Source organism: Streptomyces sp. NPDC041200 (genome assembly GCF_055591805.1).
This window is the reverse complement of the sequence record NZ_JBVIZF010000010.1, coordinates 108,952-221,125: the sequence shown is the minus strand read 5'-3', so window position 1 is coordinate 221,125 and position 112,174 is coordinate 108,952. Positions and strand designations below refer to the sequence as shown.

General features: G+C 71.3%; 106 protein-coding genes and 1 tRNA gene (2 of these 107 running past the window's edge). 70 read left to right on the top strand and 37 right to left on the bottom strand.

The genetic code is table 11. The annotated features are described in order from the left end of the window. Window positions 1-1,466, bottom strand: partial view of an arginine--tRNA ligase gene (gene argS / locus ACZ6CL_RS23535; RefSeq protein ID WP_468938336.1) — the 5' portion only. It extends 322 nt beyond the left edge of the window; 1,466 of the gene's 1,788 nt are visible here — the first part of the coding sequence; it begins with the start codon at window positions 1,464-1,466; its stop codon lies beyond the left edge, outside the window. A 203-nt stretch (window positions 1,467-1,669) separates the two neighbouring features. Between argS and lysS the strand changes: the two genes are divergently transcribed. Next, the gene (lysS, locus tag ACZ6CL_RS23530) at window positions 1,670-3,427 is read left to right on the top strand and encodes a lysine--tRNA ligase (protein WP_468938335.1); all 1,758 of its coding nucleotides are present in this window, start codon (window positions 1,670-1,672) and stop codon (window positions 3,425-3,427) included. 90 nt (window positions 3,428-3,517) lie between these two features. On the opposite strand, the gene ACZ6CL_RS23525 is transcribed toward lysS, so the two are convergent. From ACZ6CL_RS23525 to ACZ6CL_RS23515, 3 genes are all read right to left on the bottom strand, one after another. Further along, entirely contained in the window at window positions 3,518-4,939 is a 1,422-nt protein-coding gene (locus ACZ6CL_RS23525; protein ID WP_468938334.1) for a DUF2637 domain-containing protein, read from the bottom strand. A gap of 111 nt (window positions 4,940-5,050) precedes the next feature. Further along, the gene (locus tag ACZ6CL_RS23520) at window positions 5,051-5,836 is read right to left on the bottom strand and encodes a hypothetical protein (protein ID WP_468938331.1); all 786 of its coding nucleotides are present in this window, start codon (window positions 5,834-5,836) and stop codon (window positions 5,051-5,053) included. 123 nt (window positions 5,837-5,959) lie between these two features. Then, complete coding sequence (locus ACZ6CL_RS23515; protein ID WP_468938330.1) at window positions 5,960-6,925, bottom strand: DUF3558 domain-containing protein; 966 nt, start codon at window positions 6,923-6,925, stop codon at window positions 5,960-5,962. Between the two features lie 159 nt (window positions 6,926-7,084). Here ACZ6CL_RS23515 and ACZ6CL_RS23510 point away from each other — a divergent pair, with 159 nt between their 5' ends. The 3 genes from ACZ6CL_RS23510 (at window position 7,085) to ACZ6CL_RS23500 (ending at window position 9,643) form a co-directional block, all read left to right on the top strand. Further along, the gene (locus tag ACZ6CL_RS23510; protein ID WP_468938328.1) at window positions 7,085-8,278 is read left to right on the top strand and encodes an RtcB family protein; all 1,194 of its coding nucleotides are present in this window, start codon (window positions 7,085-7,087) and stop codon (window positions 8,276-8,278) included. A gap of 166 nt (window positions 8,279-8,444) precedes the next feature. Further along, the gene (locus tag ACZ6CL_RS23505; protein WP_468938326.1) at window positions 8,445-9,056 is read left to right on the top strand and encodes an RNA polymerase sigma factor; all 612 of its coding nucleotides are present in this window, start codon (window positions 8,445-8,447) and stop codon (window positions 9,054-9,056) included. After that, window positions 9,053-9,643, top strand: coding sequence for a hypothetical protein (locus ACZ6CL_RS23500; protein ID WP_468938324.1), 591 nt, complete (start codon window positions 9,053-9,055; stop codon window positions 9,641-9,643). The genes ACZ6CL_RS23505 and ACZ6CL_RS23500 overlap by 4 nt, the downstream gene beginning before the upstream one ends. A gap of 27 nt (window positions 9,644-9,670) precedes the next feature. On the opposite strand, the gene ACZ6CL_RS23495 is transcribed toward ACZ6CL_RS23500, so the two are convergent. Beyond that, window positions 9,671-10,426 (bottom strand): SDR family oxidoreductase, encoded by a 756-nt coding sequence (locus ACZ6CL_RS23495; RefSeq protein ID WP_468938321.1) that lies wholly within the window; start codon window positions 10,424-10,426, stop codon window positions 9,671-9,673. A 208-nt stretch (window positions 10,427-10,634) separates the two neighbouring features. On the opposite strand from ACZ6CL_RS23495, the gene ACZ6CL_RS23490 reads away from it, so the two are divergent. Further along, window positions 10,635-12,230, top strand: a complete 1,596-nt coding sequence (locus tag ACZ6CL_RS23490) for a hypothetical protein (RefSeq protein WP_468938319.1) — start codon at window positions 10,635-10,637, stop codon at window positions 12,228-12,230. Here ACZ6CL_RS23490 and ACZ6CL_RS23485 read toward each other — a convergent pair. Beyond that, on the bottom strand, window positions 12,220-12,552 hold the full coding sequence (locus ACZ6CL_RS23485) for a YnfA family protein (RefSeq protein WP_468938316.1): 333 nt from the start codon (window positions 12,550-12,552) through the stop codon (window positions 12,220-12,222). The two genes, ACZ6CL_RS23490 and ACZ6CL_RS23485, sit on opposite strands and share 11 nt — an antisense overlap. 28 nt (window positions 12,553-12,580) lie before the next feature. Further along, entirely contained in the window at window positions 12,581-13,129 is a 549-nt protein-coding gene (locus ACZ6CL_RS23480; RefSeq protein ID WP_078510346.1) for a hypothetical protein, read from the bottom strand. Window positions 13,130-13,267: 138 nt separating this feature from the next. On the opposite strand from ACZ6CL_RS23480, the gene hemL reads away from it, so the two are divergent. From hemL to ccsB, 7 genes are all read left to right on the top strand, one after another. Then, window positions 13,268-14,584, top strand: a complete 1,317-nt coding sequence (gene hemL / locus ACZ6CL_RS23475) for a glutamate-1-semialdehyde 2,1-aminomutase (protein WP_468938313.1) — start codon at window positions 13,268-13,270, stop codon at window positions 14,582-14,584. 8 nt (window positions 14,585-14,592) lie between these two features. Beyond that, window positions 14,593-15,279, top strand: a complete 687-nt coding sequence (locus ACZ6CL_RS23470; RefSeq protein ID WP_468938311.1) for a histidine phosphatase family protein — start codon at window positions 14,593-14,595, stop codon at window positions 15,277-15,279. Between the two features lie 164 nt (window positions 15,280-15,443). Further along, entirely contained in the window at window positions 15,444-16,628 is a 1,185-nt protein-coding gene (locus ACZ6CL_RS23465; protein ID WP_468938309.1) for a polysaccharide deacetylase family protein, read from the top strand. A 66-nt stretch (window positions 16,629-16,694) separates the two neighbouring features. Further along, a complete protein-coding gene (locus tag ACZ6CL_RS23460; protein WP_468938306.1) occupies window positions 16,695-17,312 on the top strand; it encodes a TlpA family protein disulfide reductase in 618 nt (205 codons plus the stop codon). Window positions 17,313-17,318: 6 nt separating this feature from the next. Beyond that, window positions 17,319-18,080: a cytochrome c biogenesis CcdA family protein gene (locus ACZ6CL_RS23455; RefSeq protein WP_385440780.1), complete on the top strand. Its 762-nt coding sequence runs from the start codon at window positions 17,319-17,321 to the stop codon at window positions 18,078-18,080. A 3-nt stretch (window positions 18,081-18,083) separates the two neighbouring features. Then, a complete protein-coding gene (gene resB / locus ACZ6CL_RS23450) occupies window positions 18,084-19,862 on the top strand; it encodes a cytochrome c biogenesis protein ResB (protein WP_468938304.1) in 1,779 nt (592 codons plus the stop codon). Beyond that, complete coding sequence (ccsB, locus tag ACZ6CL_RS23445; RefSeq protein WP_468938301.1) at window positions 19,859-20,953, top strand: c-type cytochrome biogenesis protein CcsB; 1,095 nt, start codon at window positions 19,859-19,861, stop codon at window positions 20,951-20,953. The genes resB and ccsB overlap by 4 nt, the downstream gene beginning before the upstream one ends. Window positions 20,954-20,990: 37 nt before the next feature. On the opposite strand, the gene ACZ6CL_RS23440 is transcribed toward ccsB, so the two are convergent. Beyond that, window positions 20,991-21,374, bottom strand: a complete 384-nt coding sequence (locus tag ACZ6CL_RS23440; protein WP_468938414.1) for a PLD nuclease N-terminal domain-containing protein — start codon at window positions 21,372-21,374, stop codon at window positions 20,991-20,993. Between the two features lie 88 nt (window positions 21,375-21,462). On the opposite strand from ACZ6CL_RS23440, the gene ACZ6CL_RS23435 reads away from it, so the two are divergent. From ACZ6CL_RS23435 to ACZ6CL_RS23425, 3 genes are all read left to right on the top strand, one after another. Continuing rightward, window positions 21,463-22,914: a menaquinone biosynthesis decarboxylase gene (locus ACZ6CL_RS23435; RefSeq protein WP_468938299.1), complete on the top strand. Its 1,452-nt coding sequence runs from the start codon at window positions 21,463-21,465 to the stop codon at window positions 22,912-22,914. Continuing rightward, the gene (mqnP, locus tag ACZ6CL_RS23430) at window positions 22,911-23,813 is read left to right on the top strand and encodes a menaquinone biosynthesis prenyltransferase MqnP (protein WP_468938296.1); all 903 of its coding nucleotides are present in this window, start codon (window positions 22,911-22,913) and stop codon (window positions 23,811-23,813) included. Before ACZ6CL_RS23435 ends, mqnP begins: the two co-directional genes overlap by 4 nt. 62 nt (window positions 23,814-23,875) lie before the next feature. Continuing rightward, the gene (locus ACZ6CL_RS23425) at window positions 23,876-24,550 is read left to right on the top strand and encodes a UbiX family flavin prenyltransferase (protein WP_468938294.1); all 675 of its coding nucleotides are present in this window, start codon (window positions 23,876-23,878) and stop codon (window positions 24,548-24,550) included. Between the two features lie 29 nt (window positions 24,551-24,579). On the opposite strand, the gene ACZ6CL_RS23420 is transcribed toward ACZ6CL_RS23425, so the two are convergent. Beyond that, entirely contained in the window at window positions 24,580-24,747 is a 168-nt protein-coding gene (locus ACZ6CL_RS23420) for a hypothetical protein (protein WP_184503272.1), read from the bottom strand. 126 nt (window positions 24,748-24,873) lie between these two features. Between ACZ6CL_RS23420 and ACZ6CL_RS23415 the strand changes: the two genes are divergently transcribed. The 10 genes from ACZ6CL_RS23415 to ACZ6CL_RS23370 all read left to right on the top strand — a co-directional run bounded on the left by ACZ6CL_RS23415 (window position 24,874) and on the right by ACZ6CL_RS23370 (window position 32,797). Further along, on the top strand, window positions 24,874-25,335 hold the full coding sequence (locus tag ACZ6CL_RS23415) for an Lrp/AsnC family transcriptional regulator (protein ID WP_468938291.1): 462 nt from the start codon (window positions 24,874-24,876) through the stop codon (window positions 25,333-25,335). 63 nt (window positions 25,336-25,398) lie between these two features. Then, a complete protein-coding gene (gene mqnE / locus ACZ6CL_RS23410; protein WP_468938289.1) occupies window positions 25,399-26,580 on the top strand; it encodes an aminofutalosine synthase MqnE in 1,182 nt (393 codons plus the stop codon). 118 nt (window positions 26,581-26,698) lie between these two features. Beyond that, the gene (locus tag ACZ6CL_RS23405) at window positions 26,699-27,349 is read left to right on the top strand and encodes a UdgX family uracil-DNA binding protein (RefSeq protein WP_468938286.1); all 651 of its coding nucleotides are present in this window, start codon (window positions 26,699-26,701) and stop codon (window positions 27,347-27,349) included. A 34-nt stretch (window positions 27,350-27,383) separates the two neighbouring features. Beyond that, window positions 27,384-27,908, top strand: coding sequence for a GNAT family N-acetyltransferase (locus ACZ6CL_RS23400; RefSeq protein WP_468938283.1), 525 nt, complete (start codon window positions 27,384-27,386; stop codon window positions 27,906-27,908). Between the two features lie 76 nt (window positions 27,909-27,984). Next, window positions 27,985-28,320, top strand: coding sequence for a DUF4229 domain-containing protein (locus tag ACZ6CL_RS23395; RefSeq protein ID WP_468938412.1), 336 nt, complete (start codon window positions 27,985-27,987; stop codon window positions 28,318-28,320). A 349-nt stretch (window positions 28,321-28,669) separates the two neighbouring features. After that, window positions 28,670-30,010, top strand: coding sequence for a dicarboxylate/amino acid:cation symporter (locus ACZ6CL_RS23390; protein ID WP_468938280.1), 1,341 nt, complete (start codon window positions 28,670-28,672; stop codon window positions 30,008-30,010). 191 nt (window positions 30,011-30,201) lie between these two features. Further along, window positions 30,202-30,783, top strand: a complete 582-nt coding sequence (locus ACZ6CL_RS23385) for a hypothetical protein (RefSeq protein WP_468938278.1) — start codon at window positions 30,202-30,204, stop codon at window positions 30,781-30,783. Next, on the top strand, window positions 30,783-31,235 hold the full coding sequence (locus tag ACZ6CL_RS23380) for a hypothetical protein (RefSeq protein WP_468938276.1): 453 nt from the start codon (window positions 30,783-30,785) through the stop codon (window positions 31,233-31,235). Before ACZ6CL_RS23385 ends, ACZ6CL_RS23380 begins: the two co-directional genes overlap by 1 nt. After that, entirely contained in the window at window positions 31,232-31,699 is a 468-nt protein-coding gene (locus ACZ6CL_RS23375; RefSeq protein ID WP_468938273.1) for a hypothetical protein, read from the top strand. Before ACZ6CL_RS23380 ends, ACZ6CL_RS23375 begins: the two co-directional genes overlap by 4 nt. 24 nt (window positions 31,700-31,723) lie before the next feature. After that, the gene (locus ACZ6CL_RS23370; RefSeq protein ID WP_468938270.1) at window positions 31,724-32,797 is read left to right on the top strand and encodes an ATP-binding protein; all 1,074 of its coding nucleotides are present in this window, start codon (window positions 31,724-31,726) and stop codon (window positions 32,795-32,797) included. Here ACZ6CL_RS23370 and ACZ6CL_RS23365 read toward each other — a convergent pair. Continuing rightward, window positions 32,762-33,757 carry an alpha/beta hydrolase gene (locus ACZ6CL_RS23365; RefSeq protein WP_468938267.1) on the bottom strand — a complete coding sequence of 332 codons (996 nt, stop codon included), beginning with the start codon at window positions 33,755-33,757 and terminating at the stop codon, window positions 32,762-32,764. The two genes, ACZ6CL_RS23370 and ACZ6CL_RS23365, sit on opposite strands and share 36 nt — an antisense overlap. Window positions 33,758-33,999: 242 nt before the next feature. Here ACZ6CL_RS23365 and ACZ6CL_RS23360 point away from each other — a divergent pair, with 242 nt between their 5' ends. Beyond that, complete coding sequence (locus tag ACZ6CL_RS23360; protein WP_468938410.1) at window positions 34,000-34,602, top strand: TetR/AcrR family transcriptional regulator; 603 nt, start codon at window positions 34,000-34,002, stop codon at window positions 34,600-34,602. An 18-nt stretch (window positions 34,603-34,620) separates the two neighbouring features. Here ACZ6CL_RS23360 and ACZ6CL_RS23355 read toward each other — a convergent pair whose 3' ends face one another. From ACZ6CL_RS23355 to ACZ6CL_RS23335, 5 genes are all read right to left on the bottom strand, one after another. Next, window positions 34,621-35,220 carry a hypothetical protein gene (locus ACZ6CL_RS23355; RefSeq protein ID WP_468938265.1) on the bottom strand — a complete coding sequence of 200 codons (600 nt, stop codon included), beginning with the start codon at window positions 35,218-35,220 and terminating at the stop codon, window positions 34,621-34,623. Continuing rightward, window positions 35,217-35,717 carry a zinc metalloprotease gene (locus ACZ6CL_RS23350; protein WP_468938262.1) on the bottom strand — a complete coding sequence of 167 codons (501 nt, stop codon included), beginning with the start codon at window positions 35,715-35,717 and terminating at the stop codon, window positions 35,217-35,219. The genes ACZ6CL_RS23355 and ACZ6CL_RS23350 overlap by 4 nt, the downstream gene beginning before the upstream one ends. 178 nt (window positions 35,718-35,895) lie before the next feature. Then, window positions 35,896-37,071, bottom strand: coding sequence for a lipase family protein (locus tag ACZ6CL_RS23345; protein WP_468938260.1), 1,176 nt, complete (start codon window positions 37,069-37,071; stop codon window positions 35,896-35,898). A 172-nt stretch (window positions 37,072-37,243) separates the two neighbouring features. Then, entirely contained in the window at window positions 37,244-38,314 is a 1,071-nt protein-coding gene (locus tag ACZ6CL_RS23340; protein ID WP_468938257.1) for an AraC family transcriptional regulator, read from the bottom strand. A gap of 185 nt (window positions 38,315-38,499) precedes the next feature. Then, on the bottom strand, window positions 38,500-38,703 hold the full coding sequence (locus tag ACZ6CL_RS23335) for a cold-shock protein (RefSeq protein WP_009715975.1): 204 nt from the start codon (window positions 38,701-38,703) through the stop codon (window positions 38,500-38,502). A gap of 361 nt (window positions 38,704-39,064) precedes the next feature. Here ACZ6CL_RS23335 and ACZ6CL_RS23330 point away from each other — a divergent pair, with 361 nt between their 5' ends. The 6 genes from ACZ6CL_RS23330 (at window position 39,065) to ACZ6CL_RS23305 (ending at window position 45,786) form a co-directional block, all read left to right on the top strand. Then, window positions 39,065-39,937 (top strand): menaquinone biosynthetic enzyme MqnA/MqnD family protein, encoded by an 873-nt coding sequence (locus tag ACZ6CL_RS23330; protein ID WP_468938408.1) that lies wholly within the window; start codon window positions 39,065-39,067, stop codon window positions 39,935-39,937. 67 nt (window positions 39,938-40,004) lie between these two features. Further along, the gene (locus tag ACZ6CL_RS23325) at window positions 40,005-41,807 is read left to right on the top strand and encodes a serine/threonine protein kinase (protein ID WP_468938254.1); all 1,803 of its coding nucleotides are present in this window, start codon (window positions 40,005-40,007) and stop codon (window positions 41,805-41,807) included. Between the two features lie 58 nt (window positions 41,808-41,865). Next, window positions 41,866-43,065, top strand: coding sequence for a cyclic dehypoxanthinyl futalosine synthase (gene mqnC / locus ACZ6CL_RS23320; protein ID WP_468938253.1), 1,200 nt, complete (start codon window positions 41,866-41,868; stop codon window positions 43,063-43,065). Then, entirely contained in the window at window positions 43,065-43,514 is a 450-nt protein-coding gene (locus tag ACZ6CL_RS23315) for an imidazolonepropionase-like domain-containing protein (protein ID WP_468938251.1), read from the top strand. Before mqnC ends, ACZ6CL_RS23315 begins: the two co-directional genes overlap by 1 nt. 78 nt (window positions 43,515-43,592) lie before the next feature. After that, entirely contained in the window at window positions 43,593-44,285 is a 693-nt protein-coding gene (locus ACZ6CL_RS23310) for a demethylmenaquinone methyltransferase (protein WP_468938250.1), read from the top strand. Between the two features lie 178 nt (window positions 44,286-44,463). Continuing rightward, a complete protein-coding gene (locus tag ACZ6CL_RS23305; RefSeq protein ID WP_468938249.1) occupies window positions 44,464-45,786 on the top strand; it encodes a geranylgeranyl reductase family protein in 1,323 nt (440 codons plus the stop codon). A gap of 42 nt (window positions 45,787-45,828) precedes the next feature. Here ACZ6CL_RS23305 and ACZ6CL_RS23300 read toward each other — a convergent pair whose 3' ends face one another. Beyond that, window positions 45,829-46,614, bottom strand: a complete 786-nt coding sequence (locus tag ACZ6CL_RS23300; protein ID WP_468938247.1) for a VOC family protein — start codon at window positions 46,612-46,614, stop codon at window positions 45,829-45,831. A gap of 218 nt (window positions 46,615-46,832) precedes the next feature. Between ACZ6CL_RS23300 and ACZ6CL_RS23295 the strand changes: the two genes are divergently transcribed. Then, window positions 46,833-47,252: a CBS domain-containing protein gene (locus ACZ6CL_RS23295; protein ID WP_468938244.1), complete on the top strand. Its 420-nt coding sequence runs from the start codon at window positions 46,833-46,835 to the stop codon at window positions 47,250-47,252. A gap of 114 nt (window positions 47,253-47,366) precedes the next feature. Here ACZ6CL_RS23295 and ACZ6CL_RS23290 read toward each other — a convergent pair whose 3' ends face one another. Further along, window positions 47,367-48,167, bottom strand: a complete 801-nt coding sequence (locus ACZ6CL_RS23290) for a C40 family peptidase (RefSeq protein ID WP_468938242.1) — start codon at window positions 48,165-48,167, stop codon at window positions 47,367-47,369. A gap of 723 nt (window positions 48,168-48,890) precedes the next feature. Between ACZ6CL_RS23290 and ACZ6CL_RS23285 the strand changes: the two genes are divergently transcribed. The 14 genes from ACZ6CL_RS23285 to nuoN all read left to right on the top strand — a co-directional run bounded on the left by ACZ6CL_RS23285 (window position 48,891) and on the right by nuoN (window position 65,063). After that, on the top strand, window positions 48,891-49,250 hold the full coding sequence (locus ACZ6CL_RS23285; protein ID WP_468938239.1) for an NADH-quinone oxidoreductase subunit A: 360 nt from the start codon (window positions 48,891-48,893) through the stop codon (window positions 49,248-49,250). Window positions 49,251-49,282: 32 nt separating this feature from the next. Then, entirely contained in the window at window positions 49,283-49,837 is a 555-nt protein-coding gene (locus ACZ6CL_RS23280) for a NuoB/complex I 20 kDa subunit family protein (RefSeq protein ID WP_055555975.1), read from the top strand. Next, window positions 49,834-50,571 (top strand): NADH-quinone oxidoreductase subunit C, encoded by a 738-nt coding sequence (locus ACZ6CL_RS23275; protein ID WP_468938237.1) that lies wholly within the window; start codon window positions 49,834-49,836, stop codon window positions 50,569-50,571. Before ACZ6CL_RS23280 ends, ACZ6CL_RS23275 begins: the two co-directional genes overlap by 4 nt. Continuing rightward, a complete protein-coding gene (locus ACZ6CL_RS23270) occupies window positions 50,571-51,905 on the top strand; it encodes an NADH-quinone oxidoreductase subunit D (RefSeq protein WP_468938234.1) in 1,335 nt (444 codons plus the stop codon). The genes ACZ6CL_RS23275 and ACZ6CL_RS23270 overlap by 1 nt, the downstream gene beginning before the upstream one ends. 17 nt (window positions 51,906-51,922) lie before the next feature. Continuing rightward, the gene (nuoE, locus tag ACZ6CL_RS23265; protein WP_468938405.1) at window positions 51,923-52,732 is read left to right on the top strand and encodes an NADH-quinone oxidoreductase subunit NuoE; all 810 of its coding nucleotides are present in this window, start codon (window positions 51,923-51,925) and stop codon (window positions 52,730-52,732) included. After that, window positions 52,732-54,114, top strand: a complete 1,383-nt coding sequence (nuoF, locus tag ACZ6CL_RS23260; RefSeq protein WP_468938232.1) for an NADH-quinone oxidoreductase subunit NuoF — start codon at window positions 52,732-52,734, stop codon at window positions 54,112-54,114. Before nuoE ends, nuoF begins: the two co-directional genes overlap by 1 nt. Further along, a complete protein-coding gene (locus ACZ6CL_RS23255; protein WP_468938229.1) occupies window positions 54,111-56,606 on the top strand; it encodes an NADH-quinone oxidoreductase subunit G in 2,496 nt (831 codons plus the stop codon). The genes nuoF and ACZ6CL_RS23255 overlap by 4 nt, the downstream gene beginning before the upstream one ends. 91 nt (window positions 56,607-56,697) lie before the next feature. Further along, complete coding sequence (gene nuoH / locus ACZ6CL_RS23250) at window positions 56,698-58,065, top strand: NADH-quinone oxidoreductase subunit NuoH (RefSeq protein WP_468938226.1); 1,368 nt, start codon at window positions 56,698-56,700, stop codon at window positions 58,063-58,065. Beyond that, window positions 58,055-58,663, top strand: a complete 609-nt coding sequence (gene nuoI, locus ACZ6CL_RS23245) for an NADH-quinone oxidoreductase subunit NuoI (RefSeq protein WP_468938223.1) — start codon at window positions 58,055-58,057, stop codon at window positions 58,661-58,663. The genes nuoH and nuoI overlap by 11 nt, the downstream gene beginning before the upstream one ends. Then, complete coding sequence (locus tag ACZ6CL_RS23240; protein WP_468938220.1) at window positions 58,660-59,538, top strand: NADH-quinone oxidoreductase subunit J; 879 nt, start codon at window positions 58,660-58,662, stop codon at window positions 59,536-59,538. Before nuoI ends, ACZ6CL_RS23240 begins: the two co-directional genes overlap by 4 nt. Continuing rightward, window positions 59,535-59,834 carry an NADH-quinone oxidoreductase subunit NuoK gene (gene nuoK, locus ACZ6CL_RS23235; RefSeq protein ID WP_009715954.1) on the top strand — a complete coding sequence of 100 codons (300 nt, stop codon included), beginning with the start codon at window positions 59,535-59,537 and terminating at the stop codon, window positions 59,832-59,834. Before ACZ6CL_RS23240 ends, nuoK (ACZ6CL_RS23235) begins: the two co-directional genes overlap by 4 nt. Window positions 59,835-59,850: 16 nt before the next feature. After that, window positions 59,851-61,746, top strand: coding sequence for an NADH-quinone oxidoreductase subunit L (gene nuoL / locus ACZ6CL_RS23230; protein WP_468938217.1), 1,896 nt, complete (start codon window positions 59,851-59,853; stop codon window positions 61,744-61,746). Between the two features lie 3 nt (window positions 61,747-61,749). Beyond that, window positions 61,750-63,414, top strand: coding sequence for an NADH-quinone oxidoreductase subunit M (locus ACZ6CL_RS23225; RefSeq protein WP_468938215.1), 1,665 nt, complete (start codon window positions 61,750-61,752; stop codon window positions 63,412-63,414). Continuing rightward, complete coding sequence (nuoN, locus tag ACZ6CL_RS23220; RefSeq protein WP_468938213.1) at window positions 63,411-65,063, top strand: NADH-quinone oxidoreductase subunit NuoN; 1,653 nt, start codon at window positions 63,411-63,413, stop codon at window positions 65,061-65,063. Before ACZ6CL_RS23225 ends, nuoN begins: the two co-directional genes overlap by 4 nt. Window positions 65,064-65,442: 379 nt before the next feature. On the opposite strand, the gene ACZ6CL_RS23215 is transcribed toward nuoN, so the two are convergent. From ACZ6CL_RS23215 to fahA, 8 genes are all read right to left on the bottom strand, one after another. Next, on the bottom strand, window positions 65,443-68,190 hold the full coding sequence (locus ACZ6CL_RS23215; protein ID WP_468938212.1) for a fumarate reductase/succinate dehydrogenase flavoprotein subunit: 2,748 nt from the start codon (window positions 68,188-68,190) through the stop codon (window positions 65,443-65,445). Continuing rightward, window positions 68,187-68,945, bottom strand: coding sequence for an ABC transporter ATP-binding protein (locus ACZ6CL_RS23210; protein ID WP_468938403.1), 759 nt, complete (start codon window positions 68,943-68,945; stop codon window positions 68,187-68,189). The genes ACZ6CL_RS23215 and ACZ6CL_RS23210 overlap by 4 nt, the downstream gene beginning before the upstream one ends. A 59-nt stretch (window positions 68,946-69,004) precedes the next feature. After that, window positions 69,005-69,793: an ABC transporter permease gene (locus ACZ6CL_RS23205; protein ID WP_468938402.1), complete on the bottom strand. Its 789-nt coding sequence runs from the start codon at window positions 69,791-69,793 to the stop codon at window positions 69,005-69,007. A gap of 119 nt (window positions 69,794-69,912) precedes the next feature. Beyond that, complete coding sequence (locus ACZ6CL_RS23200; RefSeq protein ID WP_468938210.1) at window positions 69,913-71,271, bottom strand: ABC transporter substrate-binding protein; 1,359 nt, start codon at window positions 71,269-71,271, stop codon at window positions 69,913-69,915. A gap of 11 nt (window positions 71,272-71,282) precedes the next feature. Then, complete coding sequence (locus ACZ6CL_RS23195) at window positions 71,283-71,510, bottom strand: 4Fe-4S dicluster domain-containing protein (RefSeq protein WP_009715946.1); 228 nt, start codon at window positions 71,508-71,510, stop codon at window positions 71,283-71,285. 65 nt (window positions 71,511-71,575) lie between these two features. Beyond that, window positions 71,576-72,346, bottom strand: a complete 771-nt coding sequence (locus ACZ6CL_RS23190; RefSeq protein ID WP_468938208.1) for a GntR family transcriptional regulator — start codon at window positions 72,344-72,346, stop codon at window positions 71,576-71,578. Window positions 72,347-72,593: 247 nt separating this feature from the next. After that, window positions 72,594-73,094 (bottom strand): hypothetical protein, encoded by a 501-nt coding sequence (locus tag ACZ6CL_RS23185; protein WP_468938206.1) that lies wholly within the window; start codon window positions 73,092-73,094, stop codon window positions 72,594-72,596. A 59-nt stretch (window positions 73,095-73,153) separates the two neighbouring features. Then, window positions 73,154-74,413 (bottom strand): fumarylacetoacetase, encoded by a 1,260-nt coding sequence (fahA, locus tag ACZ6CL_RS23180; RefSeq protein ID WP_468938204.1) that lies wholly within the window; start codon window positions 74,411-74,413, stop codon window positions 73,154-73,156. A 218-nt stretch (window positions 74,414-74,631) separates the two neighbouring features. Here fahA and ACZ6CL_RS23175 point away from each other — a divergent pair, with 218 nt between their 5' ends. From ACZ6CL_RS23175 to ACZ6CL_RS23150, 6 genes are all read left to right on the top strand, one after another. Beyond that, window positions 74,632-75,876 (top strand): carboxylate--amine ligase, encoded by a 1,245-nt coding sequence (locus ACZ6CL_RS23175; protein WP_468938202.1) that lies wholly within the window; start codon window positions 74,632-74,634, stop codon window positions 75,874-75,876. 19 nt (window positions 75,877-75,895) lie between these two features. Then, window positions 75,896-77,098, top strand: a complete 1,203-nt coding sequence (locus ACZ6CL_RS23170) for an FAD-dependent oxidoreductase (RefSeq protein ID WP_468938200.1) — start codon at window positions 75,896-75,898, stop codon at window positions 77,096-77,098. 289 nt (window positions 77,099-77,387) lie between these two features. Next, window positions 77,388-78,395, top strand: a complete 1,008-nt coding sequence (locus tag ACZ6CL_RS23165; protein ID WP_468938197.1) for a polyprenyl synthetase family protein — start codon at window positions 77,388-77,390, stop codon at window positions 78,393-78,395. A 240-nt stretch (window positions 78,396-78,635) separates the two neighbouring features. Then, the gene (locus ACZ6CL_RS23160) at window positions 78,636-79,895 is read left to right on the top strand and encodes a LolA family protein (RefSeq protein ID WP_468938194.1); all 1,260 of its coding nucleotides are present in this window, start codon (window positions 78,636-78,638) and stop codon (window positions 79,893-79,895) included. Between the two features lie 21 nt (window positions 79,896-79,916). Next, complete coding sequence (locus ACZ6CL_RS23155; RefSeq protein WP_468938193.1) at window positions 79,917-80,870, top strand: ABC transporter ATP-binding protein; 954 nt, start codon at window positions 79,917-79,919, stop codon at window positions 80,868-80,870. After that, window positions 80,857-81,807, top strand: a complete 951-nt coding sequence (locus ACZ6CL_RS23150; protein WP_468938190.1) for an ABC transporter permease — start codon at window positions 80,857-80,859, stop codon at window positions 81,805-81,807. Before ACZ6CL_RS23155 ends, ACZ6CL_RS23150 begins: the two co-directional genes overlap by 14 nt. Window positions 81,808-81,852: 45 nt before the next feature. Here ACZ6CL_RS23150 and ACZ6CL_RS23145 read toward each other — a convergent pair whose 3' ends face one another. The 3 genes from ACZ6CL_RS23145 to ACZ6CL_RS23135 form a co-directional block, all read right to left on the bottom strand. Continuing rightward, complete coding sequence (locus ACZ6CL_RS23145) at window positions 81,853-82,851, bottom strand: M28 family metallopeptidase (protein WP_468938189.1); 999 nt, start codon at window positions 82,849-82,851, stop codon at window positions 81,853-81,855. A gap of 188 nt (window positions 82,852-83,039) precedes the next feature. Further along, window positions 83,040-84,032: an EamA family transporter RarD gene (gene rarD / locus ACZ6CL_RS23140; RefSeq protein WP_468938187.1), complete on the bottom strand. Its 993-nt coding sequence runs from the start codon at window positions 84,030-84,032 to the stop codon at window positions 83,040-83,042. A 129-nt stretch (window positions 84,033-84,161) separates the two neighbouring features. Beyond that, entirely contained in the window at window positions 84,162-85,019 is an 858-nt protein-coding gene (locus ACZ6CL_RS23135) for an SDR family oxidoreductase (protein ID WP_468938184.1), read from the bottom strand. Window positions 85,020-85,145: 126 nt separating this feature from the next. Between ACZ6CL_RS23135 and ACZ6CL_RS23130 the strand changes: the two genes are divergently transcribed. Continuing rightward, a complete protein-coding gene (locus ACZ6CL_RS23130; protein ID WP_468938183.1) occupies window positions 85,146-85,511 on the top strand; it encodes a winged helix-turn-helix transcriptional regulator in 366 nt (121 codons plus the stop codon). A 36-nt stretch (window positions 85,512-85,547) separates the two neighbouring features. On the opposite strand, the gene ACZ6CL_RS23125 is transcribed toward ACZ6CL_RS23130, so the two are convergent. From ACZ6CL_RS23125 to ACZ6CL_RS23105, 5 genes are all read right to left on the bottom strand, one after another. Further along, window positions 85,548-86,630: a 2-oxoacid:ferredoxin oxidoreductase subunit beta gene (locus ACZ6CL_RS23125; protein WP_468938180.1), complete on the bottom strand. Its 1,083-nt coding sequence runs from the start codon at window positions 86,628-86,630 to the stop codon at window positions 85,548-85,550. Further along, complete coding sequence (locus ACZ6CL_RS23120) at window positions 86,623-88,575, bottom strand: 2-oxoacid:acceptor oxidoreductase subunit alpha (RefSeq protein WP_468938178.1); 1,953 nt, start codon at window positions 88,573-88,575, stop codon at window positions 86,623-86,625. Before ACZ6CL_RS23120 ends, ACZ6CL_RS23125 begins: the two co-directional genes overlap by 8 nt. A gap of 223 nt (window positions 88,576-88,798) precedes the next feature. Continuing rightward, the gene (locus ACZ6CL_RS23115; protein ID WP_468938399.1) at window positions 88,799-89,458 is read right to left on the bottom strand and encodes a response regulator transcription factor; all 660 of its coding nucleotides are present in this window, start codon (window positions 89,456-89,458) and stop codon (window positions 88,799-88,801) included. Between the two features lie 109 nt (window positions 89,459-89,567). Continuing rightward, window positions 89,568-90,905 carry a sensor histidine kinase gene (locus tag ACZ6CL_RS23110; protein WP_468938176.1) on the bottom strand — a complete coding sequence of 446 codons (1,338 nt, stop codon included), beginning with the start codon at window positions 90,903-90,905 and terminating at the stop codon, window positions 89,568-89,570. Window positions 90,906-91,071: 166 nt separating this feature from the next. Continuing rightward, on the bottom strand, window positions 91,072-92,304 hold the full coding sequence (locus ACZ6CL_RS23105) for a sensor histidine kinase (protein ID WP_468938173.1): 1,233 nt from the start codon (window positions 92,302-92,304) through the stop codon (window positions 91,072-91,074). A gap of 227 nt (window positions 92,305-92,531) precedes the next feature. Between ACZ6CL_RS23105 and ACZ6CL_RS23100 the strand changes: the two genes are divergently transcribed. From ACZ6CL_RS23100 to ACZ6CL_RS23045, 12 genes are all read left to right on the top strand, one after another. Next, a complete protein-coding gene (locus ACZ6CL_RS23100; RefSeq protein ID WP_385440661.1) occupies window positions 92,532-92,948 on the top strand; it encodes an NADH-quinone oxidoreductase subunit A in 417 nt (138 codons plus the stop codon). Then, entirely contained in the window at window positions 92,939-93,550 is a 612-nt protein-coding gene (locus ACZ6CL_RS23095) for an NADH-quinone oxidoreductase subunit B (protein WP_468938171.1), read from the top strand. The genes ACZ6CL_RS23100 and ACZ6CL_RS23095 overlap by 10 nt, the downstream gene beginning before the upstream one ends. Beyond that, window positions 93,547-95,148 (top strand): NADH-quinone oxidoreductase subunit C, encoded by a 1,602-nt coding sequence (locus ACZ6CL_RS23090; protein ID WP_468938169.1) that lies wholly within the window; start codon window positions 93,547-93,549, stop codon window positions 95,146-95,148. The genes ACZ6CL_RS23095 and ACZ6CL_RS23090 overlap by 4 nt, the downstream gene beginning before the upstream one ends. Further along, window positions 95,145-96,107, top strand: coding sequence for a complex I subunit 1/NuoH family protein (locus ACZ6CL_RS23085; RefSeq protein WP_468938166.1), 963 nt, complete (start codon window positions 95,145-95,147; stop codon window positions 96,105-96,107). Before ACZ6CL_RS23090 ends, ACZ6CL_RS23085 begins: the two co-directional genes overlap by 4 nt. Then, the gene (locus ACZ6CL_RS23080; RefSeq protein WP_468938164.1) at window positions 96,107-96,718 is read left to right on the top strand and encodes a NuoI/complex I 23 kDa subunit family protein; all 612 of its coding nucleotides are present in this window, start codon (window positions 96,107-96,109) and stop codon (window positions 96,716-96,718) included. The genes ACZ6CL_RS23085 and ACZ6CL_RS23080 overlap by 1 nt, the downstream gene beginning before the upstream one ends. Then, window positions 96,715-97,275, top strand: coding sequence for an NADH-quinone oxidoreductase subunit J family protein (locus tag ACZ6CL_RS23075; protein WP_468938160.1), 561 nt, complete (start codon window positions 96,715-96,717; stop codon window positions 97,273-97,275). Before ACZ6CL_RS23080 ends, ACZ6CL_RS23075 begins: the two co-directional genes overlap by 4 nt. Next, window positions 97,275-97,688, top strand: a complete 414-nt coding sequence (nuoK, locus tag ACZ6CL_RS23070; RefSeq protein WP_468938158.1) for an NADH-quinone oxidoreductase subunit NuoK — start codon at window positions 97,275-97,277, stop codon at window positions 97,686-97,688. The genes ACZ6CL_RS23075 and nuoK (ACZ6CL_RS23070) overlap by 1 nt, the downstream gene beginning before the upstream one ends. Next, on the top strand, window positions 97,685-99,703 hold the full coding sequence (locus ACZ6CL_RS23065; RefSeq protein WP_468938156.1) for an NADH-quinone oxidoreductase subunit 5 family protein: 2,019 nt from the start codon (window positions 97,685-97,687) through the stop codon (window positions 99,701-99,703). Before nuoK (ACZ6CL_RS23070) ends, ACZ6CL_RS23065 begins: the two co-directional genes overlap by 4 nt. Before the next feature lie 3 nt (window positions 99,704-99,706). Continuing rightward, window positions 99,707-101,293 carry a complex I subunit 4 family protein gene (locus ACZ6CL_RS23060; protein WP_468938153.1) on the top strand — a complete coding sequence of 529 codons (1,587 nt, stop codon included), beginning with the start codon at window positions 99,707-99,709 and terminating at the stop codon, window positions 101,291-101,293. After that, a complete protein-coding gene (locus tag ACZ6CL_RS23055) occupies window positions 101,293-102,846 on the top strand; it encodes an NADH-quinone oxidoreductase subunit N (RefSeq protein ID WP_468938150.1) in 1,554 nt (517 codons plus the stop codon). Before ACZ6CL_RS23060 ends, ACZ6CL_RS23055 begins: the two co-directional genes overlap by 1 nt. Window positions 102,847-102,951: 105 nt before the next feature. Next, window positions 102,952-103,815 carry a zinc metalloprotease HtpX gene (gene htpX, locus ACZ6CL_RS23050; RefSeq protein ID WP_468938147.1) on the top strand — a complete coding sequence of 288 codons (864 nt, stop codon included), beginning with the start codon at window positions 102,952-102,954 and terminating at the stop codon, window positions 103,813-103,815. Continuing rightward, entirely contained in the window at window positions 103,812-104,204 is a 393-nt protein-coding gene (locus tag ACZ6CL_RS23045; protein WP_468938145.1) for a YccF domain-containing protein, read from the top strand. The genes htpX and ACZ6CL_RS23045 overlap by 4 nt, the downstream gene beginning before the upstream one ends. Window positions 104,205-104,227: 23 nt before the next feature. Here ACZ6CL_RS23045 and ACZ6CL_RS23040 read toward each other — a convergent pair whose 3' ends face one another. Further along, the gene (locus ACZ6CL_RS23040; RefSeq protein WP_468938142.1) at window positions 104,228-105,370 is read right to left on the bottom strand and encodes a helix-turn-helix domain-containing protein; all 1,143 of its coding nucleotides are present in this window, start codon (window positions 105,368-105,370) and stop codon (window positions 104,228-104,230) included. 118 nt (window positions 105,371-105,488) lie between these two features. Here ACZ6CL_RS23040 and ACZ6CL_RS23035 point away from each other — a divergent pair, with 118 nt between their 5' ends. After that, window positions 105,489-105,863 (top strand): hypothetical protein, encoded by a 375-nt coding sequence (locus ACZ6CL_RS23035; RefSeq protein WP_468938140.1) that lies wholly within the window; start codon window positions 105,489-105,491, stop codon window positions 105,861-105,863. Here ACZ6CL_RS23035 and ACZ6CL_RS23030 read toward each other — a convergent pair. Beyond that, window positions 105,850-106,338, bottom strand: a complete 489-nt coding sequence (locus tag ACZ6CL_RS23030) for a YajQ family cyclic di-GMP-binding protein (protein ID WP_468938138.1) — start codon at window positions 106,336-106,338, stop codon at window positions 105,850-105,852. The genes ACZ6CL_RS23035 and ACZ6CL_RS23030 overlap by 14 nt on opposite strands. 189 nt (window positions 106,339-106,527) lie before the next feature. On the opposite strand from ACZ6CL_RS23030, the gene ACZ6CL_RS23025 reads away from it, so the two are divergent. The 3 genes from ACZ6CL_RS23025 to ACZ6CL_RS23015 all read left to right on the top strand — a co-directional run bounded on the left by ACZ6CL_RS23025 (window position 106,528) and on the right by ACZ6CL_RS23015 (window position 108,115). Further along, window positions 106,528-106,609: transfer RNA gene (locus ACZ6CL_RS23025), tRNA-Tyr, on the top strand. A 133-nt stretch (window positions 106,610-106,742) separates the two neighbouring features. Then, window positions 106,743-107,354, top strand: coding sequence for a UTRA domain-containing protein (locus tag ACZ6CL_RS23020; RefSeq protein WP_468938136.1), 612 nt, complete (start codon window positions 106,743-106,745; stop codon window positions 107,352-107,354). Between the two features lie 2 nt (window positions 107,355-107,356). Beyond that, window positions 107,357-108,115 carry a glycosyltransferase family 2 protein gene (locus ACZ6CL_RS23015; protein ID WP_468938135.1) on the top strand — a complete coding sequence of 253 codons (759 nt, stop codon included), beginning with the start codon at window positions 107,357-107,359 and terminating at the stop codon, window positions 108,113-108,115. Window positions 108,116-108,130: 15 nt separating this feature from the next. Here ACZ6CL_RS23015 and ACZ6CL_RS23010 read toward each other — a convergent pair whose 3' ends face one another. Beyond that, window positions 108,131-109,051, bottom strand: coding sequence for an FkbM family methyltransferase (locus ACZ6CL_RS23010; RefSeq protein WP_468938133.1), 921 nt, complete (start codon window positions 109,049-109,051; stop codon window positions 108,131-108,133). A 242-nt stretch (window positions 109,052-109,293) separates the two neighbouring features. Next, on the bottom strand, window positions 109,294-112,174 hold the 3' portion of the coding sequence (locus ACZ6CL_RS23005; protein WP_468938131.1) for an nSTAND1 domain-containing NTPase. Its footprint extends 1,115 nt past the window's final position; the window shows 2,881 of its 3,996 coding nt (coding positions 1,116-3,996); its start codon lies off the right edge, out of view — the gene reads right to left on this strand; the stop codon is at window positions 109,294-109,296.

Genomic DNA, 112,174 nt, shown 5'->3' with positions numbered 1-112,174 from the left:
AGGATCGACTGGATGCGGGCGTACGCGTACTGGAGGTAGACCGAGGTGTCGCCGTTGAGCGAGACCATCTGGTCGAGGTCGAACTTGTAGTCGCGGGAGGCGGAGGTGGACAGGTCGGCGTACTTCACCGCGCCGATGCCGACCTGTGCGCCGCGCTCGGCGATCTCCGCCTCCGTGAGGCCGAGCTTCTCGCTCTTCTCCCGGACCACGGCCGCGGCCCGCTCGCTCGCCTCGTCGAGCAGGTCCTCCAGCCGGACCGTCTCGCCCTCACGGGTCTTGAACGGCTTGCCGTCCTTGCCGAGGACCGTGCCGAAGGCGAGCTGGACGGCGTGCGTCTTCTCGTTCAGCCAGCCGATCCGGCGGGCGGTCTCGAAGACCATCTTGAAGTGCAGCGACTGCCGGGCGTCCACCACGTACAGCAGGGTGTCGGCCTCAAGGTTCTGCACCCGGTCGCGGATCGCGGACAGGTCGGTGGCCGCGTATCCGAAGCCGCCGTCGGACTTCTGGACGATCAGCGGCACCGGGTTGCCGTCCGGGCCCTTGACGTCGTCGAAGAAGACGCACAGCGCGCCCTCGGAGCGGACGGCGACGCCGGACTCCTCCAGCAGGCGGCAGGTCTCCGCCAGCATGTCGTTGTAACCGGACTCGCCGACCACATCGGGGTCATGGACCTCGATGTCGAGCTTGTCGAAGACCGAGTAGAAGTAGATCTTCGACTCGTCGACGAACTTCCGCCACAGGGCGATCGTCTCCTCGTCCCCGGCCTGGAGGTCCACCACCCGCCGCCGGGACCGCTCCTTGAACTCCGGGTCGGCGTCGAAGAGCGCGCGCGCCGCCTTGTAGAGCCGGTTCAGGTTGGACATCGCCTCTTCGCCGGAGGCGGCGTCCTTGTGGTCCAGCTCGTGGGGGTGCTCGATCAGGTACTGGATGAGCATGCCGAACTGGGTGCCCCAGTCGCCGATGTGGTGGCGGCGGACCACCTTCTCGCCGCTGAACTCCAGGATCCTGACCACCGCGTCGCCGATCACCGCCGAGCGCAGATGGCCGACGTGCATCTCCTTCGCCACGTTCGGCTGGGCGTAGTCGATCACGGTCGTGCCCGCGTCCGCCGCGAACGGGATGCCGAGCCGGTCGTCGGCGGCGCGCGCGGCGAGGGTCGCGGTGATGGCGGAGTCCGCGACGGTGATGTTGAGGAAGCCGGGGCCGGAGACCTCGATGTCGGCGATCACCGAGTCGGGGTCGGCGGAGGTCGGGGCGACCGGAAGGCGCTCCACGACCTGTGCCGCCAGCTCGCGCGGATTCCCCTTGAGCTTCTTCGCCAGCGCCAGCATCCCGTTGGCCTGGAAGTCGGCCCGGTCGCTTCGTCGCAGCAGCGGGTCCGCGGAACCGGCCTCCGGCAGGGCAGCCATGAGGGCGTCCGCGACGCGCTGGTGGACCGAAGCGGCAAGGGAGGGGACCGAGGCCATGGGTGAGGTGCCGTTCCTATAGAGGGCTGGGTTACCAATCTGGCCACACCAGTATTTCATGGCCCGTCCAACCCTTTCTGCGGGCTGTGGACAGCTGTGGATAACTCTCGATGTGCCCTCGGCGCGCCCGCGATGTGGATAACGCCGACAACCTGTGGGCAACCCCGAAGGCGCCCTCTCCGTCTGGGACAATGGTCGGTGCCATGACCGCAAGGAAGGAAGTGCCGACCGTGGCTCAGAGCACCGAGACCGACTGGGTCTCCCGTTTCGCGGATGAGGTCATTGCCGAGGCGGAGCGACGCGCGCCCGGCAAACCCATCGTCTGCGCCTCGGGTCTCAGCCCGTCCGGCCCGATCCACCTCGGCAACCTGCGCGAGGTCATGACGCCGCACCTGGTGGCCGACGAGATCCGGCGCCGCGGGTACGACTGCGTCCACATCGTGTCCTGGGACGACTACGACCGGTACCGGAAGGTCCCGGCCGGGATCGACCCGTCCTGGTCCGAGCACATCGGCAAGCCGCTGACCTCGGTCCCGGCCCCGCCCGGCTCCACGTACCCGAACTGGGCCGAGCACTTCAAGGCGCCGATGATCGAGGCGCTGAGCGCCATGGGCATCGAGTTCCACGGCATCAGCCAGACCGAGAAGTACACCTCCGGTGCCTACCGCGAGCAGATCCTGCACGCGATGCGCCACCGCGAGCAGATCGACGCCGTGCTCGACCGGTACCGCACCAAGGACAAGGACAAGCAGGCCGCGAAGAAGCCGCAGCAGAAGCAGCAGAAGCCGGTCGACGAGGCCGAGCTGGAGGCCGCCGAGGGCTCCGGCGCGGCCGCCGAGGACGACGGCAGCGCGGGCGGTGCCGGGTACTACCCGTACAAGCCGTACTGCTCGGTCTGCGAGCGCGATCTGACGACCGTGACCTCGTACGACGACGAGACCACGGAGCTTGCGTACACCTGCGCCTGCGGCCACGGCGAGACCGTGCTGCTCAGCGAGCACGACCGCGGCAAGCTGGTCTGGAAGGTCGACTGGCCGATGCGCTGGGCGTACGAGGGCGTCGTCTTCGAGCCGTCCGGTGTCGACCACTCCTCGCCCGGCTCCTCGTACGTGGTCGGCGGGCAGATCGTCCGCGAGGTCTTCGGCGGCGACCAGCCGATCGGCCCGATGTACGCGTTCGTCGGCATCAGCGGCATGGCCAAGATGTCCTCCTCCAAGGGCGGCGTGCCGACCCCGGCCGACGCGCTGGAGATCATGGAGGCGCCGCTGCTGCGCTGGCTGTACGCGCGCCGCCGGCCGAACCAGTCCTTCAAGATCGCCTTCGATCAGGAGATCCAGCGCACCTACGACGAGTGGGACGCCCTGGAGCGCAAGATCGGCGACGGTTCGGCGCAGCCCGCGGACGCCGCCGCGCACAGCCGGGCGACCCGCACCGCCTCCGGTGAGCTGCCCCGTACCCCGCGCCCGCTGCCGTACCGGATGCTCGCCTCCGTGGTGGACATCACCACCGGGCACGACGAGCAGACGCTGCGCATCCTCGGCGAGCTGGACCCGGCGAACCCGGTGAAGTCCCTGGACGAGACGCGGCCGCGGCTCGACCGGGCCGAGCGCTGGATCACCACCCAGGTCCCGGCCGAGCAGCGCACCCGGGTCCGGGACGAGCCGGACACCGAGCTGCTGGCCTCGCTCGGCGAGACCGAGCGCGCGTCGCTGCGGCTGCTCCTCGACGGGCTGGACGAGCACTGGTCGCTCGACGGGCTGACCACGCTGGTCTACGGCGTGCCGAAGCTCCAGGCGGGGCTGTCGGCGGACGCCAAGCCGACGCCGGAGCTGAAGGTCGCGCAGCGGGCGTTCTTCGCGCTGCTCTACCAGCTGCTGGTCGGGCGGGACACCGGACCGCGGCTGCCCACCCTGCTGCTCGCGGTGGGGGCGGACCGGGTGCGCAAGCTGCTCGCGGCCTGAGCCGGGAGGCCCTAGCCGGACGACCCTGAGCCGGGAGACCCCGGGCCGGGCGGGCCCTGTGCCCGCCCGGTTCCGTCCGATGGCTACGGGCTACGGGATGTGCTCCGCCTGCATCTCCGTGCGGTAGCGGTCCTTGTAGTCGTTCACATAGCCGGTCAGCTCGTCGTTGCTGAGGTCGGCGACGCCGTACGCCTCCCGCAGCCGCTGCCCGAACTGGTACGCGGAGGGGAAGCGCCCGTTGTCGGCGAGGTACTGGCGGTAGGTCGCGTAGAACACCTCGTCGCGCGGGACATCGTCCGGCATGGTCGCCGTGGCGACGGGCGCCCCCGGCTGCTCGTACTCGGCGTACGCCTGCTCCTGGCCGCGCTGCTCCGGGACGTACGCGCCCTGGGCGTTCCCCGGGCCCTGGCCGCCGAGCTGGCGAACCCGGTTGGGCCCGACCGGCACGGTGACCTGCGGCTGCTCCGGACCGCCCGGCTGCATCTGCCGCGCCTGCTGATCGGGCTGCACCGGGTGCTCGGCCTGCGCCGGATGGGCGGCGGGGTCGAACGGGACGGCGCCCCGGCCGTCGTGGTCCGCTCCCGCCGGCTGCTGGTACACCGGCAGCGGCAGCGAGAGGGGCAGCTCCTGCGGCTGCTGTGGCTGCGGCTGCTGCCCGGGAACGGCGGCGAAGCCGGTGCCGTTGGCCGGGCCGTAGACGCCCTGCTGCATCCCCGGGTACGCCGCGCCCGGCGCCTGCCAGGCCCCGCCTCCCACGGCGCCCGGCGTGCCCGTGCCCGGCGTGCCCGAGCCCGATGTGCCCGAGGGCAGCGCGGACGGGGAGAAGGCGCCCGGTTCCAGCCCGGCCGCCTCAAGGCCCGCCGGGGCGGTGTCGGACAGCGGCACCCCGTAGCGCGCCAGCCGCAGCGGCATCAGCGCCTCCACCGGGGCCTTGCGGCGCCACTGCCGTCCGTAGCGGGCCTGCAGCCGGGTCTGGTAGACCAGCCGGTCCTGTTCCAGCTGGATGACCTCGTCGTAGCTGCGCAGCTCCCACAGCTTCATCCGGCGCCACAGCCGGAAGGTCGGTATCGGCGCCAGCAGCCAGCGGATGATGCGGACCGACTCCATGTGCCGGTCGGCGGTGATGTCGGCGATGCGGCCGATCGCGTGCCGGGCGGCCTCGACGGAGACCACGAAGAGCACCGGGATGACGCCGTGCATACCGACGCCGATCGGGTCCGGCCAGGCGGCGGCGCCGTTGAAGGCGATGGTGGCCGCGGTCAGCATCCACGCGGTCTGGCGCAGCAGCGGGAAGGGGATGCGGATCCAGGTCAGCAGCAGATCGAGCGCCAGCAGGACGCAGATCCCGGCGTCGATCCCGATGGGGAAGACGTTGGCGAAGGCGCCGAAGCCCTTCTTCTCGGCGAGGTCGCGGACCGCGGAGTAGGACCCCGCGAAGCCGATCGCGGCGATCACCACCGCTCCGGCGACGACCACGCCGATCAGTATTCGATGCGTTCTTGTCAGTTGCATCGCGGCCACCCGCGATCCCTCCCCGTCCTTGGCGATAAGCCTTGGCATGCAGCGCGCCCAGGGTCGCATACACGTCAACCGCCACGGACGGGAAGGGGGTGGCGGAGGCGGCTAGGCGCCGCTCTTGGAGTCCTTCGAGTCCTCCGAGGCCTTGGGCTTCTCGGCGGACTTGGAACCGCCGGAACCCGGCGATTCCTTGCCGCCACCGGCGCCGCCGGTGCCCTTCGCGACGGATTCGACGACCTCCTTGGCGGCGGACTTGGCGTCCTCCATCAGCTTGGCGGCGTCCGGCGTCTTCTCGGTCTCGTAGCCCGCGCCGTCGTACTCGATGGTCACCACGACGTTCGCGGTCCGGGCGACGACCGTCTGGTTCCGGAAGTCGTCGCCGTCGCGCTTCTCCTCGGTACGGACGGTGGTCGCCGCGTCACCGATGGCCGTCTGCTCGGTCTTGGGGTTCTTCAGCCCCTTCCCGGAGGAGGCCTTGTCGGCCTGCTGGGTGGCGTACTCCTGGGCGCGCTTGTCGCCGGTGCCGAGCCCCGCGTCGGAGTGGAAGAGCTTCAGGGAGAGGGACAGCGAGCGGTACTTGAAGCCGTCGAGGCCGTTCCACAGGCAGGTGGCGGAGGTGTTGGTGTCACCCGAGGGGAGGGCCTTGCCCTTCTTGCTCTTCGCCTTGGGGACCAGCTTGTCGATGGTGTCGCCCGACAGGGACGCGCACACATCGGGAAGCTTGCTGAACTTTGCCGCCGCGACGGACGGCGAGGCACTGGGTGAGGAGGGTCTCGACGAGCCCTCCGCGTCCTTTTTGTCATCGGAGCCGGAGGAGCAGCCGGCGACGAGCATGACCGGTACGGTCGCGCAGGCGAGTATTCGGGCGAGTCGCGGGGCTGAACGGTGCATGGTTCCTTCGCTCAATCTCTGTCGATGGGCGGTGGTACCGCCCGCGTCATTACCGGCACGGTACGCGGCCGATCCCGGGCCGCCCAATCTCCGAGGTCTTCCGCCCGGGGGTGGCCCGGCTCGCTATTCGGTGAGACGCCCGGTCAGCTCCTGGGCCAAGTCTTCGGCGCTCCCCTGGAGTTCTTCGCTTTCGGGAATGTCCTTTTTGTTGGTCGACCACTCGTCGTACTCAATGGTGGCGATCACATTCGAGGACCGGAAGACGACCGTGATGTCGCGGTGGATTCCGGAGTCCTTGGTGATCAGCTGGTCATTGAGGAACGCGTCGTCGGCGAGGTCGTCGAGGCGGCGCGGGGCGGTGGCGTCCGGGTTCTCCGGCGTGCTCCCGTCGCTTGCGGTGCCCTCATCGTCGCCCGCGCTCGGACTGCCCGTGCTGCCCTTTTCGCTGGTGTTGCCCTTCTCACTCCCGGTGGAGCTGCCCGCGTCGCCCGATCCGCGGGAGGCGCCGGATCCGCTGGACGCGCTCGCCCCCGAGCCGGGGGGCGAGGAGGCGGACGTGTCGCCGCCCGGCTCGTCCTCGTTCTCGTCCTCGTCCGAGGCGCCGGCGGAGGGCGAGGTCGGGGCGGGGGTGTCCGGGATGTCGGCCGCGGCCGCCTTCTTCTCGTACAGCTCCAGCGCCCGGTCGTCATCGCTCACGGACGGGTCGTACGAGACGACGCGCTCGAAGTCCAGCGTCAGATAGCGGGTGCCGCTCGGCGTCGCGACCTTCCAGCGGCAGCCGTCGCGCCGGTCTATGTCGTACGTCACGGTCGCCTGGCCGTCGTACGACTTGTCGGCCTCGGTGCCGCCGGGCAGCAGCCGGTGCAGCGTCTTGGCGCTCACGGCGCCGCACGCCTCGGGGAGGGTGTCGTAGCGGCCCGGCTCGGCCGAGACGCCCGTACCGGAGTCGTCGGAGGCGCTGTCGTCCGCTCCGGGCTGGGAGTCGGAGCTGGTGCATCCGCTGAGCCCCGCGGTGGCGAGCACGGCGATGAGCAGGGCGGCGGCCCGGGCGGCGCGCCGTCCACGAGCCGTTCGCTGCGCTGGCTGCACTATCCGTGTCCCTTCGAGCGAAAACTGCTTGCCGCCCGTAGGCGATGGCTGCAGACAATGTGTACCGCACGGGCCGCCACGTCTGCCGGTCGGCTGTCGTGAATGGGCCTTGGGTCCGGTTTTTGCGTTGTCCAACTTTCGCGGGGGAATGAGTAAAACATGTCGTATGTCGAGGTGCCCGGGGCGAAGGTCCCGATCCGGATGTGGGCGGACCCCGCGACGGTCGAGGGCGTGGCCATGCAGCAGCTGCGGAACGTGGCCACGCTGCCGTGGATCAAGGGCCTGGCCGTGATGCCGGACGTGCACTACGGAAAGGGCGCCACCGTCGGTTCGGTGATCGCGATGCACGGGGCCGTGTGCCCGGCGGCGGTCGGCGTGGACATCGGCTGCGGGATGTCGGCGGTCAAGTCGTCGCTCACCGCGGACGACCTGCCGGGCGATCTGTCACGGCTGCGGTCCAAGATCGAGCAGGCGATTCCGGTGGGCCGGGGGATGCACGACGACCCGGTCGACCCGGGGCGGCTGCACGGGTTCCAGACCGCGGGATGGGACGACTTCTGGGGGCGGTTCGGGGGAGTGGCCGAGGCGGTCAAGTTTCGCCAGGAGCGGGCCACGAAGCAGATGGGGTCGCTCGGATCGGGTAACCACTTCATCGAATTCTGTCTCGACGACGAGGGTTCGGTGTGGCTGATGCTGCACTCCGGCTCGCGGAACATCGGCAAGGAACTGGCCGAATACCACATCGGTCAGGCCCGCGGACTGCCGCACAACCAGGATCTGATCGACCGCGACCTGGCCGTCTTCATCGCGGACACCCCGCAGATGGCCGCCTACCGGCACGATCTGTTCTGGGCGCAGGAGTACGCCAAGTACAACCGCGCGATCATGATGTCGCTCTTCCAGGACGTCGTGCGCAAGGAGTTCGCGAAGGCCCGGCCGGTATTCGAGCCGGTCATCTCGTGCCACCACAACTACGTGGCCGAGGAGCGGTACGAGGACATGGACCTGCTGGTGACCCGCAAGGGCGCCATCCGCGCGGGCCGCGGGGACTACGGGATCATCCCCGGTTCGATGGGCACCGGTTCGTACATCGTCCGGGGCCTGGGGAACGAGTCGTCCTTCAACTCGGCCTCGCACGGAGCCGGGCGGAAGATGAGCCGGAACCAGGCGAAGAAGCGTTTCTCGACGCAGGACCTGGAGGCGCAGACGCGGGGCGTGGAGTGCCGTAAGGACTCCGGCGTCGTGGACGAGATCCCGGGTGCGTACAAGCCGATCGAGAAGGTCATCGAGCAGCAGCGGGACCTCGTCGAGGTGGTGGCCCGGCTCAAGCAGGTCGTGTGTGTGAAGGGGTGAACGCGCGGGGCCGTTGGTGATCGGTCCCGGATCAGGGCGTGTCCGGTGAGTCCTCGGGCGGGGCTTCACCGGGCACGCCCTGTTGTCGTCAGGGCACCGGTGAAACGGTGTGCCGCCGCCCGGCCAAGTACGGGTGAAGGGATCACCGACCACCTTGGAGGAACAGGTGCCCTTAATACCCGACCGGGCCGCGGGGCCCGGACGACGCGCGAGCCGGGCCGCGCCGCCACGGCCGGACGCCGCCGGATTCGCGGCCTTCTACGAGGAGAACTTCGACTCCGTCCTCGGCTTCGTCTCCCGGCGCACGAGCTGCCCACAGCTGGCAGCGGACCTCACCGCCGACACGTTCGTCGCCGCGCTCGAAGCCGCCGGGAGTTACGACCCGAAGCGCGGGGCGCCCGCCGCCTGGCTGTACGGCATCGCCCGCAACGTCCTGTCCTCCCACCACCGCGGCAGCGCCCGCGAACAGCGCGCGGTGGCCCGGCTGAACGGGCACCGGCTGCTGGACGAGGAGGACATCGCCGCGCTGGAGGAGCGGATCGACGCGGAACGGGCGGCGCGCGAGCTGGCTGAGGGGCACAGGGCGCTGAGCGAACCGCTGCGCGAGGTCCTCGATCTCGTGGCCGTCGACGGCCTCACCCCGCGCGAGGCCGCCCAGGTCCTCGGGCTGGGCCAGACGACGGTCCGGGTCCGCCTGCACCGCGCGAAGCGCGCCCTGCGCGCCGCACGTCCGTCCACCACCTCACACGCGGAACGCACCTTGGAGGTCGTCTCATGACCAGGTCCACCGGCTCGTCCACCGGCTCGCCCACCGGATTCAAACGCCGACTGGCGGCGGAGCTGTCGGCCATGGCCACCGCCCCGGCTCCGGCGCCCCGGGCCCCGGCCCGCCGTCCGCGCGTCTCGTTCGCCCTCGGCGCGGTCGCGGCGGCCGCCGTCGGCGCGGCGGTGGTCGTGCCGACGCTGAGCGGCTCGGGCAGCTCGCCCGCGTACGCCGTGACCCGGCAGGACGACGGCTCGCTGATCCTGACCCTGAGCCGTCCCGAGGGCGTGCCGGGGCTCCAGAAGCAGCTCAACAAGATGGGCGTGCGGGCGGCCGTCCTGGAGGCGGACGAGAGCTGCGCCACCGGCGTTCCGCCCGCCGCGCCCGACTCCAAGGACCGCGAAGCGATCGTGTACGAGGTCCACGGCGACCCCGGGAAGGCCCGCATCCACCCGGAGCGGATCCGGGACGGTGAGACGCTGCTCATCGCGGCGACCTTCCGCGACGACGACTCGATGCGCGCGGTGTCGTCCCGGTTGGTGCTGAAGGTTCCGGCGTGCACCCCCGGGCGGATCTTCCACCTGTCGCCCCTTCACCTGTAGGGCCGTCGGCGCACCGCCCCCGCGGCCTCAGCGCTCCCGGTGGACCTTGTGCTGGGCGGCCTGGGCGCGGGGGCGGATCACCATCAGGTCGACGTTGACGTGGGAGGGCCGGGTGACCGTCCAGGCGACGGTGTCGGCGACGTCGTCGGCGGTCAGCGGCTCGGCGACGCCGTCGTAGACGGCGGCGGCCTGGCCCTCGTCGCCGCGGAACCGGTTCACCGCGAACTCGTCCGTCATGACCATGCCCGGCGCGATCTCGATCACCCGCACCGGCTCGCCGCACAGCTCCAGCCGCAGCGTGCCCGCGATCGCGTGCGCGCCGTGCTTGGCGGCCACGTAGCCACCGCCGCCCTCGTACTGGATGTGGCCCGCCGTGGAGGACAGCACCACGATCGTGCCGTCGCCCGAGGCGGTGAGGGCGGGCAGCAGGGCCTGCGTCACATGGAGCACGCCCATCACGTTGACCTCGTACATCGCCCGCCAGTCGGCCGGGTCGGAGGTCGCGACGGTCTCGGCGCCGATGGCCCCGCCCGCGTTGTTGACCAGCACGTCACAGCGGTCGAACTGTTCGGCGAAGGCGGTGACGGCGTCCCGGTCGGTGACGTCCAGGACGTACGGCAGGGCCTCGTACCCCGCCTCCGCCAGCTCCGTGGCCAGCGCCTCGATCCGCTCCTTGCGGCGGGCGGCGAGGACGACGCGGAACCCGGCGGCGGCGAGCCTGCGGGCGGTTGCCGCACCGATCCCACTGCTGGCACCGGTGATGACTGCGGTACGGGTGGTCATCGGCCCTCCTGCGGCGACGTGGCATGCGCGTGATCCGGTACGGAAAGCGCACCGTGATCCATACGCAGGATATGACCTTCTGATCTGCGGCCGATCGGGGGACTGAAGATCGGAAACCGCTATCCGCTCATGGCCCCGGGGAAGGGTGCACTGCGTCCGGCGCGCCGCCGGTCTCGGACGTCCCATGCCCAAGGAGTGAATTCAGGTCATGACCCATCAGAACAGAACGCTGCACCGGTCCCGTCGGTCCTTCCGTCGCTGGGGGGTTGCCTCCGCGGGCGCCCTCGCGGCGGCGGCGCTGGTGGCGGGCGCTCCGTCGGTCGCGTGGGCCGCGGGCAGCGCGGCGGGCTCCCACCCGTCGTCGGCCTCCGCATGCCTCCAGGACCAGGAGCGGCACGGCGACCGCAGCCATGGGGATGGCCATCAGCACGGCGACAACCACAAGCAGCACGAGAACGGCCATCACGAGAACGGCCACCACGCCAACGACAAGCGCGAGAACGGCCACCACGCCAACGACAAGCGCGAGAACGGCCATCACGAGAACGAGCAGTCCACCAACGGCCAGTCCGCCAACGGCCAGTCCGGCAACGGCTGGCACGGAAACGGTCAGGCTGTGAACGAGCAGGCCGCGAACGGCCAGGCTACGAACGGCCAGTCCGGCAACGGCTGGCACGGAAACGGTCAGGCTGTGAACGAGCAGGCCGCGAACGGCCAGGCTACGAACGGTCAGTCCGGCAACGGCTGGCACGGGAACGGGCAGGCCACGAACGGGCAGGCCACGAACGGGCAGGCCACGAACGGGCAGGCCACGAACGGGCAGGCTGCCAACGGCCAAGCGGCCAACGGGCAGGCCACCAACGGCCAGGCCACCGCCGAGCGCCAGAACGGCCACCAGAACGACCGTCCGCACCGCTGGCAGCGCCAGAACCACGCCCCGCAGGGCCACGGTTACCAGCAGCGCGGCATGGCCCAGCTCGGCGAGTCGGCCCAGGTGGCCCAGCCCGAGGTGGCCCAGCCCCAGGCGGCTCCGCCCCAGGCAGCTCCGCAGCCCGCCGAAGCCATGCCGCAGGCGGCTCCGCAGCCCGCCGAGGCCATGCCGCAGGGCCGTTACGGCGCCCCGGCCGCCCACGACGACCACAAGGACGACCACGCGCGCGATGACGACCACGCGCGCGATGACGACCACGCGCGCGATGACGACCACGCGCGCGATGACGACCACGCGCGCAAGGACGACCACCAGGACCCCCACGCCCCCCAGAAGCACCAGGACTCCGCCACCGACGCCGCGCAGAGCGCGGAGGGGCCGGTGACGCTCCAGCAAGCCGTGGAGATCGCCGAGTGCGAGGTCGGCGGCCAGGCCGTCAGCGCCGAGCTGGTGGACGACCGCCCCGAGGACGACCCGCAGCACAAGAACCACCACAAGGGCGACCAGCGCAAGGAGGACCCGCGTAAGGGCGACATGCGCAAGGACGGTCACCGCAAGGACGACCAGCGCAAGGACCAGCACCGGGACCCGCGCCACAACGACAATCAGCGCGCCGAGAAGCAGCGGCACGAGGACAAGCAGCGCCACGAGGACAAGCAGCGCGGCGACCACAAGCAGCAGGACCCGCACCACAAGCAGAAGGACCCGCAGCACAAGAACGGCGCCGAGCACCAGGTGTGGGCCGTGGACGTCGAGTGCGGCGACACCATCACCCGGGTGCTGATCGACCCGGACACCGGCTGCGTCCTCGGCTCAGCCAAGCAGCAGGACAACGGCGACCACGCTCACCACGGCCGCCCGCTCACCTTCTAGGCGCGTACATGATCACGACGACACCGGCCAGGCAGATCAGCGCGCCGATGACATCGAAACGGTCGGGCCGGTAGCCGTCGGCGACCATGCCCCAGGCGAGTGATCCGGCGACGAAGACGCCGCCGTACGCCGCGAGGATGCGGCCGAAGTTCGCGTCCGGCTGGAGCGTGGCCACGAAACCGTAGGCGCCGAGAGCCACGATCCCGGCGCCGATCCAGGCCCATCCCCTGTGCTCGCGCACACCCTGCCAGACCAGCCAGGCGCCTCCGATTTCCAGTAGGGCGGCCAGGACGAACAGGATGACGGAGCGTGCGATGAGCATGGGGGAAGGCTAGGGCCGGATCAGAAGGCTAGGGCCAGACCAGGCAGTACGGCTGGTGGCCCGCCTCGTGCAGCCGGTGGCTGAAGTCCTGCCACTCGTGGAGCAGTTGGTAGACCAGGAAGGCGTCGCGCGGGCCGCCGCGGTCCGGGACCGTGGACCAGATGAACGCGGCGGCGCCCACCGCCTCCTCGCCGACGCCGCGCAGCGGGTCGACGGCGGTCATCGGCAGCTTGACGACGGCGTAGTCCGGGTGCAGGACGACGAGTTCGAGCGGGGGCACCTTGTGCAGGGGCACGCCCTCGATGCCGGTGAGGACCATCGCGGCCACCGTCTCCGGCTTGATCTTGGTGAACATGCCGTGGCCCAGCTCGTCACCGCCGAGCTCCTCGGGGCGCATGGAGATGGGGACCCGGGCAGCGGTGGCCCCGTCGGGCGCGCCGAAGTACTTGTAGGTCACCCCCATGCGGCCCCCGCTCCTGCTTGCCCTGCCCGCGTCTTCTCGCCGATGGCGTCCGGGGCGGGCACGCTCGGGGCCTCGATCGTCAGTCCCTTCACCCAGTTCGCCACCGCGATGCATATCTCCACCCGACCACTCGCAGCCGCAGCCGCGCAACCCGATCATTGCGACTGATCAAACTGATCAATATGACTGAGACCTCCCCCGAGTCGGCGTTGTGAAACTCCCGACGGCAGGACTCCGTCACCCTCTGACAACATGGCTTGCGTGAGCTATCCGTACGCAGCCCCAGTTTCGCAGACGCTTTTCGATCGCGCGGCCGTCGTGACGCCCGGCGGCGTGAACTCTCCGGTCCGGGCTTTCCGTGCCGTCGGAGGTACGCCCCGCTTTATGGTGTCCGGTGACGGTCCGTACCTCACCGACGCCGATGGTCGCGAGTACGTCGACCTCGTGTGTTCGTGGGGACCGATGATCCTCGGCCATTCGCACCCCGAGGTCATCTCGGCCGTGCAGGCCGCCGTCGCACGTGGTACGTCGTTCGGCACGCCGGGCGAGGGCGAGGTCGAACTCGCCGAGGAGATCGTGGCCCGGATCGGCCCCGTCGAGCAGGTGCGCCTGGTGTCGTCCGGCACCGAGGCGACGATGTCGGCGATCCGGCTGGCCCGTGGCTTCACCGGACGCCCCAAGGTGATCAAGTTCGCGGGCTGTTACCACGGCCATGTGGACGCCCTGCTGGCCGCGGCCGGGTCCGGGGTGGCGACCTTCGGGCTGCCGGACACCCCCGGGGTGACGGGCGCGCAGGCGGGGGAGACCCTCGTGCTGCCGTACAACGACCTGGAGGCGGTGCGGGCGGCGTTCGCCGCGCACCCGGGTGAGATCGCCTGTGTGATCACCGAGGCGTCGCCGGGCAACATGGGCGTGGTGCCGCCGCTGCCGGGGTTCAACGCGGGCCTTAAGGAGCTGTGCGCGGACAACGGCGCGCTCTACATCTCCGACGAGGTCATGACCGGCTTCCGGGTCTCCAAGGCGGGCTGGTTCGGGCTCGATGGAGTCGTACCCGATCTGATGACGTTCGGAAAGGTCATGGGCGGCGGCTTCCCGGCCGCGGCCTTCGGCGGCCGCGCCGACGTCATGGCGCAGCTCGCCCCGGCCGGTCCCGTCTACCAGGCGGGCACCCTGTCCGGGAACCCGATCGCGACGGCCGCCGGTGTGGCCCAGCTGCGGCTGCTGGACGACGCGGCGTACGGACAGGTTGACGCGGCCTCCGCGCGGCTGCGGGGCCTGGTGACCGAGGCGCTGGACAAGGCGGGCGTCGCACACCGGCTGCAGGTCGCGGGCAACATGTTCTCCGTCTTCTTCACCGACGAGGACGTCACGGACTACGCCAAGGCGAAGGCGCAGCAGGCGTTCCGCTTCACCCCCTTCTTCCACTCGATGCTGTCCCAGGGCGTCTATCTGCCGCCGTCCGCCTTCGAGTCGTGGTTCGTCTCGACGACCCATGACGAGCGGGCGCTGGAGCGGGTGGCGGAGGCTCTGCCGGGGGCGGCGCGGGCCGCCGCCGAGGCGACTGAATGATGGGTGACATGACAACGAGCGAGAACGACATCACCGTCGTCCATGTGATGCGCCACGGCGAGGTGGAGAACCCGGAGGGCGTGCTGTACGGGCGCCTGCCCGGGTACCACCTGTCGGAGCTGGGCCGTCGCATGGCCGACCGGGTCGCCGAGCACCTCGCTGAGCGCGACATCACCCATGTGGTCGCCTCCCCGCTGGAGCGGGCCCAGGAGACGGCCGCGCCGATCGGCAAGGCGCACGGTCTGGACGTGGCCGTGGACGAGCGGCTGATCGAGGCGGCGAACGCCTTCCAGGGGAAGACCTTCGGGGTGGGTGACGGCGCGCTGCGCAGGCCCGCCAACTGGCGGCACCTCACCAATCCCTTCCGTCCCTCCTGGGGCGAGCCGTACATCGACCAGGTGGTGCGGATGATGGGGGCGCTGGGCGCGGCGCGCGACGCCGCCCGCGGGCATGAGGCGGTCTGCGTCAGCCATCAGCTGCCGATCTGGATCGTGCGCAGCTTCGTGGAGCGGCGGCGGCTGTGGCACGACCCGCGCAAGCGGCAGTGCACCCTGGCCAGCCTCACCTCCTTCACCTACCGCGGCGACAAGATCGTGTCGGTCGGCTACAGCGAACCGGCCCGTGATCTCGTCCCCGCCCATCTCCTCGCGGGCGCCAAGAAGGTGAAGGGGGCCTCCAAGGGGGTCGGTGCGTAATCAGCGCGCTGTAGGTGCCTCATCGCCCGGGGTAATCGTTCCCGGGGTAATGTTCCGGAACTGTAATTGGCCGCGTCCGTTCGGAACCCCGCTATTCGTCTCGCCATCTCAAAGGTCGTCCGTGACCCGGGCAACCAGTACGGCGAGTGCGAATTGAGGACGCTATGCGTGAGGTCAGCCGGAGGGGGATCCTCGGCCTTGGTATGGGGGCGGTCGCATCACTGGCCGCTGTCGGCTGTTCATCTTCGGGGTCGGATAAGGCGGCCCCGAAGAGGACGGCACAGGCAAAGCCGATCGGTGATGGTTCAACCTCCCGTGGGGTGGGCCGCCCGAAGGATCCCAAGCCGGAGCGTCTTGAGCGGGGGCAGAAGCCGCCGCAGTTCGTGGTCTTCTCCTGGGACGGTGCGGGAGAGGTCGGCAACGGTCTCTTCCCCCGTTTCCTGAAGCTCGCCGAGGATCACGGCGCCACCATGACGTTCTTCCTCTCCGGCCTTTACTGCCTGCCGGAGTCGAAGAAGTCGCTCTACAAGCCGCCGAACAACCCGGTGGGCGCCTCCGACATCGGCTACCTCACCGACGACCACATCAAGGCGACACTGAAGAACGTGCGTCGTGCCTGGTTGGAGGGGCATGAGATAGGCACCCACTTCAACGGCCACTTCTGCTCCGGCCGCGGCAGCGGCGCCAACTGGACGTCCGCCCAGTGGGAGTCGGAGATCGAGCAGGCGGTGTCGTTCGTGACGCAGTGGCGCACGAACACCGGATTCAAGGACGTCGAGCCGCTGCCCTTCGATTACCACGAGGAACTGATCGGCGGACGCACCCCGTGTCTGCTGGGACAGCAGAATCTGCTGCCGACCGCCCGTAAGCTCGGCTGGCGCTATGACGCCAGTTCGCCCGGCGGGCGGCAGGTATGGCCGTCGAAGAAGCTGGGGCTGTGGGACTATCCGCTGCAGCAAATTCCCTTCCCCGGGCATTCCTTCGAAGTGCTGTCGATGGATTACAACATCCTGGCCAATCAGTCGCAGAATTCTACGAATGCGCCGCCCGCCAACTACCCGGGCTGGCGCAAGCAGGCCACCGACGCGTACATCGCCGGTTTCCAGCGTGCGTACGAGACCAATCGCGCCCCGTTCTTCATCGGCAACCACTTCGAGAAGTGGAACGGCGGGATCTATATGGACGCCGTCGAGGAAGCGCTCAAGCACATGGCCGACGAGAAGCGGAAGGACGTGCGGCTGGTGTCCTTCAGACAGCTCACGGACTGGATGGACGCGCAGGACCCGGCGGTGCTCGCCGATCTGCAGGGGTTCGGCGTGGGCGAGGCGTGGAGCGCGAGCGGCCGCTGATCGCCTTCCCCTGGGGGTCGAGGGGGGTGGCGAAGATCGGCAAATGGGCCATGCGAAACTTTTCACATGAGTGCCTGCCGCGCCCCTCGGCGCCTCGCGACCCTCCGTCGCGCAACCGTGCTGGCCACCGGGGCCGCGGTTGCCGCGCTGTCCCTTTCCGCCTGCGGTAGTGGCGGCGCCTCGGGCGGATCGGCCGATACCAAGTTCGTGCAGGGCAAGGGCGGCATCGACACCGTGGCCAAGGGGGACCGCCAGGAGGCTCCCGAGCTGTCCGGCAAGACCCTCGAGGGCAAGCCGCTCGATGTGGCCGACTACAAGGGCAAGATCGTCGTCCTGAACGTCTGGGGATCCTGGTGCGCACCCTGCCGGGCCGAGGCCCCGAACCTCGCCAAGGTCGCCACGGACACCAAGGCCAAGGGTGTCCAGTTCATCGGGATCAACACCCGCGACAGCAACCGAGCCCCCGCGCTCAGGTTCGAGAAGTCGTTCAAGGTCGACTATCCGAGCCTGTACGACCCGATCGGCAAGCTGATGCTGCGCTTCCCCAAGGGAAGCCTCAACCCGCAGGCCATCCCGTCGACCATCGTCCTGGACCGGGATGGCAAGATCGCGGCCCGCGCGCTCACTCCGCTCAGTGAGGAAAAGATGCGCGAGATGGTCGACCCGCTCATCGCGGAGAAGTGACCTCTTGTGACTACGCTCGCCGCCACCGGTGCGAATGAGACGGTGATGACCGGGGCGCTGCTGCTCGCGCTGCCGATCGCCGTTCTCGGTGGACTGGTCTCCTTCTTCTCCCCCTGCGTGCTGCCCCTGGTGCCGGGCTACATGTCGTACGTCACCGGGATCACCGGTACGGATCTGGCGGAGGCCAGACGCGGCCGGATGGTCGCGGGCGCCTCGCTCTTCGTACTCGGCTTCACCGCCGTCTTCGTCTCCGGCGGCGCGCTGTTCGGCCACTTCGGCTGGACGCTCCAGGAGCACAAGGAGACCCTCTCCAAGATCCTCGGGGCCGTCACGATCCTGATGGGCCTGGCCTTCATGGGGCTGCTGAAGGGCTTCGGGCAGCGGGAGTTCCGCTTCCACATCACCCCCACGATGGGGCTGGCGGGCGCGCCGGTGCTGGGCGCGCTGTTCGGCGTCGGCTGGACTCCCTGCCTGGGGCCCACCCTCACCGCCGTCCAGGCGCTGGCGTTCAATGAGGGGAGCGCGGGTCGCGGCGCTCTGCTGACCGTCGCGTACTGCGTCGGGCTCGGGCTGCCGTTCGTCGCCGTCGCGGTGGCTTACCGGCGCGCGCTGGGCGCCTTCGCTTGGGTCAAACAGCACTACGTGTGGGTGATGCGGACCGGTGGCGGTCTGCTCATCGCCCTGGGGGTGCTGCTGCTCACAGGTGTCTGGGACAGCATCATGAGCGACACGCAGAGCTGGGCTCAGAGCTTCAACGTTGGGATCTGATCCATGTCCACCACCGATACCGACTCGGCGGCCGAGAAGGCGGCCGAGGCGGCCGACAAAGCGGCTGACACGGCGGCTGACGAGACGGCCGACAGCGCCGCGGGCGCCGAGGACCGCGAGCTGGGCGCCGCGGGGTCGCAGCTGTCCACCGCCCCCGCCGAGGAGATCAACGTCCCCTCGCTGGGGCCGCTCGGCTGGGCCAGGTGGTTCTGGCGGCAGCTGACCTCGATGCGGGTCGCGCTGCTGCTGCTCTTCCTGCTCTCCCTGGGCTCGATCCCGGGCTCGCTGGTGCCGCAGACCAGCATCGACCAGCTCAAGGTCCAGGACTTCAAGGACCAGCACCCGACCCTCACCCCGATCTACGAGAAGCTGCAGCTGTTCCACGTCTACAGCTCGGTGTGGTTCTCGGCGATCTACATCCTGCTGTTCATCTCGCTCATCGGCTGCATCGTGCCGCGCACCTGGCAGTTCGTGGGCCAGCTGCGTGGCCGCCCGCCGGGCGCCCCGCGCCGGCTCACCCGGTTGCCCGCCTACACCACCTGGCGCAGCGACGCCGAGCCGGAGAAGGTGCTGGAGGCGGCGCAGCGGATCATGAAGCGGAGGCGCTTCCGCAGCCAGCTCACGGGGAACGCGGTCGCCGCCGAGAAGGGCTACCTGCGCGAGGTCGGCAATCTGCTGTTCCACGCCGCGCTGATCGTGCTGCTGGTCTCCTTCGCCGCGGGCCAGCTGTGGAAGACCGAGGGCAGCAGCCTGATCACCGAGGGCGGCGGCTTCTCCAACAGCCTGACCCAGTACGACGACATCAAGACGGGGCAGCTGTTCCAGAGCGAGGACCTGGCGCCCTTCAGCTTCCAGCTGGACCGCTTCCACGCGACCTACGAGCGCAGCGGCCCCCAGACGCGCACGCCGCGCACCTTCCGCGCCGATGTCACCTACTGGGACGGGGCGGACGGGGCCGCCCGCAAGTCGTCGATCAAGGTCAACGAGCCGCTGGAGATCCAGAATTACAAGGTCTTCCTGCTGAACCACGGCTACTCGCCGGTCGTCACGGTCCGGGACGGGCAGGGCGATGTGGTGCACAAGGGGCCGGTGGTCGGGCTGCCGATCGACGGGGCCAACCTCACCGAGAGCATGGTGATCAAGCTCGGTGACTACCGTGACAAGAACGGCAAGCGTGACCAGGTCGCGTACCAGGGGCAGTTCCTGCCGACCTGGGTGCGCAGCAAGGGCATGTTCTCCCAGTTCCCGGCGCTGGACAATCCGGCGCTGGTGCTGACGGCCTACCACGGCAGCCTCGGCATCGACGGCGGTACCCCGCAGAGCGTGTACCAGCTCGACAAGTCGCGGATGAAGCAGTACCTGGAGCCCGACGGGAAGACCAAGTTCGCCCGGGCGCTCGCGCCGGGCGACACCATGAAGCTGCCGAACGGCGAGGGCACGCTCACCTTCGACGGCGTCAAGAGCTGGGCCAGCTTCCAGATCTCGCACAAGCCGGGCGACCAGACCGCCCTGCTGGGCGCAGTGGCGGCCCTGGTGGGCCTGGTGGGCTCGCTGTTCATCCAGCGCCGCCGGGTCTGGGTCCGGGCGGTACGGGGGGCCGACGGCGCGACCGTCGTCGAGATGGCCGGGCTCGGCCGCAGCGAATACGCCAAGCTCCCCGAGGAGCTGGCCGACTTGGCCGTCCGTCTCCAGACGGACGCGCCCCCCGCGGCAGAACCGGAATCCGGAGACACCGCAGAGCCTGCAGAACCCGCAGATCCCGCAGAAGGAGCGCGCGCGTGAACCTCGCGGCCGCAGCCAACGAAACCCTCGCCCACTACAGCAATGTGCTGATCTACACGGCGATGGCGGTCTACACCCTCGCCTTCCTCGCCCATATCGCCGAGTGGGTCTTCGGCAGCCGCAGCGTCGTGGGCCGCGGCGCCGCCGCGCTCACCGCCGAGACCCCGGCCGCCGGCAGCGCCTCGGTGACGGTCCAGACCGCGGAGAAGGGCGGCGGCACCGCCGTCCTGGAGCGCCCGAAGGTCATCACCCGGGCCGCCCCGGGCAGCCGCGACGTCCCGGACGGGCCGGGCGCCTCGGGCGGCACCGAGCAGGGCGATGTCTACGGCCGGATCGCGGTGGGCCTCACCGTGCTGGCGTTCCTCACTCATGCCGGTGGTGTCCTCACCCGCGCGCTGTCCGTGCAGCGGGCGCCGTGGGGCAACATGTACGAGTTCTCCACGACCTTCGGCATGGTCGCGGTCGCCACATACCTCGTGCTGCTCGCGCTGAAGAAGAACGTCCGCTGGATCGGTCTGCCCCTGGTCACCACGATCCTCCTCGACCTCGGACTCGCTGTCTCTGTCTTGTACACCGACAGCGACCAGTTGGTTCCCGCCCTGCACTCGTACTGGCTGTGGATCCACGTCAGCTGCGCGATCATCTCCGGGGCCGCGCTGTACATGGGGGCCGTCTCCACGCTGCTCTACCTCTTCCGCGACCGCTACGAGGCGCAGCTGGAGAACCCGGAGGGCAAGCAGTACCGCCAGGGCGTCAAGTCGGTGCTGGCGCGGGTGCCGTCGGCGGCGTCGCTGGACAAGTTCGCGTACCGCATCAACGCCACGGTCTTCCCGCTGTGGACCTTCACGATCATCGCGGGCGCGATCTGGGCCGAGGCGGCCTGGGGCCGCTACTGGGGCTGGGACCCCAAGGAGGTCTGGACCTTCATCACCTGGGTCGCCTACGCCTGCTACCTGCACGCCCGGGCCACCGCCGGGTGGAAGGGCCGCAAGGCCGCGTACCTCGCGCTGATCGCCTTCGGCTGCTACCTGTTCAACTACTACGGCGTGAACATCTTCATCACCGGCAAGCACTCCTACGCCGGAGTCTGACCCGCCGGTTCACGCCACCCCCGCCGCCCGCGCCGTCTCAGGACGCCGCGGGCGGCGGTGTGTCGTCCGGGCCCTCGCCCTTGCGGCGCAGCTCGTCGCCGTCCTCCGGCTGCTCGTGCTGCTCGTGCTGCTCACGCCGCTCGGGCTGCTCATCCCGCTGGCCCCGTTCGCCCAGGGACTTCAGGAACTCGGGGTTGTCGTCCGGGGCGACCCACTCGCGCCGCCGGACCTCGGTCGCCGTGGCCCGCTTGCGGCCCACCAGCAGCCAGGAGATCGATCCCACCACCGGGAACAGCAGGACGAGGATCGCCCAGAGCGGCTTGGGGATGTAGCGGACGTCCCGCTCCTCGGTGGTGATGCAGTCGATGAACGCGTAGATGCTGAGTGCCAGCGGCACCAGGATCATCAGCACCCGGAGCATGAGGCGATCCCCCTGCGTGTGGTGTTCGGGCCGGTCGAGCGGGCCCCAGTTACGGGACCAGGGTAGTGCGTACCGGATACTGGGACGCATGGCTTATGACGATCTTCGTTCCTTTCTGCGGGCGCTCGACAGGGAAGGCGACCTCAAGCGCGTCAAGGCCGAAGTCGATCCGTATCTGGAGATCGGCGAGATCGTCGACCGCGTCAACAAGGCGGGCGGTCCCGCGCTGCTCTTCGAGAACGTCAAGGGCTCGGCGATGCCGCTGGCCATGAACGTCTTCGGCACGGACCGCAGGCTCCTCAAGGCCCTGGGGCTGCGCTCGTACGACGAGATCAGCGAGAAGATCGGCGGACTGGTCAAGCCCGAGCTGCCGCAGGGCTTCGGCGGGCTGCGCGAGGCGTTCGGGAAGCTCGGCTCGATGGCGCACGTACCGCCGAGGAAGGTGAAGGACGCGCCGGTCCAGGAGGTGGTGCTGACCGGTGACGACGTCGATCTCGACGCGCTCCCGGCGCTGTTCACCTGGCCCGAGGACGGCGGCTCGTTCTTCAACCTCGGCCTCACCCACACCAAGCACCCCGAGACCGGGGTGCGCAACCTCGGCCTCTACCGACTCCAGCGCCATGACCGCCGCACCATCGGCATGCACTGGCAGATCCACAAGGACAGCCGCAACCACTACCAAGTCGCGGCCCGGCGCGGCGAGAAGCTGCCGGTCGCGATCGCCTTCGGCGCGCCGCCCGCCGTGACGTACGCGTCGACCGCCCCGCTCCCCGGTGACATCGACGAGTACCTGTTCGCGGGGTTCGTACAGGGCCGCCGGATCGAGATGGTCGACTGCAAGACGGTGCCGCTCCAGGTCCCGGCCGCCGCCGAGGTCGTCATCGAGGGCTGGCTGGAGCCCGGGGAGATGCTGCCGGAGGGCCCGTTCGGCGACCACACGGGCTTCTACACGCCCCAGGAGCCGTTCCCGGCGCTGACCATCGACTGTGTGACGATGCGCTCCCGCCCGCTGCTCCAGTCGATCGTGGTGGGCCGTCCGCCGACGGAGGACGGGCCGCTGGGGCGGGCGACCGAGCGGTTCTTCCTCCCGCTCCTCAAGATCATCATCCCGGACATCGTGGACTACCACCTCCCCGAGTCGGGCGGCTTCCACAACTGCGCGATCGTCTCGATCGACAAGAGGTACCCCAAGCACGCGCAGAAGGTCATGCACGCCATCTGGGGTGCCCACATGATGTCGCTGACCAAGCTGATCGTCGTGGTCGACGCCGACTGTGACGTACACGATCTGCACGAGGTGTCCTGGCGCGCGTTGGGGAACACCGACTACGCCCGCGACCTGACCGTGGCCGAAGGCCCGGTCGACCACCTCGACCACGCCTCGTACCAGCAGTTCTGGGGCGGCAAGGCGGGCATCGACGCCACCGCCAAGTGGCCCGAGGAGGGCTACACCCGCGACGGCGGCTGGCCGCACATGGTCGAGTCCGATCCGGATACCGCCGATCGGGTGACCCGACGCTGGAAGGAGTACGGGCTGTGACCTCCGCCGCTGCCGCCGTGCCCCAGCCCGGCCGCACCAAGGCCTTCTTGCGCCTGGTGATGATCGAGCACTCCGTCTTCGCGCTGCCCTTCGCGTACACCGCCGCGCTGACCGCCATGCAGCTGTGGGACGGGCGCGTCCACTGGATTCGGCTGCTGCTGATCACGGTCGCGATGGTGGGCCTGCGCACCTTCGCGATGGCCGCCAACCGGATCATCGACCGCGAGATCGACGCGCGGAACCCCCGGACCGCCTCCCGCGAGCTGGTCACCGGCGCGGTCTCGGTGCGCACCGCCTGGACCGGGGCGCTGGTCGCGCTGGTCGTCTTCCTGGGCGCCGCCGCGGCGCTCAACCCGCTGTGCCTGGCGCTGGCGCCGGTCGCGGTCGTCCCGATGGTGGTCTATCCGTACGGCAAGCGGTTCACCGACTTCCCGCACGCCATCCTGGGCCTGGCCCAGGCCATGGGCCCGGTCGGGGCGTGGATCGGGGTCACCGGCCAGTGGTCGTGGGACGCGGTGATCCTGGGCCTCGCGATCGGCATCTGGATCGGCGGTTTCGACCTGATCTACGCCTGCCAGGACGTGGCCGCCGACCGGGCGCACGGCGTGCGGTCCGTACCGGCGCGGTTCGGCATCGCGGGGGCGCTCCACGGGGCGCGCGCCTGCCATGTGATCACCACGCTGCTGCTGGTCTGGTACGCGCTGGCCACCGGCGCCGGGGTCTTCTTCTGGCTGGGTCTGGTGATCGTGGCGGCGGCGTTCGCGTACGAGCACACGATCGTGCGCCCGGACGATCTCTCCCGCCTGAACCGCGCCTTCTTCACGGTGAACGGCTTCATCGGAATCGCCCTGTTCTGCTGCGCTCTGCTCGACCTGGTGGTGCGGGGCCTCAGCCCGTGAGACCCGCCGGATAGGCTCGGTGTGTGGAGCCGCCGCCCGGGCCGAACAGGCCGCACGAAGAAGTGAGCAGACGCCGGCCCTGGATCGTCGGTGTGTCCGGCGCGTCGGGGACGCCGTACGCCGCGTCGGTGCTGCGCGCGCTGCTGCACGCGGGGGAGGCCGTGGACCTGGTGATCAGCCGCGCCTCGCGGCTGACGCTGCTGGACGAGACGGGGATCGGATTCCGGGACGCGCACTGGCGGGAGGATCTGCGGCGCTGGCTGGCGCGCGGCGCGGACGGTACGCCCGACGCCTTCGACGTCCCCGTGGACTCGGCGGATGTCCGCCACTGGGCGGCCGGGGACCTGGCCGCCGGGCCGTCCTCGGGCAGCTACGAGGCCAAGGGGATGCTGATCGTCCCCGCGAGCACCGCGTGTGTGGCGGGGGTCGCGCTGGGGCTCTCGAAGGACCTGCTGCAGCGGGCCGCGAGCGTGACGCTCAAGGAGCGGCGCAGGCTCGTGGTGGCGGTACGGGAGACTCCGCTGAACGGGCAGACGCTGCGGCATCTGGTGACGCTGGACGAGGCGGGCGCCGTGGTGCTGCCTGCCTCGCCGGCGTTCTACGCGGGCGCGACACACATCCAGGATCTGGTGGACTTCGTCGCGGGGCGGGCGCTGGACGCGGCGGGGATGCCGCACAAGCTGTACCGCCGGTGGGAGGGGGAGCTCGGTGGAGACCGGGGACCGGAGACCGGCTAGGGGACGCCCCGGTCCGGTGTACGGCGTGTCTAGCGCGTCCAGCGCTTCCTGGCGCGGGCGGCGCGCGCCGCGACGACGGCCGCGCGGCGGGCCGTGCGGGACACGGGACGGTCGGGGGTGCGGACCACGGCACGCGAGCGGCCGGCCAGTTCCCGCAGCTCCAGCATGCGGGCTTCAAGACCTTCGATCGTGTACACGGTGAGTTCTCATCTCCTGAGGTAACAGGCCGAACGCCTAGATGATTTACAGGACTTGTGGCCCTGATGCCTTAGATTCTACATGTAAAGTCGCTCTAACCCTGAATAATGGAAGGCGCACGGCATATGGACGCGGTGGACAGGCAGCTCATCCAGGCCCTGCGGGAGAACGGCAGGGCCTCGTACGCGGAGCTGGGCAGGCTCGTCGGCCTCTCCGGGCCGAGCGTCACGGACCGGATCAACCGCCTGGAGGCGGCCGGTGTGATCACCGGCTATCGCGCCACCGTGGACGCGGCCTCCCTGGGCCTCGGAGTCACCGCCCTCATCGGTCTCCAGCTCTCCGACGCCGCCGACCACGAGGACGTGGCGCACCGGCTGCGCGACCTCGCCGAGATCGAGGACTGCTGGTTCATCGCGGGCGACGACTCGTACATGCTCAAGGTGCGCGCCTCGAACGTGGACGGCCTGGAGCGCACCGTCCGCAGACTGTCCCTGACCAAGGGCGTCGCCCGGACGCGTTCCACGATCGTGTTGTCGACCAAGTGGGAGAACCGGGTCGGCGAACTTCCCGAGGACGTCGAGGCGTAGTCTCGGCGAAGGCCGACACCGGCACGACGATGTAGGGCCAGACGTATGGGAGGCGGCCGTCGCATGAGCGCAGCGACACACGATGTGGGTTTCAAGCGGGAGTTGGAGCAGAAGGTTCTCGCGGGCGAGCGGCTCAGCCGTGAGGACGGTCTCGCCCTGTACGAGTCCGACGACCTGGCCTGGCTGGGCGGGCTCGCCCATGAGGTGCGCACCCGCAAGAACGGCGACGTCGTCCACTTCAACGTCAACCGTCACCTCAACATGACGAACGTGTGCACCGCGTCCTGCGCCTACTGCTCCTTCCAGCGGAAGCCGGGGGAGAAGGACGCCTACACGATGCGCATCGAGGAGGCCGTCCGCCTCGCCAAGGCGATGGAGAACGACAAGCTCACCGAGTTGCACATCGTCAACGGGCTGCACCCCACCCTGCCGTGGCGCTACTACCCGCGGTCGCTGAAGGCGCTCAAGGAGGCGCTGCCCGCCGAGGTGTCGCTGAAGGCCTTCACCGCCACCGAGATCCACCACTTCGAGAAGATCTCCGGCATGTCCGCGTCCGAGATCCTGGACGAGCTGATCGAGGCCGGTCTGGAGTCGCTGACCGGCGGCGGCGCGGAGATCTTCGACTGGGAGGTCCGGCAGCACATCGTCGACCACGACACCCACTGGGAGGACTGGTCGCGCATCCACCGGCTGGCGCACGAGAAGGGCCTCAAGACCCCGTGCACCATGTTGTACGGGCACATCGAGGAGCCCCGGCACCGGGTGGACCACGTGCTGCGGCTGCGTGAGCTGCAGGACGAGACCGGCGGTTTCCAGGTCTTCATCCCGCTGCGCTACCAGCACGACTTCGTGGACATGCAGGACGGCAAGGTCCGCAACCGGCTGCAGGCGCGCACCTCCATGGCGACCGGCGCGGAGGCACTGAAGACCTTCGCGGTCTCCCGGCTGCTGTTCGACAACGTCCCGCACGTCAAGGTCTTCTGGGTGATGCACGGGGTGCAGACCGCGCAGCTCGCACTCAACCACGGCGCGGACGACATGGACGGCTCGGTCGTCGAGTACAAGATCACGCACGACGCGGACAACTACGGCACGCCGAACAAGCTGACCCGCGACGATCTGCTGGACCTGATCCGGGACGCGGGCTTCCGGCCGGTGGAGCGCAACACGCGGTACGAGACGATCCGCGAGTACGAGGGCCCGGACCCGGCCCGTCGCGAGTCGCCGCAGCCGATGCGGGTGTGACCGCTTCCGTACCTGGCCGCCTCCGTACGTGACCGCCGCCGCACCTGGCCGTCTGCTGTACGCGGCCGTTTGCGTACGGTGACCGTCTGAGGGCCGGGGCGGCGGGTACCCGGAGCACATGAGCCCCGGTACGGCCCCCGAGGACGCGTACACGGCCGAGCCCTTCGTGCCCGGCGGCGCCGGTCTGGACGCGCTCCGGGAGGCGGCCGCCGGATGCCGCGGCTGTCCGCTGCACCGCGAGGCCAGCCAGACCGTGTTCGGCGCGGGCGCCCCGGACGCCCGCGTCGTCCTCGTCGGCGAGCAGCCCGGCGACCAGGAGGACCGGCAGGGCAAGCCGTTCGTCGGGCCCGCGGGCAGGGTGCTGACCCGGGCGCTCGACGAGGCCGGGGTGGACCCGGACGAGACGTACATCACCAACGCCGTCAAGCACTTCAAGTTCACGGTCGTCCCCGAGCGCGGCAAGCGGCGCATCCACAAGCCGCCCAGCCTGCGCGAGATGACCGCCTGCCGCCCCTGGCTGGCCGAGGAGGTGCGGGTGATCGACCCCGAGGTGATCGTGGCGCTCGGCGCGACCGCCGGGAAGGCGCTGCTGGGGCCGTCGTTCCGGGTGACCAAGCAGCGCGGGATGCTCCTGCCGTGCCCCGCGCTCGGCGGCCACGAGATGCTCGCCACGATCCATCCGTCCGCCGTGCTGCGGGCCGACGACCGCGAGGCGGTCTACGCGGGCCTGGTGTCCGACCTGCGGGTCGTGGCGGAGACCCTTCGCTGATGCGTCCGGACGGCGCTCGGATATCGTCGTCCGCATGCCGCTGACGTTCGACCTCGACCCCGAGACCACCCCTGAGCTGCTCGACTCCGTCCGTACGCTCTGGGCCGAGGTCTCGAACGCGGGCGGCGCGGTCGGCTTCGTACCGCCGGTGACCGCGGAGGACATACGTCCCGAGCTGATCAAGCACCTCGCCGCGATGACCGAGGGGCACACCCGGCTGCTGGTCGGCCGTGACGAGAGCGGCGCGGTGGCCGCGACCGCCTTCTTCACCTTCAACACCCACCGGCTGATGCGGCACTGGTGCTGGCTCTACACCGTGATGGTGCACCCCTCCCACCAGGGCAAGGGGTACGGCCGCGATCTGATGGCCGCCGCGGAGGACGCCGCGCGGGGGATGGACGGCATCCGGGGGATACGGCTCACCTGCCGGGGCGGCACCGGGGTGGACCGGTTCTACGCGGGGTGCGGCTACAAGGAGGTCGGCCGGGTGCCGGGGGCGATCAAGGTCGCGGACGATGACTTCCGGGACGACATCACCATGTGGCTACCGCTGAACTGACCGCCGCTGAATTGATCAGAAACCGGGCGTGATTCACTGGGAGGGCAGGAACTTCCAGGAGAAAGAGGACCCCGCCGTGTCCCTCAAGCCGAGCGCCGCGTTCCGCTACACCAGCATGCGCCTGGGGATCTTCGCCGGTTGCTTTCTGGTCATGTGGGCCCTGGTCTACTTCCGCGTGGTCCCCGCGGGCCTCGGCGCCTCCAACCTGTTCTGGGTCGTGCTGCTCGCGCTGATCGTCTCCGCCCCGCTCAGCTTCATCCTGCTGCGCAAGCAGCGCGAGGCGATGGCGGTGCAGGTCGCCGACCGCGTGGACCGGGCCAAGGAGCGGCTGGCGGCCAGCCAGAGCCAGGAGGACGGCGCGGCCGCGACGCCCCAGAGCGGCGCGCAGAAGGCCGCGCAGGACGGCGTGTAAGCCTCCTCACACCTCACACACGTTTCCGGCGCCCCTTGGGCCAGCAGCCGCTGGCGCAGGGGGCGTTGAGCTGTTTCCGGCCACCCCGGGCGGCCCGGGGCGGGTCCGAAAGGTCAAAGATTTTCTTTGGGTTCCCCAAAGGCGCGGTGTTAATGTACTTGTCATGAAGACAGCAGCCGCGCCCCGTATCGCAGCGAGCGTTCCGCTCGTGGCGCGCCTGCACATCGATCTTTGCCGCTGTCGGTCCGCGGCCTGTCAACGCCGCTGACCTTCTCTCGTACAGCGGCCGGAGATCCCGTACGGACTCCTGGCTTTTTCTCGCCCTCTTACCTCCCCCGGAGTGTGTCCGTTGTCGTCCCTCCCTGAGACGTCCGAGAGGACGTCCTCCTTCCGCCTGCCCAAGGTGCCGTTCTGGGCGCAGATCCTGCTGGGTCTCGTCCTCGGTGTGGTGCTCGGCTGGGTCGCCCGCGACGGCGACGTCGGCTGGCTGGTCACCGCGCTCGACAAGATCGGCTCGACCTTCGTCCAGCTGCTGAAGCTCGCCGTCGCCCCGCTGGTCTTCTTCGCGATCCTGATATCGATCACGAACCTGCGGAACGTCAGCAACGCCGCCCGGCTGGCCACCCGCACGCTGCTGTGGTTCATGGCCACCTCGCTCATCGCGGTCGCCATCGGTCTGGCCATCGGCCTGCTCACCAACCCGGGCGCGGGCACCGGCCTGACCGCCAAGGACGGCGCCAAGCCGGACCACGCCGGGTCCTGGCTGGACTTCCTCACCGGCATCGTGCCGACGGACGTCATCACGCCGTTCACCGATCTGCAGGTGCTGCAGATCGTCTTCATGGCCGCCGTCGCGGGCGTCGCCGCCCTGCGGCTCGGCGAGAAGGCCCAGCCGATCCTCACCCTGAGCCAGTCGGTGCTGGAGCTGCTGCAGAAGGCCCTGTGGTGGGTCATCCGGCTGGCTCCGCTGGGCACCGTGGGGCTCATCGGCTCCGCCATCGCCGAGTACGGCTGGAACCTCATCGGCAAGTACGCGACCTTCACCGCCGACGTCTACATCGGCTGCGCGCTGGTGATGTTCGGCGTCTACCCGCTGCTGCTGGCGACCGTCGCCAAGGTCAACCCGCTGAGCTTCTTCAAGGGCGCCTGGCCCGCGATCCAGCTCGCCTTCGTCTCCCGCTCCTCGGTCGGCACCATGCCGGTCACCCAGCGGGTCACCGAACGCCTGGGTGTGCCCAGGGAGTACGCGTCCTTCGCGGTGCCCTTCGGCTCGACCACCAAGATGGACGGCTGCGCCTCCATCTACCCGGCGCTCGCGGCGATCTTCATCGCCGAGATCTTCGGGGTGCACCTGGGCGTCGGTGACTACCTGCTGATCGCCTTCGTCTCGGTCATCGGCTCCGCCGCCACGGCCGGTCTCACGGGCGCGACGGTCATGCTCACCCTGACCCTCTCCACCCTCGGCCTCCCCCTGGAGGGCGTCGGCCTGCTGATGGCCATTGACCCGGTCCTGGACATGATGCGGACGGCCACGAACGTCGCCGGACAGGCGCTGGTGCCGGTCCTGGTCTCGGCCCGCGAGAAGATCCTCGACCACGACGCCTACGCCCACGCCACCTCGTCGCCCCTGGACGACGACCGCGACGAGGCGGCCGCCGCCGAGCCGGAGCGTCAACTGGCCACCGTGTAGCCCTTAGTGGTGGCGCGCCACCCCCCGTGCGCCGGTACGTCTGTGCCCCCGGAACCTCAATGAGGCTCCGGGGGCACTTTTTTGATCACAGAGTGCTGTATCGCTGTCAATTTCTTTCACGCTATGTGTTATCCAGTGTTACGGCGCTAATATGTGATTCGTGTACATGCGGTCATACGGGGGGAACACGCATGCCTGACACCACAGCGGGGAAATCACTGCGATCCGCGCGTGACATGATCGAAAAAGCGCTCCGGGAGATGGCGGACAAGTCCGTTCTGCCGAAACCCGGCGCCGAGCGGGGCGTTGTCGGCAAAATCGCGCTGCGCCACATCCTGAAGATGATCGATGTCGTGATCGCGGCCATGGAGGCACCGCCGGAATCCGACTCGATCGTCGTGTACGGGATCCTCGCCGAAGAGTGTGAGCCCGTTCTGGGGCTGCCGTCGAGTGATGTCTTCAGCGCGCTGGTCGAGTTGTGCGGTGAGCCGCACGGGTCGGTCATCCGGCCGGAACTGCCCCGGGCGAAGCAGTCGGTGATCGAGACGCTTCGCCGGGAGATCGTCGCGGTGACCGTCGAATACCGGGCCCGGCCCGGGGAGACGGGGGTGCGGATCATCGAGATGCTGTACGGCGCCGATCGGCAGAAGGTGCGGCGCAAGCGCATCAAGCAGGAGATCGACTGGGGCGACATCCCCGAGGAAGTGCGCGCGCGGATCATTCGTGACGATGACGAGGGCGTCACCCTGAGCCTCCCGTTGGGGAGGGCTTGATGGTTTTCTTCATTCCGCTGATCATCATGGCCATCGGGCTGGTCATGTGGAATCGGATCATGGTCTGGGCCCGGGATCAGCTCTTTCCCTGGGTGGCCGAGAACGTTCCCTGGATGTCCGACACGGTGAAGCTCGCCTTCACCGCGCTGGACAAGTACGCCACCGCCCTCCGCAGAAATGTGAAGGCGGCCTGGAAGGAACTGCGGTCCTATCTTCTCGAACAGGTCGTCGAGTTCGAGAAGGGGGTGGCCCCGAACACCTACCTCCGGCGCATGACCGCACTGATGAAGAACCATCTGCGCAGTGACGCGCCGGTCAAGCGGATCGTGGTCGAGGAGGACGTCGCCTGGGACGACCTTCCCGAGAAATACCGTCAGTCGCTGGTGGCGGGCGACGGGGGAAATTACCGCATGGACGTGACCAGGATGCGCGACCAGGAACTCGAAGAATGACCCGCAGAGGAAGAGACGGGCACATGTCGCTGTGGTGGTGGACGGGCGTCGGTGTAGTGGTGGTGGCGGCGGTCCTGGTCGCGTCGCGGCAGTGGCCGCGGCCCGGCGGGCGCGCGCGGGGCGGCCGTCTCACCGCCGTGGTGCTGGACGCCCTGGCCGAGGACTGGGCGGCGCGCATGGACGCGCACCCCGATGACATCCGGGCCGCCGTTCTCGGCTCCGGATCCACCGGGCTGGGCACCCGGCTCGGGTCGGAAGTGCGTGAGGTGGAGGTCGTGTTCATCAGACCCGCGACCGGGCGGTCGGACGCGCACACCGTCGTCCGCTGTGTCTTCGGGAATCCCGAAAGCGCTCTCGTGACCGAGACCGTCACCGGCTGGGACGACATTCCCGACGATGTCCGCGCGGAATTCATCCGCCAGGAAGCCGACGAGGTCAGCCGTCGCTGGACCGTGGCGAGCTGACACGCACTGATACGGGGGCAGTGAATGGACGAGGGACGGAACACGGTGCCACGGCGCTGGGCGTTCACCGATTCCGGTGGCGGGGCGGCCGGATCGGCCACCGCGACCGCGACGAAGACCACGACGACCACCAAGGCCGTGACCGCACGGCATACCGAACGGGCCGGTGAATCACCGGAACCCGGAGCACCGGAGGCGGGGGCACCGGAGGCGGCCGACTTCCGGGTGGAGCAGCCCGCCCGTACCCTCGGCGATCTCGTCCTCGCGGAGGTGGTGCGACGGCGCGTCGACACCGCGCTGAACGTGGTCGGGCACCGGGAGGTGCTGTTCGAGGAATGGAACCTGGCCGCGATTTCCCCGCACCGGGGCGGCGCGGTGGTGAGCCTGTACGGCCCGCCGGGTACGGGAAAGTCCGCGTGCGCGGAGGCCATCGCCCACCGGCTCGGCCGCCCGTATCTCCGGGTCAGTTACGCCCAGATCGAATCCCGTTACGTCGGGGAGACGCCGAAGAACATCGTGCGGTGTTTCGCCGAGGCCCGTCGGCACGACGCCGTGCTCATCTTCGACGAGGCGGACTCCATTCTCGGGCGGCGGCTGAGCCGGGTCACCCAGAGCGCCGACCACAGCGTCAATGTGTCCCGCTCGGTGATGCTCACCGAACTGGACCACTTCGACGGCGTCGTCGTCTTCACGACCAACTTCCCGGAAAACTACGACGTGGCGTTCGTCCGGCGGATCCTGGCCCATATCCGGCTGGAACTCCCCGACCTCGCCGCGCGGCGCGATCTGTGGACGAAACTCCTCCCGAAGGAACTGCCGCTGCACCCCGAGGTCACCGCCGACATCCTGGCGGCCGAATCGGAGGGCATGGCCGGTGGCGACATCGTGAACGTCATCATGGCCGCCGCCGCGGCGGCCGTGGCCCGTCGCGGAGAGCGGCGGGTCGTCGAACTCGCCGATCTCCGCGAGGAACTGGCCGCCTCGGCGCGGGCGCGGCGCGAGGTCGGGAACCCGCCCTCGTCGCCGCGCCTGGTGGCCTGGGAGGACGTGCCCCAGCCCGGCTCAGGGACGGGCGAGGGAGCGGGTCAGCAGGGGTAGCGCACGGTCCAGTTCGCGCTCCCAGTACGGCCAGGTGTGGGTGCCGGGGCCGTAGAGCCGGGCGGTGAGGGCCAGGCCGTGGGCGCGGGCGCGGCGTACGTAGTCCTCGGCCATCGGCCACAGGCCCTGTTCGGTGGTGTCGACGGGACGGCCCGCGGGGTCCAGCGGCCCGGGAGTGCCATCGCCGCAGGAGACGTACACCGGGTAGCCACGGGGGAGCCGGGTCAGCTGGGTGTACGGGTCGTGGGCCGCCCAGATCGCGGACTGGGCCGTGGGGTCGCCCCACAGGGCCGTGGGGTCCGCGCCGTACCGCTGCACGATGCCCTGGACGCCGCCCGGGCTCCGCAGGGGGTGGACGACGCCGCTGAACGACGCGGCCGCGCGGAAGAGGCGGGGGTGGCGGGCCGCGTAGGACAGGGCGCCGAAGCCGCCCATCGACAGGCCCGCGATCGCCCGGCGGCCGTTGCCGCGCAGCGTGCGCTCCACCAGCGGGCGCAGCTCGCCCAGGTGGAAGGTCTCCCAGGCGGGCGGGCCGAAGGAGCCGCCGTTCCACCAGTTGGAGTAGAAGCCGGAGGGGCCGCCCTCGGGGGACACCACCAGGGCGGGGAGGGACGCGGTCAGGCCCTCGACGTCGGTGTTGAGGGTCCAGGCCTGCCAGCCCGGGCCGGGGTCGCAGCAACCGTGCAGCAGGTAGAGGACCGGCCAGCGGTGGTGCGGGCGGCGGTCGTAGCCGCGGGGCAGCAGGACCCGGGCGTGGCCGTCGCGGGCGAGGGCGGGGGAGTGGATGGTCAGGTCGAGGACGCGTTCGCTGACGCGGTCGGCGGCGGTGATGCGTGCCCGGTCGGTGGCGGTGCGGCGGGCGTGGCCGACGGGCCGGGAGCGGGCCTCGGCCGGGGTGGGGAGCAGGGGCGCGGCGGCCAGTGCGGCGAGTGCGGCGGCGGCGCGGCGGCGGGAGGGCATCGTCCGTATCTCCTTCGCTCGGTGCGTGCGGAGCTGAACGGGGCGTTGCGTGTGCGCTGTTGACACTGTGAAGGGGCCCACGAGCCGTGACAAGAGTGAGGTGCCGAGCACGTGATCTTCATCGTGCTCCCCCGTAGGCTGATGGGGTAAGAGGTGTGCGGGGGCACTGGCGTAAGGGGGCGGTCCGCGTGGGCGGGGTGACGAGGAGCAAGCGCGTACCGCGGGTGGTGCGGGAGCAGCAGATGCTGGACGCTGCGGTGCGGGCCTTCGCGCGGCGCGGCTACCAGAACGCCTCGATGGACGACATCGCCGAGTTGGCCGGGGTGTCCAAACCGCTGGTCTACCTCTACCTGAACTCGAAGGAAGAGCTGTTCGCGGCGTGTCTCCGGCGGGAGGCGGCGTCGCTGGTGGCCGCGGTGCGGGGCGCGGTCGAGCGGGGCGCGCCGCCGGACCGTCAGCTGTGGAGCGGGCTGAGCGGCTTCTTCGCGCACACCTCCCGGCACCCTGACGGATGGGCGCTGCTGCACGTCCAGGCGAGGACGCACGGCCACCCTTACGCGCACGAGGTGGCGGCGATGCGCACGGAGATCGTGGCGTTCGTGACCCAGCTGATCGCGGCGGCGGCGCGGAAGGGCGCGCGGGAGCGGCGGCTGGCGGCCGCCGAGGCGTCCGGGCTCGCCCACGCGCTGGTGGGGGCGGCCGAGTCGCTGGCGGACTGGGCGGGCGACACGGAGCGGCCGGACGGCCGACCCTCGGCCCAGGAGGCGGCGGCCACTCTCATGAACTTCGCCTGGGCGGGGCTCGGGAACCTGCTGCGCGGACAGGACTGGTCGCCCGCCCGGTAGTTCTCAACGGGTCGCGGGTCAGCCGATCCGCGCCCGTGCGTACAGCGCCGCCGGGTCCGCCGCGCGGGACACCGCCGAGGGGTGCGGATCCCGCTGGGACACCGGATGCCGCACCCCCTCCCGCCAGTCAGCGGACGGGTCCGTTCCGCTGCCCGAGCCCGCCTTGTCCGGTGCCAGGTCGAGCGGCAGGAAGTTGGACGGGGCGGTGTGCCAGCCGTCCGGTGCCACCCGGGTGGCCAGGAGGTACGTCCGCCCGGGCAGCAGCGCCGGGGCCTTGCCCACCACCACCCGCTGCCGCCGCAGCGGATCGTCGCCGCCCTCCTGGGCGACCCGTACGTTTCCGGACACCTCGCCCTTCAGGGTGGACTGGACCTCGACCCGGTACGTCGTCCACAGCAGCCGGTCGCCGTCGGTGCGCCGGATCCCCTCGCGGGCGGTGACCTTGCCGATGAAGACGTCATCGGCCCAGCCCGCGGCCAGCCCGGGCGTGTCCAGCCGGACCGCGTAGGTGGGGTGGAGCCGCGTACTGCCGTACGGGACCTCGAACCAGGCCGTCGCCGCGCCGCCCACCGCCGCCAGGGCCGTGGCCAGCGCGACCGTCCCGGTCCGGAGGCTCATGAGCCCCACACGGCCCGGTAGGCGGCGATGTCGGCGGACGCGGGGGCGAAGGCGGTGCGGGTGTCGTTGCAGTACATGACCGCGCCGGGGGCGGAGCGGTGGCCCAGCCGGAGGGCGTGGCCCAGCTCATGGGTGACGATGCCGCGCTTCACGTCGGCCGGGTACGCGCTGAGGAAGTGGTCGTTGAGGACGATGTCGTCGGAGCCCAGCTCATGGGATTCCCACAGCCCCGACCAGCCGATGTCGGCGCGGTCGACGTCGGTCGCGTCGACGTCCGCGTAGGCCGAGCCGGTGTGCGGCTTGATCTCGACCCTGCCCAGGGCGTTCCAGGCGTCCCGGGCCCGCGCCCACTCCGCGGTGTACTTGGTGTGGAGGGTGTACGTCAGCTCCGAACCGTCCACCGATCCGGTCGTGTTCGGGTCGTCCGGGCAGTCGGCGGCGACGGCCGAGGGCGCGGGCAGCCCCGCGCACAGCCCGGCGGTCAGGGACGCGCTCACCGCGATGCGTATACACCGCCGGGCGAAACGGGCGCCATTACATCGACCCACGTCCGCAAACCCCTCGTTCGTGTGAGGCCCGAGAGCTTCAACGTACGAGGGACCGCGGGGCGCCGCATGTGCACAGGGCCTCCCGGGGGAACCGGAGGCCCCCATTCAACGGTGGCTCACCCGGGGCTCAGGTGCCGCAGTTGCCGCCGACGGGCTGGTCGCCGAACCGCGCGCCGAGCCATTGCAGGGCGGGCGAGATGCCGCTGAGCGCGGTCGTCACATGGTCGCCCGCATAGCTCTTCCACTCCACCGGCGCGCCCTTCTCGCACCACCGGGTGCGCAGCTCCGCGCCGACCTGGTACGGAATCAGCTCGTCCGCCACGCCCTGGTAGAGGTAGACCGGATGGTCGGGGGCGCGGTCGCCCAGATAGGAGGCGCGCAGCGCGAGCTGCCACAGCGGCGAGGCCAGCGGATCCCGGACGGTCACGTCGGACAGCTTCGTGAAGAGCCCGGCGATGGTGCTGATCGAGACGCAGTTGTTCCGCATGAAGGCGACGTCGTCCTTGCCCTTCTGGTTGAGGTAGGAGTCCAGCGCCAGTTCGGGGAAGGCGGCGTCCTGCCCGGCGAGCGCCATCAGGGCGAGCCCGGCGCCCGCGCCGCCGTCGTTGTAGTCGAGGGTGGCGGGCAGATCGGCGGGGACGCCCCCGGCGACCGTGCCCTTCACCCGCAGCTCGGGTGCGTACGAGGAGCGCAGCTGGGCGGCCCACCCGGCCGCCTGACCGCCCTGCGAGTACCCCATGATCCCGACCGGGCCGTCCGGGGAGAGGCCCGCCTCGGGGAGCCGCTGCGCGGCGCGCGCCATGTCCAGCAGGGCGTGTCCTTCGGACCGGCCGACCGTGTAGGTGTGGTCGCCGGGGGTGCCCAGGCCCTCGTAGTCGCTGACGGCGACGGCCCAGCCGCGGCGCAGCGCGAGGTCGATCAGCTGGCCCTCGGAGCTGGTGCCCTGCGGGAAGCGGCCGGAGGCCGCGCAGCCGTCGGCGAGGCCGACGGCGCCCATGCCCCAGGTGACGAGCGGTCGGGGGCCGGTCTTGCCGTCGTCGGGGACGATGACGGTGCCGGAGACGGTGTTCGCCGTGCCCCGGGCGGTGGTGGAGCGGTAGGTGAGGTGCCAGGATCGGGTGGTGACCGGCGCGCCGGGCAGGGCGCGGAACGAGGTCGGGGACTGGGTGACGATGTCACCGGGCCTGTCCTGGGTGGTGGCGGTCCGGGCGGTGTCGGTCGTGGCCATGGCCGGTGCGGTCGGCAGCGCGGCCGGCAGGGCCAGCGCGGCGAGGGTGGCGAGCACGGTGGTGCGGGTGCGCATACGGCTCTCCCAACGGTGCGATGGTGCTGCGGTGCTGTGAGGGGGACCGTAGAGACGTGTGGTGCGTCTGTTGCTGACCGGAGCGCTCAGATTCGCTGACCTAATGTCTCACCAGGTCTGACGGCCTGCCTGACGCGATCTGTCTGACGCGGCCTGCCTGACGCGGCGTCTGTCACCCGGCAGCGCGGCCGTACGTCAGCCGGTAGGCGCCCGGGGTCATCCCCGTCCAGCGCCGGAACGCCCGGTGGAACGCGGCGCCTTCGGAGAAGCCCAGCCGCACCGCCAGCTCCTCGATCGGCTCCGTGGTCTCCCGCAGACCGCCGATCGCCGCGTCCCGCCGCACCTGGTCCTTGAGGCGCTGGAAGGAGGTGCCCTCCTCGTCCAGCCGCCGGCGCAGCGTCGCGGGGCTGACCGCGAGCCGGGCCGCGACCTCGCGCAGGTCCGGCAGCCGTCCGGAGTGGCGGCCGCCCGGCCCGGCGGTCCGCAGGCCCCCGGCGAGCGCGTGGCGCACCTGCTGGGCGACGGTCGTGCCGTACTCGGGGCGGCCGAGCAGCCCGTCCGGCGCGCGGCGCAACAGCGCCTGGAGGGACGCCTCGTCCTGGATCACGGGCGCGGACAGCCAGCGGGGATCGAACCCGGCCGCCGTACGGTCCCCGCCGAAGCGCGGGACGCAGTCGAACAGTCGCTCGTATTCATGCGCCGCCGCGTGCGGTGGCGCGGGGTGGGCGAACTGGGCCCACAGCAGCGGGATCCGGCGTCCGATCAGCCAGCCCGCGAACCGGTGCCAGATGAGCATCAGCCATTCGGCGACGATCTGGCTCTCGTGGCGGGTGCGTAACTGCCCATGGAGGCCGAACACCGCCTCGCCGCCCTCACCGCGCTCCAGCGCCAGGTCGGGCCCGCCGGGGAAGAGCCGGTAGAAGCGCGCGCCGCGCTCCAGGGCGGTGCCGAGGTCGGGGCAGCCGATCGAGGCGTAGCACATCATGGCGAACGTGCCGGGCCGACTCCGCGCCGAGCCGAGCCCCAGGAACTCGTCCCCGGTGGCCCGGTGCAGGGCGCGCACCAGCCGGGCGAACTGCTCGGGGGAGAAGCGCGCGCGGTCGTCGCCGAGCAGCAGCGGCGGTATCCGGGCCCGCTGGAGGAGTGGCGCGGTGTCCACGCCCAGCCGCTGCGCGCCGTGCACCGCGGCCCGTACGTGATGCACCGTGACCGTCCGCCGCCCCCGACCCGTGGTCCACCCCATGGCCGAAACGGTAGCCCGACCGGACGCGGGGTGTCGACGGTGCGTCGTGGCTACGTCACACACCGTGAGGCTTGGGGTTTCGCTTTCGAAAGAGAATGAACGGTCCGTGAATATGAAAAGCCGGAAAAGGCAGGAGCCCCGCTGCCCGCCGAAGCGGGGAGCAGGGCTCCTTGGGTGCTGCTAGATCAGACCGCGCTGACGTTCTCAGCCTGCGGGCCCTTCGGGCCCTGAGTGACGTCGAAGGTCACGGCCTGGTTCTCCTCCAGGGAGCGGAAGCCAGACGCGTTGATCGCGGAGTAGTGAACGAAGACATCGGGGCCGCCGCCGTCCTGGGCGATGAAGCCGAAGCCCTTCTCGGCGTTGAACCACTTGACGGTTCCGGTAGCCATAAAGCCCTCCTTGGGCCAAAGGGTTGCCCTGCTCCAGAACCTGCAAGAAGTCTGAAAACTACAAAAGCCCGCGGTTACATGCTCCGCAGGCTCTGTACTGCAAGGGAAACCAAACTGCAACTTGCGGCGAGCCTAGCACGCTCCGTGTCCAGGGGGAAAGAGTCGAAGATCACGAATACGGAGGGTTTCCGGAGCGCGCGGGCGGGACAGGAACGCAGGTCGAGCCCGCGGCGCCGCGAGATATCGGGCCATCCGGGTCACCCCCGCCGCCGGTTCGCGGGGAGAGCGGGGCTAGCCTCCGGTTGTGGACAATTCACCGAGTTCCCCCTCGCGGAGTACACCGGACGCCGCCGAAAGCGTCATCCCCAGCTCCCTGGGACGCCGCGACCGACCGAGGGTCGGCCACATCCAGTACCTCAATTGCGTACCGCTGTATTGGGGTCTCGCCCGGACCGGCTCGCTCCTCGACTTCGAGCTGACCAAGGCCTCGCCCGACGCGCTCAACGACCAGCTGGTCGCGGGCGGCCTCGACATCGGCCCGATCAGCCTCGTCGAGTACCTGCGCAACGCCGACGACCTAGTGGCGCTGTCCGACATCGCGGTGGGCTGCGACGGGCCCGTGATGTCGTGCGTGATCGTCTCGAAGGTGCCGCTGGAGCAGCTGGACAAGGAGCGCGTCGCGCTCGGTTCGGCCTCGCGGACCTCCGTGCGCCTGGCCCAGCTGCTGCTCGCCGAGCGGTACGGGATCGAGCCCGACTACTACACCTGCCCGCCCGACCTCAGCCTGATGATGCAGGAGGCCGACGCGGGGGTGCTGATCGGCGACGCCGCGCTGCGGGCCAACCTCCACCACGCCCCGAAGCTGGGCCTCCAGGTCCATGACCTGGGACAGATGTGGAAGGAGTGGACCGGACTCCCCTTCGTCTTCGCGGTCTGGGCCGCCCGTCGTGAGTACTTGGAGCGCGAGCCGGAGATCGTGCGCGAGGTGCACCGGGCGTTCCTGGAGTCCCGGAACCTGTCCCTGGAGGAGGCGGGCAAGGTCGCCGAGCACGCCGCGCGCTGGGAGGACCTGGAGGCGTCGGTGCTGGAGCGCTACTTCACCACCCTCGACTTCTCGCTGGGGGCGAAGCAGCTGGCGGGCATCGCCGAGTTCGCCCGGCTGACCGGCCCGACGACCGGCTTCCCGGCGGACGTCCGGGTGGATCTGCTGGACGCCCCCACTTCCAGGGGGTAGCCGACCGGGCTGGGCTGTTGCTGTCATGCCCGCCTAAGCTGGGGCGGCGCAGTCGAGGGGGAGGCACATGCAGCCGCTGGGAGCGGAGGACCCGCAGGTCATCGGGGCGTACCGGCTACTCGGACGGCTTGGTTCCGGCGGCATGGGCGTGGTGTACCTGGGCCGCAGTGCGGGCGGGCGCACGGTTGCGGTGAAGGTGGTGCACGCGCACTTCGCGCTCGATGAGCAGTTCCGCGCGCGCTTCCGGCGCGAGGTGGACGCCGCGCGCCGGGTCGGTGGCTCCTGGACCGCACCGGTCCTCGACGCCGACCCGGAGGCACGTATTCCGTGGGTGGCCACCGGGTATGTGGCGGGCCCCTCGCTCAGCGAGGCCGTCAGCGACGAGGGCCCGCTGCCCGTGTCCCCGGTACGGGCCCTGGCCGCCGGGCTGGCGGAGGCGCTGGGCGCCGTCCACGGGCTGGGCCTGGTGCACCGCGACGTCAAGCCGTCCAACGTGCTGCTCGCCCTCGACGGCCCGCGGCTGATCGACTTCGGGATCGCCCGGGCCACCGAGGGCACCGTCTCCCTGACCACCACCGGCGTCTCCATCGGCTCGCCCGGCTACATGTCGCCCGAGCAGATCCTCGGCCAGCCGGTGAGCGGTGCGGCCGACATCTTCTCGCTGGGCGCCGTGCTGACGTACGCGGCCACCGGCGAGCAGCCCTTCCCGGGCGACAGCTCGGCCTCGCTGCTCTACAAGGTGGTCCACGAGGAGCCGCGGCTCGGCCCGGAACTGACCGGTGAGCTGCGCGACCTGGTCACCGAGTGCCTGGCCAAGGACCCGGCGGACCGCCCCACCCCCGAGCAGATCGCGCGCCGCATGGCCCCCGCGGACGGGGCCTCGGGGCTCGTACGGTCCGGCTGGCTGCCGGGGGCGCTGGTCGAGCGGGTGAGCCGACAGGCGGTCGAACTGCTCGACCTGGAGGCTGAGGCGGTCGCTCCGCCCACCGCCGCGAGCCCGGCCGCCGCCCCGGTCGGGCCGGGGACGCCCGCGTCGGGTACGCCCGTGCCCGGAACCCCCGCGTCGGGTACGCCCGTGCCCGGAACCCCCGCGCCCGGTATGCCGATACCGGGAACGCCCGCGTCCGGTACGCCCACCCCGGGAACGCCCGTCCCCGCGCTGGGCGCGTTCGGCCCGCCGCCCCCGTCGTACGTCAACCCGTCGGGCCACGGGCCGGGCGACCCCGCGACCCCGCCCCCCAGCCAGCCATCGAGCGGCAGCGGCACCGGCGGCGAGCGGGACAGCGGTCAGGGCGGCCGCGGCTTCGCGCTCTCCGCCGCCCTCGGCGGCAAGAAGCGCCCCAAGGCGCTGAGTTGTTCCCTGGTGCTCTCCGTCGCGGGCGCGCTGGCGGTCGCCACGACCGCCGTGGTCCTCGTCCAGAACATGTCCGGCGACTCGGGCGGCGACTCGGCGGCCGACGGTGGCGCCGCGCAGACCCGCCCGGCCAGCCCGGGGACGTCGGACTCGTCCGGCGCGTCGGATGTGCCCAAGGGGTTCCTCGGCACCTGGCAGGGCGACCTCACCTCCCAGAACGGCATTCCCGTCGGCACCATGACCATCACCTTCCAGCGCGGCTCCACCGGCCAGCAGGTCGCGAGCGGCCGGGTGAAGCTGTCCGTGGTGCGCTGCGACTTCACCTGGAAGCTGGTCTCCGCCACACCGAAGGAGCTGCACCTCGACGCCAAGTTCCGGGGGGACCAGCCCCAGGCGGGGTGCAGCGACAGCTCGACGGACGAGCAGTACACCCTCGCCTCCGACGGCACCCTGAAGTACCGCGCGAAGGACCGGAAGGCGGGCGATCCCACCGGCACCCTGCGCAAACTGCGCTGACAAGCGGGGGCGTACCCTGGTGCGGGTCCGCCCGTACACCTCCGAAAGGGACGCCCCGGTGACCGCACACGCCACGCTGCAGGCAGTCCTCGACCGCGCCGCCGCCGGGGGGCGCATCACCCCGGAGGAGGCGCTCGACCTCTACCGGTCCGCGCCGTTGCACGCCCTGGGCGCCGCCGCCGACGCCGTACGCCGCCGTCGCTACGCGGGCACCGAGCACATCGCGACGTACATCATCGAGCGGAACATCAACTACACCAACGTGTGCGTGACGGCGTGCCGGTTCTGCGCGTTCTACGCCGCGCCCAAGGACACCGCCAAGGGCTGGACCCGCGACCTCGACGACATCCTGCGGCGCTGCGCCGAGACCGTCGAACTGGGCGGCACCCAGATCATGTTCCAGGGCGGGCACCACCCGGACTACGGCGTCGAGTACTACGAGAAGCACTTCTCGGCCATCAAGCAGGCGTTCCCGCAGCTGGTGATCCACTCGCTGGGCGCCTCCGAGGTCGAGCACATGGCGCGCATCTCGGACGTTTCGGTCGAGGAGGCGATCCGCCGCATCCACGCCGCCGGTCTGGACTCCTTCGCGGGCGCGGGCGCCGAGCTGCTGCCCGCGCGGCCGCGCAAGGCCATCGCCCCGCTCAAGGAGTCCGGCGAGCGGTGGCTGGAGATCATGGAGATCGCCCACAACCTCGGGGTCGAGTCCACCTCCACGATGCTCATGGGCACCGGTGAGACCAACGCGGAGCGGATCGAGCACCTCCGCATGATCCGCGACGTACAGGACCGGACGGGCGGCTTCCGCGCCTTCATCCCGTACACCTACCAGCCCGAGAACAACCACCTGAAGGGGCAGACGCAGGCGACCGTCTTCGAGTACCTGCGGATGATCGCGATCGCCCGGCTGTTCCTCGACAACGTGGCCCACATCCAGGGCTCCTGGCTGACCGTCGGCAAGGAGGCCGGGCAGCTGGCGCTGCACTACGGGGCGGACGACCTCGGCTCGGTGATGCTGGAGGAGAACGTGGTCTCCTCCGCCGGCGCGAAGCACCGTTCCAACCGGATGGAGCTGCTCCACCTGATCCGTACGGCCGGGCGGGTGCCCGCGCAGCGCGCGACCACGTACGAGCACCTGGTGGTGCACGACGACCCGGCGAACGACCCGGTGGACGACCACGTCGTCTCGCACCTGTCCTCGACGGCGATCGACTCCGGCAAGGCCCACCCCGAGCTGAAGCTGATCGACGCCTCCTGATGCGCACGCTCCACGCGGCGCCGGTGGTCCGGGACACCCTTGACGACCCCGCCCCGCTGCACGACGGCGCGGTCCTGGTCGACGGCGGCCGCATCGCCGCCATCGGCCCGCTGGACGAGCTGCGGGCCGCGCATCCGCAGGCCCGGGTGCGGCAGTGGCCCGGCACCCTCGGCCCCGCCCTCGTCCACGACGGACCGGTGCCGGACGCGCCGACGCCCCGGGAGCGCATCCACGCCCTGCTGCGGCTGGGCGCGACGGCGGTCCTGGCGGAGCACGTCGCCGAGCCCGGGCTGCGCGCCGCCGCGGAACGCAACGAGGTGGCCGTCCTCGGCCGCCCGCGCCCGCCCGCCCTGGTTGAGGCCGGACGGGCCGATCTGGCGGTCTTCGGCGCGGACGGGGCCTGCCTGGCCACCGTGCTCGCCGGGCGTCTGGTGCACCGCCGCCGCTGACCCAGCCGCCGCCCCACCCGCCGACCCGCCCGCCGACCCCCGCACGGAGCGGCGCGGGGAGAGGTGAACAATGGGCGGGTGACCCGAGCATCCCTGGACAAGCAGCCGCACGAAGTCGCCGCCATGTTCGACGACGTGGCGGCCAACTACGACCTGACCAACGACGTGCTGTCGCTCGGCCAGGCCCGGCTGTGGCGCAAGGCGGTCGCCCGCGCGGTGGACGCCCGCCCCGGGGACCGGGTGCTCGACCTCGCCGCCGGTACGGGCACGTCCTCGCTGCCGTACGCGGCGGCCGGTGCGTACGTGGTGCCCTGCGACTTCTCGCTCGGCATGCTCCGCGAGGGCAAGCGCCGCCACCCGCGGCTGCCGCTGACGGCGGGAGACGCGACCCGGCTGCCCTTCGCGGACGGGGTCTTCGACGCCGTCACGATCTCCTTCGGGCTGCGCAACGTGCAGGACACGGACGGCGCACTGCGCGAGATGCTGCGGGTGACCCGGCCGGGCGGGCGGCTGGTCGTCTGCGAGTTCAGCCACCCCACCTGGGCCCCGTTCCGCACGGTCTACAGCGAGTACCTGATGCGCGCGCTGCCGCCGGTCGCGACGGCGGTCAGCAGCAGCCCGGACGCGTACGTCTACCTGGCCGAGTCCATCCGCGCCTGGCCCGACCAGCCTCAGCTCGCCGCCCGCCTCCGCGACGCGGGCTGGGCCCGTCCGGCCTGGCGCAATCTGACCGGCGGCATCGTGGCCCTGCACCGGGCCACCCGCCCCTGACGCCGGGGCCGACGGCCGCTGACGCTCCGGCCGTTCGGGCGGGGCGCCGTATCACAGGCTGAGTCACGGTCAGGGAAGGGCCGCCCTTCGCGGGGGCCGGAAGGCGCCCACATAGACTGCACACGTCCAGTGCCCGGCGCGACCGGCACGCTGTTACCCAGGCCACGGGAGACCCTGCGTGAGCGAGACCGCACCCACCGCGAGCGCCACCGGAAGCGCATCTTCCGGGACCTCGGAGCGCAGCGCCGATGTGATCGTCGTCGGCGCCGGACCGGCCGGTTCCACTACGGCGTACCACCTGGCCAAGTCGGGACTCGACGTCCTGCTGCTGGAGAAGACGGCGTTCCCGCGCGAGAAGGTGTGCGGCGACGGTCTGACCCCGCGCGCGACCAAGCAGCTCGTCGCGATGGGCATCGACATCTCCGAGGAAGCGGGCTGGCTGCGCAACCGGGGCCTGCGGATCATGGGCGGCGGCCACCGGCTGGAGCTGGACTGGCCGGACCTGGCGGCGTACCCGAACTACGGCCTGGTGCGTAAGCGCGACGACTTCGACGACCAGCTGGCGCGGCAGGCCCAGAAGGCCGGGGCGCGGCTGTACGAGCGCTGCAACGTGACCGCCCCCATCAAGGACGACCGCACCGGCCGCATCACCGGCGTCGAGGCGAAGCTGGGCGAGGAGAAGACGCCCGTCACCTTCCACGCCCCGCTGGTCGTCGCCGCCGACGGCAACTCCACCCGGCTCTCGCTCGCCATGGGCCTGCACCGGCGCGAGGACCGTCCGATGGGCGTGGCGGTGCGCACGTACTTCACCTCGCCCCGCCACGACGACGACTACCTCGAATCCTGGCTGGAGTTGTGGGACCGGCGCGGCGCCGAGGACCGGCTGCTGCCCGGCTACGGCTGGATCTTCGGCATGGGCGACGGCACGAGCAACGTCGGCCTGGGCGTGCTCAACACCTCGTCCTCCTTCAAGGAGCTGGACTGGCGCGAGATCCTCAAGGCGTGGTGCGCGTCCATGCCGGAGGAGTGGGGCTACACCCCGGACAACATGACCGGCCCGATCCGCGGCGCGGCCCTCCCCATGGCCTTCAACCGGCAGCCGCACTACACCCGCGGACTGCTGCTGGTCGGCGACGCGGGCGGCATGGTCAACCCGTTCAACGGCGAGGGCATCGCCTATGCGATGGAATCCGGGCAGATCGCGGCGGACGTGATCGTCCAGGCCCATTCCCGCGCCACCCCGGCCCAGCGCGAAATGGCCCTCCGGCGCTACCCGCAGGTCCTCAAGGACGTGTACGGCGGCTACTACACGCTGGGCCGTGCGTTCGTGAAGCTGATCGGCAACCCGAAGGTGATGAAGCTGGCGACGCAGCGCGGGCTCACGCATCCGATGCTGATGCGCTTCACGCTGAAGCTGCTGGCCAACCTGACGGACCCGACGGCCGGGGACGCGATGGACCGCATCATCAACGGCCTGACGAAGGTGGCCCCGCGCGCCTGAACGGGCCCGCGCGTCTGACAGGCCCCACGCGCCTGACCGGGTCTACGCGGCGTCGGGGCTCTCGCTGGTGATCACGCCGAACGGGGCGCCCGCCACGTCCGTCAGCCATGCCATCCGGCCGATGCCCTCCGACGTCATGGCGGGCATCAGCACGGACCCGCCCAGCTCCTGACCCTTCGCGACGACCCGGTCGCAGTCCGCGACCTCGAAGTACGGCAGCCACTGCGGCGGCGTCGAATGCCCCTCCTGGAGCTGTGCGACGCCGCCGAAGGTGCCGTCCTTGCCGCCGCCCGCCGTCGACAGGACGGTGTACGTGCCCCCGGGGAACGACATCTCCTCGGCGTCCCAGCCGAACACGGTGCGGTAGAACGCGCGGGCCGCGGCGGGGTCGGGGGAGTGCAGCTCGGTCCAGCACAGCGAGCCGGGCTCGGTGACCGCCTCCAGACCGGCCGTCTTACCGGGCTGCCAGACCGCGAACCGGGCGCCGCCGGGGTCGGTGAACTGCCCCATCCGCCCCTCGTCGAAGACGTCGAACGGCGCGGCGCGCACCTGGCCGCCCGCCTGCTCGACGGAGCGCGCGGTGGCGTCGGCGTCGGGGGTCTGGAAGTACGGGGTCCAGGCGGACCGGGCCCCGGCGTCGGTGAGCGGGCCGAGGGCGGCGACGGTCTTGCGGCCTTGGGTGAAGAAGCCGTATCCGCCCGCTTCGGGACCGGCCGATTCGAAGGCCCAGCCCAGCAGCCCGCCGTAGAAGGCCCGGGCCGCCTCGGTATCGGGGGCGCCGAGATCCAGCCAGTTGGGTGCGCCGGGGACGAAATCGGTGGTGAGCATGGCTGCTCCTTCAACGATCGTGCGCATGGGGCTTATGCGGTGCGCCGGCCGTGGTGCTCCGACGACAGTTCTCAGTCTGGCACCGGGCGGTCGCGCGGGCCCGCCGGCGGTGGTGACATGGAAGGAGGGGGGCGCCGTGCGCGTCCGCCGCGGCGACGCCGGATCGATCGGGCCCACGGGCCGGTTCCTCCGCCGGTGGGCCTTTACGGAGGTACACCATGACGAAGGCCGCAGACATCATGCACCCGGGCGCGCAGTGGATTCCGGCGACGGAGAACCTGGAACGGGCCGCGCAGTTGATGCGCGACCTGGACGTGGGCGCCCTGCCCATCAGCGACAGCCAGGAGCGGCTGTGCGGGATCCTCACCGACCGCGACGTCGTCGTCGGCTGTGTGTCCCAGGGCCGCGATCCGTCCCGGATGACGGCGGGGGACCTCGCCAAGGGCACCCCGCGCTGGATCAGCTCGGACGCCGACGTCTCCGAGGTGCTGCACGAAATGGAGGAGCACCGGATCCGCAGGCTGCCGGTGATCGACAAGAACAAGCGGCTGGTCGGCATGATCAGCGAGGCGGACCTGGCCCGGCATCTCTCCGAGCAGCAGATCGGCGAGTTCGTGGAGAAGGTCTACGCCACGTAGACAGGCGTGAGGCCGCCGTTCCGCATTTGAGCGGCGAGGAACGGCGGCCTCATGGCCGAAGTCAGCCGAAATCAGCTGGAACAGCCGAAGTCAGCCTGAGCCTGAGAAGGCCTCTCAGAGGACGCGCACGGCCCCGGTCGGCTGGTCGTAGTCCAGCGGACGCTCCACGATGCCCGTGCTCGGGTTCTGGGCGCCGATGAACTTGCCGTCGCCGATGTAGACACCGACGTGGTACGCGCTGCCGGAGCTGCCCCAGTAGAGCAGGTCACCCGCCTGCAGGTTGTCCAGCGACACCTGGGTGCCGGTGGCCGACTGGTCCTGCGAGACCCGCGGCAGGTCGACGCCGACCTGCTTGAACGCGGCCTGGGTCAGACCCGAGCAGTCGTACGAGGACGGGCCGCTGGACCCGAGCACATACGCCTTGCCGAGCTGCGCCTTGAGGAAGCTGATCACCGCGGCGGCGTTGCCGGTGGCGTTGGAGACCGAGGTGGTGGAGAGGGTGGCGCGCTCGGCGGAGCGGGACGCCTTCTCGGCCCGGGCCTCGGCGGCCTTCTTGGCGGCGGCGCGGCGCGCCTCGGCCTCGCGCTCCTTCTTGTCGGCCTCGGCCTTGGCCTTCTTGGCGGCGGTCTTCGCCTGGGCGGCTGCCTGGTCCTGCTGGGCCTGCAGCTCGTAGCCGGAGGCCGCCTGCTGGGTGGCGGCAGCAGTCTGGGCGGCCGTGTTCGCCAGCGTGTCGCTGACGGTCGGCATTTCGAGCGTCGCCTCGGGGGCGGCGGGCTCGGCGGCGGAGGCGGGCATGGCAGCGCCGGCCACCGCGAGGGTGAGGAAGCCACCGGTCACCCCTGCGCGGAGTGCACGCGTGGAAGCGGCGGCACGACGGGGCTTCCGGTGGCTGGGTATGTGTGCGATCGGGGACATAGGTCACTGGGTACCAGGGCCCAAAGGCCCGGATCAACAAAAGTGGGCTGCACCACATTTGGCGTGCACACGCCTAAAATCCGGGCTAAATGATCTTCATCGCGGGCGCCAGGGCCGTGTCCGAATTCCTCGATCATGTGCGTACGCATGGCATTTGGCGTCGCGCGGTAGCGGCGGGCGGCTTATCACTGATGCGGCCCGCATACCAATGGTTCCCGTCAATTCGAGATCCACAACTCTTTCCGGGGTGGGATACCTCACTCCCCCGTGTCCCATTTGTGACGCTCGTGAACGGAAGCGCGAACCGGCGATCAAGGGGTATCGGTCGACCCCGATCCGAGCCTCGGTCGAGCAGGGGTCACTCATGAGAATGGAGGGCCAATATCAGCTGACGATGCCCGTCTCAAATTTGCATGTATGTACCATGTCTTGGTAGGGGCGCACTGCGCTCACCTGTGATGACATCTTCGATTGTCACGGCTCGTGACTGAATGGATGCTTCACGTACAAGATCACCGCTCATCCGACTTCATGATCCTTCGTCAGGTGGTGGAGATCACAAAGACGTTGGTGTACCCCGTGTCGCAGATCACAGGACGACGGGCATAAGATGCAGGCGAAACGGGCTTGTGAACTGCCTCACATGAGCGCGATCTTCGTGGGGTGGCGGCATGTCCGTGCGGTCCGCCAGCCAGTCATCGTCGACTGAAGGGAGCGAGGACGGTGAACGCATACGCGCCCATCCTCGTACTGGGCGCCCTCGGGGCAGCTTTTGCGATCTTCTCGGTGCTCATGGCCGCGATCATCGGCCCCAAGCGCTACAACCGGGCCAAGCTCGAGGCCTATGAGTGCGGCGTCGAGCCGACTCCGCATCCGGCCGGCGGTGGGCGCTTCCCCATCAAGTACTACCTGACGGCGATGCTCTTCATCGTCTTCGACATCGAGATCGTCTTCCTCTACCCCTGGGCCGTCACCTTCGACGCCCTGGGGTTGTTCGGGCTCGTGGAGATGCTCCTCTTCGTGCTCACCGTCTTCGTCGCCTACGCGTACGTCTGGCGGCGCGGCGGCCTGGAGTGGGACTAAAGGGGCTCAAGAGGAGATAGGGGAAACAGCGCATGGGTATCGAAGAGAAACTTCCGAGCGGGTTCCTGCTGACCACCGTCGAACAGGCCGCCGGGCTGGCCCGTAAGTCCTCCGTCTTCCCGGCCACCTTCGGCCTGGCCTGCTGCGCCATCGAGATGATGACGACGGGTGCCGGGCGCTACGACCTCGCCCGCTTCGGCATGGAGGTCTTCCGCGGCTCGCCCCGGCAGGCCGATCTGATGATCGTCGCCGGGCGGGTCAGCCAGAAGATGGCCCCGGTACTGCGCCAGGTCTACGACCAGATGCCGAACCCGAAGTGGGTCATCTCGATGGGCGTGTGCGCCTCCAGCGGCGGCATGTTCAACAACTACGCGATCGTGCAGGGCGTCGACCACATCGTCCCCGTCGACATCTATCTGCCCGGCTGTCCGCCGCGCCCCGAGATGCTCATGGACGCGATCCTCAAACTGCACCAGAAGATCCGCGAGGAGAAGCTCGGCGTGAACCGCGAGCGTGCGGCCCGTGAGGCGGAGGAAGCGGCGATGAAGGCGCTCCCGACGATCGAGATGAAGGGGCTGCTGAGGTGACAGCGAACGGGAACGGGGTCAACCCCGACAAGGACCTCAACGCCGAGAACCTCCCCGGCCGCCGCGGTGACCAGGGCGAGGCCATCCGCGTCCAGCACGGCATGTTCGGCGCCAACAACGGCGGCGACACCACCGGCTACGGCGGTCTGGTGCGCCCCGTACGGCTGCCCGGGCAGGCCAGCCGCCCGTACGGGGGCTGGTTCGACGAGGTCGCCGACGAACTCGAGGGCGCGCTGGAGGAGCAGTCGCTCCTCCCGGAGAACGCGATCGAGAAGACCGTCGTGGACCGCGACGAGCTGACCTTCCACATCGCCCGCGAACACCTGCCGCGGGTCGCCCGGACCCTGCGCGACGACCCGGCGCTCCGCTTCGAGCTGTGCACCGGCGTCAGCGGCGTTCACTTCCCCGGCGACAAGGGCCGTGAGCTGCACGCCGTCTACCACCTGCGGTCGATCACCCATAACCGGGTGATCCGGCTGGAGGTGACGGCCCCGGACAGCGATCCGCACATCCCGTCGGTCGTCGACGTCTACCCGACGAACGACTGGCACGAGCGGGAGACCTACGACTTCTTCGGCATCGTCTTCGACGGTCACCCCGCGCTCACGCGGATCATGATGCCCGACGACTGGCAGGGCTTCCCGCAGCGCAAGGACTACCCCCTCGGCGGCATCCCCGTCGAGTACAAGGGCGCCCAGATCCCGGCTCCGGACCAGCGGAGGTCGTACAGCTGATGTCTGCCACCCGTGCAACCCCCTCCGCCTCCGCGCGCGAGACCACCGAGGGCACCGTCTACACCGTCACCGGCGGCGACTGGGACGAGGTCGTGGCCGCCACGGCGAAGGCCGACGACGAGCGGATCATCGTCAACATGGGTCCGCAGCACCCCTCCACCCACGGGGTGCTCCGGCTGATCCTGGAGATCGACGGCGAGACGGTCACCGAGGCCCGCTGCGGAATCGGCTATCTGCACACCGGGATCGAGAAGAACCTCGAATTCCGGAACTGGACGCAGGGCACCACGTTCGTGACGCGCATGGACTATCTGACGCCCTTCTCCAACGAGGCGGCGTACTGCCTGGGCGTCGAGAAGCTGCTCGGCATCGAGGACCAGATCCCGGACCGCGCCACCATCATCCGGGTGCTGATGATGGAGCTGAACCGGCTCTCCTCCCATCTGGTGTGCATCGCCACCGGCGGCATGGAGCTGGGCGCGACCACCGTGATGATCTACGGCTTCCGCGACCGCGAGCTGATCCTGGACCTGTACGAGCTGATCACCGGCCTGCGGATGAACCACGCGTACATCCGGCCCGGCGGCCTCGCCCAGGACCTTCCGCCCGGTGCGGTCGACCAGATCCGCGCGTTCCTGAAGACGATGCGCAAGAACCTGGTCGAGTACGACAAGCTCGCGACCGGGAACCCCATCTTCAAGGCCCGCCTCCAGGACGTCGGCTACCTCGACCTCGCGGGCTGCATGGCGCTCGGAGTGACCGGCCCGATACTGCGCTCCGCCGGGCTGCCGCACGACCTGCGCAAGGCCCAGCCGTACTGCGGCTACGAGACGTACGACTTCGAGGTGCCGACCGCGGACACCTGCGACGCGTACGGCCGCTTCCTGGTCCGGCTGGAGGAGATGCGCCAGTCGCTGCGCATCGTCGAACAGTGCCTGGACCGGCTGGAGCCCGGGCCGGTGATGGTCGAGGACAAGAAGATCGCCTGGCCCGCGCAGCTCGCGCTCGGAGCCGACGGGCTCGGCAACTCCCTCGACCACATCAAGAACATCATGGGCACCTCCATGGAGGCCCTGATCCACCACTTCAAGCTGGTGACCGAGGGATTCCGGGTCCCGCCCGGACAGACGTACGTGGCCGTCGAGTCGCCCAAGGGCGAACTGGGCGTGCACATGGCCAGCGACGGCGGCACCCGCCCGTACCGCGTCCACTTCCGCGATCCGTCGTTCACCAATCTGCAGGCCGTGGCGGCCATGTGCGAGGGCGGCCAGGTCGCCGACGTCATCGTCGCCGTCGCGTCCATCGATCCCGTGATGGGAGGTGTCGACCGGTGACCGACGTGACCCTGGGCATGCCGCAGCTGCCGGCCCCCGACTACCCGGCCGAGGTGCGGTCCCGGCTGGAGGCGGACGCCGCGGAGGTGATCGCCCGCTACCCGGACAGCCGCAGCGCCCTGCTGCCGCTGCTGCACCTGGTGCAGTCCGAGGAGGGCCATGTCACCCGCACCGGCATCCGGTTCTGCGCCGAGGTGCTCGACCTGACCACCGCCGAGGTCACCGCGGTCGCCACCTTCTACACCATGTACCGGCGCAAGGCCTCGGGCGACTACCAGGTCGGGGTGTGCACCAACACCCTGTGCGCGGTGATGGGCGGGGACGCGATCTTCGAGGAGCTGCAGCACCATCTGGAGCTGGGCAACGGGGAGACCACCGAGGACGGCAAGGTCACCCTGGAGCACATCGAGTGCAACGCGGCCTGCGACTTCGCCCCCGTGGTGATGGTCAACTGGGAGTTCTTCGACAACCAGACCGTCGACTCCGCCAAGCAGCTGGTCGACGACCTCCGCGCGGGCCGCACCGTCACCCCGACCCGCGGCGCGCCGCTGTGCACGTTCAAGGAGACCGCGCGCATCCTCGCCGGTTTCCCCGACCCGCGCCCCGGAGCGGTCGAGGCCGGTGGCTCCGCGGGGCACGCCTCGCTCGTCGGGCTGCGGCTGGCCAAGGGCGAGGGGACGCCCGGCCGGGTCGTCTCGCCGAGGTACGGAGGCGCCCCGCAGGACGAGACGCCGCCGGCGCATCCCAGTTCGCATGACGCGCCGCAGCGGACCTCGGCCTCTGATCCGCACCACCCGGCAGGTCCGGTCGCCGAGGAGGGGGAGTGATGACCGTGACGACCGAGCGATCCGAGCACAGCCCCGAGAAGCTGCTGGCACCCGTGCTCTCCGCGCACTGGGACGAGGCCAACTCCTGGTCGCTGCGCGCCTATCTGCGGCACGAGGGCTACCAGGGCAGCGACAAGGCCCTCGCCATGGACCCCGACGCGGTGATCGCGCTGGTGAAGGACGCGGGACTGCGCGGCCGCGGCGGCGCGGGCTTCCCCACCGGCATGAAGTGGCAGTTCATCCCGCAGGGCGACGGCAAGCCGCACTATCTCGTCGTCAACGCCGACGAGTCGGAACCCGGCACCTGCAAGGACATCCCCCTTCTCTACGCCAATCCGCACGCCCTCATCGAGGGCATGATCATCGCCTGCCACGCCATCCGCTCCGAACACGCCTTCATCTACCTGCGCGGTGAGACCGTGCCGGTGCTGCGGCGGCTGCACGAGGCCGTCCGCGAGGCCTACGAGGCGGGCTACCTGGGCACGGCGGAGCGGCGCGGGCAGAAGTTCGGGGTGGACGGGCTTCCCGGCCTCGACATCACGGTGCACGCGGGCGCGGGCGCGTACATCTGCGGTGAGGAGACCGCGCTGCTGGACTCGCTGGAGGGCCGCCGCGGCCAGCCCCGGCTGCGGCCTCCCTTCCCCGCGGTCGCCGGTCTGTACGCGTGCCCCACTGTGGTGAACAACGTCGAATCCATCGCCTCGGTTCCCTCCATCCTCAACAAGGGCAAGGAATGGTTCCGTGCGATGGGCAGCGAGAAGTCCCCGGGCTTCACGCTCTACTCGCTCTCCGGGCACGTGGCCAACCCCGGCCAGTTCGAGGGCCCGCTCGGCATCACCCTGCGGCAACTGCTCGACATGAGCGGCGGCATGCGCCCCGGCCACCGGCTGAAGTTCTGGACGCCCGGCGGCTCGTCCACCCCGCTGCTCACCGAGGAGCACCTCGATGTCCCGCTGGACTACGAGGGCGTGGGCGCGGCCGGGTCGATGCTGGGCACCAAGGCGCTCCAGTGCTTCGACGAGACCACCTGCGTGGTGCGGGCGGTGACCCGCTGGACCGAGTTCTACGCGCATGAATCCTGCGGCAAGTGCACACCCTGCCGCGAGGGCACGTACTGGCTGGTGCAGCTGCTGCGCGACGTGGAGGCCGGCAAGGGGCGCATGGCCGACCTCGACAAGCTGGCCGACATCGCCGACAACATCAACGGCAAGTCGTTCTGCGCGCTGGGCGACGGCGCCGCCAGCCCCATCTTCTCCTCGCTGAAGTACTTCCGGGCGGAGTACGAGCAGCACATCACCGGCGGAGGCTGCCCCTTCGACCCGGCCAAGTCCACCGTCTGGGCCGACGAGCCGCGCACCACTCATCTGGGGGTGACCGCATGACCGTGACCACCAACGCACCCTCGGGAGGCGGGGAGGCGGCGGTGCCGCGAGAGGATCTGGTCTCCGTCACCATCGACGGGATCGAGATCTCCGTCCCGAAGGGGACGCTGGTCATCCGCGCCGCCGAACTCCTCGGGATCGAGATCCCGCGCTTCTGCGACCACCCGCTGCTCGACCCCGCGGGCGCCTGCCGCCAGTGCATCGTCGAGGTGGAGGGCCAGCGCAAGCCGATGGCCTCCTGCACCATCACCTGCACCGACGGCATGGTCGTGAAGACCCAGCTCACCTCGCCGGTCGCCGAGAAGGCGCAGCGCGGGGTGATGGAGCTGCTGCTGATCAACCATCCGCTGGACTGCCCGGTCTGCGACAAGGGCGGTGAATGCCCGCTGCAGAACCAGGCGATGAGCGCCGGGCAGGCCGAAAGTCGCTTCGAGGGCCAGAAGCGCACGTTCGCCAAGCCGGTCCCGGTCTCGGCCCAGGTGCTGCTGGACCGCGAGCGCTGTGTGCTGTGCGCGCGCTGCACCCGCTTCTCCAACCAGGTCGCGGGCGACCCCATGATCGAGCTGCTGGAGCGCGGCGCCCTGCAGCAGGTCGGCACGGGGGAGGGCGACCCGTTCGAGTCGTACTTCTCCGGCAACACCATCCAGATCTGCCCGGTGGGCGCGCTCACCTCGGCCGCGTACCGTTTCCGCTCCCGCCCCTTCGACCTGGTCTCCTCGCCGAGCGTGTGCGAGCACTGCTCCAGCGGCTGCGCGACCCGCACCGACCACCGGCGCGGCAAGGTGATGCGGCGGCTCGCGGCGGACGACCCCGAGGTCAACGAGGAGTGGATCTGCGACAAGGGCCGCTTCGGCTTCCGCTACGCGCAGCTCCCGGACCGGCTCTCCACCCCGCTGGTGCGGAATCGCGAATCGGAGAAGCTGGAACCGGCGGGCTGGCCCGAGGCCCTGGCGGCGGCGGCCCAGGGGCTGGCCGCGGCGCGCGGCCGCGCCGGCGTGCTGACCGGCGGGCGGCTGACCGTCGAGGACGCGTACGCGTACGCCAAGTTCGCGCGGACCGTCCTGGAGACCAACGACATCGACTTCCGGGCCCGTGCGCACAGCGACGAGGAGGCCGACTTCCTGGCCGCCCACATCGCGGGCCGCGGCCGTGACCTGGACGGCAGCGGGCTGACGTACACCGCGCTGGAGAAGGCGCCGGCGGTGCTGCTGGCCGGGTTCGAGGCCGAGGAGGAGGCGCCCGGCGTCTTCCTGCGGCTGCGCAAGGCGTACCGCAAGCACGGACAGCGCACCTTCTCGCTCGCCACCCACGCCACCCGGGGCCTGACGAAGGCGGGCGGCACCCTGCTGCCCGCCGCGCCCGGCACCGAGACCGAGTGGCTGGACGCGATCGCGGGACGCACGGGTCTGGACGAGGACGGCGAGCGGGCCGCCGAGGCGCTGCGCCAGGAGGGCGCGGTCATCGTCGTCGGCGAGCGGCTGGCGTCGGTGGCGGGCGGACTGACCGCCGCCGTACGGGCCGCGGCCGCCACCGGGGCCACGCTCGCGTGGATCCCGCGCCGGGCGGGCGAACGGGGCGCGATCGAGGCGGGCGCCCTGCCCGGGCTGCTGCCCGGCGGCCGCCCGGCGCACGATCCGCGGGCCCGCGAGGAGACCGCCGCGGTGTGGGGGAGCGCCGACCTGCCGCACCAGGTGGGCCGCGACACCGGCCAGATCGTGGAGGCCGCGGCGAACGGCGGGCTCGGCGCGCTGCTGGTCGGCGGGGTCGAGGTGGCGGATCTGCCCGATCCGGCGCGCGCCCTGGCAGCCCTGGACGCGGCGGAGTTCGTGGTGAGCCTGGAACAGCGGCCCTCGGAGGTCACCGAGCGGGCGGACGTGGTGCTTCCGGTCGCGGCGGTCGTCGAGAAGTCCGGCACGTTCCTCAACTGGGAGGGCCGGTCCCGGCCGTTCGAGGCCGCGCTCAAACCGGACCAGATGACCCGCCGCCACACCCTCCCGGACGGCCGGGTGCTGCACATGCTGGCCGACGCCCTCGATACGGACCTGGGCCTGCCGGACGTGGCGGCCGCCCGCGCCGAGCTGACCCGGCTCAGCACCTGGCAGGGGCTGCGCGCCGCCGCCCCGCTGGAGACCGGGGGCCCGCTGCCCCGGCCCGCCGAGGGCGAGGCGGTGCTCGCCGGTCACCGGCTGCTGCTCGACCAGGGACGGCTCCAGGAGGGTGATCCGGCGATGGCGGCGACCCGGCACGCCGCGGTGGCCCGGCTCTCGGCGGCGACCGCCGAGGAGGCGGGGGTCCGCGACGGAGAGCCGCTGCGCGTCACCGGCCCGGACGGTTCCGTCCTGCTGCCCCTGTGTGTGACGCCGATGCCCGACCGGGTCGTCTGGCTGCCGCTGGCCTCCACGGGCGGCGGTGTGCGGCGCGACCTGGGGGCGTCCCCCGGTGACGTCGTCACGATCACCGCTCCCGCGACCGAGCCGGAGGTGTCTCTATGAGCGACGCACGCGCGGCCGCCGGGCCGCAGGCAGTCAGGAAAGGCGCGCCTCTGCGCCGCGCGGGCGGAGAAGCGAATGAAAGGGGCGCCGCATGAGGTATCTCGCCGCAGAGGACCTGTCGATGTTCGGCCGCGACCCATGGTGGCTGATCCTGATCAAGGCCGTCTTCTGCTTCGCGTTCCTGATGCTGACCGTGCTGATCTCCATCGTGATGGAGCGCAAGGTGATGGGCTGGATGCAGCTGCGCATCGGCCCGAACCGGCACGGCCCCTGGGGCATGCTCCAGTCCCTCGCGGACGGCGTGAAGCTGATGCTCAAGGAGGACGTGGTCGTCAAGGGCGCCGACAAGGTGGTCTACGTCCTGGCGCCGATCGTCGCGGCCATCCCGGCCTTCATGGCGGTCGCGGTGATCCCGTTCGGCCCGTCCGGCGGTGAGGTGTCGGTCTTTGGGCACCGCACCGCGATGCAGCTGACCGATCTGCCGATCGCCGTCCTCTATATCCTCGCCACCGCCTCGGTCGGCATCTACGGCATCGTGCTGGCGGGCTGGTCGTCCGGGTCGACGTATCCGCTCCTCGGCGGGCTGCGCTCCTGCGCCCAGATGATCAGCTACGAGATCGCGATGGGCGTGTCCTTCGCGGCGGTGTTCCTCTACTCCGGGTCGATGTCGACGTCGCAGATCGTCGCGTCCCAGCAGGACCGCTGGTACGTGGTGCTGCTCCCGGTCTCGTTCCTCATCTACATCGTGGCGATGGTCGGGGAGACCAACCGGGCGCCGTTCGACATGCCGGAGTCCGAGGGCGACCTGGTGGGCGGCTTCAACACCGAGTACTCGTCGATCAAGTTCGCGCTGTTCATGCTCGCCGAGTACGTCAACATGGTCACCGTCTCGATGGTCGCCGTGACCCTCTTCCTGGGCGGCTGGCGGGCGCCCTGGCCGATCAGCACCTTCTGGGAAGGCGCCAACCACGGCTGGTGGCCGCTGCTGTGGTTCCTCGGCAAGGTCGTCTCGTCGCTGTTCGTCTTCATCTGGATCCGCGCCTCGCTGCCCCGGGTGCGCTACGACCAGTTCATGAAGCTGGGCTGGAAGGTCCTCATCCCGATCTCGATGGTCTGGCTGATGCTGGTCGCCACCGTGCGGGCGCTGCGCAACGAGAACTACGACAACCAGTCGATCGTGCTGTACGTCGGCGGCGCGGTGATCGCGCTGCTGCTGCTGTCCTTCGTCGTCGACGTCTTCCGCGACCGCGGGGCGGCAGCGAAGGGCGAGGCCGGACCGGCGGTGGAAGAGGGTCCCGAGCCCGCCTTCGACCCGATGGCGGGCGGATTCCCGGTGCCGCCGCTGCCCGGCCAGTCCCTGCCGCCCGTACCACGACGGCGCTCCCGACAGGACCGGGAGCTGATTGTCAGTGGTGGCCCCGACACTGTAAGTGACGGAAAGGAGGCCGATGGTGTCTGACTTCCAGAACCCGGTGGCCGGCTTCGGCGTGACCTTCAAGGCCATGTTCAAGAAGCGGCTGACCGAGCAGTACCCCGAGGAGAAGAAGCCCACCGCGCCCCGCTTCCACGGACGTCACCAGCTCAACCGGCATCCGGACGGGCTGGAGAAGTGCATCGGATGCGAGCTGTGCGCCTGGGCCTGCCCGGCGGACGCGATCTACGTGGAGGGCGCGGACAACACCGACGAGGAGCGCTACTCCCCGGGCGAGCGCTACGGCCGCGTCTACCAGATCAACTATCTGCGCTGCATCCTGTGCGGCCTGTGCGTCGAGGCGTGCCCCACCCGGGCGCTGACCATGACCAACGAGTACGAGCTGGCCGACCGCACCCGCGAATCGCTCATCTACACCAAGGAGGAGCTGCTCGCGGGGCTCACCGAGGGCATGGTCGACAGCCCGCACGCCATCTACCCGGGCACGGACGAGCAGGACTACTACCGGGGGCTGGTGACCGAGGCCGCGCCCGGGACCACCCGTCAGACCGCGGTCAGCAAGGGCGAGACCCTGTCCGACCAGGCCGCGGGGAACGAGGAGACGCAGGAGGAGGTGCAGGCATGAGCGGCGCACTGGCCGCGGCGGCCTCCACCACCTCCACCGGCGAGGCCGTCCAGTTCTGGGTGCTCGGCACGGTCGCCGTGATCGGCGCGCTGTGCACGATCCTGATGCGCAAGGCCGTGCACAGCGCCCTGAGCCTGGCCGGCACCATGATCGTCCTGGCGGTCTTCTACCTCGCCAACGGGGCGTACTTCCTGGGCGTCGTCCAGATCGTCGTCTACACGGGCGCGGTCATGATGCTCTTCCTCTTCGTCGTGATGCTGGTCGGCGTCACCGCCGCGGATTCGCTGAAGGAGACCCTGAAGGGGCAGCGCTGGCTCGCCGCCCTGTGCGGGCTCGGCTTCGGCATCCTGCTGTGCGCCGGAATCGGGAACGCCTCGCTGACGACGTTCGACGGGCTGGCGCGGGCCAACTCCGGCGGCAATGTGGAGGGCTTGGCGGCCCTGGTCTTCACCAAGTACGTCTTCGCCTTCGAGATCACCGGCGCGCTGCTGATCACCGCGGCGGTCGGCGCGATGGTGCTGACCCACCGCGAGCGCATCGAGCGCACGCTCAGCCAGCGCGAGCAGTCCGAGGTGCGGGTGCGCACCGGCAAGCACGTCCCGCCGCTGCCCGCCCCCGGTGTCTACGCCCGGCACAACGCGGTGGACATCCCCGGTCTGCTGCCCGACGGCACGACGTCCGAGCTGACCGTCAACGCGACGCTGCGCGGCCGCGGCCAGGTCCGGGACGTCTCCGGTGAGGCGCTGGCGGAGCTGGCGGCGCTGGAGCGGCGCTCGGAGCGCTGGCTCGGGCGGCGGAAGCCTGGCACCGACGACGACGCCGACGCGGGTGCCGCGTCCGAGGACGCCGAGCACCCCAAGGGAGTCGCCAAGTGAATCCGGTCAACTACCTCTACCTGGCCGCCCTGTTGTTCACCATCGGTGCGGCCGGGGTCGTGATCCGGCGGAACGCGATCGTCCTCTTCATGTGCGTCGAGCTGATGCTGAACGCGTGCAACCTCGCGTTCGTCACCTTCTCCCGGCTGCACGGCAACCTCGACGGCCAGATCATCGCGTTCTTCACGATGGTCGTCGCGGCGGCGGAGGTCGTGGTCGGCCTCGCGATCATCGTGACCGTCTTCCGCTCCCGCCATTCGGCCTCGGTCGACGACGCCAGCCTGATGAAGCTCTAGAAGGGGTCGCGTTCAAGTGGAGAACCTCATCGGATTGCTCGTCGCGGCCCCGCTGCTCGGCGCGGCCCTGCTGCTGTGCGGGGGGCGGCGGCTGGACCGCACGGGCCACTACCTGGGCACGGCGCTCGCGGGCGCCTCCTTCGTGATCGGCGCCGTGCTCTTCGCCGACATGCTGGGCCGGGGCGAGCACGACCGCGCCCTGCACAGCCAGGTCTTCAGCTGGATTCCGGTGGGCGGCTTCCGCGCGGACGTCGCCTTCCAGCTCGATCAGCTGTCGATGACCTTCGTCCTGCTGATCTCGGGTGTGGGCACGCTGATCCACATCTACTCGATCGGCTATATGGCGCACGACGAGCGGCGCCGCCGCTTCTTCGGCTATCTCAATCTGTTCCTCGCGGCCATGCTGCTGCTCGTCCTCGCCGACAACTACCTGCTGCTGTACGTCGGCTGGGAGGGCGTCGGCCTCGCCTCGTACCTGCTCATCGGCTTCTGGCAGCACAAGCCGAGCGCGGCGACGGCGGCGAAGAAGGCGTTCATCGTCAACCGCGTCGGCGACATGGGCCTGTCCATCGCGATCATGCTGATGTTCACGACCTTCGGGAGCTTCGCCTTCGCCCCCGTCCTGTCGACCGCGGACCACGCGAGCGAGGGCAAGCTCACTGCCATCGGGCTGATGCTGCTGCTCGCCGCGTGCGGCAAGTCGGCCCAGGTGCCGCTGCAGTCCTGGCTCGGCGACGCGATGGAGGGCCCGACCCCGGTCTCGGCCCTGATCCACGCGGCGACCATGGTGACCGCGGGCGTCTACCTGATCACCCGCTCCGGCGCGATCTTCAACGCCGCGCCCGACGCACAGGCCGCGGTGGTCGCGGTCGGCGCGGTCACGCTGCTCTTCGGTGCGATCGTCGGTTGCGCGAAGGACGACATCAAGAAGGCCCTGGCCGGGTCGACCATGTCGCAGATCGGCTACATGATCCTGGCCGCCGGGCTCGGCCCGATCGGCTATGTCTTCGCGATCATGCACCTGGTCACCCACGGCTTCTTCAAGGCGGGGCTCTTCCTCGGCGCCGGGTCGGTCATGCACGGCATGAACGACGAGGTCGACATGCGCAAGTACGGCGGCCTGCGGAAGTACATGCCGGTCACCTTCGTCACCTTCGGGCTCGGCTATCTCGCCATCATCGGCTTCCCCGGGCTCTCCGGCTTCTGGTCCAAGGACAAGATCATCGAGGCGGCCTTCGCCAAGGGCGGCACCGAGGGCTGGATCCTCGGCGGCGCGGCCCTGCTGGGCGCGGCCATCACCGCGTACTACATGACGCGCGTGATGCTGATGACCTTCTTCGGCGAGAAGCGGTGGGAGCGCGACGCCCAGGGCAACGAACCGCATCCGCACGAGTCGCCCAAGTCCATGACCATCCCCATGATCGTCCTGGCCTTCGGATCGGTCTTCGCGGGCGGTCTGTTCAGCCTGAACGACGCGTTCCTGAAGTGGCTGGAGCCGGTCACCGGCCACAGCCACGGCCACTCCCCGCTCAGCGCCGCGACGGTCACCGCCGGGACGATGGTCGTCCTCGTGATCGGCGTCGCGCTCGCCTGGGCGCAGTACGGGCGCCAGCCCGTGCCGCGCACCGCGCCGCGCGGCTCCCTGCTCACCCGGGCCGCCCGCCGTGACCTGCTCCAGGACGACTTCAACCATGTCGCGCTCGTCCAGCCCGGCCGCTACCTCACCCGCGGTCTGGTCTACGTCGACCACAAGCTGGTCGACGGAGTGGTCAACGGCACCGCGGCCGGGGTCGGCGGACTCTCCGGCCGATTGCGCAAGCTCCAGAACGGCTACGCCCGTACGTACGCGGTCTCGATGTTCGGCGGTACGGCGGTCCTCATCGCCGCGACCCTGCTGATGAGGGCGGTCTGAGTCATGTCCTTTCCCCTGCTGACGGCCACGGCCGTGGTGCCCGCGCTCGGCGCGATCGTCACCGCCGCGGTGCCCGCCGCCCAGCGCGCCGCCGCCAAGTGGGTCGCGCTGGCCTTCTCCCTGGCCACCCTCGCCCTCGCGGCGGTCATCCTGGTCCGCTTCGACCCGGACGGCGGCCGCTTCCAGCTCACCGAATCCCACGCCTGGATCAAGGATTTCGGGGTCCGCTACGAACTGGGCGTGGACGGCATCGCGGTCGCCCTGATCGCGCTCACCGCCGTGCTCATCCCCTTCATCATCCTGGCGGGCTGGCATGACGCCGACCCGCTGGAAGGCGCCCACCCCAACCGCCGCTGGCGGCCCACCCAGGGCTTCTTCGCGCTGATCCTGCTGGTCGAGGCGATGGTGGTGATCTCCTTCGAGGCCACCGACGTCTTCGTCTTCTACATCTTCTTCGAAGCCATGCTCATCCCGATGTACTTCCTCATCGGCGGCTTCGGGGACCGGGCCGGGGAGCGGTCCGAGGAGGAGACGGCCACCCAGCGCTCCTACGCCGCCGTGAAGTTCCTGCTCTACAACCTGGCGGGCGGGCTGATCATGCTGGCCGCGGTGGTCGGGCTCTACGCGGTCACCGCCGACGACCTGGGCACCGGCACCTTCTCGCTCCAGCAGATCGTGGAGGCCCGGGCGAGCGGGCAGCTCGACATCGGCACCGGCATCGAACGGCTGCTGTTCCTCGGCTTCTTCTTCGCCTTCGCGGTGAAGGCCCCGCTGTGGCCGCTGCACACCTGGCTGCCCAACGCGATGGGCGAGTCCACCGCGCCCGTCGCCGTGCTGATCACCGCGGTCGTCGACAAGGTCGGCACCTTCGCGATGCTCCGCTTCTGCCTCCAGCTCTTCCCCGAGGCCAGCAAGTGGGCCACCCCGGTGATCCTGGTCCTCGCGCTCATCAGCATCATCTACGGCGCGCTGCTGGCGATCGGCCAGCGGGACATCAAGCGGCTGATCGCCTACGCCTCGATCTCCCACTTCGGCTTCATCGTTCTCGGCATCTTCGCCATGACCACCCAGGGCCAGGGCGGCGCCACCCTCTACATGGTCAACCACGGCATCTCGACCGCGGCGCTGATGCTGGTGGCCGGGTTCCTCATCACCCGGCGTGGCTCGCGGCTCATCGCCGACTACGGAGGCGTGCAGAAGGTCGCCCCGGTGCTCGCCGGGACCTTCCTGATCGGCGGTCTCGCCACCCTCTCGCTGCCCGGGCTCGCGCCCTTCATCAGCGAATTCCTGGTGCTCGTCGGCGCGTTCGCCCGCTATCCGGTGGTCGGGGTGATCGCCACCCTCGGCATCGTGCTGGCCGCGCTGTACGTCCTGATCCTCTACCAGCGGACCATGACCGGCCCGGTGAAGGAGGAGGTGCGCACCATGCCCGATCTGCGGCCGCGTGAGCTGCTCGTCGTCGCGCCGCTGATCGCGCTGCTGCTCTTCCTCGGCGTCTACCCCAAGCCGCTGACCGAGATCGTCAACCCGGCGGTCGACCACACCCTGTCCGTGGTGGACGAGAAGGACCCCAAGCCCGATCACCCCGTCACTGACGCGGGCTGGTTCCACTACAGCCCCAAGCCCGAGGGTGCTTCCCACGACGGTGCTTCCGGAGGTGCCAAGTGACCCACGCGGCCACTGTCCACAGCCTGTGGGCGACAGCGGCGGCGGCGCCCGACAAGATCCCCGCGCCGCACATCGAGTACGGGCAGCTGGCGCCCACCCTGATCGTGCTCGGCGCCGCGATCATCGGCGTACTGATCGAGGCGTTCCTGCCGCGCGCCCAGCGTTACGCGGCGCAGTTGTTCGTCTCCGTCGTCTCCCTCGCCGCGGCCTTCGCGGCCGTCATCGGCCTCGCCGCCAGTGACTACGGCACCGGGAAGGCCCATGTCGCGGCCATGGGCGCCATCGCCGTCGACGGTCCCGCGCTCTTCCTCCAGGGCACCATTCTCCTGGTCGCGCTGGTCTCGGTGTTCACCTTCGCCGAGCGGCGGCTCGACCCGGTCGTCCACGGCAACCGCGTCGACTCCTTCGCGGCCCAGGCCGCCGCCGTGCCCGGCGGTGACGCCGAAAAGTCCGCCGTCAAGGCCGGGTTCACCACGACCGAGGTCTTCCCGCTGGTCCTCTTCGCGGTGGGCGGCATGCTCGTCTTCCCCGCCGCGAACGATCTGCTGACCCTGTTCGTGGCGCTGGAGGTCTTCTCCCTCCCGCTGTACATCCTGTGCGCGCTCGCCCGGCGCCACCGGATGCTGTCCCAGGAGTCCGCCGTCAAGTACTTCCTGCTCGGCGCCTTCTCCTCCGCGTTCCTGCTCTTCGGGATCGCCCTGCTGTACGGGTACGCGGGCACCGTGGCGTACGCCGGTATCGCCGACGTCGTGAACGGCCAGGTCCGCAACGTCACCCCGGCGCTCGCCGGGACCATGGGCAACGACGTGCTGCTGCTCCTCGGCGGGGCGCTGGTGCTGATGGGTCTGCTGTTCAAGATCGGCGCCGTGCCGTTCCACATGTGGACCCCGGACGTCTACCAGGGCGCCCCCACCCCGGTCACCGGCTTCATGGCCGCGGCCACCAAGGTGGCGGCCTTCGGCGCGCTGCTGCGGCTGCTGTACGTCGTCCTTCCGGGGCTCCGCTGGGACTGGCGGCCGGTGATGTGGGGTGTCGCCATCGTCACGATGCTGGGCGGCGCGATCGTCGCCGTCACCCAGACCGATGTGAAGCGGCTGCTGGCCTACTCCTCGATCGCGCACGCCGGGTTCATCCTCGCCGGTGTCATCGCCACCACGCCGGAGGGCATCTCCTCCGTCCTCTTCTACCTCGCCGCGTACTCCTTCGTGACCCTCGGCGCCTTCGCGGTGGTCACCCTGGTGCGCGACGCGGGGGGCGAGGCCACCCACCTCTCGAAGTGGGCCGGGCTGGGGCGCCGTTCGCCCCTGGTGGCGGCGGTCTTCGCGGTCTTCCTGCTGGCCTTCGCCGGTATCCCGCTGACCAGTGGTTTCGCGGGGAAGTTCGCGGTCTTCAAGGCGGCGGCGGACGGGGGCGCCGGTGCGCTGGTCGTGATCGGTGTGATCTCGTCGGCGATCGCGGCCTTCTTCTACATCCGGGTCATCGTGCTGATGTTCTTCAGCGAACCCCGCACGGACGGCCCCTCGGTGGCCGTCCCGAGCCCCCTGACGTCGTCGGCGATCGCGATCGGCGTGGCGGTGACGGTGGTGCTGGGTGTGGCGCCGCAGTACTTCCTGGATCTGGCGGGCCAAGCGGGCGTGTTCGTGCGCTAGCCGTTCCCCGACCCCAGGGCGCCGCCCCGGCCGGACCACCGCGATGGTGTCCGGCCGGGGCGCCGCTGTTTCCCCCACCCCCGCCCCTCCCCGAACCAGGTGCTGCGCCCCTGGGCCCTGCCTGGTCGGGGGCGGTGCGACGGTGCCCCGGCCCGGGCGCGGGCGCCGGGGGCTCGTACGGCGCCGCATCGCCCGGGGTTTGGGGAACGGGCGTCACGGCCGTGCCTCACCCGGACGCGAGGCTCCGAAGCGGGCTGCCCCACCAACGTGCCGCCCGGCCGGGTTGGCGCACCCGGGGCGCAGCTCGGCGGGCGCGTCTCCGTCACGGGGGTTCAGGGGGCTGGTCCCCTGGTTCGGGAAGGGGCGGGGTGGGGAGAGGCTAGGCGGTCGCCTTGGCCGCGTAGGCCCGGACGTCTGCGTCCGGGTCGGAGTGGACCGTGGACAGGGCTTCCCGGGCGGCCGGGGCGTGTTCCGCCAAGGGGAGCAAGGCCAGCACCGCCGCCTTGCGGACGTCGGCGTGGGCGTCGGTCAGGGTCCGGGCCAGGGCAGGGATGCCCAGGTCCGGGGCGGCGGCGGACAGGGCCATCGCCGCTCCCTTGCGCACCTGCCAGGCGGGATCGTCCAGCGCCGCCACTGCCTCGGCGTCCAGCGGGGCCGGGCACCCGGCCGAGGCCAGGGCCTCCAGGGCGGCGGCCCGTACGAGGACGTCCGGGTCCCGCAGCAGCGGCGTGAGCAGCCGCCTGGCCTCCGCGGCCGGGCCGCCCGGGGCCAGGGTGCCCAGCGCGCCCGCCGTCGCCACCCGCACCTCGCGCGACGCGTCCGCGACTCCCGGCTCCAGGGCGGCGAGCGCGTCCACCGACACGAGCGCGCGCACGGCCTGGAGACGGACCTCGATCGCCACGTCCGTCAGGGCCCGCGCGAACAGCTCCGCGTCGCCGAGACCCAGCGCGCGCAGGACGTCCAGCGCGGCCGCTCGTACCGCTGGGTCCGTCACCGTAAGAGCGTGCAGCAGCGGCTCGCGGAGGGCCGCGTCCGGGGGCAGGACCTCGACCAGCTCTCGCAGTGACGCCGCCGCCCCGGCGCGTACGCCCCCGTCCGGGTCGGCCAGTGCCGTCGCCAGGGCCGGGCCGGTGCCCGGTGGGGCGGTTTCGGTGAGGGTGGCGACGGCGGCCCGGCGCACCGCCGGGTCCGGGTCGGCCAGGTAGGGCCGCAGGGCCGGGAGTTCGGGCTGTTCCTCGGTCAGGGCCAGGAGTTCGAGGATGCGGGGGGAAGCAGGGACGGATGCCTCCGCCTCCGCGCGCCGAGGGGCGCCCTCGGGCGCCCCCGAGCCGCGCGGCGCGGCCTCGCGCGGGCCCGCCGTGGCGACCTGCTCGGGCCACACCTCGCCGATCGGGCGGGACGCCCCGCCCACCGGCGCGTACTCCTCGATCGGCACGAGGTACGGAGCCACCGGCCGGGCCGTGAACTCCATGGCCCCAGAGGCCGACTTCCGCAGATCCAGATGGTGCAGCCAGTCCGTGTCGTCGCGCCGCGGATGGTCGGTGCGCTCGTGGTAGAGCCCCCACCGGCTCTCCGTCCGGGCGAGGGAGGACCGCGCCGCCATCTCGGCGCAGTCGCGGATGAAGGTGACCTCCGCGCACCGCATCAGTTCATGCGGGGTACGGGCGCCCATGGCCGCGATGTCCCCGCGCATCCGCTCGAACGCCTCGACGGCCAGCGACAGCCGGGCGCCGCTCTTGGGCGGGGCGACGTAGTCGTTCACGAAGCGCCGCAGCTTGTACTCGACCTGCGGCTGCGGCGGCCCGTCGGGGTTGCGCAGCGGCCCGTACACGAGGGCGTGGGCGTCGGCGAGCTGGTCGCGCGGCAGTTCGCCGTCGTACGCCCGGTACTGGGCGGCGTCCGCGCCCGCCAGATCGCCGAAGACGAAGGCGCCGATCATGTAGTTGTGCGGGACGCACGCGAGGTCCCCTGCCGCGTACAGCCCCGGCACCGTGGTGCGCGCGTGCGCGTCGACCCGTACGCCGGAGGCCGAATGGCCGCCGCACAGGCCGATCTCGGAGATGTGCATCTCCACGTCGTGGGTGCGGTAGTCATGGCCGCGGCCCGCGTGGAAGGCGGCGCGGGTGGGGCGTTCGGTGGAGTGCAGGATGGACTCCAGCGCGGCCACCGACTCCTCCGGCAGATGGCTGAGCTTCAGATAGACCGGGCCGCGCTCGCTCGCGACCTCCGCCGCGAACTCGGACATCATCTGCCCGGACCAGTAGTCGGAGTCGACGAACCGCTCCCCGTGCCGGTTGACCTGGTAGCCGCCGAAGGGGTTGGCGACATAGGCGCAGGCCGGGCCGTTGTAATCCTTGATCAGCGGGTTGATCTGGAAGCATTCGATCCCGGTCAGCTCGGCGCCCGCGTGGTACGCCATGGCGTAGCCGTCACCCGCGTTGGTGGGGTTCTCGTACGTCCCGTACAGATAGCCGCTGGCGGGCAGCCCGAGGCGGCCGCAGGCGCCGGTGGCGAGGATGACGGCCCCGGCCCGCACGCTGACGAAGTGCCCGGTGCGGGTGTGGAATCCGGCGGCGCCGACGGCCCGGCCGCCCGCGGTCAGGACGCGGACCGGCATGACCCGGTTCTCGATCCGGATGCGCTCGCGCATCTCGCGCCGCCGCAACTGCCGGTAGAGGACCTTCTTGACGTCCTTGCCCTCGGGCATCGGAAGGACGTACGAGCCGGAGCGGTGCACCTGGCGGACCGCGTACTCGCCGTGCTCGTCCTTCTCGAACTTCACCCCGTACCGCTCCAGGCGTTTGACCATGTCGAAGCCCCGGGTGGCGGTCTGCCGGACGGTGGACTGGTCGACGACGCCGTCGTTGGCGCGGGTGATCTCGGCGACGTAGTCGTCGGGTTCGGCCCGGCCGGGCACGACCGCGTTGTTGACGCCGTCCATGCCCATGGCGAGCGCGCCGGAGTGCCGGACGTGCGCCTTCTCCAGCAGCAGGACGGAGGCCCCGCGTTCGGCGGCGGTGAGCGCGGCCATGGTGCCCGCCGTGCCGCCGCCGATGACCAGGACGTCGCAGGTCAGCTCCTCGGCGGCGTCGAGGGCGGGGATCTCCACGGGGTGCGGGGTTGTCACGAGAGGCCCTTTCGGGTGGCGAGGGAGCCGGGGGAGCCGAGGGATTCGAGGACCTGGCGGCGCAGCGCGACGGTCGCGGCGGCGTCGTGCGCGGCACGCTCGCGCGGATGCGGTACGCCGAGCACCCGGGCCGTGCCCGCGCCGTCCAGGAGGGCGATGCGGTCGCCGAGGAAGACCGCCTCGTCGACGTCATGGGTGACGAAGACGACGGTGGCGTGCGTCCCGTCCAGCACCTCCACCAGCAGCCGCTGCATCCCGGCCCGGGTCTGGGCGTCGAGCGCGCCGAACGGCTCGTCCATCAGGACGGCGCGCGGCGCACCGGCCAGCGCGCGGGCGAGCTGGACGCGCTGCCGCTGCCCGCCGGAGAGCTGGTGCGGAAGGCGCCGGGCGTGGCCGGTGAGCCCGACCCGCTCCAGCCACTCCGCGGCCCGGGCGCGGCGCGCGGCCCGCGGTACGCCCCGTATGACGAGGGGCAGTTCCACGTTGGCGTGGACGGTTCGCCAGGGGAGCAGCGCGTCCTCCTGGAAGACCAGGGCGCGGTCGGCGGCGGGCCGGGTGAGCGGCTCGCCGTCCTGGGTGACCTGCCCGCCGAGGACCGGCAGCAGTCCGGCCAGGGTGCGCAGCAGGGTCGATTTGCCGCAGCCGGACGGGCCGACGACGGTCAGCACCTCGCCGGGCGCGACGTCCAGGTCGAGACCGTGCAGGACCGGCGCCCCGGGGCGGCCCAGCGCGGCGTCACGCAGCCGCAGCCGCAGACCGGGCGGTGCCGGGGCGGTGGCGGTGGCCTGGGGGACGGTGGCGACATCGGGCGTGGTCACGGAGTGCCCTTCCTGATGAGGTGCGCCGACGGGGCCGTGTTCTCGGTGCGCGGCAGCCAGCGGGTCAGCCTGCGGCCCGCCAGCTCGACCGCGGTGGAGGTCAGCCAGCCGAGGAGGCCGATGGTGGTCATGCCGACGAAGACGCCCGGATAGTCGACGATCGTGTAGTCCTGCCAGGTGCGGTAGCCGACCCCGTACGCGCCGGAGATCATCTCGGCGGAGATCACGCAGATCCACGAGACGCCGATGCCGACCGACAGCCCGCCGAGGATGCCGGGCAGCGCGCCCGGCAGCACCACCGAGCCGAGGATCCGCCACCGGCCGCCGCCCATGGTCAGCACGGCCTCCTCCCACACCGGGGTCAGGGCGCGCACCGCGTGCCGGGTGCTGACCATGACCGGGAAGAAGGCGGCGGTGAAGGTGATGAAGACGATGCCCTGTTCATTGCTGGGGAACAGCAGGATCGCGACCGGGACGAGGGCGATCGCCGGGATCGGGCGGAGGACTTCGAGGACCGGGCTCAGCAGATCGGACACCAGCGGCGAGCGCGCGATCGCGGTGCCGACGGTGACGCCGAGGACCGCGGCGAGTGCGAAGCCGGTGAGGATGCGGGTGAGGCTGTCGGCCAGGTCCTGCCAGTAGGCGCCGGTGGTCAGCCGCCCGGCGAAGGCGTGGGCGACCTGGGTGACGGTCGGGAACTGCGCGAACCGCAGCCACAGGGTGACCTTCAGCGAGGTGAGGAGCTGCCACAGGCCGAGCGCGGCCAGGAGGGAGGCGGCGCGCAGCGCGTACCGCGGCCAGGGGCGGCGCCGCCGGGGCGCGGTACCGGGCGCCGGGGCGGGGGCGGGGGCGGGCGCGGGGCGTACGGGGGTGGTGGAGGCGGTCACGTGGGGCGCCTGGGAGGTCACTTCGCCTCCTTCAGCGCGGTGGCGTACGAGACGAGCCGGGCGCCGGGGTGCGCGGCGATCCACGTACGGGCGTTGGCCGCCGTGACGAACGCGCGCGGCTGTCCGTTGTCCTCGGCCCACACCGCGCGGTCCGCGAACCAGCGCGTCCCGGTGGCCGCGTCGGGCACGTACGCCGCGCGGACCCGGCCCTGGTGGGCGGCGGTGAAGCGCAGCAGCGCGGCGGACGAGGGGAAGCTGCGGACCGTGTCCTCGCCCTTGAGCCACACCTGGTTCGGGGAGGCGGGCGGGGCGGCGCGCAGTGCCTTCGCGTAGGCGCCCGCGCTCCCGTACGCCCGTTTCAGATACCGGTCGTCGACAAAGGACTTCACGTCCACCGGGCCGGTCAGTTTGGCCTTGCGCAGGATCGGGACGTCCTTCTTGAGGGCCGCGATCAGCGCGGGTTTGAGGGCGGGGCCGAAGGTCGAGATGCCGCCCTCGCCGTTGTAGAGGTAGACCACCTCGGGCGGCAGCCCAGTCGCTTTCGCCACCTTCTGGGCGGCGGGGAGCGGATGGTCGTCCAGATAGCGGGTGGCGTCGATCTGGGCGGACAGGAACGCCTGGAGGACGTCCGGGTTCTGCTGGGCGAACGCGTCGCGCGCGGTGACACCGTGGAAGGTCGGCAGGTTCAGCCGGGCGCCGTCGTACAGCGCCTTGGCCTTCCCCTGGAAGGCCAGCAGCCCCGGCCAGGCGACGAACTGCGAGAGGGCGTCCGCGCTGCCCGCCTCCAGGGCGGAGGCGCCGACGGCGGGCTGCTGGTTGAGCTTCTCGATGCCGTTCTCGGGATCGATACCGGCGTCCTGGAGGGCGCGGACGAGCGTGCCGTCGGCGGCCGAACCGACGCTGGTGGAGACCTTCTTGCCGCGCAGGCCGGACAGGTCGCGCAGCGCCGACCCGGGCTTGGTGACGACGGTGTTCAGGCCGCCGCGCAGGTTGTAGCCGGTCACGGAGACGAGGCGGGTGGGCGCGTTCAGCTGGGTGCCGCGCCCGGAGTTGATCAGCAGCGGGAAGTCGCCCATCGAGCCGATGTCGACCTTTCCGGCCACCATCTGCGCGGTGATGGGCGCCCCGGTGGCGTAGTCCTGCCACTTCACCTTGTACGTGACGCCCTTGCGGTGGCCGAGCGCGCGCAGTTCGCGTTCGAAGGAGCCGAGCGAGCGCAGCAGGGTGCCCGCGGTCGTGGTGTTGATGGTCTTGGACTGGTAGCCGACGGTGACGGTCACGGTCTTGCCGCCCGCTGCCGCGTCGCCGCCGCAACCGGTCAGGGACAGCAGCAGGGCACCGGCGGCGAGAGCGGCCGGAAGGGTCGTGCGCTGCATCGGGGGGCCTTTCACCTCAGGAGATAGGGCATGTTGACCGTGACCGCGCCGGTGGGACAGCGAGCGGCGCACGGGCCGCAGTACCAGCACTCGTCCACGTGCATGTACGCCTTGCCGCTGTCGGGGTGGATCGCGAGGGAGTCCAGGGGGCACATGTCCACGCACAGGGTGCAGCCGTCGATGCACTTCGACTCGTCGATCGTCACGGGGACGTCGGCACGCTGGGGCGTCAGAGGCATGGCTGTCTCCAGGGAGGGCGAGAAGAGGCGTGAGGTGGTGTGCGTGAGGTGGGGTCGCGGGGTGTTCAGGCGGTACGGCGCAGCAGCCCGCTCATGGTGATCCGGTCACCGCGGAAGCGGATGAACTCCAGGTCCACCGGGCGGCCGTCGGCCAGGTGGCTGAGCCGTTCCAGCATGAGGACGGCCGCGCCGCGCGGGGCCTGGAGTACGGCGGCGGAGTGCGCGTCGGCGTTGACGGCCTCCAGGGTGATCTCGGCGGTGCCGAGCCGCTGTCCGGTGATCTTCTCGATCAGCCGGAACACATCGGTGTTCTCCAGGTCGGCGCCCAGCAGTTCGGCGCCGATGTCCATCGGGAGGTAGGTGAGGTCGAGGGAGAGCGGCAGGCCGTCGAGCTGCCGCAGCCGCTCGACATAGAGGACATCGGTGCGGACGGGGACCCGCAGTCGGTCGGCGACGCAGGCGGGGGCGGGCACCGGGCCGACGGTGCGCACCTCGTTGGTGACCCGGCCGTGTTCCTTCAGGGTCTCGGCCAGGCCCTGCAGCCGGTCGAGGCCGTGCGGGTACTTCTCGGCCACGACGACCGTGCCCACGCCCGGCTGGCGCTCCACCAGCCGCTCGGCGCGCAGCAGGTCGAGCGCCAGGCGCACGGTGTTGCGGGACGCGCCGTAGTCCGCGCCGAGCGCGTCCTCCAGCGGCAGGACGCCCCCGGGGAAGCCGCCGGTGAGGATCTGGTGGCGGAGCAGATCGGCGAGCTGCCGGGCCTGGTCGGCGCGCAACCGGCGGCGGCGCGCGGCGGCGAGCGGCGGGGCATGCTCGCGGGTGCGTTCGGCTGGCATCGGCCGGCTCCGGGGTGGTGGTGTGCTGGGCGGCGGGTCTGTTTCGGACCATACCGACGGGGCCGGTGCGATGGTGTTGCCAGTACATTGCGCCACCTGGCGACCCGTTGGAAACCGCACTGACCTGCGCATTTCTGTGGCGCGGAAGCAAGATCTGCCACTGCGCGCCGCCACTGTGCGCGGCGAGCCCCCGGCGGTTTCACCGGGGGCTCGTGGGGCACGGCGGGCGGGGATCAGCGGGCGGGGATCACCCGGTGTGGAGGTCCTTCGGCAGGTCGGTGGGGAGGCCGGAGGGCAGCGAGGTCGGGATGCCCGAGGGGATGTTGCCGGGGGTGGTCCGGGTGAACGTGTCGTTCTCGGAGAGCGCGTCCCAGTCGACGGTGAGCGTCTTGCCGTCGCCGCTCGGGGCCACCTTGCCCATGGCGCGGTCGGTGTTGCCGTCGGCGCACTTGAACATCAGCATCTTCTCGCCGGTGTCGGTGTACTCACCGTTGCAGATGTGCTTGCCCGCGATCAGGGAGGCCTTCTCGCCGCCGATGGACAGGATGAGCGTCTGGCCGCCGTTCTTGGCGAGGTAGGCGCCGGTGATCGTGGAGTCCGCGCCCCCCTCCGCCGGGGCGCTCGACTCCTGTGCCGACGGGGTGTCCTTGGAGGTGTCCTTCGTCCCCTCGTCGCCGCCACTGCCGCACGCCGTCAGCACCAGGGCGGCCGCGGCCACCGTTCCGGCGACGCTCGCTGCCTTCTTCACGCGCTTCTCCTTGGATATCAGGGCCATCAGGGCAAGGAGCACGACAAATTAGCAGCCGCTCATGACGCCGCCGGGACAACGTGGCCGGTCACCTCGCCCATACCGATGCGGACCCCGCCCGGGCCGGGCGCCCAGGCGGTGAGGGTCACCTCGTCGCCGTCCTCCAGGAAGGTCCGGGTGCCGTCGGGGAGGGGGAGGGGGTCGCGGCCGCCCCAGGTGAGTTCGAGCAGACAGCCCAGCTCGTCCGGGCGCGGGCCGCTGACCGTGCCGGAGGCGAAGAGGTCGCCGGTGCGCAGCGAGGCGCCGTTCACGGTCAGGTGGGCGAGCTGCTGGGCCGCGGTCCAGTACATGGCGGAGAACGGGGGCCGGGAGACGGTGTGCCCGTTGACCGCCACTTCGAGGCGGAGATCGAACCCACCGGGCTCGGCCGCCGAGTCGTCGAGGTAGGGGAGCGGCGGGACGTCGCGGGCGGGCGGGGCGGTACGGGCCGCGGCGAGGGCGTCCAGCGGGGTGACCCAGGCGGCGAGGGAGGTGGCGAAGGACTTGCCGAGGAAGGGGCCGAGGGGGCGGTACTCCCAGGACTGGATGTCGCGGGCGGACCAGTCGTTGAGGAGACAGACGCCGAAGACGTGATCGTGGAACCCGGCGAGCGGCAGCGGTGTATTCAGAGGTGAGGGGGCGCCGACGACGAAGGCGACCTCGGCTTCGAAGTCGAGGCGCAGCGAGGGGCCGAAGACCGGCCGGGGAGGAGCGGGCGATGAGGGAGCAGACGATGCGGGGGCGGCCGGGGGCAGGTGCTGGCCCTGGGGGCGGACGATGGGCGAGCCCGAGACGAGCACGGTGCCGGCCCGGCCGTGGTAGCCGATCGGCATGTGCTTCCAGTTGGGGGTGAGGGCGTCGCCGTCCGGGCGGAAGATCTTGCCCGCGTTGGAGGCGTGATGCTCGCTGGCGAAGAAGTCGACATAGTCCGCCACCTCGATCGGGAGGTGGAGAGCCAGGGTGGCGAGGGGGTGCATCAGGGGCTCGATGGCGTGCCGGTGCGCCGGGTCGGTCAGCCAGTCGCGCAGCTCCGCGCGGACGGCCTGCCAGGCCGGACGGCCAGCGGCCATCAGCGGGTTGAGCGAGGAGGCGCCGAGGAGTTCGGCGTGCGGGGAGGCCGCGGCCGCCGCGGCGGCGCCCGCGTCCAGCACGTGACTGCCGTAGCGCACGCCGATTTTCCGCAGATGAGGGGCTTCGGAGGTGGTGAAGACGCCATAGGGGAGGTTGTCCGGACCGAAGGGGTCGCCTTCGGGTAGGTCGAGCGGGCTGCGCTGCGGCATGGGTGGTGCCTCGCCTTCTCGTCGTCGCCACCGTTGTCGCCACGGTCGGGGCTCACACCCTATGGCCCGGGGGGATGCCACCCCTGTGGGGCGATCCCACCTAAAGGGATGGCAATGTCCGGATAATCCTTGCTGGAGGAGGTAATTCCGAAGTAGCGTCCTGGACCAGGTCACGCACAGTGGGGGGACCACTGCGGTGGGGTGACCGAGGGGGACTCGTGGCGAGCAGTGCTGTGCCGTTCGCGGTGGACCGTTCCGTGCCGGGGCTGATCGTGAAGATAGGCGATTACCCGCTGCATCACGGGGGCGTGGGGGCCATTCGCTCACTGGGCCGGCTCGGAATCCCCATGTACGCGGTCACCGAGGACCGTTGGACCCCGGCCGCCCAGTCGCGCTATCTGAAGCGGGCCTTCGTCTGGCCGACCACCGGCAGGGAGCGGCCGGAGCGGCTGGTCGAGGGGTTGCTGCGGGCGGCGCGGGCGATCGGCCGTCCGGCCGTCCTGCTGCCCACGGACGAGGAGGCGGCGGTGCTGATCGGCGAGCATGCCGATGTGCTCGCCGGGGAGGGCCGGTTCCTCTTCCCCCGCACCGAGCCGGGGCTGCCCCGGCGGCTGGCCAGCAAGCAGGGGCTGCACGAGCTGTGCGTCGAGCACGGGGTGCCCACCCCGGAGGCGCTGTTCCCCGCTTCGTACGCCGATGTGAAGGCGTTCGCGGTGCGCGCGCGTTTTCCGGTCGTCGCCAAGAACCGGGAGGCGTTCGAGCGGCGGCTAAAGCCCGCGGTGGGCGGCACCACCCGGATCGCCGGGCCGCGCGAGCTGCTGGCGCTGGCCCGCGACTGGGGGCCACGGCCCGGGGTGGTCCTCCAGGAGTACCTGCCGCGGGAGTCCGCCGAGGACTGGATCGTGCACGCCTACGTCGACGCGGAGTCCACGCCGCTGGCGATGTTCACCGGCGTCAAGGTGCGGTCCTGGCCGCCGCACGCGGGCATGACGGCGTGCGCCTACGCGGTGGACAACGGGGAGCTGGCCCGGATGACGGCCCGGTTCATCAAGCGGATCGGCTTCAGCGGCATCGTCGATCTGGACTGGCGCTTCGACCGGCGGGACGGGCGGTACAAGCTGCTGGACTTCAACCCCCGGATGGGCGCGCAGTTCCGGCTCTTCGAGAACGAGGCGCGGCTCGACGTCGTCCGGGCGCAGCACCTCGATCTGACGGGGCGCGGGGTGCCCGAGGCCGCGCCGCTGGCGGCCCGGCGGTTCGTCGTCGAGAACATCGACCTGCCCGCCCTGCTCGCCTACCGCCGCAGTGGATACACCACGCCGCACGCGCCGGCCCGGGCGAGCGGGACCGAGCTGGCCTGGGCCGCGCGCGACGACCCGCGGCCGTTCTTCGCCATGCTGGCGCGCTGCGTGCGGCCCGGTGCGACGCATCTGTACCGGATGTGGCGCGCCAAGAACAGGTAACGCCTTGGGGAGGGGATTCGTGAACGATCCGGTAGCAGTCATCGGGGCCGGTCCATACGGCCTGTCGACCGCCGCCCACTTACGCGCCCGCGGCCTGCCGGTCCGTGTCTTCGGCGAGCCGATGGTGAGCTGGCGCGAGCAGATGCCCGCGGGCATGCTGCTCAAGTCCACCCCGGTCGCGTCGACCATCGACGCGCCGCAGCCTGGGCACACCCTGCTCGACTACTGCCACGCGGTGGGCGGCACGCCGTATCAGTCCGACTGGGACATCATCCCCGTCGAGACCTTCGCGGGGTACGGGCTGTGGTTCCAGGAGCGGCTGGTGCCCGAGCTGGAGCGGACCCGGGTGGTGGCCGTCGACCGGCGGGGTGGCCGCTTCGAGCTGAAGCTGGACTCGGGGGAGCAGTTCACGGCGCGGGCCGTCGTGGTGGCCAGCGGGCTCAGCGGGCTCGCCCATCTGCCCGCCGAGTTCGCCGCCGCCGTCCCCGACGGCCCGTCCGCGGCCGGGCCGGTGTCGCACAGTTCGCACCACCATGGCCTGGGGCGGTTCGCGGGCCGCGAGGTCGTGGTGGTTGGGGCCGGGCAGTCGGCGCTGGAGAGCGCGGTGCTGCTGGCCGAGGCGGGCGCCGCGTCGGTGCGGGTGGTGGCCCGGGGGAGGGCCGCCGTCGCCTTCGGCTCCCCGCCGGACCGCCAGCCCCGGCTGCGGCCCGTATCGCCCTTCGGGCGCGCCTGGTCGCTGTACGCGCTGTCGTACCACGCGGCGGGCTTCCGGCGGCTGCCCGTACCGGCCCGGGAGTATTTGGTGCGCAAGGTGCTCGGGCCCAAGGGCGCCTGGTGGCTGCGCGGGCGTTTCGCCGGGCGGGTGCGGGTCACCCAGGGGGTGAAGGTCACCCGGGTCACCGTGGAGAGCGGCGGCAGGCCGGTGCTCACACTGCGCGGCGGCGGCCGGGTCGGCGAGCTGGCCGCGGACCATGTGATGGCCGCGACGGGCTATCGGATGAATCTGGCCGCGCTCGGCTTCCTCGGCCCCGAGCTGCGCGCCGGGGTGGCCACCGGCGCCGGTGGCCCCCGACTGGACGCCGGGTACGGCTCGTCGGTGCCCGGGCTGTACTTCACCGGGCTTCCGGCGGCGGCCTCCTTCGGCCCGGTGATGCGGTTCGTGTGCGGCACGGAGTACGCGTCGCCCCGGCTGGCGAAGGCGGTGGCCGCCGCGCACGGATAGGTGAACGGATGAGTGATCCGGGCCCGGCGGGTTCGCGGACACCCGCCGGACAGGTCCCGGGCCCGGTTCCGGCCCCCGATCGGTGAACGGTCGGGGGCCACATGATGAATGATCTGCTCGCGATCGCGGTACGGCGTGGGTAACCGGTCGATTCGGGGTGAGGGCGTTGTGCTGCGCACAAGGCGGGAAGGCGCCCACAGCGATCGATACCCGACCGGATACGCTGCCTTTTGGTGGAGGCGGCGACACATCGACATTCCGCGTGAACGTAGGCAGACAGGAGTACCCCGTGAGCGTCATCGGGCCCTTCGGGCTGAGCGTGCGGGACCAGACCCTGGAAGCCGACACCCAGGCCGGGCTGGCGGCCGTCGAAGAGGGCCTGCTGGAGGCCACCAAGAGCGACGTGCCGTTCATCACCGAGGCCGCCCAGCACCTGGTGCGCGCGGGCGGCAAGCGTTTCCGGCCCCTGCTGGTGCTGCTGGCCGCCCAGTTCGGCGACCCGTACGCCCCCGGTGTGGTGCCCTCGGCGGTCGTCGTCGAGCTGACGCATCTGGCCACGCTCTACCACGACGACGTCATGGACGAGGCGGACGTGCGGCGCGGGGTGCCCAGCGCCAATGCCCGCTGGGGCAATTCGGTCGCGGTGCTCACCGGTGACTTCCTCTTCGCCCGCGCCTCCCACGTCCTGGCCGATCTGGGTCCGGAGGCGGTGCGGGTCCAGGCCGAGGCGTTCGAGCGGCTGGTCACGGGCCAGATCCTGGAGACCGCCGGACCGCGCGGCCGCGACCCCATCGAGCACTATCTGGACGTCCTCGCGGGCAAGACCGGCTCGCTGATCGCCGTCTCGGGGCGGTTCGGCGCGATGATGTCGGGCGCCGACGAGTCCATCGTCAACATCCTGACCCAGTACGGCGAGCGGCTCGGGATGGCCTTCCAGCTGGCCGACGACGTGCTGGACATCGCCAGCGACAGCCATGAGTCCGGCAAGACCCCCGGCACCGATCTGCGCGAGGGCATCGCCACCCTCCCCGTCCTGCACCTGAGGGCGCGGGCGGAGGCGACCGGTGCGCGGGAGGACCGGGAGCTGTGCGAGCTGCTCGCGGGCGACCTCACCGACGACGCCCGCCACGCCGAGGTGCTGCGGCGGCTGCGCGCCCACCCCGCCCTGGAGCAGGCCCGCCGGGACACGCTGCGCTATGCGGCGGAGGCCCGCTCCATGCTGGCCCCGCTGCCAAAGGGCCCGGCGAAGTCGGCCCTGGAGGGCCTGTGCGACGCGGTGGCCCACCGGGCCGGGTGATCTCCTCCCCGCGCCGCTTCGGGCCCGTGGCCCCTACGGGATACCCCGAGGGGGATCCCCCTCGCGGCGCGGACCGTCATACCGGAGCAGTACGCGGACTTGATCCTGCGGGCTGACGTATCGGCCCTCCCGATTTGGTGGGATGAGAAGACCACCACATGGCGGGATCGGGAGACAATGGCCCGAGAGGTGGACGAGTGCAGGCTGACGACCGCCGCCGACGACGGAGGTAGAGCACACATGGCACGGATCCGACCGATACAGGTCGCCGACGACGGCTTCTGGGACGAGGAACGGCCCACACGACGCACCAAGGCGCTCCGCTACGGGGCCCCGGTCGCGGTGGCGGGCATCGCGGCCGCGACGATCGGGCTGGTCCCGGCGCTGGCCAGCAGCGGCGCCCCGGACCTGCCGAAGATCACGGCACAGCAGCTGATCAGCAAGATGGCCGCATCCGACCAGCAGCAGGTGTCCGGCTCGGTGAAGATCACCACCGATCTGGGGCTCCCCACGCTGCCGGGCGGCGGCTCCCTCGCCGGAGCCGCGAACGACCTCGCGGGCGGGAAGGGCGACGGCACCGCGCCGGAGGCCAAGCTCACCGAGCTGGCGTCCGGCACCCACACCCTGCGGGTGGCCGCCGACGGCCCCGACAAGCAGCGGGTGTCGATCGTCGAGAACGCCGCCGAGTACAGCATGATCCACAACGGCGACGAGCTGTGGGCGTACGACAGCGGCAGCAACTCCGTCTTCCACTCCACGGCCCCCCAGGACGCCGCGGGCAAGGGCGACCACCGGGGCGAGGCCCCCGAGGACCTGCGGGGCGCCACCCCGCAGCAGTTCGCGAAGCAGATGCTCGCCGCCGTGGACGACACCACCGAGGTGACGGTCGACGGCACCACCCAGGTCGCCGGGCGGGACGCCTACGAGCTGCTGATCAAGCCCAAGCAGAGCGCGTCCACGGTCGGCTCGGTCCGGATCGCGGTCGACGCGGACAACGGTGTGCCGCTGAAGTTCACCCTCACCCCGAAGAGCGGCGGCAAGGCGGCCGTCGACGTCGGCTTCACCAAGGTCGACTTCGGCAAGCCCGCCGCGGGCACCTTCGACTTCACGCCGCCCAAGGGCGCCAAGGTCACCGAGGACAGCGCCGGTGGCCCGGGCCACCGGGAGAAGGGCTTCAAGGACCGGCCGGGCGGCGCGGACGCCATGGCGGGTTCGCTGTCCGGGCTGAACGTCACCGGGAAGGGCTGGGACACCATCGCCCGCCTCGACGACGGCCAGAAGTCCGGTGCGAGCGGCGAGGCTCCCTCCGCCCCGGGCGGCGAAAGCGGGGCGGCCTCCGGCTTCCTCGGCAGCTTCGGCAAGAAGGTCAAGGGCGACTTCGGCTCCGGCACGGTGTTCAGCACCCGCCTGGTCAACGCGCTGATGACCGACGACGGCAAGGTCTTCGTCGGCGCGGTCGACAAGGACGCCCTGGTCGCGGCCGCCAACAAGGCCAAGTAGAAGCAGAGGGAAGGAGAGCCCGTGGACGAGCCGTCCGCCGATGCCGTGGTGGAGACCCGCGGGCTCACCAAGCGCTACCGGGGCGGGCAGCTCGCCGTCGACGGGCTCGACCTGACCGTTCCCCGCGGCAGCGTCTTCGGCTTCCTCGGGCCCAACGGCTCGGGGAAGACGACGACGATCCGCATGCTCATGGGCCTGATCGAGCCCACATCGGGCGGCGCCAGACTGCTGGGCCTGCCGATGCCGCGCGCCGCCCGCAGCGTGCTGCCCAGGGTGGGCGCCCTCATCGAGGGGCCCGCCCTCTACCCGTATCTGAGCGGCCGGGACAATCTGCTGCGCTACGACGCCGCCGACCCGACCGCCGACCCCCGCACCCGGGCCGCCCGCGCCGCCGAGGCGCTGGACCGGGTCGGACTCGGGGCCGCGGCGGGGAAGAAGGCGCGGGCGTACTCGCTGGGGATGAAACAGCGCCTCGGCCTGGCCGCCGCCCTGCTCCAGCCGCGTGAGCTGCTGGTTCTCGACGAGCCGACCAACGGGCTCGACCCCCAGGGCATGCGCGAGATCCGTACCCTGGTGCGCGAGCTGGCCCGGGAGGGCACCACGGTCTTCCTCTCCTCGCACCTCCTGGACGAGATCGAACAGGTCTGCACCCACGCGGCGGTCATGACCCGGGGCCGCCTGATCGCCCAGGGCACGGTCGCCGAGCTGGCGGCGGGCAGCCGCGGCAGGCTGTCCGTCACCACCCCGGACCCGGCCGACGCCGTCCGCGTCCTCAAGGAGCACGGGGTGACGGACCTGGTGGTCCTGGCGGAGCGGGTCTCCGGCGAGCTGCCCACGCCCGCGCTCGAGCCCGCCGACCTGAACGCCGCCCTGGTGCGCGCCGGGGTGCGGGTACGGGCCTTCGGCGCCGAGGGCGCCTCGCTGGAGGACGCCTTCGTCGCGCTGACCGGGGAGGGATTCGATGTCGCGGGCTGAAGCGGCTGAACCGTCCGGAACGGCTGAAACGGCTGAGGTGGACGAGACGGGCGGGACGGGCGAGGCGCCCCGGGCGCGCCCGTCGTGGGCCCTGGCGCTCTTCCGCAGCGAGCTGTCCACCACCTTCCGCCGCTGGCGGACCCTGGCGCTGCTCGGCGTGCTCGCGGCCGTCCCGGTCCTCATCGGCGTCGCCGTGAAGATCGAGACCAGCGACGGCGGCGGCTTCGGCCGGGGCGGCGGCGGAGGCGGCGGAGCCAGTGGCGACGGGCCCGCCTTCTTCTCCCAGATCACCAACAACGGGATCTTCCTCGTCTTCGCCGCGCTGGCGGCGACGCTGCCCGTCTTCCTGCCGATGGCCATCGGCGTGATCGCCGGGGACTCCATCGCCGGTGAGGCGGGCCCGGGGACGCTGCGCTATCTGCTGGTCGCCCCCGCCGGGCGCACCCGGCTGCTGCTCGCCAAGTTCGTCACCGTCCTGGCGTTCTGCCTGGCCGCGACCCTCGCGGTGGCCGCCGCCGGGCTCGCGACCGGGGCGATGCTGTTCCCGCTCGGCGATGTCACGCTGATCTCCGGCACCTCGGTGTCCTTCGGCGACGGGCTGGTACGGGCGCTCGGCGTGGCGGGCGCCGTGGCGCTGTCACTGGTGGGGATCGCGGCGGTGGGTCTGTTCATCTCCACCCTCACCAACAGCGGCATCGCGGCCATGGCGACCACGGTCGGGCTCGTGGTCACGGTGCAGATCCTGGACACGATCCCGCAGCTGCACGCGATCCATCCGTATCTCTTCCCGCACTACTGGCTCAGCTTCGCGGATCTCCTCCGCCAGCCGGTCTACTGGGACCAGCTCATCAAGAACGCCGAGCTGCAGGGGCTGTATCTGGCCGTGTTCGGCTCGGCGGCCTGGGCCCGGTTCACCGCGAAGGACATCACGGTCTGAGCGGTCCGCACGTCTGCGTACGGACCGCTCAGGAATGCCGGTGTGTCAGGAGGACAGCGTCCAGACGGCGTACGCGATGGCGTCGCTGTTGCGGTCCAGCGCGGTGTCGTTGATGTTGGTCGTGGTGTCGCACGAGCGGTGGTAGCAGCGGTCGAAGGCCTGGCCGGAGGTGCCGCCCCACTTCTGGGCCTGGGCGGCGGTCTTGATGTAGTCGGCGCCGCTGAACAGGCCGCCCACCGGGATGCCCACGTTCTTGAACGGCGCGTGGTCGGAGCGGCCGTCGCCCTCGGTCTCTATCTCCGTCGGGACGCCCTTGGACGCGTAGAAGTCCTTGAAGACTCCTTCGATCCGGGTGTCGTCGTCATAGACGAAGTAGCCCGGGTTGGGCGAGCCGATCATGTCGAAGTTGAGATAGCCGTCGATCTTCGCCCGGTTGGCGGACGACAGGCTGTTGACGTAGTTCCGCGACCCGACCATGCCCAGCTCCTCGGCGCCCCACCAGCCGAACCGCAGGTGCTTGGCGGGCTTCAGCCCCGAGCGGGCGACGGTGAGCGCGGTCTCCAGGACGGCGGCGGACCCCGAGCCGTTGTCGTTGATGCCGGGGCCGGCGCTGACGGAGTCCAGGTGGGCGCCGGAGAACACCACGTTGTCGGCGTCGCCGCCGGGCCAGTCGGCGATGAGGTTGTAGCCGGTGGCGCCGCCGGAGGTGAACTGCTGGACCGTGGTGGTGAACCCGGCCGCGTCCAGCAGTCCCTTGATGTAGTCGAGCGACGCCTTGTAGCCGGGACGGCCGTGGGCGCGGTTGCCGCCGTTGGCGGTGGCGATGGACTGGAGCTTGGTCAGATGTGCCTTGACGTTGGCGAGCGGCACATCCGGTACGGCGAGGGCGGCGGCCGCCGGGGACGGGGGAGCCGCGGCGGCCGCGGAGGTGGCGGGGGCGGCCGAGACCAGGGCGGCGATGGCCGTCCCGGCGGCGACGGCGGCGGCCGTACGGCGGGTTATGGATCTTCGGGGGGTGTGGCGAGGCTCAGCACATGACGACATGGGGGGCTCCGATTCCGAACGGGGACTGCACGGAATGACGTGACGCTGTGTGATGCACAGTGCGATGCAAGGTGATGCACGTACGTACCCATGGGGGTGGTGGAGCGGTACGACAAGATGACGCCGAAATGGCGCGAGGCTGATGCTCCGGGTGTGGCTGACCCTCCGTCAAGGGCGAAATCCGGACATCAGCCGCCGGATATCGGGCCGGTCTGGGGCTCCGTCGCCTTGGCCGGTGCCGCGGCTGCCGGTGCCGCGTCCGCCCGCGCCGCCGCGTCCGCCAGCTGTCGGCGGGTCCGGTGCCCGGTCCGCAGCGCGTCCCAGGTGAGCAGCGCCAGCGCGAGCCAGACGAGGGAGAAGCCCGCCCACCGCTCGGGCGGCATGGACTCGTGGAAGACGACCAGCCCGAGGATGAACTGGGAGGTGGGCGTGAGGTATTGGAGCATCCCGATCGTCGACAGCGGCAGCCGTACCGCGGCGGCCCCGAACAGGCTCAGCGGCACCGCGGTGATCAGCCCGCAGCTCACCAGCAGCACCGAATGGCCCATGCCACCGCTGCCGAACGTGCTGTCGCCACGCATCGCGAGATAGCCGATGAAGCCGAGCGCGGGCAGGAACTGGACGGCGGTCTCGGCGGCCAGCGACTCCAGCCCGTCCAGCCCGATCCGCTTCTTGACCAGGCCGTACGTGGCGAAGGTGAAGGCCAGCGTGAGGGCGATCCAGGGCAGTTTGCCGTAGCCGACGGCCAGCACGCCGACCGCCACCACACCGATGCCGACCGCCGCCCACTGCACCGGACGCAGCCGCTCGCGCAGCAGCAGAACGCCGAAACCGATGCTGACCAGGGGGTTGATGAAGTATCCGAGCGCCGTCTCGACGACGTGTCCGCTGTTGACGCCCCAGATGTACAGGCCCCAGTTGAGGGAGATGGCGGTCGCGGCGAGCGCGACGAGACCGAGCCGCCGGGGCTGCCGCAGCAGCGGGCCGATCCAGGACCAGCGGCGCAGCGCCAACAGGATGAGCCCGACGACCACGAGCGACCAGACCATGCGGTGAGCGAGGATCTCGACCGCCCCGGCGGGCTCCAGCAGCGGCCAGAAGAGCGGGGCGAGGCCCCACAGGCCGTACGCGGTGAAGCCGTAGAGGAGACCGGCGCGGTCCTGCTGGTGCTGCGGCTGCATGAGGGCCTCCCCGACGGCGTGGCGGCCCTGACGCAGGGGCCTGTCCGACGGTAGCGCCGGGCGGCCCGGCTGTCATCACCGTATCCGCGATACGGGACTGACAGTCGGGCCTGGCCCTGAACTCCGAGGTCAGCCCTTGAGGGCCACCGCCAGGGAGTCCGCGATCGGCGTCGTCGGGCGGCCGGTCAGCCGGGACAGGTCGCCGGGGGTGGCGGCCAGCCGTCCGCGCTCGATCGCCGTGTCGACGTCGGCCAGGATCGCGGCCAGCGGCTCGGGCAGGCCCGCGCCGGTGAGGATCTGCTGGACCTCCTCGGCGGAGACGGCGTGGTAGGCGATCTCCTTGCCGGTCTGCCGGGCGACCTCGGCGGCGTATTCGGCGAAGCTCCAGGCGGTGTCGCCGGACAGCTCGTACGCCGTGTTCTCGTGGCCCTCGCCGGTCAGTACGGCGACGGCGGCCGCGGCGTAGTCGGCGCGCGAGGCGGAGGCGACCCGGCCCTCGCCCGCCGCGGCGACGACGGCGCCGTGCTCCAGCACGGGGGCCAGCCGCTCGGTGTAGTTCTCGTTGTACCAGCCGTTGCGCAGCAGGACGTACGGCAGACCGGAATCGGTGATGGCCTGCTCGGTGGCCCGGTGCTCGTCGGCGAGCGTGAAGTCGGCGGCCGGGCCGCCCAGCACGCTGGTGTACGCGAGCAGCGCGACCCCGGCCTCCTTGGCGGCGTCGATGACGGCCTGGTGCTGCGGAACGCGCTGCCCGACCTCGCTGCCGGAGATCAGCAGCACCTTGTCGCCCGCCGCGAAGGCGCCGCGCAGCGTCTCGGGGCGGCTGTAGTCGGCCACCTTCAGGGTGACGCCGCGCGCGGCGAGGGCGGCGGCCTTGTCGGCGTCGCGCACGACCGCGGTGACCCGGTCGGCCGGAACCTTCTCCAGCAGGCCGTCGATGACAAGGCGGCCGAGGTGCCCGGTGGCTCCGGTGACGACGATGCTCATGGGGGTGTCTCTTTCTCTGTCGCGGGGTCTGTGCCGATGACTCGATGACTCGATGTCCGATCCACCACCCACCCTAGACACAGCGCTAACCATTCGAAAGTACCCACTTTGACGTAAGGTACTGGCATGTACGTAAGTGAGGAGGGGCCGGTCTGCCCCTCGCGGCTGATCCTGGAGCACATGACCAGCCGCTGGGGCGTGCTGGTCTTCGCCGTCCTGCTGGAGGGCACCCGCCGCTTCAGCGAGCTGCGGCGCGAGATCGGCGCGGTCAGCGAGAAGATGCTCGCCCAGACGCTCCAGACCCTGGAGCGCGACGGCTTCGTCCACCGCGAGGCGCACCCCGTCATCCCGCCGCGTGTGGACTACTCGCTGACCGACCTGGGGCGGGAGGCGGCGAGCCGGGTGTGGGCGCTGTCCGGGTGGGCGGAGGAGCATGCCCCGCGAGTGCTGGCGGCCCGGGAGGCATACGACGCGGCCAGGCCGGGTGCGTAGACCCGGCCTGGCCGCGTAGTGCGATGAATCCTCGGCTCAGCCGACGACGGTCCAGGTGTCGTTCCCCGCGAGCAGCGCGCCCAGGTCGCCCTTGCCCTTGCGCTCGACGGCGGCGTCGAGCTGGGTCGTCATCTGGTCGTCGTAGACCGGGCGCCGGACGTCGCGCAGCACCCCGATGGGGGTGTGGTGCAGCGTGTCCGGGTGGGCCAGCCGGGACAGCGCGAAAGCGGTGGTGGGGGAGGCCGCGTGGGCGTCGTGGACCAGGACGCTCCCCTCGTTCTCCGGGGTCACCGCGACGACTTCCAGGTCACCGGTGGCCTGGTTCCGTACGACGCCCTTGGCGCCCTCGGGGCCGAAGCGGATCGGCTGGCCGTGCTCCAGCCGGATCACGGCTTCCTCGGCCCGCTCCTTGTCCTTGAGCGCGTCGAAGGCACCGTCGTTGAAGATGTTGCAGTTCTGGTAGATCTCCACCAGCGCGGTGCCCGGGTGGGCGGCGGCCTCGCGCAGCACCTGGGTGAGGTGCTTGCGGTCGGAGTCCACGGTGCGGGCGACGAAGCCCGCCTCGGCACCGATCGCCAGTGAGAGGGGGTTGAACGGGGCGTCCAGGGAACCCATCGGCGTGGACTTGGTGATCTTGCCGACCTCGGAGGTCGGGCTGTACTGGCCCTTGGTGAGGCCGTAGATGCGGTTGTTGAAGAGCAGGATCTTCAGGTTCACATTGCGGCGCAGCGCGTGGATGAGGTGGTTGCCGCCGATGGACAGCGCGTCGCCGTCACCGGTGACCACCCACACCGACAGGTCGCGCCGGGCGGCCGCGAGGCCGGTGGCGATCGCCGGGGCGCGGCCGTGGATCGAGTGCATCCCGTAGGTGTTCATGTAGTACGGGAAGCGGGAGGAGCAGCCGATGCCGGAGACGAAGACGATGTTCTCCTTCGCCAGCCCCAGCTCGGGCATGAAGCCCTGGACGGCGGCGAGGATCGCGTAGTCACCGCAGCCGGGGCACCAGCGCACCTCCTGGTCGGACTTGAAGTCCTTCATGGACTGCTTGCCCTCGGCCTTGGGCACCAGGGACAGCGCCTCGGCCAGCGCGGTGGGCGGCTGCGAGAGGATCTCAGTCATCGATGGCCTCCTTGAGGGCCGTCGCCAGCTGCTCGGCCTTGAACGGCAGTCCCCGCACCTGGGTGAAGGAGCGGGTGTCGACGAGGTACTTGGCGCGGATGAGGGTGGCGAGCTGGCCGAGGTTCATCTCGGGCACGACGACCTTGTCGTACCGGGCCAGCACCGCCCCCAGGTTGGCCGGGAAGGGGTTGAGGTGGCGCAGATGGGCCTGGGCGATCCGGTCGCCCGCCCGCCGTACGCGCCGCACGGCGGCGGTGATCGGCCCGTACGTCGAGCCCCAGCCCAGCACCAGGGTGCGGGCGTCGCCGGTGGGGTCGTCCACCGTCAGCTCCTCGACCTCGACGCCGTCGACCTTGGCCTGCCGGACGCGGACCATGTGGTCGTGGTTGGCCGGGTCGTAGGAGATGTTGCCGGAGCCGTCCTGCTTCTCGATGCCGCCGATGCGGTGTTCGAGCCCCGGGGTGCCGGGCACCGCCCACGGGCGCGCCAGGGTCAGCGGGTCGCGCTTGTACGGCCAGAAGACCTCGGTGCCGTCCTCGGTGGTGTGGTTGGGGCCGGTCGCGAACTGGACCCGCAGGTCGGGCAGGTCATCGACCTCCGGCACCCGCCACGGCTCCGACCCGTTGGCCAGGTAGCCGTCGGACAGCAGGAAGACCGGGGTGCGGTAGGTGAGCGCGATCCGCGCCGCTTCCAGCGTGGCGTCGAAGCAGTCGGCCGGGGTCTTCGGCGCCACGATCGGCACCGGCGCCTCGCCGTTGCGCCCGTACATCGCCTGCAGCAGATCCGCCTGCTCGGTCTTGGTCGGCAGCCCCGTGGACGGGCCGCCGCGCTGGATGTCGATCACCAGCAGCGGCAGCTCCAGGCTGACCGCGAGCCCGATGGTCTCCGACTTCAGCGCCACCCCGGGGCCGGACGTGGTGGTCACCGCGAGCGCCCCGCCGAACGCGGCGCCCAGGGCCGCGCCGATGCCCGCGATCTCGTCCTCGGCCTGGAAGGTGCGCACGCCGAAGTTCTTGTGCTTGCTCAGCTCGTGCAGGATGTCGGAGGCCGGGGTGATCGGGTACGAGCCCAGGAACAGCGGCAGGTCCGCCTGCTGGGACGCGGCGATCAGCCCGTACGACAGCGCCAGGTTGCCGGAGATGTTCCGGTACGTACCCGAAGGGAAGGCGGTGGCGGCGGGCGCCACCTCGTAGGAGACCGCGAAGTCCTCGGTGGTCTCGCCGAAGTTCCACCCGGCCCGGAAGGCCGCCACGTTCGCCTCGGCGATCTGCGGCTTCTTGGCGAACTTCTGGCGCAGGAACTTCTCGGTGTTCTCGGTGGGCCGGTGGTACATCCACGACAGCAGGCCGAGCGCGAACATGTTCTTGCTGCGCTCGGCCTCCTTCCGGGACAGCCCGAACTCCTTCAGGGCCTCGATGGTCAGCGTCGTCAGCGGCACCGGGTGGACCTGGTACGCGTCCAGCGAGCCGTCTTCGAGCGGGCTGCGCTCGTAGCCGACCTTCGCCATGGGCCGCTTGGTGAACTCGTCGGTGTTGACGATGATGTCGGCGCCGCGCGGGACGTCGCCCAGATTGGCCTTGAGCGCGGCCGGGTTCATCGCCACCAGGACGTCCGGCGCGTCGCCTGGGGTGAGGATGTCGTGATCGGCGAAGTGGAGCTGGAAGCTCGACACTCCGGGCAGGGTGCCGGCGGGGGCGCGGATCTCCGCCGGAAAGTTCGGCAGGGTCGACAGGTCGTTCCCGAACGACGCCGTCTCGGAGGTGAACCGGTCTCCGGTGAGCTGCATACCGTCACCCGAGTCACCCGCGAATCGGATGATGACGCGATCCAGACGGCGGACCTCCTTGCCGCCGTCCGGTGTTCCCCGTTCCCCGGCGAGCCCCCGCTCGCCCTGCTGATCGGCTGGTTCGGCCTGCTCGGCCGGGCTGCTGACCTGGCTGGTCACTGCTTCGGACCTCCCTCGAGGCGGCGCACCTGGACCGTTCGGTGCCGACCGGTTGTCCTATGGCCATCGTACGTCGGTAAGGTTCGCCTTCCCTGGGTGGATCACCCGGGAAATCCCACACCACGTGTCCGTTATGCCACGGTCTGGCGCGACTTTTCCGCCCTCCGTGGTGTGATGTCTGGTGATCCCCTCACTCGGCCTTTGGCCCCACTTTGGCCTCTGGTCAGGAGTTGAGGTAAGTGAGCACCGCGAGTACGCGACGGTGATCCCCGTCACTCGGTGACAGGCCGAGCTTCAGGAAGATGTTGCTGACGTGCTTCTCGACCGCGCCGTCGCTCACCACCATCTGCCGGGCGATCGCGCCGTTCGTCCTGCCCTCGGCCATCAGGACCAGGACCTCCCGCTCCCGGGGGGTGAGCCCGGCCAGCACGTCCTGCTTGCGGCTGCGGCCCAGCAGCTGGGCGACGACCTCCGGGTCCAGCGCCGTACCGCCGCGGGCCACCCGCACCACCGCGTCCACGAACTCGCGCACGTCGGCCACCCGGTCCTTGAGCAGATAGCCGATGCCGCGGCTGTTCCCGGCCAGCAGCTCGGTCGCGTACTGCTCCTCCACGTACTGCGAGAGCACCAGCACCCCGATCCCCGGGTGGTCATGGCGCAGCCGGATCGCGGCCCGCACCCCCTCGTCGGTGTGGGTGGGCGGCATCCGTACGTCGGCGACCACCACATCCGGCAGCGCGCCCTCGTCGGCCAGCTCGCGGATCGCCTTGATCAGCGTCTCCGCGTCCCCCACCCCCGCGACGACATCATGGCCGCGGTCGGTCAGCAGCCGGGTCAGGCCCTCCCGCAGCAGCACCGAATCCTCGGCGATGACCACCCGCACTCTGTTCTCCACCACGATGCCCCCGGCCCCCAGTCGTGTCCGCGTTGTCGGGGCCAGCATTCCAGGATTCGGACGGATCCGTCGCGTACACCGCGACCGGTTCGCGCTATCAGCGCCAGGGCAGCTCGACGGTCACCGTCGTCGGACCGCCGGGCGGGGAGTGGACGACCAGCGCCCCGTCGACCGCATCGACGCGCTCGGCCAGCCCCGCCAGCCCGCTGCCCCCGCCCGACGTGCCCGCCCCGCCGCGCCCGTCGTCGCCGACCCGCAGCATCACCCGGTTCTCGGCGCGCCACACGTCGACGTCGGCCGTCCGGGCGGCGCTGTGTTTGCTGATGTTCTGGAGGAGTTCGGAGACGGTGAAGTAGGCGATGCCTTCGATGGCGGGTGCGGGGCGCTCTGGTAGGTCGACGGTGACGGTGACGGGGACGGTGCAGCGGGCGGCGAGTGCGGAGAGGGCGGGGCCGAGTCCGCGGTCGGTGAGGATGGCGGGGTGGATGCCGCGGGCGAGGTCGCGGAGTTCTTGGAGGGCGAGTTTGATCTCGCCGTGGGCTTCGTCGACCATGCGGGCGGCTGCTTGGGGGTCTTCGTCGAGTTTCTCTTTGGCGAGGCCGAGGTCCATGGCGAGGGCGACGAGGCGGGCCTGTGCTCCGTCGTGGAGGTTGCGTTCGATGCGGCGGAGATCGGCGGCGGCGGTGTCGACGACCGTGCCCCGGTCCGACTCCAGCTCCCACACCCGGGTCGCCAGCCGGGACGGCCCCAGCAGCCCGAGGACCAGCAGCCGGTCGACGGCAGTCAGCGCCCGCATCGCCCACGGGGTCGCCAGCAGGACCAGCACCCCGAGGACACAGGACGCGGCGACCTCGAACGGGGTGTCGAGGTAGAAGTGGCGCCCGCTGCTGTCGTCCCCGAACAGCTCGATACCCGGCTGATCGACGTACGCGGGGAAGACCCACCGCCACAGCGGATACGTCGCGAAAACCCAGCCGTAGCAGGCGAACACCATCGCGACGGTGAACGCGAAGATCGCCCACGGCAGGTGCAGCAGCGCGTACAGGGCATGCCGCCACGAGGTGCCGTTCTTGAGCAGCGCGCCCACCCACGACACCAGCCCCCGCTTGCCGCCCGCCACGCGGACCGGCTCCGGCTCGGCGATCCTGAGCCCCAGCAGCGCGCGGGCCCGGGCCCGCTCCACGACCCCGATCCCCCGGCAGCCCGCCAGGGCGGCGCCGAGCACCGGGACGCCGAGGAAGGTGATCAGGAGCCCGGCGCCGAGGGAGAGCATGATGGCCGCGTACGAGAAGGTCAGGACCGCCATCGGCAGGCTGATCACCAGATAGAGGAACTCGCGCCAGACGCGGGCCTCGAACGGCGCGCGCAGTACCGGCGGCACCAGGCCGCGCCGGGGTTCGCTCCCCGGCTCGTACGGTCCGTATGCGGTGGCCATCTCGTCGTCCGTCCTCCCGAAGCCGGTGCGTGCCCGGCTTGGCCGCTGTCGTCGCCATCGCCATCGCCGTTGGCGTCGTTGTCGTCGGTCCAGAGTCCCCGGCACCGGCGGGCCGGGCCATGAAGCGGGTCGGCGTCTTCACCCGGGGGCTAGCCCCACCCCCGGCTCATGGGGTGGGGCGGGCCGCCGCCGTGCGGCGGGGGGCCCCGCCGGTGTGGCTCGTGCCGTCGCGGTCGCGCCACGGCAGCTCGGCGTCCACCGAGGTCGGGCCGCCGGGCGGGGACTCCACCAGGAACCGGCCGTCGACCGCCTCGATGCGCTCGGTCAGCCCCGCCAGCCCGCTGCCCCCGCCCGAGGTGCCCGCGCCTCCGCGACCGTCGTCCCGCACCTGGATCAGCAGCCGACTGCCCGACCGGGCCAGGGCCACCGACGCGGTGCGGGCGGCGCTGTGTTTGCTGATGTTCTGGAGGAGTTCGGAGACGGTGAAGTAGGCGATGCCTTCGATGGCGGGTGCGGGGCGCTCTGGTAGGTCGACGGTGACGGTGACGGGGACGGTGCAGCGGGCGGCGAGTGCGGAGAGGGCGGGGCCGAGTCCGCGGTCGGTGAGGATGGCGGGGTGGATGCCGCGGGCGAGGTCGCGGAGTTCTTGGAGGGCGAGTTTGATCTCGCCGTGGGCTTCGTCGACCATGCGGGCGGCTGCTTGGGGGTCTTCGTCGAGTTTTTCCTTGGCGAGGCCGAGGTCCATGGCGAGGGCGACGAGGCGGGCCTGTGCTCCGTCGTGGAGGTCGCGTTCGATGCGGCGGAGATCGGCGGCGGCGGTGTCGACGACCGTGCCCCGGTCCGACTCCAGCTCCGCGATACGCCGCTCCAGCTCATCCGACGGCGACAGCAGCCCGCGCACCATCACCCGGTCGACGTTGGTCAGCGCCCGGGCGATCCACGGCAGCACCGGCCAGGCGATGAACAGCGAGACCAGCGCCACGGTGAAGGTGAGGATGCCCCAGGGCAGCCGGATGGCGGTGTAGAGCGTGGACCGCCAGCCCACCGGGTCCCGCAGGCTCCGCCACAGCCAGCCGAAGAAGCCGTCGTCCCCCCGGCCCGGCATCCGGCTGGGCTCCTCCACCCGGACCGCCAGCAGCGCCCGGGCGCGGGACCGCTCGAACCGGGCGAACCCCCGGCTGCCCAGCAGACCCACGGCCAGCACGGGCAGACCGGCGATCGTGACCGCCATGCCCACGCCCACGGCCAGCCAGGTCAGCGCGTAGACGAAACCGAAGATGCCCATCGGCAGATTGGCCAGGAGATGCGTGATCTCCTTCCACGTCTGCGCGGGATAGGCGAAGGAGGGCGGGCGCGGCAGCCGCTCGCCGCCGCTCTCGCCAGGGGAACTGGAGGTCATGGCAGCCAAGACTGCCGCCCCCCGGCGGGCGGCGCCATGGGGCGCGTCGCCGGGCGTGAGTAGGGCTATCCCCACCCGCTGTGGGCTCTCTACACCATTCGCCCCCGCTCCGCATGCCGGACGGGCGGATCACCCCACCGCCGGTAGGGCCTAGACTCCCGTGCGTACGGATCGTCGAACACACGACGTCGACGAGCAGCAGGCGGGACAGGGAGCGAGGGGCGGACGTGCCGGAGGCGACGACCGTACGTGCGGCCAGTAGCGTCCCGCTCGCGGCCGACTACTTCCACGCCTATACGCTGGTAGGTCTGGTCGCGGCGGTCGGGGTGATCTTCGTCGCCGTGGCCTTCGGGGCAGGGCGGCTGCTGCGGCCGGTGGTGCCGACGCCGGAGAAGCTGCTGACGTACGAGTGCGGCGTGGACCCCGTGGGCGAGAGCTGGGCACACACCCAGGTCCGCTACTACGTCTACGCTTTCTTGTACGTGATTTTCGCGGTGGATTCGATCTTCCTGTTCCCGTGGGCGACGGTCTTCGCCGCGCCCGGTTTCGGCGCCGCGACCCTGGTGGAGATGTTCATCTTCCTCGGGTTCCTCGCCGTAGGTCTGCTGTACGCATGGAAGAAGGGCGTCCTGGAATGGACGTGACACCGACCCCCGCGCAGGCTCCCGTGGATCTCCCGGAGCCGCGCCGCCTCGGCCCGCTCGCCCGGCTGGCGCCTGAACCGATGAAGGTGGTCCTGAACTGGGGCCGCCGCTACAGCCTGTGGGTGTTCAACTTCGGGCTGGCCTGCTGCGCCATCGAGTTCATCGCCGCCTCGATGGCCCGCCACGACTTCATGCGGCTCGGCGTGATCCCGTTCGCGCCCGGGCCGCGCCAGGCCGACCTCATGGTCGTCTCCGGCACCGTGACGGACAAGATGGCACCCGCGGTCAAGCGGCTCTACGAGCAGATGCCGGAGCCGAAGTACGTGATCTCCTTCGGCGCCTGCTCGAACTGCGGCGGCCCGTACTGGGACTCGTACGCCGTGACCAAGGGCGTCGACCAGATCATCCCGGTCGACGTGTACGTTCCCGGCTGCCCGCCCCGGCCCGAGGCGCTGCTCCAGGGGATCCTCAAGCTCCAGGAGAAGATCGCCCGCGAGTCGCTGGGGGAGCGGTACGCGACGGAAGGCGCCCGCCGCCCGTCCCCGGCCGCGCTGCGCAGCGGCCTGGTGGCGCCCCCGGCCGCCGGGGAGGACGCGCGATGACCGAGCCGACGGAGCCCACGGAGCCGACCGAGCCGACGGAGCCGACGGAGCAGGAAGCGGCGGTGGGCTGGCTCCCGGCCCCCGCCCCCGAACTCTTCGGCGCGGGCGCCACGGCCGAGGAGGCGTACGGCCTGCTCACCGTCGACGTGCCCGCCGAGGCCTGGATCACGGCGCTGGAGACCGCCCGCGACACCCTCGGCTGCACCTACTTCGACTGGCTGAGTGCGGTGGACGAGCCCGGCCAGGGCTTCCGGGTGGCCGCGCACGTCGTCGCCCTCGCCCCGGGCGCCGCCATACGCCGCCTCCTGGTCCGTACCACCGTGCCGCACGACGCGGCCACGCTGCCCACCGCCGTGGGCGTCTACGCGGGCGCGGCCTGGCACGAGCGCGAGACCCACGAGATGTTCGGGATCGGCTTCAGCGGCCACCCCGACCTCGCGCCGCTGCTGCTGCCCGACAACTTCGAGGGCCACCCGCTGCGCAAGGACTTCGTGCTGGCGGCCCGGGTCGCCAAGGCCTGGCCGGGCGCGAAGGAGCCGGGCGAGTCCGATCACGGCGGCCCCAAGCGGCGCCAGATGCTCCCGCCGGGCGTGCCCGACCCCAACGAGTGGGGCCCCCTCAAGGGCCAGCTCCCCCCGGCCCCCGCCCGCCCGGCCCGCGGTGCCCGCGCGGCAGGCGACCGCCCGGCCCGCCGCCGCCCGGCAGCGGCGGACGCGGCCCCCGGTGACACCCCGGCCGAGCGCCCCGCCCGCCGTACCCGCAGCGCGGGCGAAGGCTCGGCGAGCCAGCAGGCCGACGCGGCTCCGACGCGGCGAGCGCGCAGCGCGTCGGCGGGCTCGGCGAGCCAGCGCGCGTCGGCCGCCGAGCCGACGGCGCCGGAGCGGACGGCCGCTGAGGCGGCGCCCGACGCATCGGCCCCGCCCCCGTCCGAGCGCCCGGCGCGCCGTGCGCGCAGCGCGGCTGAGGGTTCGGCGAGTCAGCAGTCCGGCGCGGGCGCGGGTTCGGCGGGCGAGCAGTCCGCGACGGCGGCCGAAGCGACCCCGACGACGGACGACACCCCGGCGGCAGAGCGCCCGGCGCGGAGCGCGTCGGAGGAGTCCGGGCCGACGACGCCCGACGCATCGGCCCCGACGTCGGCCGAGCAGCCGAGCCGCAGTGCGGACGGTGGCTCGGTGAGCCAGCAGGGCGACGCGGCGGAGGCCGCGACCGAGCGCCCCGCGCGCCGCGCTGGCGGTGCGGACGAGGGCTCGGCGGGCCGTCCTTCCCGCGACCCGGAGGCGCGTCCCGCACGGCGGTCCCGTTCGTCCGATGCCCCCTGGCACAACCCGCGCCCGGCCTGGGACGACGCCGAGCAGTCCGGTTCAACCCCGGAAGCGCCCGCGAAGGACGCGGCCGAGTCCGGCCGCGAGCCGGGAGCGGGCGACGGCCAATCCGGCGCCGCGAAACCCGACGCCCCGGAGCAACCGGACGACGCGCAACCCGGCAACGACAAACCCGGCAACGACAAACCCGGCACCGCCGGACCCGGCGCCGCGAAACCGGGCGGCGACGACGAGACGACGACCCACCCCGACGGCCCACCAGGAGGCACCGCGTGAACGACGTCCTCGACGTCGCGCTGCGACTGCTCGCCCTCCTCGTCGCGTTCCTGGTTCTCCCGCTGCTCGTCGGTCAGACCGAGCACAAGGTCATGGCCCATATGCAGGGCCGCCTCGGGCCGATGTACGCGGGTGGGTTCCACGGGTGGGCCCAGCTGGTCGCGGACGGCGTGAAGTTCGCGCAGAAGGAAGACGTGGTTCCGGCCGGGGCCGACCGGCGGATCTTCCAGCTCGCGCCCGCCGTCGCCCTGCTGCCGTATCTGCTGGTCCTGGTCGTGATCCCGATCAGCCCGAGCGGGGCGGTCGGGGAGACCATCGACGCGGGCATCTTCTTCGCGCTCGCCGTGATGGGCGTCGGCGTGCTCGGATCGCTGATGGCGGGCTGGGCCTCGGCCAATAAGTTCTCCCTGCTCGGCGGCCTCCGCACCGCCGCCCAGCTCATGGCGTACGAGCTGCCGATGCTGCTCGCCGCCGCGTCCGTGGCGATGGCCGCGGGCACGGTGTCGCTGCCCGGCATCCTCGACGCGTTCGAGTGGTGGTGGGTGCCGTGGCAGATCGTCGGCGGGCTGGTGTTCTTCACCGCCGGGCTGGCCGAGCTGCAACGCCCGCCGTTCGACGCCCCGGTGGCCGACTCCGAGATCATCTTCGGTGCGTACACCGAGTACACCGGGCTGCGCTTCGCGCTGTTCCTGCTCGCCGAGTACGCGGGCATCGTGATCCTGTGCGGGCTGACCACGGTCCTGTTCCTCGGCGGCTGGCACGGCCCGTTTTCCGGCGACGTGGGCTGGCTGTGGACGCTGCTCAAGACGGCCGTCCTCGCCTTCGTCGTGATCTGGCTGCGGGTGAGCTATCCGCGGCTGCGCGAGGACCAGCTGCAGAAGCTCGCCTGGACCTGCCTCATTCCGCTCTCCCTCGCCCAGATCGCCCTCACCGGCGTCGTCAAGGTGGTGATCTCCTGATGGGTATTCCCGGTTCCGGCCTGGCCAAGGGCCTGGCCGTCACCCTGCGCACGATGACCCGCAAGTCGCACACCGCGCAGTATCCGGAGGTCCAGCCCGAACTGCCGCCGCGCACCCGCGGGGTGATCGGGCTGTTCGAGGAGAACTGCACGGTCTGCATGCTGTGCGCGCGCGAGTGCCCGGACTGGTGCATCTACATCGACTCCCACAAGGAGACGGTGCCCCCGGCGGCGCCGGGCGGACGTGAGCGCAGCCGCAATGTGCTGGACCGGTTCGCCATCGACTTCGCCCTGTGCATGTACTGCGGCATCTGCATCGAGGTGTGTCCTTTCGACGCGCTGTTCTGGTCGCCGGAGTTCGAGTACGCGGAGGAGGACATCCGCGACCTCACCCATGAGCGGGACAAGCTCCGCGAGTGGATGTGGACGGTGCCCGCGCCGCCCGCGCTCGACCCGGCCGCCGAGGAGCCGAAGGAGATCGGCGCCGCCCGCAAGGCCGCCGAGAAGCAGGCCGCGGCCGAAGCGAAGGCAGCGGAAGAGGCGAAGGCAGCAGAGGAAGCAAGGGCCGCCGAGGCGAACGGTTCCGACGGGACGAACGGGGCCGCCTCGTGAGCACCGCGGTCCACCTGGCCGCCGCCGGCCACGGGTTCCTGTCGCCCACCGGCGTCGAGATCGCCTTCCTCCTCGTGGGCATCGCGACGCTCGCCGCGGCCGTCATCACCGTCACCACCAAGCAGCTGGTGCACGCCGCCCTGTGGCTGGTGGTGGCGCTCGGCGGCATCGCCGTCGAATACCTCCTGCTCACCGCGGAGTTCATCGCCTGGGTGCAGGTGCTGATCTACGTCGGCTCCGTCGTCGTCCTCCTCCTCTTCGGGCTGATGCTGACCAAGGCGCCCATCGGCCGCTCCCCGGACGCCGATTCGGGCAACCGCCCGGCCGCCCTCGCGGTGGCCATCGCCGCCGCGGCCGCGCTGGTGTGGGTGGTCGTGGACGCCTTCCGGGCCACCTGGATCGACCTGGACAAGGGCGTGCAGGGCTCCACCGCGGTCTCGGGCGAGAGCCTCTTCCGGTACTGGGTGCTGCCCTTCGAGGCGCTGTCCGTGCTGCTGCTCGCCGCGCTCGTCGGCGCGATCGTGCTGTCCCGCAAGAAGGTTGAGGAGGAGCGCTGATGCACCTCGCCTATCCCGCCGTGCTCGCCGTCCTCCTCTTCTGCACCGGCCTGTACGGCGTCCTGGCCCGCCGCAACGCGATCCTGGTGCTGATGTCGGTCGAGCTGATGCTCAACGCCGTCAACCTCAACCTCGTCGCCTTCGACGTCTGGCTCCGCGACACCCTGCACGCGGGCCAGGCGCTCACCCTGTTCACCATCGCCATCGCCGCCGCCGAGATCGGCATCGGGCTCGCCATCGTCCTGCTCGTGTACCGCAACCGGGGCACCTCCGACGTCGACCGGCTCCGGGACCTGGCCGACCCCCCGCCGGGCGGCCAGGACCCCCTGCACGACAGCGACCACAGCATGGCAGCCGCCACTGACAACGGCCCTGACACCGAGGGAACTCCCGCCCGGAGGCAGACCGCGTGACGACCACGACCGCCGCCGTTCTCGTCCCGCTCCTGCCCTTCCTCGGCGCCGTCGCGGGACTGCTGCTGGGCCGCCGCGCCCCCGGCTTCGTACGCCCCCTCGCCATCCTGCCCGTCCTCGCCGCGGCCGCGATCGCCGTGCTCGTCGCCGTACGCCAGGGCGGCGGCGAGGGCGCCGGGAAGGCGCCGCTGACCATCGCGACCCGGCTCGCCGACACCGGCTCGGTCCCGATCGACCTCGCGCTCCACATCGACGGGTTCGCCGCCCTGGTCGCGGTCCTCGTCGCCGTCGTCGCGAGCTGCGTGCAGATCTACTCGACCGGCTATCTGCGGGACGACCCCCGCTACCCCTCCTACGCCGCGCTCGTCTCCCTCTTCACCGCCGCGATGCTCCTCGTCGTCTACTCCGACGACCTGATCGTGCTGCTCGTCGGCTGGGAGATCATGGGCATCTGCTCGTACTTCCTGGTCGGCCACTACTGGGAGACCGCGGCTGCCCGGTCCGCCTCCCTCAAGGCGTTCCTCGTCACCAAGCTCGGCGACGTCCCGTTCCTGATCGGCATCTTCGCGCTCGCCGGGGACACCGGCACGTTCCGCATCAGCGAGATCTACTCCCGGCTCACCGCCACCACCTCCGGCGTCCCGCTGGACCACCCCACCCTGATCGCGCTGCTGCTGCTGGCCGGGGTCGCGGGCAAGTCGGCCCAGTTCCCGCTGCACACCTGGCTGCCGGACGCGATGGCCGGTCCCACCCCGGTGTCCGCGCTGATCCACGCCGCCACCATGGTCGCCGCCGGTGTCTACTTCATCGCCCGGCTGCTGCCCGTCTTCGCCTCCTCGGCCGCCGCGCTCGCCGTCCTCGCCGTCATGGCGGCCGTCACCATGGTCGGCTCGGCGCTCGCCGCGCTCGCCCAGGACGACATCAAACGCGTCCTCGCCTACTCGACCGTCGGCCAGCTCGGCTACATGACGGGCGCGCTGGCCGTCGACGACCGCGGCGCGGCCGTCTTCCACCTCATCGCCCACGGCGCGTTCAAGGCGCTCCTCTTCCTCGGCGCGGGCGTGATCATCCACGCGGCGGGGACGAACTCCCTCGCCGCCATGTCCCGGATGAGCGGCCTCGCGAAGCGCGTCCCCGACGCCTACTGGACGACCACGGTCGCGCTGCTCGCGCTCGCCGCCATCCCGCCGTTCGCGGGCTTCTTCTCCAAGGAAGCCGTCCTCGGCGCCGCCGAGCACGCCGCCACCGGCCACACCGCCGCCGTGCCGGTGGGCGTCGGCTGGACCGTGCTCGCGGCCGGAGTGCTCACCGCGCTGCTCACCGCCGCGTACGCCGGACGGATGTGGTTGCTGGCCTTCCGCGGCAAGGGCGAACAGGCTCCCGACCACGGCAGGCAGCCGGCCGCCCTGAACGTCGTCCTGTGGGTGCTCTTCATCCCCACCGTCGCCCTCGGCCTGTCCTACGGCACCCTCCCCGACTGGTTCGACGGTGAGACCCTCACCCCGACCCTCACCACCTCCGTCATCGGCACCGGCGCCGCCCTCATCGGCGTGCTCGTCATGTACGCCGCGTGGCGGCACACCTCGGCTCGGGCCGCCCGCGTACCGATCGGCGCGGTGGCCGCCCACCCGGACGCCGCCGACGCCGTCTCCGAGGTCGAGGCCATCGCCACCCACGAGGCCGCCTACGGTTCCATCGCCGGGGCCAAGGACCCCGCCGACCCCGGCCGCCTCCTCCTCGGCCCCCTCCACCGCCACGCGGCAGCGGGCTTCCACCTCGACGCCGTCTACAGCGCCCTGCTCGTCCGCCCCGTGCGCGCCGCCGCCGCCCTGGTCCGCTTCCTCGACCGCGAGGTCGTCGAGACGTACGTACGCGGCGCGGCCGGTGCCCCCCGCCTGCTCGGCGCGGCCGTCCGCCGCGCCCAGACCGGCAATGTGCAGACCTACCTCGGCGCGCTGCTCGCGGGCTCCCTCGTCCTGGCCGTGGCCGCCGTCCTCGTCGCAGCGGGAGCCTGACCCGTGAACCACACCGTCCTGCAATACCTCCTCGCGGCCGTCGTCGTGCTCCCCCTGCTGGGCTCCGTCGCCGCCCTGCTCCCGGCCCCGCCCGGGCTGAAGGGCCGCGACCCGGGCCAGGCCGTGCTGCGCCACGGCGTCACCGTCACCGGCGTCGTGCTCATCGCCGCGATCGCGCTCGCCGCGGGCTTCGACCACGGCCGCCCGGCCACGATGCAGGCCCAGACCGACATCAGCTGGATCCCGGCGCTGGACATCCGCGTCCACCTCGGCGTGGACGGCGTCTCGCTGCCCCTCCTGGTCCTGACCGCACTGCTGACGTTCCTCTGCGCGCTCTACTCGTACAAGAAAATGCCCCCCGGAGGCTCCGCCAAGGGCTTCGTCTCGCTGCTGCTCCTCCTGGAGTGCGGCACCCTCGCCAGCTTCGCGGTCCTCGACCTGATGCTGTTCTTCCTGGCGTTCGAGATGACGCTCATCCCGATGTACTTCCTCATCAACCAGTGGGGAGGCGCCGAACGGGAGCGCGCCGCCTGGCGGTTCATCCTCTACACGCTGCTCGGCTCCGTCGTCATGCTGCTCGGCCTCCTCCTCATCGGGGTCAAGGGCGGCACCTTCGACATGGTGGCACTCGCCACTGACAACGGCTCCGGGCTCAGCCACACCACCCAGCTCATCGCGGCCCTCGCCCTCATCGTCGGACTCGCCGTCAAGGCCCCGATGTGGCCGCTGCACAGCTGGCTGCCGGACGCCCACACCGCCGCGCCCACCGTCGGCTCGGTCCTCCTCGCGGGCGTCCTCCTCAAGATGGGTACGTACGGACTGGTCCGCATCGTGCTGCCGATCGTCCCCGAGGGCGCCCACACGTACGCGCCCTATCTGGCCGCGTTCGCCGTCGTCGGCATCATCTACGGATCCCTCGCCTGCCTCGCCCTGGCGCGCAGCGGCGCGGGCGGTGACCTCAAGCGGCTCATCGCCTACTCCTCCGTCGGCCACATGGGCTTCGTGCTGCTCGGCATCGCCACCCTCACCCCCACCGGGGTGAACGGCGCGCTGTTCGCCAACATCGCCCACGGCCTCATCACCGGCCTGCTCTTCTTCCTGGTCGGTGCCCTCAAGGACCGCTCCGGCACCACCGACCTGGACCAGCTCTCGGGCGTCACCGGCGCCGCCCTCTACGGCCGGGCGCCCCGGCTCGGCGGACTGCTCGCCTTCGGCGCCGTCGCCTCCCTGGGGCTGCCCGGACTCGCCGGGTTCTGGGGCGAGATGCTCGCCATGTTCGGCGCCTTCGAACCCGCCGACGGGCTCAGCCGCCCCGCCTACCTCACCTATATGGCGCTCGCGGGCTTCGGCACCCTGCTGACCGCCGCCTACATGCTCATCGTCGTACGGCGCGTCTGCATGGGTGACCACCCCGTGGAACCCGGCGCCGAGCACGGCGCCGCCCGGCCCGCCCTGGCCGACGTCCAGGGCTACGAATTCGTCGCCTGGAGCCCCCTGGTGGCCCTCACCGTCCTCGCCGGACTGTGGCCCGCGGCCCTCCTCGGCCTCACCGACCCGGCCGTGCAGCAGCTCCTCGCGGGAGGCAACTGATGACACCGATCGCCTCTGATCTCGCCGCGGGGCTCGTCCAGTCCGTCGACTGGCTCGCCGTCGCGCCGCCCACCATCGCCGCCGTGGCGGGACTCGTCGTCCTCGTCGCCGACCTCTTCCTGCCCGAGCACCGCAAGCCGCTCCTGGGGTGGCTCGCGACGGCGGGCCTCGTCCTGGCCGGGCTCAGCCTGCTGCCCCTGCTGAGCCGGGACCGCTCCACCTTCTGCCTCACCTCCGGCGACGGGGCGTGCAGCTATACGGCCGACACGTTCACCCTCGTCATCCAGCTGCTGGTGCTCGGCGGGGCGCTGCTCACCGCGCTGCTGTCCATCAGCGGTGTCGCGGACCTCAAACTTCCCGCGGGCGAGTTCTGGTTCCTGCTGCTGTCGTCCGCCGCGGGCGCGGCCCTGCTGCCCGCCTCCCGGGACCTCGCGACCCTCGTCGTCGCCCTGGAGGTGGCCTCCCTGCCCGCCTTCGCGCTCGTCGGACTGCGCCGCGGCGACCGGCTCTCCTCCGAGGCCGCGCTGAAGTTCTTCCTCTCCTCGGTCACCGCGACGGCCGTCATGCTGCTCGGCGTCAGCTTCGTCTACGCCGCCACCGGCAGCCTGCACCTGTCCCGGATCGCCGACGGCCTCGCCCACGTCGACCCGCGGCTCGACACGCTCGCCCAGGCGGGCGTCGTCCTCACCCTGGTCGGCTTCGCCTTCAAGACCGCCGCCGTGCCCTTCCACTTCTGGGTCCCGGACACCTACGTCGGCGCGCCGATCCCGGTGGCCGCCTATCTCTCCGTGGTCGGCAAGGCGGTCGGCTTCTCCGGCCTCATCCTGGTGACCGTCCTCGCCTTCCCGGCGTACGACGACGTGTGGGGCCCGGCCATCGCCGTCCTCGCCGCCCTCACCATGACCGCGGGCAACGTCGCCGCGCTGCGCCAGCGCCCCGAGCGCGCGCACAGCGCCGTACGCGTGCTGGCCTGGTCCTCCGTCGGCCAGGCGGGCTACCTGCTGGTCCCGATCGCGGCCGCCGGATACGCGGGCTCCAACCGGGACGCGGCCCACGCCATCGGCTCGACCGTCGCGTACGCCCTCATGTACGCGGCCGTGAACCTCGGCGCCTTCGCGGTCGTCGCCCTCGTCGCCCGTACGCACCCGGGCGGCCGCATCACCGACTACCGCGGCCTGTACGCCGCCCGCCCGGCCGCCGCCCTCGCGCTCGGCTTCTTCCTGCTGTGCCTGGCCGGGCTGCCGCCGGGCGTCATCGGGCTCTTCGCCAAGGTGACCGTCTTCCAGACGGCCGTCGACGCGGGGCTCGGCTGGCTGGCCGTCGTGATGGCGCTCAACGTGGTCGTCGCCCTCTACTACTACCTCCAGTGGACGGCGGTCCTCTTCCGTGCACCGCAGGCCGCCGAGGGGGACACCGCGGGCGTGGCATCCGTCACGCCGGTGGCGGCCACCGCCCCGCTGACGGCCGCCATCGGGCTCGCCGCCGTCCTCGGCATCGCCCTCTCCGGCGCCCCGCAGCTCGTCCTGCGGTTCGCCTCCGGCGCGCTGCTGTAAGAACCCCCCAAGGTGCACATGCGTGCACAAGGGAACTAGTGCCCCTCACCTGGCGTTGACCAGTTCAGGGACGGTTTCCCTGCGGCATCATTGGGAGGGCGTACAGTGCACCGCCGGCACAACGGGCTGAAGACCGCCGTACTCCTCGGGGGACTTTCGGCGCTCATCATCGTCATCGGCAGCTTCTTCGGCCGGATGGGGCTGATCATCGCGGTCTTGGTCGCCCTGGGGACGAACGCGTACGCCTACTGGAACAGCGACAAGCTCGCCCTGCGAGCCATGCGGGCGCGCCCCGTCAGCGAGTTCGAGGCGCCGGGGCTCTACCGGATGGTGCGCGAGCTGTCGACCGCCGCCCGCCAGCCCATGCCGCGGCTGTACATCTCCCCGACCGAGGCCCCCAACGCCTTCGCGACCGGCCGCAACCCGCGCAGGGCGGCGGTCTGCTGCACCGACGGCATCCTGCGCCTGCTCGACGAGCGTGAGCTGCGCGGGGTCATCGGCCATGAGCTGAGCCACGTCTACAACCGCGACATCCTCATCTCGTCCATCGCGGGCGCGCTCGCCAGCGTGGTGGTGTTCCTGGTCAACTTCGCCTGGCTGATCCCCGTCGGCCGGTCCGACGACGACGAGGGTCCCGGCTTCCTCGGGATGCTGATGATCATGATCCTCGGCCCGCTCGCTGCCGCCATCATCCAGCTCGCCGTCAGCCGCTCCCGCGAATACCAGGCGGACGCGTCCGGCGCCCAGCTCACCGGCGACCCCCTGGCCCTCGCCAGCGCCCTGCGCAAGCTCGAAGCGGGCACGCAAGCGCTGCCGCTGCCCCCGGAACCCCGGCTGGAGACCGCCAGCCATATGATGATCGCCAACCCGTTCGGGGCGGGTGGCGGCATGTCCAAGCTCTTCTCCACGCACCCGCCCATGCGGGAGCGCATCGCACGACTCGAAAAGATGGCGGGGGAGCAACCGTGAAGACCATTCTGAACATCATCTGGCTCGTATTCAGCGGCTTCTGGATGGCGTGTGCCTATGTCCTGGCCGGTCTGCTGCTGTGCGTCACCATCATCGGCATCCCCTTCGGGATCGCCTCGTTCCGCATCGCCGGTTACGCCCTGTGGCCCTTCGGCCGCATGGCCGTCCCCCGCCGGGACGCGGGCGCCGCCTCCTGCGTGGGCAACGTCCTGTGGCTCGTCCTCGCGGGCTGGTGGCTCGCCCTCGGCCACATCGTCACCGGCGTCCTGCTGTGCGTGACGATCATCGGTATCCCGCTGGGCATCGCCAACTTCAAGCTGATCCCGATCTCGCTGACCCCCCTCGGCCACGACATCGTCCCCACGGACCAGCCCTTCGCCGGCCGCTGAGCCGGTTCCGGTCCGGATCTCGTTCAGGCCGCTGTCGCCGTCGCCGTCTGCCGCGCGAGGTCCGAGAGCCACGGGGGCGTGCCGGGCCCGTGGGTCAGCTCGCGCAGTGTGCCGCGCAGCCGGTGGCGACTGCGTGCCGAGGTGACCGTCTCCAGCAGGGTGTTGACCGAGAGCAACACCGGCTCGCACTCACGCCACGCGTGGGCAGCCGTGTACGCCGAGAGCAGCGCGATGCTGTAGAAGAGCGTCCCCCGGCCGTTCGGATAGGCCTCCCGGGCCAGATCGAGCGCGCGCTGCAACCTGGGTACCGCGGCCTTGGCGTCGCCGAGTGCGAGCAGGACCTCGCCCTGGTGGCCGGTGATCTCGCCCTCGTTCACCCACCAGGCCCAGGCCGGATCCCGGGGGCTTATCGACTCGTCCAGCCGCGCCTTGGCGCCCGCCAGCTCGTCCAGCGCCCGCCGGTGGTCCCCCAGGTGGGCGAGCGCTCTGCCGCGGCGTACGCGCGCCATCAGCGCCACGCGTGGCGGGATACGCGGCCTCGTCAGCAGCTCATCCGCGATGCTCAACGCCTCCCCGGGCCGCCCGTGGTGGACGTCCTGCATCGCGAGCATGTCCAGGGCGAACCACTCCATGGGCCGCTCCCCGGACAGCCGGGCCAGCACATGGGACTCCAGGAACGCCGTCCGGGAGGCGTCCCATTGCCCGGCGTCGAACAGCAGCCAGCCCGCGATCTCGGCGAGTTCGGCGACAGCCGACTGATATCCGCGCCGCGCGCGGTCGGGAACCCCTCCGCGTTCCAGCTTCCGCTGCTCCGCCCGCCAGACCTGCACGGCCGCGGGCGCCACCGCCGTACCGCCGTACCGGCTGTCGTGCTCCAGCAGATGGGCGACGGACGCCCGCATGTGCGCGATGTCTCCGTCGACGCCGATGGCCCGCCCGGCACCCGGCGCCGACGGGCGCTGAGCGGGCGCCGCGAGCGCGACCAGCGCTCCGTCCGCCCCCAGGAGGCCGTCCAGCGCTGCCGCCAGCGCCTCCGAGGGCCGCTGCCTGCCGTTGATCACCCGCGAGAGATAGGCGGGGTCGTAGGTGAGCGCACGGGCCGTGGCACGCATGGACATGCCCCGCTCGGTGAGCAGAGTACGTACGCGCGATCCGAAATCGTCCATGACGGAACCCCCTGCGTGGACCGTTGACTCCTCAGCGTAGTCAACGCCCGGCAACTCCCGCAGGTACGGGCCCGCGCCCAAGGATGGCCGCAACAACTCCGGCGACGGGAAGATCGCGATGAACGGCCTACGACTGCTGCCCTGGACCACTCCGGACGGCAAGCCCTGCTATCTGTCCTCCGACGACGCCGACAGCCGGATGAACCGGCGGGCGGACGAGGTCGAGGCGGTGCAGCTGGACATGGGGACGGAACTGCTCGCCCACGCCCGCGCCCTGCTCGGCGACCGCACGGCGCACGCCGGGGAACTGCGCTACCTGGCGCACCGGCTGACCGAGGCCCTCCGCGACGCCCTGCGGATCGCCGAGAGCCGGGGCGACCGGCTGGCCGCCGCGGAGGGGGCCGCCGACGACGGGGGCGCCGCACGCACGAACGCCGGGGCCCGCAAGGCCCCGGCGTGCCGTGAAGCGGCGGAAACGCCTACCGGTAGTTGACGAACTGGACCGCGAAGTCCAGGTCCTTCCCCTTCAGCAGCGCGATCACGGACTGCAGATCGTCCCGGCTCTTCGAGGTGACCCGCAGCTCCTCGCCCTGCACCTGCGCCTTGACGCCCTTCGGGCCCTCGTCGCGGATGATCTTGGCGACCTTCTTCGCGTTGTCCTGCGAGATGCCTTCCTGCAGGGAGGCGAAGATCTTGTACTCCTTGCCGGAGGCCTGCGGCTCACCCGCGTCGAGCGCCTTGAGCGAGATCCCGCGCTTGACCAGCTTGGACTGGAAGACGTCGAGGATCGCCTTCACCCGCTCCTCGGAGTTCGCGCGCATCTCGATCCGCTCGCCCGACCAGTCGATCGAGGCCCCGACGTTCTTGAAGTCGTAGCGCTGGGAGATCTCGCGGCTCGCCTGGTTGAGCGCGTTGTCGACCTCCTGCCGCTCGACCTTCGAGACGATGTCGAAACTGGAGTCGGCCATCTTGAGTTGGCTCCTCGTACGTAGATCCGTCAGTGGCACGGCCCAGCGGACCGTAAGCGCCAGCCTAGCCATTCCGGCCATGATCCAGAGGCGATCAACCGGGTGGCGGACCACCCCCGGGGATCAGGTATTGTTTACGTCGTTGCCAGGGAGCAGCGCCGCGGAAGCGGGGCACCTGGCCACATCCCAGGCGGTGTGCCCGAGTGGCCAATGGGAGCGGACTGTAAATCCGTCGGCTTAGCCTACCCAGGTTCGAATCCTGGCGCCGCCACGCTGGGAAAACGGCCCCCGAGCTGCGATTACGCAGCCGGGGGCCGTTGTCATGGGACCTCCGTGGGCCGCCCTCAGGACCTCCCCAGGACTTACGCTGAAACTGTCCGGACATCGAGGGCGGTGATCCCGGTATGGCCAGGTACGACGTCCGCACCCGCACCCCGCGCCGGCGGATCGAGCGGAGCAACGACCGGCACCAGTGGGAGAAGGACCGGGCGCGGCGGCCCCGGGCGGAACGGCTGAGGACAGGGGCCACGGAGCACGACACCGGGCTGGATGTGACCGATCTCGCCTTCCGCGCCGAGTACCGCGAGGCGAAGGCCGACGAGGACCTGGCGGCGGTCTTCGGCGTGCCGGTGGGCGCGCGGCTGCTGGAGCGGATGTACCGCACCAACTGCCGCGAGGAGGACGCCCCCTTCGCGCTGGTGCACTCGTATCTCGTCCACGACGTGGTGGCCGCCGGCCCGGATCTGCTCGACGCCGCCAATGAGCCCTGGCCCGGGGGTACGCAGCACCAGCTCTCCACGATCGGTATCGAGCTGGACCGCGTGGAAGAACGGGTCACGGCCCGCCCGCCGACCGGGGAGGAGGCCGAAGCGCTCGGCCTTGGGCGGGGCGTCTCGCTGATCCTCATCCGGAAGATCTGCGTCGACACCGGCGGCCGGGTGGTCGAGGTCTCGGATGTGCGGCTGCCAGGAGACCGAACGGAACTCGTCTTCACCACGCCCCTGACAAGGTGGTGACCATGCCAAACGTCATCACGGTCATCACCGCGGTCCACGCCCCGGGCGCCGGGCATCTCCCCGACGCCTACACGTCGTTGTGCCAGCAGGAGCTGCCGGACGGCTGGGAGTGGCAGTGGGTCGTCCAGGAGGACGGCGAGACCGGCGCCGTACGCCCCTACGTGCCCCACGACGACCGGGTCAGCTTCGGCCAGGGCCGGGCCGGGCGGGCGGCCATGGCCCGCACGATGGGGCTCTCCCGCGCCGAGGGCGCGTACGTGAAGGTGCTGGACGCCGACGACATGCTCACCCCCGGCGCCCTCGCCCGCGACCTGCGCGCCCTCAACGACAACCCGGAGCTCGGCTGGGCCACCTCACGCGCCCTGGACCTGCTGCCCGACGGTTCCACCGCCGGTTTCGACGGCGACCCGCCGCAGGGCCCGCTCGCGCGCGGCGCCGTCCTCGACCACTGGAAGGCCCACGACTACCGCGCCCAGGTCCACCCGGCGACCCTGTTCGTCCGCCGCGACCTGCTCCTGGCCCTCGGCGGCTGGATGGCCCTGCCCGCCTCCGAGGACACCGGCCTGCTGCTGGCCCTCAGCGCGGTCAGCCGCGGCTGGTTCACCGCCGAAACCGGCCTCCTCTACCGCAAGTGGCCCGGCCAGGTCACCAGCCAGCCCGCCCACACCGACGCAACCGAACGCGAGGCCCGCTTCACGGTCATAGAGACCCGCGCCCGCGCCCTGGCAGCCATGGACGGCTGGCGCTACCAGGCGGACTGAGACCCCGGGGAGCGGTCAGGGCAGGACCGCGGCGTCGACGCGGGAGAAGACCAGGTCGCTTTCGGCCGTGACCGGCCCGCGCCACCGCACCGGCACCTTCGCCGCGTTCCGCAACGCGGCCGGGTAGGTGCCCGCCGCGTAGTCGTTGGGGAGGTGGTAGGGGTGGAAGCCGTGGGAGGTCAGGGCTTCCAGCAGCTCGTCCACGGAATCCCCCAGGTCGGCCATCCGCTGTGGGGTGACCTCGATGGTCAGCTCCGCGTCGGGGCGCAGCCGGTCGAGCATCGGGATCAGGCCGCGGACCACGCCGCCTTCCGCGCCCTCCACGTCGATCTTGATGATCCGGGCCCGGGTGATCTCCTCCTCGGTGAGGAGGTCGGGCAGCGGGCGGGCCGTGATGTCGAAGGTGGACTCGGCGGGGCCGTCGTAGGGGACGATGCTGTTCGCGCCCATGTTGCGGGAGCTGGCGAGGATGAAGGTCAGCAACTGTTCGCGATCGGAAACCGCGGCGTTGAGCGCGCGGATGTTGGCGCAGTCGTTGCGCCGGGCGTGCCGCAGCAGGAGCTGGTGGAACGTCGGCGAGGCCTCGATGGCCACCACCGTGCCGCCGGGGCCCACGAGGCGGGAGGCGAGGATGCTGTAGTAGCCGATGTTGGCGCCGACGTCCACGAACGCGTCTCCGGGCCGCAGCCTGCGCTGGAGCCAGCGCGTCATGTGCGGTTCCCAGACGCCGAAGAGGTACAGGTACCGCTGGATGAGGTCCTGGGTGTCGACGGCGAGGGTGGCGCCGAAGCGGGTGCGGGCCAGGCGGCGCAGGGGGCGGTCACGCAGGGCGGCGTTCAGGTACCGCTCGACCAGGGCCCGCTTCCCGGCGTTCCAGGGCGCGTGGCGGACGTAGGCGCGGGTGAGGTCCAGGGCGGCCTCGTCGAGCCAAAGCATCAGGGGGGACCTCCGGCTTCGGGCCAGGTGGGGCGGGCCGTCGAAGCATAGGCAAACGCCCGATCGCTGGCGACGGGGGATGCACCAGCGATCGGGCTGTTCCCAAGCGTAACGCGACTGCTCGGATAAGGGTGCCGACTGGTCGGAATGAACGCCGAGTTGTGATCGTGATCACGCTCGGCGGGCCCCGGCGGGCCCCGGCGGGCCCCGGCGGGCCCCGGCGGGCCCCGGCGGGCCCGGCATCAGCGGTCGCACGGAGATTCGTACGAGAGCCGGGGCAGATACTCATGCCATTTGTCGGGCGTCAGGACGCCCCGGGTCATCGAGCAGATGCGCCGGATCGCCTTGTCGACGTCCAGATCCCACAGCCGGACGGTGTCCGCGCCGCTCGACACCCCGAACATGCGGCTCTGGGGGCTGAAGGACAGGAAGTTGCCGGTCTTGGCGTTGGGGCTCATCGACTGGCCGATGGGATCGGCCCGGGAGGGGATGGTGACGTTCCAGAGCCGGACGGCGTTGTCGTTGCCGCCGCTGGCCAGGGAGTTGCCGTCCCGGCTGAACGACAGCGAGACGATCGCGTCGGTGTGGCCGGTGAGCGGGCGGCCCAGCCGGGTCGCCCCACGGGGATCGGTGAGGTTCCAGAGCCGGACCGTGTTGTCGTCGCTGCCGCTGGCCAGCGTGTCGCCGTCCGGGCTGAAGGCGAGCGCGTTGACGGGCCCGAGATGCCCGGTGAGCGGCGCGCCCCGCAGCACGGCGTGCCGCTTACCGGTCACCTTCCACAGCCGGATGGTGTTGTCCGCGCTGCCGCTGGCGAGGGTGCGGCCGTCCGGGCTGAAGACGAGGGCGTTGACATAGCCCTTGTGGCCGGTCAGCGGCGGGCCGAGCGGACGGACGTGCGCCGGGTCGCTGACATCCCACAGCCGGAACGTGCGGTCGTCGTACACGGTGGCCAGCGTCCGCCCGTCCGGGCTGAAGGCCAGCGCGCCCGCGAACCGGCTCCGCAGTTCGATGGGCGGTCCGGCGGCGACGGGCCGGGCCGGGTCGGTGACGTTCCACAGCCGCACCGTGCGGCCTCCGGCCATCGCCGCGAAGATGCGGCCGTCGGGGGAGAAGACCGGTTCCCGCACCGCGCCCGCCCCGGGCTTGAACGGCTTGCCCAGCAGCTCCGGACGGCCGGGCTCCGACACGTTCCACATCCGGACCTTCTCGTCGCGCGCAGCCGTGGCGAGCACCCGCCCGTCCGGGCGGAACGCCCCGGCCCGGCCGATCATGTCCGATGTCGGGATCGACCACAGGCGGACCGTGTTGTCGCCGGTCCCGGTGGCCAGGGTGCGCCCGTCGGGGCTGAAGCCCAGGGCGTACATCTCGCCGCTGCTCCCCGCGAGCGGCTCGCCGACCTGCGACGGGTACGCCGGGTCCTGGATGTTCCACAGGCTCGCCGTGGAGTCCTGGCTGGCGGCGGCGAGCATGTTCCCGTCCGGGCTGAAGTCCACGGACCAGATGGGGCCGGTGTGGCCGGTGAGCGGTGAGCCCAGCGGCTCCACGTGGCGCGGATCGCCGACGTCCCACAGCCGGACGGTGTTGTCCGCGGCGCCGCTGGCGAGGGTGCGGCCGTCCGGGCTGAACGCCACGGAGTGGATCAGGTCGGTGTGGCCGGTCAGCGCCTTGCCGAGCCGCTTCGGATGCCGCGGATCGGTCATGTCCCACAGCCGGATCAGGCCGTCGTCGCCACCAGCCGCCAGCGTCCGGCCGTCGGGGCTGAACGCCACGGAGCGCACGGCGGCGGTGGGGCCGGTGAGCGTGCCGAGCGGCTTCGGCCGCCGCCGGTCGCCCATGTTCCACAGGCGGACCTTGTGGTCCTCGGTGGCGGCGGCCAGGGTCCGCCCGTCCGGGCTGAAGGCGAGCAGGTAGATCGTGCCGTCATGGCCGGACAGGGGCGCGCCGAGCGGGCGCGGGTGGGCCGGGTCGGTGACGTCCCACAGCCGGACCGTGCCGTCGTCGCCCGCGCTGGCGAGGGTGCGGCCGTCCGGGCTGAAGACCGCGCTGCTCACCCAGCTCGTGTGGCCGGTGAGCGGCTTGCCCAGGGGTTTGGGCCGGGTCGGGTCGCTGGTGTCCCAGAGCCGTACGGTCCGGTCGTAGGCGGCGGTGGCCAGGGTCCGCCCGTCCGGGCTGAACGAGGTGAGGTAGACGGCGCCGGTGTGGCCGAGCAGCGGGGTGGCCAGCGGCGCGTTCACGATCGAGATCAGCCGGTTCCTCGTACCGTCGTCGTCCGGCCGCAAGCGGTGTGCCACCAGGGCCAGCTGGGCGGAGAGCGAGGGATCCCGGTACTCGAAGCGGTCGGCCTCGGTGACCACCTGCTCGAACACCGCGTCGTCCCGCTGCTGCCACGCGACCACCGCCGCGCCGACGGCCACCATCGCCAGGACGACCAGCGTCGCCACCGCGCCCCGGCTGAGCCAGATGATGCGCTTGCGCAGCCGCACCGAGGCGGCCAGGAACTCCACCGCGCTGCGGGTCAGCAGGGTGTCCCCGGCGGACTTCGCCCAGGTGTGGGCCTGCTCCAGACGGGAGCCCCGGTAGAGCAGCGACGGGTCGCGGTTCATGCCCTCCCAGGCCCGGCCGTCCTCCTCCAGGCGCTGGCGCAGCAGATGGTCGTTGCGGCCCTCGTCGATCCAGTCGCGCAGCCGTGGCCAGGCGTGCAGCAGCGCCTCGTGGGTGATCTCCACGGTCTCCGCGTCGAGGGTCACCAGGCGGGCCCGGACCAGTGCTTCGAGCGATTCCTCCGTCTTCCCGGGCTCCGTCGACTCCTCCGACAGCTGGCGCCGCGTCCCCCGTCTGCGGGTGGCCTGGGTGTCCTCGCCCAGTCGCACCAGCCGCAGCAGGAGGAGCCGTGCGGCCGTGCGCGCCGCGGGATCGAGGCCGGACCAGGCCCGCTCGGCCGTCGCGGCGACCGCGCCCTGGATGCCGCCCGCCGCGCGGTAGCCGGCCAGGGTCAGCCGCCCCGCCTTGCGGCGCTGCCAGGTGGCGAGCAGGGCGTGCGAGAGCAGCGGCAGCACGCCCGCGTCAGAGGTGCCCCGGGGGCCGTCGGCGCTCACCTCCCGGACGATCAGCTCGGCCAGCCCG

What these genes read in the sequence shown, in the direction of transcription:
- lysS (WP_468938335.1), top strand. Translation starts at nt 1,670, where the DNA reads ATGACCGCAAGGAAGGAAGTGCCGACCGTGGCTCAGAGCACCGAGACC.
- ACZ6CL_RS23525 (WP_468938334.1), bottom strand. Translation starts at nt 4,939, where the DNA reads ATGCAACTGACAAGAACGCATCGAATACTGATCGGCGTGGTCGTCGCC.
- ACZ6CL_RS23520 (WP_468938331.1), bottom strand. Translation starts at nt 5,836, where the DNA reads ATGCACCGTTCAGCCCCGCGACTCGCCCGAATACTCGCCTGCGCGACC.
- ACZ6CL_RS23510 (WP_468938328.1), top strand. Translation starts at nt 7,085, where the DNA reads ATGTCGTATGTCGAGGTGCCCGGGGCGAAGGTCCCGATCCGGATGTGG.
- ACZ6CL_RS23500 (WP_468938324.1), top strand. Translation starts at nt 9,053, where the DNA reads ATGACCAGGTCCACCGGCTCGTCCACCGGCTCGCCCACCGGATTCAAA.
- ACZ6CL_RS23495 (WP_468938321.1), bottom strand. Translation starts at nt 10,426, where the DNA reads ATGACCACCCGTACCGCAGTCATCACCGGTGCCAGCAGTGGGATCGGT.
- ACZ6CL_RS23490 (WP_468938319.1), top strand. Translation starts at nt 10,635, where the DNA reads ATGACCCATCAGAACAGAACGCTGCACCGGTCCCGTCGGTCCTTCCGT.
- ACZ6CL_RS23485 (WP_468938316.1), bottom strand. Translation starts at nt 12,552, where the DNA reads ATGCTCATCGCACGCTCCGTCATCCTGTTCGTCCTGGCCGCCCTACTG.
- ACZ6CL_RS23480 (WP_078510346.1), bottom strand. Translation starts at nt 13,129, where the DNA reads ATGCATCGCGGTGGCGAACTGGGTGAAGGGACTGACGATCGAGGCCCC.
- hemL (WP_468938313.1), top strand. Translation starts at nt 13,268, where the DNA reads ATGGCTTGCGTGAGCTATCCGTACGCAGCCCCAGTTTCGCAGACGCTT.
- ACZ6CL_RS23470 (WP_468938311.1), top strand. Translation starts at nt 14,593, where the DNA reads ATGACAACGAGCGAGAACGACATCACCGTCGTCCATGTGATGCGCCAC.
- ACZ6CL_RS23465 (WP_468938309.1), top strand. Translation starts at nt 15,444, where the DNA reads ATGCGTGAGGTCAGCCGGAGGGGGATCCTCGGCCTTGGTATGGGGGCG.
- ACZ6CL_RS23460 (WP_468938306.1), top strand. Translation starts at nt 16,695, where the DNA reads ATGAGTGCCTGCCGCGCCCCTCGGCGCCTCGCGACCCTCCGTCGCGCA.
- resB (WP_468938304.1), top strand. Translation starts at nt 18,084, where the DNA reads ATGTCCACCACCGATACCGACTCGGCGGCCGAGAAGGCGGCCGAGGCG.
- ACZ6CL_RS23440 (WP_468938414.1), bottom strand. Translation starts at nt 21,374, where the DNA reads ATGCTCCGGGTGCTGATGATCCTGGTGCCGCTGGCACTCAGCATCTAC.
- ACZ6CL_RS23435 (WP_468938299.1), top strand. Translation starts at nt 21,463, where the DNA reads ATGGCTTATGACGATCTTCGTTCCTTTCTGCGGGCGCTCGACAGGGAA.
- ACZ6CL_RS23415 (WP_468938291.1), top strand. Translation starts at nt 24,874, where the DNA reads ATGGACGCGGTGGACAGGCAGCTCATCCAGGCCCTGCGGGAGAACGGC.
- mqnE (WP_468938289.1), top strand. Translation starts at nt 25,399, where the DNA reads ATGAGCGCAGCGACACACGATGTGGGTTTCAAGCGGGAGTTGGAGCAG.
- ACZ6CL_RS23405 (WP_468938286.1), top strand. Translation starts at nt 26,699, where the DNA reads ATGAGCCCCGGTACGGCCCCCGAGGACGCGTACACGGCCGAGCCCTTC.
- ACZ6CL_RS23400 (WP_468938283.1), top strand. Translation starts at nt 27,384, where the DNA reads ATGCCGCTGACGTTCGACCTCGACCCCGAGACCACCCCTGAGCTGCTC.
- ACZ6CL_RS23385 (WP_468938278.1), top strand. Translation starts at nt 30,202, where the DNA reads ATGCCTGACACCACAGCGGGGAAATCACTGCGATCCGCGCGTGACATG.
- ACZ6CL_RS23380 (WP_468938276.1), top strand. Translation starts at nt 30,783, where the DNA reads ATGGTTTTCTTCATTCCGCTGATCATCATGGCCATCGGGCTGGTCATG.
- ACZ6CL_RS23375 (WP_468938273.1), top strand. Translation starts at nt 31,232, where the DNA reads ATGACCCGCAGAGGAAGAGACGGGCACATGTCGCTGTGGTGGTGGACG.
- ACZ6CL_RS23370 (WP_468938270.1), top strand. Translation starts at nt 31,724, where the DNA reads ATGGACGAGGGACGGAACACGGTGCCACGGCGCTGGGCGTTCACCGAT.
- ACZ6CL_RS23365 (WP_468938267.1), bottom strand. Translation starts at nt 33,757, where the DNA reads ATGCCCTCCCGCCGCCGCGCCGCCGCCGCACTCGCCGCACTGGCCGCC.
- ACZ6CL_RS23360 (WP_468938410.1), top strand. Translation starts at nt 34,000, where the DNA reads ATGCTGGACGCTGCGGTGCGGGCCTTCGCGCGGCGCGGCTACCAGAAC.
- ACZ6CL_RS23355 (WP_468938265.1), bottom strand. Translation starts at nt 35,220, where the DNA reads ATGAGCCTCCGGACCGGGACGGTCGCGCTGGCCACGGCCCTGGCGGCG.
- ACZ6CL_RS23345 (WP_468938260.1), bottom strand. Translation starts at nt 37,071, where the DNA reads ATGCGCACCCGCACCACCGTGCTCGCCACCCTCGCCGCGCTGGCCCTG.
- ACZ6CL_RS23340 (WP_468938257.1), bottom strand. Translation starts at nt 38,314, where the DNA reads ATGGGGTGGACCACGGGTCGGGGGCGGCGGACGGTCACGGTGCATCAC.
- ACZ6CL_RS23335 (WP_009715975.1), bottom strand. Translation starts at nt 38,703, where the DNA reads ATGGCTACCGGAACCGTCAAGTGGTTCAACGCCGAGAAGGGCTTCGGC.
- ACZ6CL_RS23325 (WP_468938254.1), top strand. Translation starts at nt 40,005, where the DNA reads ATGCAGCCGCTGGGAGCGGAGGACCCGCAGGTCATCGGGGCGTACCGG.
- ACZ6CL_RS23315 (WP_468938251.1), top strand. Translation starts at nt 43,065, where the DNA reads ATGCGCACGCTCCACGCGGCGCCGGTGGTCCGGGACACCCTTGACGAC.
- ACZ6CL_RS23300 (WP_468938247.1), bottom strand. Translation starts at nt 46,614, where the DNA reads ATGCTCACCACCGATTTCGTCCCCGGCGCACCCAACTGGCTGGATCTC.
- ACZ6CL_RS23295 (WP_468938244.1), top strand. Translation starts at nt 46,833, where the DNA reads ATGACGAAGGCCGCAGACATCATGCACCCGGGCGCGCAGTGGATTCCG.
- ACZ6CL_RS23290 (WP_468938242.1), bottom strand. Translation starts at nt 48,167, where the DNA reads ATGTCCCCGATCGCACACATACCCAGCCACCGGAAGCCCCGTCGTGCC.
- ACZ6CL_RS23280 (WP_055555975.1), top strand. Translation starts at nt 49,283, where the DNA reads ATGGGTATCGAAGAGAAACTTCCGAGCGGGTTCCTGCTGACCACCGTC.
- ACZ6CL_RS23270 (WP_468938234.1), top strand. Translation starts at nt 50,571, where the DNA reads ATGTCTGCCACCCGTGCAACCCCCTCCGCCTCCGCGCGCGAGACCACC.
- nuoE (WP_468938405.1), top strand. Translation starts at nt 51,923, where the DNA reads ATGCCGCAGCTGCCGGCCCCCGACTACCCGGCCGAGGTGCGGTCCCGG.
- nuoF (WP_468938232.1), top strand. Translation starts at nt 52,732, where the DNA reads ATGACCGTGACGACCGAGCGATCCGAGCACAGCCCCGAGAAGCTGCTG.
- ACZ6CL_RS23255 (WP_468938229.1), top strand. Translation starts at nt 54,111, where the DNA reads ATGACCGTGACCACCAACGCACCCTCGGGAGGCGGGGAGGCGGCGGTG.
- nuoH (WP_468938226.1), top strand. Translation starts at nt 56,698, where the DNA reads ATGAGGTATCTCGCCGCAGAGGACCTGTCGATGTTCGGCCGCGACCCA.
- nuoI (WP_468938223.1), top strand. Translation starts at nt 58,055, where the DNA reads ATGGTGTCTGACTTCCAGAACCCGGTGGCCGGCTTCGGCGTGACCTTC.
- ACZ6CL_RS23240 (WP_468938220.1), top strand. Translation starts at nt 58,660, where the DNA reads ATGAGCGGCGCACTGGCCGCGGCGGCCTCCACCACCTCCACCGGCGAG.
- ACZ6CL_RS23225 (WP_468938215.1), top strand. Translation starts at nt 61,750, where the DNA reads ATGTCCTTTCCCCTGCTGACGGCCACGGCCGTGGTGCCCGCGCTCGGC.
- ACZ6CL_RS23200 (WP_468938210.1), bottom strand. Translation starts at nt 71,271, where the DNA reads ATGCAGCGCACGACCCTTCCGGCCGCTCTCGCCGCCGGTGCCCTGCTG.
- ACZ6CL_RS23195 (WP_009715946.1), bottom strand. Translation starts at nt 71,510, where the DNA reads ATGCCTCTGACGCCCCAGCGTGCCGACGTCCCCGTGACGATCGACGAG.
- ACZ6CL_RS23190 (WP_468938208.1), bottom strand. Translation starts at nt 72,346, where the DNA reads ATGCCAGCCGAACGCACCCGCGAGCATGCCCCGCCGCTCGCCGCCGCG.
- fahA (WP_468938204.1), bottom strand. Translation starts at nt 74,413, where the DNA reads ATGCCGCAGCGCAGCCCGCTCGACCTACCCGAAGGCGACCCCTTCGGT.
- ACZ6CL_RS23160 (WP_468938194.1), top strand. Translation starts at nt 78,636, where the DNA reads ATGGCACGGATCCGACCGATACAGGTCGCCGACGACGGCTTCTGGGAC.
- ACZ6CL_RS23150 (WP_468938190.1), top strand. Translation starts at nt 80,857, where the DNA reads ATGTCGCGGGCTGAAGCGGCTGAACCGTCCGGAACGGCTGAAACGGCT.
- ACZ6CL_RS23145 (WP_468938189.1), bottom strand. Translation starts at nt 82,851, where the DNA reads ATGTCGTCATGTGCTGAGCCTCGCCACACCCCCCGAAGATCCATAACC.
- rarD (WP_468938187.1), bottom strand. Translation starts at nt 84,032, where the DNA reads ATGCAGCCGCAGCACCAGCAGGACCGCGCCGGTCTCCTCTACGGCTTC.
- ACZ6CL_RS23135 (WP_468938184.1), bottom strand. Translation starts at nt 85,019, where the DNA reads ATGAGCATCGTCGTCACCGGAGCCACCGGGCACCTCGGCCGCCTTGTC.
- ACZ6CL_RS23130 (WP_468938183.1), top strand. Translation starts at nt 85,146, where the DNA reads ATGTACGTAAGTGAGGAGGGGCCGGTCTGCCCCTCGCGGCTGATCCTG.
- ACZ6CL_RS23125 (WP_468938180.1), bottom strand. Translation starts at nt 86,630, where the DNA reads ATGACTGAGATCCTCTCGCAGCCGCCCACCGCGCTGGCCGAGGCGCTG.
- ACZ6CL_RS23110 (WP_468938176.1), bottom strand. Translation starts at nt 90,905, where the DNA reads ATGGCCACCGCATACGGACCGTACGAGCCGGGGAGCGAACCCCGGCGC.
- ACZ6CL_RS23105 (WP_468938173.1), bottom strand. Translation starts at nt 92,304, where the DNA reads ATGACCTCCAGTTCCCCTGGCGAGAGCGGCGGCGAGCGGCTGCCGCGC.
- ACZ6CL_RS23095 (WP_468938171.1), top strand. Translation starts at nt 92,939, where the DNA reads ATGGACGTGACACCGACCCCCGCGCAGGCTCCCGTGGATCTCCCGGAG.
- ACZ6CL_RS23090 (WP_468938169.1), top strand. Translation starts at nt 93,547, where the DNA reads ATGACCGAGCCGACGGAGCCCACGGAGCCGACCGAGCCGACGGAGCCG.
- ACZ6CL_RS23080 (WP_468938164.1), top strand. Translation starts at nt 96,107, where the DNA reads ATGGGTATTCCCGGTTCCGGCCTGGCCAAGGGCCTGGCCGTCACCCTG.
- nuoK (WP_468938158.1), top strand. Translation starts at nt 97,275, where the DNA reads ATGCACCTCGCCTATCCCGCCGTGCTCGCCGTCCTCCTCTTCTGCACC.
- ACZ6CL_RS23055 (WP_468938150.1), top strand. Translation starts at nt 101,293, where the DNA reads ATGACACCGATCGCCTCTGATCTCGCCGCGGGGCTCGTCCAGTCCGTC.
- ACZ6CL_RS23040 (WP_468938142.1), bottom strand. Translation starts at nt 105,370, where the DNA reads ATGGACGATTTCGGATCGCGCGTACGTACTCTGCTCACCGAGCGGGGC.
- ACZ6CL_RS23035 (WP_468938140.1), top strand. Translation starts at nt 105,489, where the DNA reads ATGAACGGCCTACGACTGCTGCCCTGGACCACTCCGGACGGCAAGCCC.
- ACZ6CL_RS23030 (WP_468938138.1), bottom strand. Translation starts at nt 106,338, where the DNA reads ATGGCCGACTCCAGTTTCGACATCGTCTCGAAGGTCGAGCGGCAGGAG.
- ACZ6CL_RS23020 (WP_468938136.1), top strand. Translation starts at nt 106,743, where the DNA reads ATGGCCAGGTACGACGTCCGCACCCGCACCCCGCGCCGGCGGATCGAG.
- ACZ6CL_RS23015 (WP_468938135.1), top strand. Translation starts at nt 107,357, where the DNA reads ATGCCAAACGTCATCACGGTCATCACCGCGGTCCACGCCCCGGGCGCC.
- ACZ6CL_RS23010 (WP_468938133.1), bottom strand. Translation starts at nt 109,051, where the DNA reads ATGCTTTGGCTCGACGAGGCCGCCCTGGACCTCACCCGCGCCTACGTC.